This is a genomic window from Shewanella sp. YLB-07 (assembly GCF_009377275.1).
This window is the reverse complement of record NZ_VOQB01000008.1, coordinates 1-115,343: the sequence shown is the minus strand read 5'-3', so window position 1 is coordinate 115,343 and position 115,343 is coordinate 1. Positions and strand designations below refer to the sequence as shown.

Sequence of the window (115,343 nt, the reverse complement as noted above, 5' to 3'; positions counted from 1 at the left end):
ATCTAACTCCACGTTACCCAAGGATATTAGTGCTCGTCCCTCCCCTAGTCTGTTCATTACTGCTTCCCAATGGATTTGTGATTGCCATCGGCTTTGCCGGGTTAGCGGGGGCAATCTGGAGTGGTATTGTGCCGGCCTTACTGGTGCTAGCGAGTCGAAAAAAACACCCTGACGACGGATTTGTGACGTACGGCGGCATCGTCACCCCTTGGCTCATCCTGTGTTACAGCCTACTCATTATTTGCTCGATGCTGCTGTAGAGCTGTTGCCCACGTTTCCCGCACCATAACTTACCTGACAGGAGCAATACCATGACCCATAATCTTCCCCCACATACATTGCTGCAGTTATCCTTCCTGCCTGGCAGACGGATGCAGATGAACACTCCCGCATTAGGGTCTCTGCACCGTCTTCGATACTGCAGAACAGCCTCTGTTCTGACCTCATTGCGGACAGCGAGTCTACGATGAAAAAGTTATGCATAAATACGCTGGCATTGGCTTTGTTGGGGGGATCACGGTCCTGTATTTATGGCCTGACGCGGCGACTCCGGTTTATTTAACTACCCATGTCCGCTATCAGGACATGGTAAAAGCGGTGCAAGCCAGTGGCACACTGCATCCACTCAAGCAAGTCGAGGGGCACAGGTAAACGGTCAGGTCATGCGACTGTTGGTAGAGGAAGGTGATCGCGTCAAGCAGGGCGACCTCTTGGCAGAACATCACAAAGAATTTTTATCGGGGAGCGAGGGAAATACGCTCGAATACACCGAAAATTCACTTCATTTCTCTCGCGAAAGAAGCCACTGGACTCGGCGTCCCCCTTGGGTATTTTTAATATTTCTTTCTCCACCCGCAGCTGTTCCACCTCTTTTCGAAGCGCTAATAACGCTGCTTTTTCATCTGAACTCACGGTTAAGATCTCTAGATCTTCAGCCTTCCGTTTCCAGTCATAATCAGGTTTGACGGCACTTATAGCGCATCTGTAGCTTGTGGGACAGTGTCGCCCTGCTCAGTGATGAAGCCGATGACGTCTTCTTTGAATTCTTTGAATTCTTTGGCATAAGCTCGATACTGACGTTTTGTGTTCATGTTCACCTCGATTGATTAACGTATTACCCACAATCAAGGTGTCCGGTGCGTTCAGACCAGATTAATTCGTTGCTACCCGATATTTAGAAGCAAACCTAACTCAACCTGATAAGCTATTATAAGATCCCACCATTTATTTGAGCTTTTTCGCCTGTTGCTTATATTTAACGCATCTAGCTAGCTAAGTAGCTAAGTAGCTAAGTAGCTAAGTAGCTAAGTAGCTAAGTAGCTAAGTAGCTAAGTAACGTGAAGATATGTGATTTATTTTTAACTTGCATAATCCCAGAATTATCCGATGAATATTTTCAGGGCATCGCTCTCCTAAGAATTTATGTGGACGCCCCAGCTATTCAGCAACAAGATGTGTTATCGATGAACTAATGCGGGCTTATTGACGAGCTCTAATTAGGCGTACGTTCGCAATACATGTAATTCACCTCTTCAAATAGTGAAGAAGTGTAGTGGCACACTACATGCCTGCAAGTCGACGGTTAGCCGCATACCAGTAACAAACTTGTAGGTAGTTCGGCTCACTCTACCTCCTGCATCCATGCTGTCGTGGGCGCATGCACGGCGTCGATAGTGGCACAACAGGCGGAGTCATTTAGCGCAGAATATGGTTTTGAGGTTCTCTGTGAAATTAATGACAGAATTAGGATGTTTATTCCAAGAAAACAGTCGGTCAATTATTCACTTAGACGTGAGAGTCGCTAACGGTGTTTTCCAAGCGGTTAGCCCCCCTTTAGATCTACGAGGTAACGATGGGCTATCGAAAACTTATTCAACGCTCTCCCCATGTTTGCCAGCTCCTGCCAACATATTAAGGCCACATCGCGTGGCCTGCAGGGGGCTATAACCAGCCTCTTTCAGCAAAAGACACCGTTTCATTCAATCCCACCACAATATGGTCTAACACCTGCACATCCAACACCTCTAACACCCTAACTACGCGTTCAGTAATGCCTCTCCGCCTGACTGGGCTCCGCGAGACCGGACGGATGATTGTGACAAACGATTACCGCCGCATTATAACGCAGCACGGCTTTCGCCACTTCACGTGGATACACCGAAGCGGCATCAATGGTGCCGGTGAACAACTCGACAAACTCAATTAACCGATACTGGCTATCGAGCATCAGTACAGCGAACACCTCGTGTTCTTTGGCGGCCAAACGATTGATGCACAAGGTTTTGACCGCATCAGGGCAATTAAGCGCCGACGTGATCCGACACCTTGACGTGATAATGACTGCCGCTTGACTCAAGGTGGTTACCTCGTGAGGGGTAAACATAGAGATGTTATCGCATCGGGATCTTGGACACTGCCATGCGTGCCACATTTTATTGAGTCTGGCACTGTGCGCTGGCCAATCAGCCAAGGTGATCACCGCTTGTTGACGCCAATTGATCCGTTGATGCACATCACAGCCCGAGACCCGATGTACAAGCGTGTCATAGCGCTCAAGTAATCTGGCGGTATCAGCGCCATAGAGGGCAATCACCAGTGGATTTAAGCTCGGGCGCGTCTCCCCTATCCGTCCTGCTAAACGCCATTGAACATACTCACGATAACGATGCATAAACGTGTGATGCTTGACTGTTTTGTGCTTGGACTGGATATCGGATTTGGAAGAGCCTGCAGGTATCTTGTGGCTGGTAATCGCGCTCAGTGCTGTAGTGTGAGTGATTGAGGAAGTGGCTGAATCTACCATGGTGTTGTCTCCGTTTTAGGGGGTTATCGTCTTCGTTTTCGCCTGGCTTCCTGCGCTCACTCCATGTTCTGACAGACAAGGATGTGTCTACCACCTATCGCATCGACCAATGGCTACCCTTTTTCCGAGCCGGTTACGCCGAGGGAGACGCCAGTTTAATCACCCACTCAATCACTGCCGGTGTGGGTTATCTCGGACTGGGCGGAAGCCAAGATTCCCTTAACCTTGGGCTTGGATGGGGACAACCCAATTCAGCCTTATTTGGAGACAGTGATGATCAATACACTGCAGAAGTCTTTTATAAATGGCATTGGGGGAAACACCTCACCCTCAGCCCCAATATACAATACTTGCACACACTTCCCCTGAATCCTCAAGCGGATGACTCCTGGATCATGGGACTGCGAACGTACTTCACTTTATAAACCACTATGGGACTAGGCATATTCTTCATAATGCTGGTTGACGGTGCCCTTTCATTGGCTATTTACCCCCGCTTAAACTGATTAAGTTCGACCACCAATTTGCCCGTTCAGCTCGGGCTTTTTTTTATTTACAACCTAAGGAATGGCCCGTCCCATGCTCATACCAGCCCCCTATTTATTGCTGTTAGGCGAAGATCCTAATCCACTGAACGTGAAAACCGCACGGGGGGGGTCCCTGTGGCGGCCGGAAAAATGCTTGGGACAATTACGTCTGTCTCCCCACAGCCCCTGCCTGGGCGTCAATACCCTGATCATCGGTAGTAGCCTCACCGACCGACAGCTCCCCATGTCATGGGTAAACGTGATCATCAATGCCATCGAGCTTGGGTTTCATATTGCCGCAGGGACGCATCAACGCCTGCAAGCGATCAGTGAGATTCGACTTTCAGCGGAGCTGGCGGGGGTCCAGCTATTTGACTTACGACACGCTTCTGCTTCCCTGCAGGTGGGTAACGGCAGTAAAAGAACCGGCAAACGGGTATTAACGGTTGGTTCCGATTGCTCTGTAGGCAAAATGTACACAGCCCCGTCGCTCGTTGAGGCGCTCAACCAACAAGGCGAGCTCGCTCGGTTTGTCGCCACCAGTCAAACGGGCATATTGATCAAAGGCTGTGGCATCGCCATCGATACCGTAGCCGCTGATTTTGTTTCCGGTGCAGTGGAGCAATTGAGCCCTGCTTTTACGCATCAAACATGGGATGTTATTGAGGGACAAGGGTCTTTATTTAATCCTAGCTGTGCCGGTGTGACGTGATCACGGCTAATCTTCAAGCCACCAAGTTAACCAATCCAGACGTCTTATTAGCCGGGATCAGCGTGAATACCCAATCACTGTCACACATGCCAACCAGCTCTACATTCAGTGGCAACAACTCTATGATGTCCCCGTGACCGATCCACTTCGATTTGGCATTGACGCTATCGCCCATTATCTGCCATGAAGATCACGGCAACGCGCATCACTTATCCCCTTCAGATCGTAGAGATGATGCTGAATCATAATGGGCTAAGCGTCTATAGCGAATGTACTCCCCACAACGGGGAAACATGCCGAGCGGTCATGGCACCCTCTCGCTCCCAAATCCAAGCGCCGCGTATAACGACAGCAAGAATGGTGTCGATTAACATAGCGCAAGAAGCCACACATTACCTGGCACAGGGCGCCTAACCCAAATCCTCATCGGTGCCAACGGAACTTGGAATGAACTCGCGCTGGCTTCACTGTGCCATCAACTCTCAGTTATTTGATGTTTTGGTGTTAGAACAGCAATTTACAGCAAAATACGATCAGCAGTTACTCGGCTGGGCTCACACTATTCCCATTTGTGCAGACGAAAGCTGCCATACACGTCAAGACCTAGACAAGCTCATTGGCCGTCATGAGTGACTTAGTATCAAACTGGATAAACAGGGGGATTAACCGAAACACTCGCGCTGGCCCAAGCCGCTTAAAATTAAGGTTTTGCAATAATGATTGACTGTATGCTGTGCTCATCATTGGCCATCGAAGCCAATCAGCCCTTATTAGCCTTTGCCAGCCACTTCGATCTTGATGGCCCAGCATTGCTTGCCCAAGACAGAGCGCCCAAACTCCAGTATCAACAACAATGGTTGCACTTTCGTCAGCCAGGACATTGAAAACCTCAAAGATGCTGCACCGCAATAGACTGGGCGTTAACCGTTCGCCAGCACCCGAGCAAACTTTAATAATAACTGTTGGTGCTCATCATTTAGTATCGACCAATACCCAAGCAATGAACCGGTAGCCACATCCACTTCCAACGCGGGGATCCCTGTAAGCACCGTCTGAATATCTACCCCCACCTCCGCCACACGAGAAAGATAATCTGCATCTGGCAGCCGAATACCCTGCTCATAATTGCTTTGGGTATTTTTTTTCACGCCCCCAATGCTGCCAAAAGCAGTTTGACTGATGCTCAATTTTGTCGTTCATCACGCAATCGTGAACCTAAATTGACCATTAACACGACTTCCTTGCGAACAATTCACTGAATTGATGGAAAAGGCACGTTACCAACGAAAATAATAAACCATTGATAATAGATAGTTTATCGACATATTCACACAATACCCCCTCCTGTGCCCATGCTTAATCGCCAAGTGGATAACTTCGGTACCACTCAAATTGGATAGTCATCCAACTTAGCAGTATCTTGCCACCGCCATGTTCATCACCCATTGATTCCCAGCGGTGAGTATCAAAAAATGCCAGCTCACCAAGCACAGATAAACCTAACCCTCACCCCTTCTCCGACGGGTATTCACTTAACTATGGAGACCAACAGCATCAAGCCCCTACCTTCACGTTACCACAATGATTTGGGTAGATTTAATGGCAAGGCAATCAACATCGCACTCACGTCTGCCTAATCCTGATACCCTCCGTTGTAACCGCCTTTTCAAGAACCGGGATACTGACCACCACGGAGCAACCTAGCCGACAATGAAACACGCCTTCCATTGACTCCCCAAGCTCATCAGCAGTACTGAAGGACATCTATGATGATGTCTATGAACACTGGTGTTTATTCGGTGATATCAACACTCCCCAGCACGCCCCCTTATCAGGGCTCAGGCCTTGGCCTACCAACAATTTCTTTCACTCCAGCACGCTTTATTCGCTAAATCAGCCTTAAGCCACCCCTCTCTTTCTCAACTTCATGGGGTAGTGCTACGCCCTCTCATGATCATTTTTCTGGCATCACTCCTGGTGTACACCCAGGCTCATGATCATTTTTCTGGCTCATTTAGCGTGAAATTTAGCCTTGATGATCCTTTTTATGGTGTTCATGATCATTTTCTTGGCCTTTTAGGCCTACTCTTCATATCAATTTAATACAAGCCTTCGCACAAAAAACACCACTGTCCAATATAAACCCATGATATAGCAGATATTTAACTATCAATATTTCTGTTGTCAGTATCTTAATTAACCAAGACATGCCAGTGGGCACACATGCAGATGCCCAATGTGATCAAGAGTGAGCCATCCCACTGGCAACAATTAAAAATAAAACGTTTACAAACAAGCGATTAGGTAAAGTCAGCCTAATAATGTATTTGCCAACAGTGACGTTCAACTCAGTCAATAGCACAAGAATGTGTAGATCAAAGCACATATTTATGTCGATAAGAACACAGAAAAACGTACATGGGAGCACATAAAAACGATCGTGAGAACACATAAATGTGTAGATGAGGACACGGAAAAATGATCGCCAAACAAAAAGGTAATTATAATCAATGCATTACATAAACCCGTTAATGAGCCAGTTTTAGCGTCAGCTGCAGACTCCAAAACTACGCGAGCACCTCAACACAGAAATATGATCACGAGCAGCACAAAAAAATGATCATGGGAACACAGAAAGATGTGATGGACGAGCACATAAAAGTGTAGATGAGAACACAAAATAATGATCATGAAAAAATTAGTTCTGCATCTTATTGAAATACTATCTAAAATATAATGAATAGTGAGCCGTCTTTTGTGACAGCGTCTATCGAACACGGATTTGTTCAACACAGAAAATGGTCATGTCACAACACAGAAAGCTGTAGATCCAAAACACAAAAAGTTGTAGATCCAAAACACAGAAAGCTGTAGATTGAAACACAGAAACTTGTCATTAAGCCGTTCTTGTTAGCTACGTATTTTATTATCGGTGTCATTAAATCCATATAATTAATAGCTTACAGCTTAAAATAATCATTGGGTAAATAGGAAATGACCAAATCAACTGATAAATCATTTGAAGATGGTGTCTCAAAAGTTAAGATCAGGGAAGCCAAAACCATCAATTTTGGTATGAATGACAACCTACCAGAGACCATCAAAAAATCACACGAACTGGTTTTTTCACGGCAAAACCTGTCATCCCATGAGCAAAACATCTTCAACATCATGGCTGCCCACATGAAAGTTGAGCATTGGAATGATAATAAAGCGCCGGTTTATGAGTTCCCCGCCTCTAATTTATCTGAATGGCTTAACATCTCGCCCCGTCACCTGGGATCGACATTAGCACCAGCAGCAGATCGACTGGCAAAGCGAACGGTCGGTTTTGTTAATGATGAAAATGGTGAATTTGATTTTATCCCTTTATTTTCAAGACTAAAGTACCGTAATGCTCGCCTCGTGTTGACACCGAACCCCGAGCTAAAATCACAGTATATCGACTACAGTGGGGGCTTTGCATTAATCAATACCAACACGATTTTACAACTCAAGAAAAACTACAGTAAGCGCTTATACGAGATAATCAGTCGATTTAAAGATCTCGGTTACAAGCAGCGACCGTTAAAAATTGACGAAATTAAAGGTTACTTTGGGTTATTCGATGACAATGGCAATTACCTGTCTGGTAAAAAAAGCTTGGCAGTCAACTCCGTTTTTATTAAACGCTGCATTGAAGAGTCATTCACAGAAATTGAAAAAGTCTGCAAAAATGAACTCATTCTATTTGAAGATGAAGATGGCAATAAGGGCTTTTCATTAATCAAAAAAGGCCGTAACACCATCGGGCTGTCATTCAGTTATCGGTGGCTCAATCAACAAGAACAGATGGACGAAGATGCCGCTAGGCACACTATAAGGGAGTTAGAGAATAAGCGTCTACTATCCAAAGAGATACTCACAATTAATGAGTTAAACTTATTGGCTGAAGCTTACCTTATTTTAAATGTCCGCGATAAAGCCATTAGCATTTTCTCGGCTATTCAAAAAAGGGTCAATGAAAACGGTCAACACTCAACCCCATTTGAGGAAGAAAATGAGCCGGTAGAATTGGATGGAAATGATAACTTCCTGGATAAAATTCGCCAAATGGAATCACTGAATCCTGATGCGGCCTATTAACAATACGATCGCCCTTTACCCTAATTCATGCATTTCGGACACCAAGAAAATGATCATGAAAAAGACCGTCAGATATTGATCCACGGTCTTTTTTTTAGCATAAATTTAACAAACACCAGAAAAATGATCATCAAAAGCCAGATTAATGATCAGCTAAGCCATAAAAGTGATCACCAACGCCATTTATTACCCTAAATTGTGGATAACTTTACTAAAACAGACCCAAAATGAGATTATGAATATCATGGCCAGAAAAATGATCATGAAAGCCAAGAAAACGATCATGAGATCACAAATAAATGATCTTCAATGCCATAATAAAGATCGCCAATGCCAGAAAAATGATCACGAAAGCCAAGAAAATGATCATGAAACACAAAAAAACGATCATGAACGTGTTTCTGAGTGCTTGTAAGTGATTGAATTTAAACAGTTAAAAAGGACCTAAAAATCGCCCTATAGATCTTATAGTCTTTTATAGTCTCTTATAGTCTTCATAGTTAAATATAGATCTTTATAGAGAACGGTTTTTTTTTATTCTTTTTCTTAAAATCAAAACACAAAAACCTGATCACCAAAATCACGTAAACCCTGGCTATTTTTCACCACAGCATTGTGATTAAGAATTATCAGTTGCAGCATTAACAAAATGGCCTAACCCTCTGCAATTAAAATACTCACTGCCACAAACGGGGTGTATTGTCACAGTCAAGCTTACTGAATGACTCGTGGCTGATTTGAATTAACCCAAACAGCCGTATGATTAACTCACAACAGAACAGCCCAGAGACAGCGATTGAGAGACCGCTTACGCTGTGATTGATCCAATGCCCAATTTCTACTGGAAAGCTAGGATCGATTTGCAAGACAGCGATCTTTGCTTAGATCAATTTAGATCATTGATCAACGGATCCACCGAAAGCATGAAGTTACTCTGAGAGTCTCTTAATCAAGTTCTAACAAGAGATATAAACTAATTGAAGCCCTATCACCTATTTTTAAATATAATTCAATAGAACGTCATACAAGACGCTTTAAAATGAGTTTACGTGTATCAGAATATTATTGTTACCACAGGCATATTCAAGTAAGAAACAACAATAATTAAATGGTAATGCATTGATTTTTAAGTATATTTATATCACCATTATATTTTTATTGCATGCATTCACTGTGCCCTGCCCTACACTTTGTCAAATATGCTTAAGCAAAACCTAAATCACTCTATTATTTAATTGGGGCAATTGATCCAGCTGGTAGACACGTTTTTTAAAAGACAAATTTATTACCACCATATCTATAGTGTTACCTCATTAGTTATATAATTCTCGCCTATTATGTGAATGTATCCTACATATGACACGCTATTGTTTGTGTCATTTTATATGACTAACAGCTACTTCTCTGTTACGAACCATTTTGCAAATGTGTTGAACACTTAAGCTAAAGACCTCAGTTATTCGTTATTAGAAATTCAACCAACAGTCATTATTCGTGTTCATACATGTCTTGACCCCTATGGCTTATTGGCAACACATAATCCTGTTGATGAAATACTAAAGGCAACATGAATAAGGTTGTTAATACTAATTACTGATAGATCCATACTGTTATTTTACTAGTATGCTGTGGTTGGTTCTCATCAAAAAAATTTAACAATTCTGAACTGACATCTCCTTTAATAAACTATTTGGTTGGTACAAAATACCAAGCAGCTAAGATGCTGACTTTCTATTGACGCTTCATCAAGCTTTTGGTTCGACGAGTCTAACGCTAACCTTCCCGTCCATTGGCCGGCTGACTCCGTAGCACTCCAGCGCCAAGCAACACTGTTCCAGTGTCTAAAATGAGTTCATCAGCCCGTTTCTTGATCTCCTGCATTGTTGGTGTGAGCCCCCTCCTGACTGGTGTAGGCTACTGTGTCTTACAAACTTTGGTAACCTATTATTTTATGTAGGACTCGATAATGTACCAGTCAGCATTAAGAATCGCGTTGTTTACCCCCACATTCTGTTTGGGCATGTTCGACAGTTATCGGCTGTACTCATTTTGTTTGGCATTTGAGTCATGCTCATTTGACCCGCCTATAAGCGAGCGAGATTGGGGTTACTTAATGTTCAAAACATGATAACCAGGGAGGAGAATGAGATTTTCTATTTATCTATAGCGACATACAAACGATTAAGTAGGCTTCATGCAGGCTTTCAGGGGAGTTCGATAATTGCTTGCTCACCACTAAAACACGGCTCACCTGCTCTGAACGGCAATATCTATTCAGCCATTAATTCACTTAATGATCTGGTGGTTTAACTGACTTCTCAATTTCACATAAATAATGTCATTGGTGATGTGGTTAATACTGCTAAAGATTGACTGAAACTTTATGCCATCTCGGATGGTAGGCTTATCATGACAAGCCATCATAGACGCCTTGAAGCCTGCCTGTTACTGCCGCTCAATACAAAGGGTCTACACCGATAGGTGCTGCGATATTGTTTATGGCTGTCATCAACGTGACTGACTACAGGCTCTAACATGTGTCTGCAGCTGGGAAGTCATTTGTAAAGCATCGTCCCTTGCCTGTGGCGATGACATTATATTGCCACTGCCGAACGATGGTATGGTCAGAGATACTGGGCTGTGATGATGACAAAACCATGATCAGTTGACATCCTCGCCTACCTACGCGCTTCGCAACTACGGAGGGGGATTCCCATTACTGGGCGCTCATTAAATGGCTTTAGTGGCTAGTTCCTGTTGCTGGCGGCATTGTTACAGCACTCACTTCACAGGCTAACAACAATACCGCCGCTCCAAAGTTGCTTATACTCAAGTTGCCTACGGAACCATACCAATCTTGATCTAGGACTGACTTATTGAATCCAGACTTGGCTTTTACGTTCTTGCCGTCTAATTTGTAATACTTATTGAAGTTAACAAAACGAATCGAGTCTTGGTTTTTGCCTTTCTTTTTAAATCTAGGTCTTTCGGCTGTAAGTGACCTATCAAAGCAGCGCATCCATGCAAGTCTTTAAACTTTTGCTGTAAGGTTATCGGTATACGCTTTTTTAGCCAAGAAAGATCTTCTGCTTTCTTCCATTGAGTCACTAATTTACAATCACTCTGCATAGCTTAGTATTTTCTCGCCATCTTCAAGGTTACCCAAGCTGTGACGCAAAGTTTGATCACAAAATACAGACGTAAGGTTTCGATGAGTTTCACTTGCAGAGCCTAGAGGCAAGTTTTAAAGAGCGATGTAAGGGGGGGCGATTCAGAGCTTAAAGAGTTCAACGGAGAGGGTGACCATGTTCATTTGTTGATATCAACCTCGCTAAAAAAACCAAACGTATCCAAGCTAGTTTATTCGCTAAAAGCCACTAGCACACAGAAGTTATGGAGGGGATTTAATGAGATAGCGGGTGCATTTGGTAAGCATGTTTTTTGGAGTCACTGCTACTTCGCAGGAACGTGCGGAGGAGCCTCATTAACGGTGATAAAACAATTTATCCAGCAATTGGATAGGCCGTATTAAGATGCTGCGCATCTTTGGTTATTCCCTACCCTCCTCCTTCGGAGCGTCTCCCTGTGACATAGAGATAGCGCACCAACGTGAGCTGATTCATTGGCACAAGAAGTCAGCACCTTAACGACCCCCCTATCTCTTGCTCAGTTGTCCGATCACTGAATCTGAGTTTACTCACTAATGTGTCTTATAAGTCAGCAGATGGGTGATATGCTTTTAGGGAAGTACATGATGTGATATGACTGATTGTAGGTATCTGCATTACACTGAAATAAACCGTCGTTCAGAGTGACAGGTCAAAGCGCCAACACTCATTGACGTTCGGTTCGAGGATGATTGTGCAATGGGAAAATATTTTTCCCACTGACCATTGGTTGATGATTGCAGTGATCTGGCGTGTCGTTGAACGATTGTTGCTACGACACGCCTCTTCTTTATGTCCTTATGATCTGATCACGTTATGAGAATCGCAACATGTCCGCAGTAATGACTTCGTTTACCCAAAGGGTTGAGAGGTTAATTTTCACCCGTGCTAGTCCGTATCGCCTGCTTGGTATTTTAGATTATCCCTCCCCCTTTGCATTAGGTGAGCTGATGCAGCTTAATGTTGGCCATTTATCCAGGCCGTAGGCATGTCGTTAGCTGAATTGGATTGCCTATCGTGTGCTGTACCACTATACGACAAATCCCCCCTAAAGCTGCTCTGTCTTTTGCACCAAGCGCGACGTGAATGAGTCAACGTCGCGCTACAAAACCAGATAGCTAGGCGATGCACCAGTTCATCTCCACTCACTCTCACTGGCAGTAGTCGGAGAATTTAGCTCATTCCGTTAACCTGTTTACCCAATGGGGATCACAAATTGTTTTGGAGCATTTTTGAATAGAGACTTATAGCGTGCATCACAGGCTTATTGCTTATATGTTGAGTTGGCAGGTGCTGGGTGAAAGGCTCAGGGAAAAGTCCATTCTTATTGCCACAATACCAGTGACTCTCTGACGGGAGTTATGTTCTCGGCTCAAGACGCTTTGAATCTAAGCAAGCTTAGCTGTTTTTATTGTCGGTGGCCTGTTGCAATGCCGTCAGAGCTCATCACGAGATCAAGGGGGCTATTCACACGGATAGGGCTGTTGGCTCGACTTGGCCGCACAACTAACACTGGCACGTACATCACCGTCGCCTTTACTTATTGTTATGTTGGGTGTGGGGCATCTTGTCTCAAGTGCACATCGAGGCGTGTTTTGCGCTGAGCATTGTAGAGCTTTCGTCTGTCGTTAAAAGCTACATGGGTGAACGCGGCGCTTTGATTGCTGTGGTGCTTGTTACACATGGCAGCATGAGTTTGTTGAGTGAAACCCTGGTTAATGGCTTTTTTGATGCCAGAGTGATTTCTGAAGAAGGACACTTTCTGAAGAAGGACACTAGAAGCCAATCAAACTTAGGAGCACTTAGATCAGGAAGTTTAGCCTCGTGGTGTTGCTAATGATAAATTGAGCATTATGGTCATAGACAGCAGTTGTGCTATTTAAGTATCGAATGGTAAACCACATGTACGTAACGTCATGTCCAGCTAAGGCATTGAGTGGTTAGCCGAGGGTAAAATCCGTAGCCTTATTCGCTAAACGTGTGGACGTGGCGTGGATCAGGTGAGGGCAGGGGAGGGCACTATTGACTGAGTCGTATCGGGATGTGATCCCCATTTTTGTTGATGTTGAGATCTCATTACGTGCAGGGAAATGGCGCGTTTTAGCTAGCGTATTTGGTTTTTGGTGTGGCATGGCAATGGTTACAATGCGATTTCCACTGGAAAGACACTGCGAAATGCCTGTAAAGTCGTTGAATTTCAATAGCTTAGTTGTTTTTCTCGTGGTGAGAAAGTGTCTGGGTAAGCGTAACTAGGCATAATTGCAGCTAATGTGATTAATTGTGCTGGGAGTGAAAAATAACAGTGGCAATGAAAAAACACTCCGTGTATATTAGCTGTCATTAACTGCATAATGATTAAAGGAAAGTCTTATGACCTTACCCCTGAGTGAGTCAGCCACGGATGTCACGAGTTATAATTTGAACAAGCTTTTTCTCAGCTTCAAAAAAATCGTCGATAATGAAAAGGAATATCATGCAGAGGGGGGGGCGCCAAACGGCAAGTACTACCGTACTTACAACCAACGTGAAGCGACCGAAGCCACAGGCATTAATCACAAAGCGATCAACAGTGCCTGTGAGCAGTTAGGGATTGATTACCGTGATGGCAAGAAGTGGTGCATCGATTATCCGGAGATGTTGCAACTGCGCGATGCCTTTGGTGGGATTAAACCGTTCAAACGGCCAGCGGACTCAAAATGCAGCGTGTGGAGTGTGTCGATATTAAAGGGTGGTACGGGTAAAACCACTGTCAGCACCACCTTGGCCGCGGGCCTTGCCGGGCAGTTACATGAACAATACCGCGTGCTATTAGTGGATTTGGATCCACAATCCACAGCCACCAAAATCTATGCCCCGAAATTCACCGATGATGACGTCTCTATTGGCGATCTGATGATGTGGGATGATGATGACGATGAGACGATGACTGTCGCACAAGCATCGAAAGCGGCCATCACCAAAACCAATATTCATTCTTTAGACATTCTGTGCTCTAAAGATGACGATCGTGAATATGAAGTGTATGTAAAAGAGAAAGAAAATGAGGCGACCGTGAAAGGGGAGTCCTATGCCAGTTATAAAGATTTGCAAAAAGTGATCGATGCGGTAGCTGATGACTATGATGTGGTATTGATTGATACTCCGCCTCACTTTTCGGCCAGCAACCTGGCAGCGCATTATGTAGCCAATAACTTATTGATCCCCATCAGGCCCGCTGAGAATGACTGGGATTCCAGTTATAAATATTTGCGATTTTTAAACCGCGTTTACAAATACCTCTCTGCGCTGGGCCATCCCGGCTATGACAATATTAAGATGTTGATCTCTGCACAAAAAAGTAACAGTCGTACGCAAGAACGTATCGCTCAGAAGATCCGTGTTGCCGCCAGCATGAACCATATGCTCAGCAACGTTTTTCCTGATAGTGATGCCGTTCAAGCCTGTGGCGAGCTCAACAGTACGATTTATGATTTGTCAGAATCTGATTTCCCGGGCACTAAGAAAAGTTTACGTAAAGCCCATGATGATGTGTTGCGTGTGGTGCATGAGTTTGAATTAACGATCAGAGATTCTTTTAGGAGCGAATAAACATGGCAAAGAAAAAGAGAACGACGGGCTTTGTTGTGCCAGGGATCAACGAAGAGATGCGCGAGCAGGTAGAGCATGAGATCGCTGAGTCTTCCTTGGTGTTAACCCAGCCATCCCAAACCGTGACGTTTACCTTACAAAGTGGTCAGAAGGTGGCGTTTACCCGTCATCATGTGGATGCCAATGAGGTTGAAGCCAAGACATTTGTCGACTTCGCACTCAATGGTCGGCACCAGGAAGACCTCACACGGACATCATTGCAGCCGATCATCGCCTCGATCACTCAGCAGCAATTTTATCCGGTGATCGCCGTTGAGGAAGACGGACGATTTAATGCCTTAGATGGGTCTCGCCGCCGCATGGCCGCCATTTATGCCGGCGTGGGCTTAGATCTGCTTTACACCAAAGAGGCCATCAGTCGCAGTGATGCTAAAGCCTTAGCGAAATCGCTGCAAACCTCTGCTGAACACAGTGCCAGAGATATGGGGCGTTGGTATGCGATTTTAAGGGAAAACTTGTCTCAGGCAGAGATCGCGCAAGCCGAAGCTCGCTCAGAAAGTCATATTTCGAAATGCCTCAAGGCGTGGAGCGTGCCACAGTCAATGATTGACCTGTTCAGTGATCCTAAAGAGCTGACTCAAGCCAATTACAATAAGCTGGCACAACACCATCAGCTGTTAAATGAGCAGCAGGTCGAGTTGTCTACTGTACTCGAGACATTGAAAATTCAACCCGGGACCAGCAATGATGAGATCATCATCTTTTTGCAAGAAGCCATGCCACAACAGCAAGCTCAAGGCCCTGTATTACCGCCGCCAAGAGATCTGTTTGTTGCCAGTAAAGATAAATTTATTCGGGTTAAATCACCCAGTAAGTCTAAGCGAGTGATTGAGTTGAGTCGTATCGCCCAGACCGATTTGGATAAAATTGAACAATTTATCGGGACACTTATGAATGAGAAAAATGTGTCGCTATAAATTATAAGTTATTGTTATCTAATGTGAAATTGTTATGTTTAGTTGCGATTTCCACTGGAAAGAGAGGCAGTGTTTACGCCAACACTGGCGCAAACGCTTATCCTTAGGAGAGAATATGTCTGTTCAAACGATCATTACCATCGCGCAGGAAATTGCCAGCGGTAAACCTGGAGTGCGATTCCCCGCGATGAGTTTTCAAGATTGGAGTTTGTTCGTGCGCTGCCTCAATGAGGCCAAAGCACTGCAGCAATAACCTGGCTAATCGACCCACTCCGCTTGGCGGGCAATGGCCTCTGGCAACGTCAGCTGCCATCGTTGCATGCCCGCTTTGCTGAATATGTACCGACCTTCAATATCTGAACGAAATGGCACACTCTGGGGCTCTGCGCCATTGACGATTTGGATGATCTGAGTGTCCGCCAGCTTGCCATGCTCAAAACCATCCAGCACATAGCCGCCGATATTACGGCCTTTACCAATTGAAAAACCCCAAAAACCGAAGTGCGGCACCGGCGCGTGAGCTTGCGCCCATTGCAGCGCTGTCTCTGGCGGAATATGCTGGTTCTTGTTGTCACGAATGTTGTGATATAGCCCTATCATGATCGCTTCATAACCTGGCTCATCACCTTGGCCATCGGCCTCAAGAATGATCTGTTGCCATGCGTCGAATGCAGAGGTCTGCTGAAAATCAATGTGGATGTTTCTGATCGAATGACTCTGTAGGCTATGTTTGATGTGAGTCACAATCGCTGTGGAAGTAGGACTGTTATCAAACAGTACCAAAAAACGGGTACTGTCGCCGTGAGGCACTAGAATGGCGGCCAAGAGGATGGAACGATTAAACAGTGGACGCTCAAGCACACCGGTGACATTTTTCATTAAATGGATGCCGTAGGTTCTAGGGTTAGCATTGACCCCAAGCACCACCACGGGCACGGAAAGCTGGCTAAAACGGGGGCTGAGAAGCTCTACTGCATTATCATCAGCCAAGACCACGATGTCAGGCTGCAGTGATTGATATTGGGCCCAAGCACGATCGACTTGAGCGTTAAACTGGTCTTGGGGTAATCGCTTGGTGTCTAAGTAATGGTGGTTGATGGTGTATTGATAGCCCAGAACTGACGCGATACCACGACTGTATTCTTCAACCCAAGCGAACTCTGGATGGTAACTGTTGATCACTAACACTGAAGCCGCCGACACAGGCGATGGCAACAACATCAGCAGTAACAGCGTACATACCCTCATAAACACAGCAGACTCCTGACACAATACCTCTCGGTTATGTATAGCACTGAGGATGGACTAAATGCTTACTATAAACATGAATGTGTAAGCTCGCGATCAACTTTAGTCATTGTATTTATTGGGCTTAGTGTGTTTTTGGCGTTGACAGTCGGGAGGTAATAAGTTGCCCTTGAGAAAGGTCTACAAGGGGTTCTGTCGCAAAGTTGACGACGCAAGCTAAGGAGTTGATGATACTCAAACATTAACTTGGAGCATCTACTGCATGACCCCCAACTTCTCAGGGCGACATTATCCATCAGATATCATCATGCAGGCGCTTCGCTATTACCTGGCTTATAAACTCAGTTACCGTGAAATTGAAGAGATGTTCGCTGAGCGTAATATCCATTTTGATCACTCACCCCTGAACCGTTGGGTTATCAAATATACACCGCAACTCGAAGCCGTATTTAGGAAGAAAAAACGTCGAGTCTCTGGCTCTTGGCGAATGGACGAAACCTACATAAAAGTTAAAGGTCAGTGGGTTTACTATTATCGAGCCGTTGATAAATACGGCGCTATTATTGATTTTTATTTGAGTGAGACCCGTGATGAGCCTGCTGCACGCGCATTTTTTAATAAAGCCATCAACCAGCATGGCTTACCAGAAAAGGTAGTAATTGATAAAAGTGGTGCGAACGCAGCAGCATTAGACACCATCAATATTCGTCTTTGGCTATCTGGACATATGCTGTTCATGATTGAAGTTTTGGCCGTTAAATATTTGAATAATATTGTCGAGCAAAGCCATCGAAAAGTGAAAGGGAAAATGCATCAATGCCTAGGTTGGAAATCTTGGGAAGGGGCAGAGTCAACACTGGCAGCTGTTGAGCTTTGGTCGATGATTAAGCAAGGACAAATGGACACAACTGAAAAGATGACCCCATGGCAACAATTCTATTCTTTAGTGGCCTAGTTGTATCTGAGGGAGTCTGCGCCCTTGATTTATAGCGGCTCGATCTCTATTTGCGACAGAACCAGAAATGCTGGCTTTCTATGATTTTCCAGCCGAACATTGGACGCACATTAGAACGAGTAACCCAATCGAGTCAGCATTCTCTACAGTGCGATTGAGAACACATAAAGTGAAAAGTTGTGGTAGCCGGACAACCACATTAATGATGGTATCGCTTGAAGGGCTTTAAGTTGCTTGCAGACGTTTTGAGTGGTGTGAAATTTAAAAATGGTGAGAAAGTAGAGCAAGATCAAGCAGAGCATCAAAATGATCTCATACACCAGATTTGACTATAGCTCGTGCTAAAGCGCTTCGGTCGTATTTATCACCCTTTTTTTCATGGATTTTATTCTGGGTTGCACCTACGCTTAGCATGGGGAACACTGAAATATTATCGGTAAGTTGAAATTTGTAAATAAGGCCACCTAATACGGTTTGATGATTGGCATCACCGAGTACATCAACAGAATAGCCTAATCCATCAGTAACATGAAAGTAACGTGCTCGAACGTTAGTTCGTTCATCCTTCACATCTTTTTTCTTATCGTAGCCTATGTCTAATTGAAAAATATGACTGCCAGCGCCATACATCATGTTAATCAGTCCGGCGCGGTCTGTACCGCTGAGACCGACAGTGCTAAAACTTGCAGTAGGGTCACCATAATTAACGTGTTCCTCAACTGACTCTGAAGCCATCGCCACATTAGCAGTTAAAAGTGCTGTGATTGATAGTGCGATAATTGATGTTTTCATAGTCATACCTATATTTGTGATTCATGTTAACTGTAATCTATGAGTGCATTATCTCAACACTAACCTCATAGTTTAAGCTAGTTACTATATAGAGATCGAATGGATTAACTATGCTCAACTTAGAACAGCTCAATGCATTTATCGCCGCCGCAGACAAAGGGTGATTTTCAGCTGCAGCACGACATATAGGTAAGAGTCAAAGCTTCGTCAGTATTGGCGTTAACAATCTAGAATTAGATCTAGGCGTGACTCTGTTTGACCGTACGACTAAGTACCCTAAGTTGACAGTGCAAGGGGAAAGGCTCTATCAGCAAGCAAAAATTTTGTTGCGCCAAGCGGAACGTATTAAAACTTACGCTCAAGGTGCTGTGGAAAAAGTTGAAGATCAACTCATCATTGCGTTAGACCCCTTAGTGCCTCTCTATACTATTGACTCCACATTGGAAAAGATGGCACAAAAGTTCCCTTACACTCAGATTAAACTGAGCGGTGAACAATTGTCTGAGGCCATATTAAATGGTGAAGTTCACTTGGGGAGCAATCTTCCTTCAAAAGCGGTACCTGATAATCTTGATTTTATCTCTTTCTATGAACTCGAATGGGTCTGTGTGTGCAGTCCCGACTCCAGTTTTGCCGATATGGCATTCGTTGATAATGAAACCTTAATCGTTGAGCGACAAATCACTTGCAGTAGTATGGTTGAGAATCAAGCACTTGCAGGAATGAATCTTATGTCGCAGCAAATTTGGCAAACTTACGATCAAGATGATCTGATCAGGTTAGTCGAACAGGGGCTTGGTTGGGCTTTTCTTCCAAGAGGGTTATTATCCGAAAAGTTAGCGATGGGAACATTGATTGAATTTTTTCCTGAATTTAATCGAACCAAGATGGTCAACTCTGCGGAAATAACATGGCGCTCTAACCTGCAGCATGGGCCAGTAGCACATTTATTATTGATGAATTAATCAAATAATTGTTATGGCTTAAAACTCTATAGATCAATAAATTGTGCAACAAACCAACGACCAGCAGGTCCTAGCGCGGGACTCCAGACCAATTCTATCGGCCAGCCCGGTTGTTGTTCGCTGTCTTCCATTTTAAGCTCTACTAATGATTTATTTACAAGATACTTTTCAGCTAGATGAGATGGAAACAGAGAGAAACCGAGTCCATTCAGGAGCATTGATTCAATTTGGTAAAATTGAGAACAATGAAGTAGATTCGGACTAAACCGGAGGGATTCAACCAAGTGTTTTTCTGCAAACAGGTTTTCTGAAGTGATCACTTGTCTATGGCCAATAAGATCTTGATATGTGAGTCGACTTTTTAGCTTCGCTAATGGGTGTTCAGGTGATGAAACAAATAACCAATCTAGTTGATCGATGATTTGTGTATCATAACCGTGGCGTTGTTTTAGCTGTGTTGGGGCAATAATGATGTCAGCAGTATGCTCCTCCGCGGTCAGTCCTGCAATATTTTCGACATCAAGTAGATTGATCGTCAACTCAGGAAATGCTTCAGATAACGCTTTTATTTTTTCAACATACCTGGGAAAAAAAGTGTAACCATAGACTGCAATATTAAGTTTATCTTCAATTCCGGCTTGAAACGCTTTGGCGCGCTTCTCCATCGCTTGTAGCCTTGGGATGACTTCTAGTGCTTGCATATACATAGCCTTTCCCGCTGGCGTTAACTTGGGCGACTTACCTGAGACTCGATCGAACAATGTAATATCTAGATCTACCTCCATATTCTGAATCACTTGAGCAACGGCCGAAGGGCTTACCCCAAATTCACGTGCTGCCGCAGAGAACGATCCCTTGTCTGCAACGAGGACTAAATAAGTTAAACGTTCAGGGGTCACCAACATTTTTGACTCTTCATATATCTTGCTATTGATTTCTGATAGTTTAATTAATTTTTTCAATCTTTAACACCCAAGTATAACTGCAACACAGGGGATGTATGCTTGTTCATAACACTGGGACAGACTTCCCCTCCTCCTCGTTTGTGAGCACTCAGACGAATGCCCATATCACAGGAGTTACTGAGCTTTCGGGTGTGTCCCTAGCACAACACGCTTCGCTTCATTGCCATCAAACATGTCAAAGCCATAACGCTCTACGTGCCAGGTATCATAACGATCGAGTTGCCACTCTTTAGCGTCTCGGTCAGTATAGATAGTCCACAATGTTGGAAAAACGTTATTCACATAAGGGTCCACTTGGTCATAACCTGCGAATACGGTTGCACCAACTGCTTTTATTGATGCTTTTGCCTGCGCGTTATCAGTTACATCACGCGCGTACATATCGGCAATGACTGATTTAGCCCGTAAACGGCGGTCATAAGCGCGGATTGTTGAACCAGCCTCGGTTGCTTCGGCATCTAAAATTAAGTGCACGCTAAACTCTGGGTCGTTACTCATATAGGCAGAGCCATCCTCCGTGTATGCTTGCATCTTTCCATCAATAAACTCGACCACCGCGGTATTGCCCTGAGCATCGGTGAATTGATAGTGCACGGGTGGGTAAAGGCACTCACCTTCATGATTAGGAAGATCACAGACCTCGGTTGGAATAACATCGACTTCATCCAGGGCGTTAATGACATCTGCAACGGTTGCAAAATTATCTACCGCCCAACGAGGAACACTGGCGGCGTCAACATTCTTAACATCGGGTCTATCTTCCGCAAACTGAGTCCCTGCATCAGTACTTAAATAAAGAATACGGGCTTCAAGCCCCTCTTCATTCATTGCTTCTGCCACTAACCCTGGTGTGAATGACTCAATCTTCATCGCGGCGTATTTCGCAGGGGTCTTCAATCCATCCGTTTCACTGTAGGTGTGAACCATACCAACACCGGTACCAACAACAACGGCATCATCGTGCCCAAACCAGTCCATGGTACGGACTGTTAGATGTGCGTCGCCATTGTTATAGACTGCGGTAGTACAAGCTTGTGCGATACCGACGGTTGCAGTGGCTACTATGGAGATGGCGACTAGTGTTTTTTTCATGGGTGTAACCTCAATATCTGGATAATGCCATTTTGGCTTGAGTGAATTATCACCGGAATTAATATTGAGGTCGAACTGGCACCTTTAAGTTTTAGTTGTAGGTTAGCCCTCCACAGCTTAGAGATCCCCTCATTTTTTGATCCTTAAATAATGCCGAATATTGATCGATATATATGATGTTTCTCAAGATATCGATTGAAATTATCCATTAATGGTTTCGCCGATTCTTCTCGCATTCCAGGTAACAGTTCATAATATTCACACCCTTGCCGGAATAGTGAATAAGTACGAGCTTTGCTGGTATTGGCCTTCAATATCTTCTCTAAACCCGCATCCTCACCAGCTTGACCTAACAGTGTCAGTTAACCTATCGTTATAGCGCTAAGCAAAAATAATCGTAGGTGAGCGGGTATAGGTTGCACTCATTTCCATACCAAACCGGTAGTCTTTGATATCTCTGAATGTTGTCTCTATCCCCCAGCGTTTACCATATAGCGTGAGGATTTTGCTGCTGGCTAAATCACTACGGCTGGAGGCTATATACCATGCTTCTTTCATGTCTTTCTTTTTACAACAAATAACCCTGGCAACATCTTGTCTGTTACCGGTTATTTGCACATGCTTAAGCGTCCGAGTTCGGCCACTTGGTAATAGCCATTCATTGATAGGAAACAACGCCCCAGAGGCATCCGTGACTTTAATGCTAGATTTAATCCTGATTATGAAATCGAAATCCAATTCATGCTGGATAAAGTCAAATAATGGAGTATTACCAAAGCCTCTATCTGCAACAATCGTGACCCTGACATCTTGTGGGATCAATTCTCTGAGTTTGACCAATAACTCATCTTCGTAATTATTCCGATTACCTTTAAGTCCATGGCGACGATGAGTTTTCCTGAGTAACGGTGTATTCCTGCCGTGTTTTGTTTGCATGCTCAGCACTATGCTGGAATGGTCATCGCTATCAAATTCAGTCCAATCAAGAGACACCACGATTTGTTTGCGAGCACCGACCACATAAGGCACCCAAGAGGCAAATAATGACCAGACATTCAATTTGGGATTGCTGAGTAAACGGTCAACTTTGCGACAGAACCCACAGCGCTTAATTGATTGATATTTAATGACTGTACTACCGCTAGTGTGGTTTTTCTGTGCAACTTGTCAATAGACACTGATTAGGATAAAGGCTGGATTGGTGCCTAGTTTTCCCAGTATGATCCAGTGTCACAGCGTAAACCCTGCTCCATGTCAATTGGTCCCAGCTTGATGTGCGCTTACATCGCTAGGGTGTTGATTAAATTATCCCCAAGGAGTAGCTTAATAAAATAGCAACATCACTCCAGCCATTACAGTACGGAGTGATGTGTATGTCATGTTTACCGAACGGACTTTCTGCCCTGAGCGTGATGCTGAGTACTCAGGTTACCGCGTGCATCTATTCAGTGCCGTGGCCGCTAGGTGTCCCGATACGTCACAAGACGCGGCGGGAGTGTTTAACTCTCTTTATGCCTTACAAGTTATCCCCGTTGCACATTTGCTGTTTGCCCCCTATGAGAGCGACGTTAGCCATTTTGATGGGTCACCAAGACGTGGCTGGTATGCAGGCTTGTTGGAGAACAATGATAAAGGCGCTCACACGTCAGGGTTGCACGCGGCCGTTGATAAGATAAATAACCCTGCTGTTATGCTCAATCCCAGCGGCATTGAATAAACCGGGTTTATAGCCCCACGTAAAACAGGAATGAACCATGATAACTAAACTGGTCCTTGGCCCCATCTTAGGCTTAGAGTCTGATACACGCTATACGGTGACGTTTGTGACAAACAACGCGGTCTCTGACGTCACACTTGATTACCTTGATCAACGCGTGGCCGCGGTCAAAATAGGGGAGATTGCTGCTGGCACAGTGTGGCGAGTCCCCATGGCTATCCCAGACGCTGTAGGGCGCCAAGTGACTTATACCTTGAAGGTAGGACAGAGCCCTGTTAGCGATGTTAGGCAGCAACAACGCTGGCAGTTTTATGTGCCTGCTCAAGATGAAAAACCCAAATTGGCTTACGCCTCATGCAACGGATTTTCAGATTATAAATTACTGCTGTCATCTGCAGATCCCTATCACCTGTGGGATCGCATGGCCCAGCAGCATACTGAGGCGCCGTTCTCTTTATTGTTAATGGGCGGCGATCAGGTCTATGCCGATTCAATATGGTCGACCGTGCCTACCTTAAAAGCGTGGAATGAGGGCAGTCGGAAAAAGAAAATGAGTTACGTGCCAAGTCAGCGGATGCTGGCGCAAATTGACCGATTCTATAGTGATCTTTATGTCGATAGATGGAACAAGTCCCCGATGGCCCCCTTGCTGGCATCGATCCCATCACTGATGATGTGGGATGATCATGACATCATCGATGGCTGGGGCAGCTTTCCTGACGAGATGCAACAATGTGAGGTGTACAAAGCGATTTTTGCAAGCGCGAAGAAACACTTCTCTTTGCTGCAACTTCGTGGTGAGGACAACCGTAGCCGCATTGGTAACACACAGCCTGATTCTGGCCACTTTAGCTGTTACGTCAAGTTCAGACATTTCAATATTCTGCTACTGGATAATCGCAGCGAGCGCTCGATCAGTGAGATCATGAGCGCCGCACATTGGCAGGATGTCATTCACTGTTTGAACACCCAGTGCACTGAAGGGGATTTGCTGCTGTTAAGTGCCGTGCCGGTGGTCTACCGGGACTTTTCATTTGCCGAGAGTGCATTAGATGCCACCCCGTGGGAAGAGGAGCTTACTGATGATCTTAAAGACCATTGGCGCGCGAAAGAACATGAAGGTGAACGATTAAAACTCATTATGCGCCTGCTGAACAATGCCAATCACCGTTTGGGGAAAACGATTATCTTGTCGGGTGATGTGCATCTCGGTGGACTGGGGATCATCCGCGATCAGCGCCAGACTCCCGCCAACAGTATCCATCAGGTCATCTCATCAGGCATCGTTCACCCTGCGCCCACCTATATCCAGTGGTTGGGGATCTTAGCAGTCACTAATGATGATCGTGAATACTTAGATGAAACTCGGGCGGTCACGGCTAACATGATAAAACCGCACGGATCCGATAAATATATCCGCAGTCGCAATTTTGTCACGCTTCTGGAAGGGTCTGATCACAAGTTGTGGATCAATTGGATCAGTGAAGGTAAAGATAAACCTGCCTACCCGTTGCAGTAAACGTCTCTTTGTAGCTCATACATATGGGGGATTACTCCCCGCCCTCCGCAACAAGTTGCTTTGGGCGAGGCTGCTAACTTCTTAGACCGCTATCAGTTCATGACTGGTTTTACGCAGGCCTCTGTTAGCTGAAACGGATAATCCTTCCGCCTTTAATTTGATGATGCCCTGCTGTTTCACATTGATTGCGGCATTGATATCTCTGTCGTGAATAATGAAGCATTTTGGGCACTTCCACGGGGGGAGGTTTAAGGGGATTTTATCGACTTTATGATCGCAACAATGGCATGTTTTAGAGCTGGCAAACCACGGATCTATTTTGACTAGGTGCTTACCTTGTTGCTTCGCTTTGTACTTGAGCTTATCTACAAAGCTACTCCATGACACATCGGCAATATGCTTTGCCGGCTTGCGGTTTTAATCATGTTTTTGACCTTCAGTGTCTCGACAATTATCGCGGGGTTTTTGTCAATGTACTGTCGAGAGAGTTTATGTTGAAAGTCAGATCTTGCGTTGCCTGTTTTCTCGTGGCGCTTAGCAACCAACAAGCGAGTTTTAGCCCTGCCCGCGCTGCCTTTTTGCTTGCGAGATAACGCCTTTGTTTTTTTCTCAGGTTGCTGGCCGCACGTTTTAGGAATCTCGGGGTCGCTTCTTTCTTGCCGTCTGAGGTCATGGAACTACGCCCATTTTTTATCCTTTATCATCAGGTATTATCTATTATTATTGGTTTTTATCTTGTGTTTGGTGTTTAGTAGCAACGCAAATTAAGTTCATATAATAATTTTTCATTTATTAGTGTTTTATATCTTTAGTGAGTTAATTAATATTGCAGTATGTATTCTAATGTTAGTTGGGAAAAATATATAGCAAGTCAATGATGGGTACGTTGGGCATGGGCCAAAATAAACAACCAATGATAAGTAATATCTGTTCAACAATACGAAAGCGACATGTTTTTGCAAGTTTTTTAAAAACAACCCGACATAAATATCGACTTTCACAAGAGAAGTTGTGCGCTACTCTTAAGTTGAAAAGCCGTTTGTTTCATAATTTAGACATCATCACCCTCAGTCGATGGGAGAGGGGGGTTAATATTCCCTCTTTAGCTAAACAGGTTGAGGTTGTTGAACTCTACTCTCAGGAATTGGTTGATATCTATAGTCAAGATCATCACTTTGTTGATGAAAGCCTTAACTTATTAGCTTTGTCGAATTTGAAAAAAAGTAGCAGTGCCCACCCGTATTATCATGGTGGGCATGATAATTACAAGATTGAAACTATTAATGCAGATAATCCTCGATTTAAACATATTTTAAAGATGATCCATAATTATGAAGATAATCCGCAGTTGGAAAAATATTATCTCACCGCTCTATTACAGAGAATCTATTCGTTAAAGATTGTTATCGCCACCGTTTTTGATAATCAAGTGGTGGGTCATTGCCTTTACCTTGAATCAAACCGGAATAAAGTATTACAGCTGCTCAATTGTAAAACGGCGTCGTTGGACCTCTGTGATGAAGCCGCTGATTCGATGTTGGTGCTGTCTTCTAATGGGGCGTCAGTATCTATTGAAAACTGTTTAATGTCAGTTTATATCAATAACTTTGCGAGTAATAAACAGTTGAAATATTTGTGTTGGTATATCAGTGACACGTCATTGTTGAAGAAGCTAGCGAGGATGAAGTTGCTTCCCTTTAAAGTGAAGCCTTGGTCCGCTGAAAAAAGGTATACTTCAGTGAGTTCCTTTCTGATCGATCGGTCACAAGTCATGGCAAACCGATTCTTATTGAAATTGGCGGTCATATCACCAAGCCGCCGAGCTCAATTTTTTGCAGCTCAATCGTAAAAGGTGAGGTGGGCTCATGCAGCGACTAGAGATAGCTACACACGTGTAGCTTAGTCATTTAGCCCTATATCACATTCAATATCCAGGGAGTGGATATGGGAGGCCCACTGGCCATTGTGCCGCCAACGTCAATACTCACGATTAGCGTTCGGCTGCTTCAAATGCTTGTTCGTTTGGCCGAAGAATGGTGGATAAGGCAGGCTCTCTAACTGGCCCATCAGTGATTGTTTGTTCCACCTTGTTAAGCACTTCACAAACCCACTTATCTGCTGTTTATCCCCCGCCTCGACATTACAAACGTTGGTATTGCCATTATGGTTTCACTATTGAGAACTCGAACAGATGCTCTGTGAGTGTGGTATCAAGCTGAAAAGTCGATAAAACTGACGTAAAAGGAATGGACTATTGGTAAACAAGGCCATCGCCTTGATTGTTCTCTATCATCCCATCGCAATGATGTTCAACGGCTTCGTGATAACATTGAAAGGGCATCAATACTGGCAGTGTCCTGCTTGAAATAGCGCATGAAGGCAATGCGAGGGGCCGAATCGATGCAGAGAACCTGGTCAAGTATCAAAGGCGTTGACGTCACGCATATGTGTCAAAAAGAACTATGCACAACCTGATCATGCGCTCAGGGAAATATGGGGTTATCCGTCTATTGACTAGCACATTTGCAAATAACCAATAACGGACTCGGGGGGCCAGCGTGTTTTCAGGTTAGGACTTATCTGTGCAACAAAAGAGGGAATGTGTATCGCGACGTGTTTGTTGATTTTGCAAGGGTGATTGTCTAGAATTAAATGCACTGCAAATTACATATTCGTTTCTTTCTGAGTTTGTAAATGCCTCGGCTTTAAATTAGCAGTAATCAATATCAGTGTTCACTTTATATTTTCTGCTATCTGTTTAGCAAAAAATAGGATTGCTCATGCCAACATTTTATATCGTTGTATACTGATTTAGTTATTATTTTAGATGTCACAATGCGTGTAAATAATTTAACATTACGTTATTTACAAATAACGTAATGTTAGCTCGTCACAAGATTTAGTCCAGAGTCGTTTTGCAACAGCCTCTTTAAGTGCAGTATGATTTCACCAAACAGATAAGAGACAAAAAGGATTCTATATGTTGGATATTCAGTCTGTAATCGCGCAGCGATTGCGGCAATGCCGTAATGAACAACAATGGACTGTCGAGGAAACCGCGAAAAAGCTGACCATCCTTCCAAGTCGGTATTCCAATTGGGAACAAGCCTTAAGGACACCCAAATATTGTCAAATCTTAGATCTCGCTAATTTATTCAATAAGCCTGCATCATGGATCGCAGGTTTTACAGATAGAGAAGTGCTCCCCCATTTTATCACTGTCAATCAGCCGACTATCAGTGTGGCGGACACCTCTATCACTTTGGAATGTGTATCGGATAATTCAGCGTTCAATATCAGTTATATTAAGCATCGTGGATTAAATCAAGATAAGCTCATTACTATTTTTGCTCCTGATGACAGCATGGCCCCCCTGATAAGAAAAGGGGATGAGTTACTGATTGATCTGACTCAAAACACAGTGAAATTGGCCGACTTATTCGCCATTTTAGTCAATGCCCAAGTGTGGATCCGTTGGATAAGGCCTGAGATCGATAGCTGTTTTACCGTCGCTGCTGAAGATTCAGAGTACTATCCAGACATAAAACTCTCTAAAGATGACACTTCCGCGCTCAAAATTATCGGACGAGTGGCTCGGATTTCAAAAGATAGGTGATCACGCGAAATGGCGGTTTCATCTAGGTTTCCTAACTCTTAGGACGCAAAAGTCTCTCTGGTGTCTTTTCAAGCCATTCGTTCTTTCACTGCGAAACAGGGCAAGGGTTGACACGCTGATGCATGAATGGAAAGTACAGCTGCATTCCTCCTGCTCACTGTTTTGTCACACGTAATAAAGTGCTCGCATCAAGCCTGCACCTTTCAGGCCGACGTTAAGTGAGGTCGGCAAAGCCCTTCCGGTCAAAAATTCGAAAGGGTATCTTGCCATTGTGAATGCGTTTAAAGTGAGGTCATAAAAGCCAGGTGAATCCATGGCAAAGGAAACTGTCCATTGCGCATCGCCTAAGCCCTCGGCGTTGTTTGTTGTGATTCCAGTGACTTACTTGACAGTACTAACGGCTATAATTGCCCCTTCTCCATTTCAGATAAGTGACGGTCACTCACGAGCCGCTCAATGAATGCCTCAACGTCAGCTTGGTTAATTAGCGATATCGGTCCAAGGCGCGTGGTCTGTGTTTTTGCCCATTGAGTGATCGTTTTTGTATGGTCTCAATACAGCCTCTGAAAAAGGGTTACCTCCTCCATGATCTGCGGTCGTTCGCCCCATGCCTGCTTCGAACAGCGCATTAATGGGGGTCAATAAGAGGGCGTTGTCTGGCGACATTTGGGGGCGAAAGTGAGCATTATTTTAATATGCTCAGTGCTTGTTACCACTGATGTTGCCATTAATCGGTCCGAGCTGCTTCTGGTCATACTTCCCTACACGTCATGTGCACGGTTGGCTACCATGAGGACTCGACCCAGCTACCGCAAAGGATGATAGGCAGTAGATTAATATCATTGTTTTGTAACATTGACGCTTCATATTTTCCTTGTATTGGCTCGCTAACGCCAGTGATGACGACCATGACGTTGTCTTAATGAACAACCTGAATAATCAAAAGTGTCTCAGTATGGAGACTGCTTGTGTCGTGCTCTCTTCCTTGTCGTAGTGCCATCAACAAGCGTGGATCGTTTGCTGTTTAATGGTGATAAGACATTAGAGCACCATGGTATAAACAGTGGATTAAGATCTCCCTTTGAGTTTAAAAGGTGGGAGACGCGAATGATCATGCATTGATAACGAAATTTTTGCATGTTTGATGGTGTTTTTGTATAGGCATTATTGGTTTATTTATTTATATCTGCTGCCTAGTAATATTCAGATCTGTATTGAGAATATGGAAATTGAATATTGGTTATGCAATGACGGTCGGTATTAGTTCGTTTAACGACGGCGTTAATCTTGAGGTTTACGTATAGACTTTAGCGTTATTTCGGCCGATAGACTATTCACTGTTTTATCCCCTTAGTAAGTTATGTATGTATTTGATAATAAGAAAGATATTGTTTTGCAGTTAGTCTCACTAATAAATGCAGATAAGCCTTTTTTCCCGCTTGCAGATAACTGTGAATAATTAAACATGTGTCAAAAACTAAAATTTACCATTGTGGGTGATCGAAGGAACGGTGATATTAAGGCGACTGTTAGATTGAATTTTAGGCAAGCCTAATGCGTAAGCACGACAAAGCTCGAGCCTGTGCTCGATTCATTTTGTTGTTGATAACGGGGGTTAGATAGGAATGATTGGAGGGCGTTTAATCTCTACATTCATACTGTAAAGGCGAGACCACACGAGCTTATTGAACTCTTTGCTATCTGATACTGTGAGTTCACACGTTTGTATTGAACTCGCTAGGGTCATAGCGATAGCATATTTTCTATCATCCAGGTTCATCTTCCCTAGTTTGTTACGTTGACGTCGAGCGCTCGTGTTTTGCTTACGGGCGTTCCAGGCACGCTTAAAAATTTGTTTCTGTTTGCGTATTCTTGCTTCTTTTAGCGTGATGAGTTCGTTTTCATCGGTAATGCCAGCATTACGAAAGGTCAGTTGTTGCTCACGCTGAATGTTGATTTTTTCGATATTGGCCCCCGCGACACGGTAAAACTCATCTGTTAGTACCAATATTTTGGGGTACCAAAATCCATTGATATTATCCCAAGTTAATCCATTCTTTTTGCGGTCATGCTCACTTTCTGCATGCACATAAGCAAAGCCAAATGGGATCATGACTTCTTCAATGAAGCGACTGATCCGACTGATCGTCACCTTGCACTCTACAAGATACTGCTCTTCTGTTGCTGAGTTCTGTATCCACATTTTAGACAATTCAGTGGCCATCGCTTCAAGATCAAGTTCAATAATGCCCGTGACCAGATCGTGACGAGATAGGCATAATTGGAAAAAGGGATTAATGAGATCACGACGGACTTTTTTAAAATCACGTTGACGTCCAACAGCTTGACGTAAATAAACAAAATGTGGATCGCGAGAAATGTCTCGTGTACGGCAAAAATTAAAGGTCTTACCAAGTTCTCCTGGCAAGTTTTTCCAAGATTTAGGGCGAATATAAACCGGTTTCGGGTTTAAACAGCTGGTACTATGCAGCCCACGTTGTCGCTTGTTTTCTTGGCTAACCAGAGTGTCCTTTTTGGTGGCTTGGTTCTTAATGAGAGCGTTCTCATTGGGCTGACCGTTTTTCTCTACAGCAATACAACTTCTCATGTCTCTTGATCCTTACACTGGCCAGTATCTTAGAAAACCTGCAAATACGCAGCTGACCGCGATTATAAGGTGACGTGTAGTCGATAATGGATAAGCCTCGAGTATTAATATCAAGGCTCATTCCTTTTAAGTAACCTGTTGACTACTTTTTTAACCTACGATCTTTCTGTTAACATCTATTGGTGTGTATTACGTTAGAGATTATTTGAAATAATCTACACTTTATGTGTTGTTTCGATCAAGATGATTTTTTAATTTTAATGACTTAATCGCTTCCCTGACCATATTTAATGATTGGATAAGCCCTGGATGAATAGCATCATCATTATCAGATGCTAGGCATAGCCATTCGATATGATTATGAATCTCATTGATTGTGTCAGCGATATTTTCTCTGATTAAAGGGTTTTTCTCTTCGTCTCTTACCATTGTCATAATAAGCATCCCACTGATTAATATTCTAATACACCCAGCCCTGGTTACTCTGCTATCAATCAAGGTTGAGGTTGACCAAGTTGACTTGTAAGTATTTGTATTTAATTGTATTACTTTTATTTTACTCGTTGCCTCTCTGTCTTTGTTACTCACCTAAATAATATCATTGGTTTCTATCGGCTCGTCAACTTTGAGATATTAAATCAATTTCTGACATATACAACTTTCTAGGTTGTATACATTATTCTTAATAATATATCTCAGGAGACGGTTAATGTTTTTGATTGACGAAGTCTACTACGTATAAAATTATGTGTTTTTAATTTGGCTATATAAAACATGAAAAAAATAAATATAATTAACTACACGAAATGTGTTGCCATGGTTGGCAGTTTATATTAGATTAATCGATATTGTGCTGTTGTTGTCTTCTAGAGGCGATATAAAGAGCAGCAAATTTGTGGCAATAGTTGATTATTATGCCAGCCTAATTCAGCTAGTTTCATTCTTCATTTATTCATCCCTTACCCTGTGGCAATAGTTTTCGGCATTGGTCATTTGGCTGCATTATATTTCTCTTCGCGATATCTTACTCACGAGTCTTTGTCAGAACGCGATATTTCACCGCGTCAATCGATTACCCATAAGAAAGGATATTTATTGGGGGCGGCAGATTCATGTCCGTTAATAACCTTTCTGTGGCCACAGGGCCTTTCTTTGTTAAAGCGCATACCACTACAGCCACACCATTTTTCAAGTGTTTCTTATCCACTCGAGTCAGGCATTAAATAAATAGATACCATTTTTAACTGATCTATTAATATAAGTTCTGGCTGGGTTTGATTACGTTATTGATATCAATTATTCGCTTGCAACGTATATCCACGTTGATTTTGTGTAGACGTTAAATATGTAAAGTAGGACGAGGCAATGTTAATTTATAAATATTCACCACCCAAGAGAAAGCGTTATATTCTATTGGCTTTTATGACAGCGTTAATGCCTGTTTATGTTGCTAATGCGGTAGAGGTCATGCCCATTGATGAGTGCGTTACCCTCTCTCTATTTGAGCTTTTTACGCTGTTTATGACCTCTGAAACTGCGGCTAAATGGATAACCCTTGTTGGCTTTTTGGCATACATTTTTACTCAGTTAATGGCATGGTTGCCGCCAGAATGGCTGGCTAAATTACCGACTTGGGTCATCAAGCTAATCAAGATGATTGCCGGCAACTATCGCAAGGCATCTAATGGTACGGAAAATGACCCTGAGCGACTTCGCCGAATAGGCGGATGAGGGGGCTCCCCCAGCCCCTATGTGAAGGCGGATGCATTGATATACCGATCTTACTCCACAGCTTTGTACGCTAGCCAGGCAATCCGCTTAATTTGAATGTTGCTAATGTGGAAGCTGTTAGCGTAACAGGGGATCGGATTGATGATCCCCTGAGTGGTTTGGACAAACTAGCAGTGAATTGGTCATCGCATTCCTGATAGTCCCCCACCCAAACGATTAACAGGTTTGGCCTCTGGAATTAACATTCGCGATACGCACACAGTGCCAGCCTTAAGGCAATAGCCACTTTCCAGGGGCCGCATTTTTACTGTCGCGAGGGGGACTCCCTGGCGGCACTCCACAGCCAATACTACGGCAGACTAAGTTCAAAAGGTTTGGCCTCTGGAATTTAACATTAGCGACATGCACACAGTGCCAGCCTTAGGGCAATAGCGATGTTCCAGAGGCCGCATTTTACCATAGCTGAGTGGGTTCAATCCCTGATCAGCCCGTTGATTGCGGGTGTCGCCAACCAATCCCACGTCTGATGACATGGCTTCAGATGCGTTTTGCCTCCATACCGCGCTAATAACCGATCACCCTAAGCCATATTGCGATGGTCCCAAAAGAGACCACCCATTTAAATACAACCGCGTGAGAGTGTAGTCCGTGATTCATCCCCAATGGATGATGACTCCCCAATATTCATGCATGTCTATTTAGCTGTATGTGCAGATTATTTTCTATTTCATATGAGAGGTGTAACACACAGATTAATTAAACCCAGTGCTTTTAATGTATATCAACTTTTTTAATTAAGGAAATATCATGTCTACAACTGCTGAACTTATCGCTGATGAGTATCCCATTCCTTCCTATCGATTTGTTGTGGCTTTAGGGGAGGACCAAGTCGCGTTTAAATCTGTGTCTGGTCTGGATATAAAATATGACTCCATTGAATATAAAGATGGAACAGGCGGCGTTTTTCGTATGCCCGGTCAACTCCAAAAAGTCAATATCACCCTGAATAAGGGCGTTTTTTCTGGGGCCAATGAATTGTACAACTGGATTAACTCGATCTCGCTAAATCGAGTTGAAAAGAAAGACTTGATGATCAGCCTGACGAATGAGTCCGGCAGTGAACTTCTTGTGACCTGGAATGTTTCTAACGCCTTTCCCACCGGGTTGACGGGTCCTTCTTTTGATGCGACCAGTAATGACATTTCGGTACAGGAAATCACCTTAGAAGCCGACCGCGTTTCTATTCAAGCCCATTAACACTTTTGATTAATTCAATGATCAATAAGGAATAAATGTGACAATTACAACATCTTACCCTGGCGTTTATCTCGAAGAGCTAAACAGCATGTCCCTGTCTGTTTCCAGTAGTGCGACTGCAGTCCCCGTTTTTGCTATTTCAGACACCGATGCAAAGTTTTCAACCACTACTCGTATCAGTTCCTGGATGGACTATATGAATCGACTGGGTGGCCCGTTTAATCCGGATGATGTGCGCGACGCGTCGATCCGCACCTATTTTGAGAATGGCGGAGGGTATTGTTACCTCGTTCCACTCGGCAAGCTGGAAGTTGAAGTCCCCGATCTTGATGATGCCACATTATTGGTCTCTGCTGGACAGGATATCCAATCTGCGGTGGCTACGCTGTGCGTAGAAGGTAAAAACCTCTTTGCCATTCTTGATGGGCCTACTCACGATGTGCGCGAAATCGCGCCGTTGCCAGATGGGGCGACGGCAACAGGTAATGAGGATATTAATGACTGGAAAAATGCCTACGATGAGACGGCTTATTCCGCCATTTATTATCCTTGGCTCAATGCGAAATGGGCGAGTGTGACGATCCCGCCGAGCGCGGCAATTGCAGGGATTTACTGCCAGAACGACAGTGCACGTGGGGTCTGGAAAGCACCGGCTAATGTGCCGCTTCGTGGCGGCGTATTACCTGTCCTTAAAGTGAATGACGACTTCCAGGGACAACACACCAGTGGCGGAAAAGCGCTGAATATGGTCCGTCAGTTTAACAATGGCAGTCCTGTGATCTGGGGCACGAGAACCTGCGTGGATAATGACTCTTGGCGTTATGTGCCTGTCCGTCGACTGTTTAACAGTGCGGAAAAGGACATCCAGAATTCAATGAAAACCATGATGTTTGAACCCAATAGTCAGCCAACATGGGAGCGGGTTCGCTCAGCAATAACCCTCTATCTCTATACTCTATGGCAGCAAGGAGCCCTGGCGGGAAGCACGGATGAGGAGGCTTTTTTCGTCGATATTGGTAAAGACATTACCATGAATGAGGCGGACATTAGTCAGGGGAAAATGATTGTTAAAGTGGGCATGGCTGCGGTACGGCCGGCTGAATTTATCATTCTGCAATTTACACAGGATGTGGATGTGTAACTGCTCAACCTAGTGCATGGGGAGTATCATTTATTGCTACTCCCATAAACCTTTAGTCCAAGAGTATTACAGAAGGGGATTTCATGAATAGTCAACAGCCTGGTGTCAGTGTGACCGAAGAAATGTTGTCAGTACAAAAAGCGGCAGTGGCCAGCGCTGTGCCCTTGTTCATTGGTTATACGGAAAAACAGCCTGTAGGGGCCTTTTCTGACATTGCCAACTTTTCTGATTATGAAGCCATGTTTGGCAACGCTGACGGCGGGAATGCCACACTTTATTATACCGTTAAGCATTTTTTTGATAATGGCGGTTTGGGGGGATTCATTTTTTCTCTGGGAAAAGGCATCGAATTCGATGTAAACCAGTCGGAAGAGATGATCACCGATCTGCAAACGCCGGCACTGAGACAGATGATTAACACTGAGCAGAGTATTACTTTGCTGTCTTTTCCTGACATTGTGCGGTTACCGGATCTTAATACCAATAGCGTGGTATTGCTTTGGCAACAAGCTTGGCAGCAAGTGTTAGGCCTGTGTCAGGTGCGTCCTGGATTGTTTGCCGTGCTGGATTCACCCGATGATCCGCAACTCGCTGAACGATGCTTGACCCAGTTCAGCTGCAACGATAAAGAGTCGGGTAGTGCCTACTGGCCCCGTCTGGTGACGCCTTACATGGATGGCCAGGAGGTGGTGATGGTGCCCGCTTCTGGGGCCGTGATCGCCGGCATTCAGAAAGTCGACAGTGTCAAAGGGGTTTGGTCTGCGCCGGCTAATATCGCGCTTTCTCACGTAACCCGCCCCTCTCAATCTCACCAGAACGCTAGCGGACTGTTTAACCCGCAGGCGGCTTCTTTCAATCTCATCCGAAGCTTCCCTGGCCGCGGAACGCGGATCTGGGGATGTCGGACATTCACTGACGATGACCACTCCTCATTTCGTTATGTTCAGGTTCGCCGATTGATTTCTTACTGTGAAACCCAGCTTAGCTCGTTGGGACGCATGTTTGTTTTTGAGCCAAATAATGAGATCACTTGGTATAAATTGAAAGGATTAGTGCATAACTGGTTGCAACAACTGTGGCAGCAAGGCGGGTTATATGGCATGCAAGAAGAAGAGGCGTTTGCGGTGTTATTAGGCCTGCATGAGACCATGACACCAGAGGATATTTTGGACGGGAAGATGATCATGAATGTGCGTTTATCTGTCTTAGCTCCAGCAGAATTTATTGATTTGAATTTACGATTTGACATGAATGCTGATGGAAATACTTAATTATTTAAACAAAGAGATAATGACTAGTGGATATTATGAATGATCTATTTACTCCTTCAGTGTCACATCGTTTTACGACTCTTTTCATGTTTAAAGGAATACCAAGTCCGTTAGATTTAGCTTTTCAGAAAATCTCCGGACTCAGTCGGACATTGAATACGACGTCGCTTAGTCAGGGCGGGGAAAACACCCGAAACTATCACCTTGCAGACAAAATCACTCATGGTTCGTTATTGCTCGAGCGCGGAGTGATGACGCCAACCCCACTGACGGCACAATTTGACCGGGTGCTTAGAGGAGAAAACGTCTTGTATGCCGATGTGGTGATTCTATTGCTTAATCATCTTGGCATGCCGGTGTCTAGCTGGACCATCAGCAATGCGTTACCGGTAAGTTGGAAAACAGGGGATTTTGACGCGAATGCCAATTCTATCCTGATCAATTCTTTAGAACTGCGCTATCAAGATATGCGCTGGCTAGGGGTGAAGGCATGACTATTGAAATTAGAGAGTTAGTGATCCAAGCCTGTGTCCGCGAAAATGATCACCATCCACACTCAATCACGCCCTTAAATCGGGCGCAAAGACAAGATGATGACAATCGTTGGGTAGAGTTGATCAGCCAGCGGGTGATGAAAGAACTGCAAGATGAGATGAGGAGACAGCGATGATTGGCCAAGATAGGTTATTAACGAAATTGAGAATCGAAGGGTTTTCTGAACGAGAAATGAAACCATCATCGTCTCAGGGATCGGTTGAGGCCATGTACAACCCTGATGCTTTGCAGCTCAATTATCATATGGCTTACGTACCAAATACCTTTATGGATACGGATGTGCAAAGTAATTACTACCAACAGGCCCATCCTGGCAATCTCGATCTGGAGCTGATTTTTGATGCCAGGATGCCTGGAAATTGGCGCTCTATAGAGCAACAGATCACTCAGCTCAAACTGTTATGTTGCACTGTGAATGCTGAAAGTAAAGAGCCGCATTTTTTAAAAGTCACGTGGGGGAAGTTGCCCATGGGATCGGGCGCCATTCGTGACTTTGCTGGAAGAGCGACCAATTTCACCATCAATTACAGCTTTTTTGACCGAGATGGCACACCTTTACGGGCGAGCGTGAGGTTAGCCTTAGTTGAAGATGCCAGTTTATCGTTACAACAAGCCCAACAGTCTTTACAGGCGCCGACTCAAAGTCTGATGTCTGTCCCAGACAATACGCCATTGTCGATGATTGCCTCGAGCGCTGCAGTGGGGGTGGCCGGTGAGCTTGATTACCTGTCTTTAGCAGCCAGTAATGACCTGAGTAGTTTAAGAGCAATTGACCCTGGGCAATATCTGGTCTTATAAAGTTTGAAGCATAAGGTGCACAAATGGAATCCAAATATACTATTGCAATTTATGTTGGAGAACAAAGAACCCTGTTAACAAAGCTTGGGGTGGTTAGTGTGAAAACTAACCAGCAGGCAAATGGTATTCCGATCGCTGATCTGGAATTATCTATGCTTCAGGGGACTAGGCAAACCTTCAGTGAGAACCCGGATGTTGCACGCTGTCAGTCTGGACAACGCATCTCGGTGGAAGTGGGTGAGACTCAAAAAGAGGTCCTGTTCGAAGGGATCATTACTGAACATGCATTGAGCCTTAGCCGCGAGAATGCCGTATTAAAATTACAACTTACCCATTCACTCGTGCAGTTAGATACTGTCATTCATTCTCAGATCTTCGCTGATATGACCGATAAGCAGATTATCAATAATCTCTGTCCATCTGGCATCGCGACGATTAACCACCACGTCGCCATGGAGATTAAACATGAGCAAAAAGTGCAATTTCGATGCACGGATTGGCAAATGTTGCGCCGTTGTCTTGATGCGAATGTTGCCTGGTTAGTCGCAAGTCCTGCAGGGGTTCAAATTATCAACCCCACATTGAATGCGGCACCTGACCATCAGATACTCAGAGACAATGGCTTACTGCTTGATCAGGCACACTGGACGTTTAGTGTGATTGATCAACCTGAAACCTTATCCTTCGCGACGTGGGATATTGATGAGCAGAAGTTGATTTCCCGACAGGCTAATTCACCCTCCATTGGCAGTCAGGCTTTAGATGCCAACGCGATGAACACAGTCAATTCAACCGCTTGGGTGGTCAATTATAGTACGCCTCAACCTGCTAATGAGACCGCTTTGTGGGCCAACAATGTGTTATTGAATTTGCAGCTTAGCCGCGCGCAAGGTGAGTTTGAACTTGAGGGGTCTACAGATTATCAACCTGGCCAAACTCTAGAGGTAACAGGGTTTGGTGAGCGCTTTGATGGTGCGGGCTTGATCACGTCAGTGAGTCATATGTTAACGCCTTCTCATTGGAAATCTCGCGTCACCATCGGGCGTAAAGGCCTGGTACCCGCATTGGATCCCTTACTCCCCATCACAGGGATGCATGTAGGCACTGTGGTTGATCACAACAAAAATGATCCGAAAAATTATTATCGTATTCGTGTGCATGTGAGTGCGCTCCATGAAGATAAGATGAAAAATCAGCTGTGGGCCAGATTCTCAATGCCCTATGCCAGTAAGGACAGTGGGCTCTACTGTTATCCGGAAGTGGGCGATGAAGTGGTGCTGAGCTTTTTTGAAAATAACCCGTGCTATCCCGTCATTATTGGCGCGTTACACAACCCTAAAAATAAGCCTGCAATCACATACGATAAAGACAACCCTCAGAAAGGCTGGGTGATTAAGCGCGATGGTGTGACGTTTAAGCAGCTGTTTGATGTGAAGGCCAAGACCGTAACGTTTAGTTCCGGTGAAAAGAGTCTGCTGACCTTGAGTGAAGATAAAGGTATCAGCATCAAAGGTGACAAGGGCATCGATATAACAAGTTCAAAGGCCGTAACAATCCAAAGTAAAAAGATTGATCTAATCAAATAAACCGTCCCCAAGGAGAATACGATGAGAGATCCATTAGTTAAAACTTATAAACGTGGTTGGGGGTTTCCACCGACCTTCACCCATGAAGGGGCTAACATGGTAGAAAGTGCAGAAGATGTACACCAGAGTATGTCTATCTTGTTTAAGACCATGCCTGGTGAACGTATTATGCGCCCGAGGTTTGGTTGCGACTTACAACAATTTATGTTTGCCAATATTAATTCTGCCCTGTTTTCGGATATAGAAACTCAGATCAATGACTCGATATTGCGCTATGAGCCTCGCGCGCAAATTATCAGTATTAATTTCGCTCAAGACAGCCCGGCCTCTAGCCAACTTTTTATTCAAGTTAATTATCGCTTGAGTGGCAGCGATCTTGAGCAACAGTGGCAAGGGGCGTTAGATATTGTTGATGGACAAGGAATACAGTCATGAAATCCCCGGTGATATTGGATGGCGATGGCTTGAAGTTCGATCCTAAATTTGGCATTCGAACCGTCACCATCACCGCGCCGACAATGATCACTGGCAGTGGTCATGCGACTATCGGTGAGACAAAAATGTGTATTCAAGGGGACGAAGCCAAGGTGCAACTGGCTGCCACCTATACCACTGAGTCCCATACTGTTGCTGGCACCGGGATCGTGTCTATTCAAGCATTAGACAGCAGTCAATTAGCGCAAGGCCGTCTCAGTGGGGGGGTGTTGATCACTGAGGGACAGCAAACGTTCACCGCCAGTTTCCTGCCGTCTATACCGGCAACGACGCCGCCGCCAGCCAGTGCGCCGGATGCGCCCGCGCCTTCGACTGGAACTGGTGAGTTTGAGCCGAGCCAAGACTGGGTTAATGCAGGTTAGTCAGGGTATGACAAAGAACACCTTTTCTTTCATCCCTCCGGCAGTTGTTAGCGTCATCCCTTCAGATATCATTTAGTTCGCGCTGCGCGAGTAGCTCGACATCATACGATGGAATTCAAATGGCTAATTTAACATCATTACAAGCAGCATTGTCCAGTGTCGTCCCTGCGACCGGATTTATGCTTGATAACCGTACCGTGTTGTCAAAATTACAGTTTATCGAACAATATGCGCAAGCTATCCCTTATCCGTACGAGACGGATCCCAGGCCCTTTGATTCCTGGGCTGACTTTCTCTTTATGGAAGGCAATACACCAGAAGTGTTAGCCGAGCTCTACCGCAAGCCTAGGTTAGCTGATGGCAATTTACAGCCGCACCAAGCGATGTTGTTTTCAATGCTCACGATGCTGGAAACGCCACAAGCCTTGATGAACTATTTTCCTCATGCACATCGTGATTTGTACTATCGCAGTTTACTTGGCCTTAAAGAGCGTGCTGCAGCACCTTCTCAAGTTGCACTGGCGGTTGAACTGAATCAGATTACGCCGGAACTGAGGGTGCCTAAGGGCACCTTATTCTCAGCGGGACAAGATGATAATGGCACAAAAATTGAGTATGGGTTAGATGCTGATGTGTTCGCTAACCACAGTCGTTGGCGTGATTTGCGCTGGTGCTACCCAGGTGTATCGGGGTCAGCAAAGTGCGCTGTCGTGTATGGCGATGATCGAGACTGGAATGAGCAAGGGGTACGCCTGTTTGATGACATCATACCTACCGAACCTGTGTTAACCGGCCGAATGCTGATCGCTGATGCATTCACACAGAGTGAGGGTGATACCACTTTCGTGATCACGTTAGCGAGCGTGGTAGACAGTGCGCGACTGACCGGACACATTAGCGGGGGAGATAAATGGTTGGACTTATCGTTATCGACCACAGGCTCAAGTCAGACACTCACATTCACCTTACCCGCCAGTGAAGGGGAGATCAGCCCGCCAGAAGCGTTGCCAGGTGCACCTTTTGACAAACCCGTCCTGAGAATCGCTCGGCAAGACGGTGAGCCGCTTCCCTTGATAAACACCGTCACGGTTAATCATCAGCAAGTGGCAAATTTTGAACAAGTCATTCTAACCCCCTTCGGTTATGCCAACCACGCCATGCCGTCTGTTGACAACATGCAACTTTATATTGGCATCGATGACATGTTACCAGGGCAAACATTGTCGCTTTTTTGGCAGTTAAATAGTCCACAGCCTTTGGATACCCAATGGCAATATCTGAATCACGACAATCAGTGGCACAGCCTTGAGCAACATGTGGTGGATTTTACTCATGGACTGTCAGGTCATGGGGTATGGTCTGTCGTTCTGCCTGATGATGCCAGCAGTACGGTGACCGTGATGCCTACTGGACGGTATTGGATCCGTGCGGTTATTAGTCCGGTGGGGGCGTCGACCCCGGGGATCGCCGACTATCCATGGCTGACTGGGATCTTAACGAATGGCATGACGGCAACATTGACCAATGTCTCTGCTCTCGATGCTGACAGGGCGTCACAGCCGTTACCCGCAGAAAGCATCACGCAACCAGTGACGTTTATCAATGGTGTCTCTGGTGTGGTCCAACCATGGAGGTCTGTGGATGGCAAAGCGGCAGAAACCCATCATGAGCTGGCAGTGCGAGCGGCACAGCGTCTCGCTCACCGTAAACGCGCCATGACGTGGCCAGATATGGTGATGCTGCTGAAAACCGAGTTTCCCTGGGTGTTTGATGCGCTGATCCCATCTGGGGACATCTTGACCACCGTGCCGGCATTGACCCAGCAAATATTAGTCGTGCTGCCCTTGGTCACTGAAAAAGATAATGATGATGTGCTGCGCCCGATGTTCAATGCGGCCAGATTAGAACGCATGAGCCTATATTTGCAAGATCTTGCTTCATCTTGGCAAGATATTCGGGTGGTCAATCCACGCTATCGGAATGTGTCATTAGCTTATCAGGTGGTATTCAAAGAGGGGGTTAACCCTAATTATGCTGAGCAGCAATTACGTCAATCTATTACGGATCACTACATGCCCTGGGGCGTCGGGAATGCCACAAGCATTGTGCTGGCCAATCACTTGGGCTATTACGATATTTTAACGTATATCCAGCAGCAATCCTATGTGGATCATGTGCTCAACCTCACACTCAATGGGGCAGAAGATTCGGTGCAAGGCGTGGATGATGAAGTGCTAGTGCTTCAATGGTTTGAGTGAATTGAATGTTGATAAGGAAAAAACATGTCTACAACTGAGTCGTTGCTCCCGATCGTTCGGGATGATATCCATTTTAATCGTCTGCTAGAGCAGGCAACACACACGATAAATCAATACGCGAGTGAAAGCTGGAGTGATACTGCTGCCCATGATCCTGGCATGACATTTTTAGAAGCCCTCGGTTATGGTGTGGCCGATTTAGCCTATCGTCAAACCCTGCCCTTGACAGATCTACTGACACCGCCGCCGGAACAGCAAGTAGAAGGAGATGGACTTTTCCCGCAAGAATTTGGTCCTCAGCAGGCACTCACTTGTGGTCCTATTAGCGAAGGCGACTATCGCCGAGCATTGCTCGATCTGCATAGCACGGGCACTGAGGAGGGGTACTTCTTCTTTTGTAACGCTCAGCTTATTCGCGAACCTGAGTCTGAGCGTTATCAATATTGGTATCATACGCAAGAACGCGAGTATAGTTTTACCGCCCCAGACGTTCCTGACAGCGCTGTATCTATCACGCTAAGAGGCAATTATCATCTGTATCTTGTACCAGCCAGAGAAACGCAAGACAATCCGGAACTGGCGAAAGCGGCGTTAGAAACGTGTTTATCGAATCATCGCAATTTTGGTGAGTCCGTCAGTAAAGTTATCTGGTTAACGCCTGAAGACTTGATGCCTGAAATCGTGATTGAGCTGCAAGAAGATATCGGCAAAAACAGTAATGTTGCCGCTATTCTTGCTGATGTCTATCGCGTAACCGAACATTATATCACCCCGCCTGTACCGCGTTATTCCGCAGAAGAATTGCAAGATTTAGGGGTCACAAACGAAGACATTTTCCAAGGCCCTCGGCTTCAACATGGCTGGATACCGCAATTACCATTGGCGATCAATGGCGAAGCGAAAGTCGTGATCAATTTGAGTGGCTTAGCCACTTCACTGCTTGCTATTAGCGGCGTGAAAGGCATCCGAACTTTAGGCACTGAACAAAGTGTCCAAGGTGACTTATGGCAATGGGAAACGAGTACCGCAGGCCGTTATCCTCTCTTGTGGGGTCATGATCCCTTGTCAGTATTGGCGGAGGGTCTGTCCGTGAGGTTATTAGCCGTCGGTGATGTGCAGCTCACGGCCGCTAAAGATGAGATACAAGCTGAGCTGGTCAGGTCAGCGTTAATCCATAACACCCCCAAAATACTGCCTTATGGGCAATGGCGTGATACGGCTCGTTACTATCCGGCCTCTGATGTTGTCCCTCCCTGTTATGATTTGTTAACGCTGCCAACAACACAAACCCAAACCCATCTGCATCAGTTTTTGCTGACGTTTGAGCAGATATTGGCCAATGATTATCAGCAGCAAGCCTTGTTACCGACATTACTGGCCTTTCAACGTGAAGGCGATAAAGTGTGGGGCAGTCAATGGCCTTTTTCTGAACAAAGTATGGCGCAACATGTCCATGAGGATTACCGTGATCAGTTAGCACAGTTTTTAGATAAGAGCGAACATGACAGAGTGCAAGAGCTGACGATAATTCAGTTTTTATTGAGCTATTTTAACAGTCACTTAGCGCCTGATGTTTTTTTACAGTCTCCAGAACAGTATCTCCTCTCTCAGCAGGGGTATTTATCACGGCATTCTCTATTAACCTACAACAGAGCGAATACGCGTATCGCGGAAATATCGGCGTTACAGCAACGTATTGCCGCTAAGCTTGGGCTAGGCGGTGAAGAGATTTTTGATCGTGCGCCTAACTTGAGTAATTTGCCATTTTATCTGGTGGAGCACAGACAATTACTACCCCGTAAACCCTATGATGGCTATAACAGCGACCAAACACCGGTTAATGCTCGAGTTGACACTCTCGATGGACATGAATACCTGACACTTTCAAGTGCCGATACCGCACAGCTTGTGGTGGGGCAATTGGTCGATGTTATCTTTGTTGAAACTGATGATGAGTTTGTCATTCGGGGACAAATGATTAAGTTGGTTGATCCTGACAGCAACAGTTTTTCATTGAGCTTGGACAGCAGTGAACAATTATTGCGTCATGTGCAGACCATCATCGACTTGTCTGCTGAGCGGATTATTTGGAGAAACAGTGCGATTTGGCTGCAGGATATGGATTATCCCTTGGCATATAGTGAAGATCAAAACGGTATTTCATCCGATGAAAGACGCCTCAACTGCATGCCGTTTCCTGTCATGGCGGTGGTAGGCGATGAGCTGTCGTTACAATTTCAAATCACCCCCGACATCACTCAAGCACAGAACAGTGATAATGATACCTTAGTTCACATTATGGCCATCGATAGAATACGTAATATGATTGTGGTGAAGCACATCAGTGGCCCCTCTTTTCCAGAACGTGATAAAACCTCCTATTATCGTTGGCACTTTTCCAGTCATGGCCAGGCCAGCAGTGATCGCTTTTCATTTATGTTGAGTGCCGTATTTGATCTGAATTCAATTTTAGAATTGTCTTCAGATCCCTATGCCACTGAAGCCTGGGTAAAAGAAACCATATTGGCCGAGATCCCTTCGCATATTGGTATGTTGATTCATTGGATGCCAAGAGGGCACTTCAGCCAATTTGGCTTGTTCTACGAGCGGTGGCAAAACGCGGGTACGCCACTGGGCGACGATGCGTTTGAATTGATCTATAACCTGGCGTTGGGTCAACGTCCAACTCAGCTGCTTGGGATTGGGGGGATGTTCGTGGCCACCCTAGAACAGCAAGAGGATGTGATTGGCGCTGATGGTACTGAGTGGCACAGTGATGTCGTGATTCAAGATGAACTCTTCTATGTCCCTGATACGCAGAACTAGCGCGGGGACTTAATCCCCTTACGTCAATGAATGCCATTGCAGATTACGCTGCAATGGCATTTTTTGTATTACCCCTACCAATCAAAGTAAGTATCTATTTTATAGGATGAAAGTGATGAACGTGAAATCAAACGTCGGTCCAGCTGTGGGTGAATTAAAAGAACAATTTAAGTCGCGGAGTATCCCCTTGGAGAGTGATTTCTCCGTACTCATCGATATTGCCGACTGTGGTCGAAAAGCGGTGGGACTGAGCCCCGAACAAACCCCTAATCAGACGTGCGGTTTGGCGTTGGATAATGGAGGGCAGCTGACGGTAAAAATTAAACCCAATGTCGGGATGATGGTGGATGAGGCCGGGGTTGGTCTGGTGCCGGAGCAGCAATTTTACGCTGGCATGATCATGATGTTCTCTGGTGACACTGTGCCAGCAGGTTGGGCACTGTGTAATGGTGAAACGCCGACTGGAATGACGAACGCCACACCGGATTTAAGGGAACGCTTTGTTTTGGGAGGTAGTGGTAATGAAGTCGGTCAAAGTGGCGGTGCGGCGGTAAATGGTAGTAGTGGTAATAAATCGTATTCGGTATTATCAAACAGCATTTCTGCTGGTGCTATAAATGTGAATACTCAGGATCACAGGCTAACAGTAAATCAAATCCCAAGTCATAGTCATAACAGTAAATATACGTGGAATACCACTGGGAATGCAGGCGGGTATACATCTATTACTGTGGGTAATGATCAAAGTCCTGGTGTCAGAAACTTACTGAATTCAGCTGGAGGTGGGCAGGGACATAAACACAGTGCTACTGCTACGCAAGGCACGCATAGACATACCATTACGACTTTACCTTCCTATTACATTTTAGCCTTTATCATTAAACTGTAATAGGTTAAATCAGGAGTGGAAATATGCCGCATACTTTCCCTCAGCTGGCTCATAAACTTGACACTCTGCGTATCGAACTCTCCGTCTGTCCTGACCATGTTGATCTTTTTAGTCACCGATGTAGCCGTCTGTTTCAGCGGGAACTGCAAGGTCTGATTGAACGGGTACTCACCCGACTTGATATACCTGGTCAGCGGTGCCGTATTTCATCCCCCTTGGTGGTGAACTTGGGGGCGTTACCTGCGGTTGCGTTTGAGAGAGCGTTTTGTCAGCGTCTGGAGATCAGGCTGGAGCAACTGCTCCGGCCCTTATTGTCTACCGCACATATCGAGCCCGTTGGATGTCAAACAACGCGATCACTATCTGATAATTACTTGCTGTTTGAGCAGGTGTTGTTGCAAGGCAAAGGGCCTTTGTCGGAGCCTCTCGATGAGTGGTTACAAGTACAATGGTTACGTGATCCAGAGTCCAGTTTAGTCACATTGGCACGCCTTTGCCTCAATGGCGCTTCAGCACAGCGGTTGTATCGGTCATTAACTCCCTCGACCTTGACTACCTTGTGTGAAGCCTGGATGCCGTGCGTATCAATGGATGAGAAGTGTTATCAGGAAACCCTGCTGTTAAGCGCGTTAGGTTACTTTCAGCAGCACCCGCAGTTGGCGATGCCTCATGCTGAACTTGAGTGGCCATTTTCGCTGAGGACATTACACCAAAAGCAGCTGCTCACGCTGCTGTTTAAAGAGGTGTCCAGCTTGCATGCCAGTCCCTCACAGACGATGAAGCAATGGTTACAGGTTCTGTGGCGAGACGTGCGGATTCAAACAGCGGTATTGACGCCTCTGTCTGACGCGCAAGGTAAAAGGCTAATCACCTGGCTGGGCCAACCGGCGATAAAGGTGACAGGAGAGCAGAAGCTCTGTGCTTTTGAGGTGAAAGCTCCGGCACTAGCCCCGCTTGATTCTTTTCATTTCGAGCGGGCACAGAGGCCCGCTGCGACGTCAAACTTGGCGGTGATGGCTGAGGATCTGCTGACTGATAACGCTGTCAGCTGCCCGACATTCGGACAGCGTGAACCATTCATTCATGAATGTGCAGAGGATAAAGCTCAGCGTCAGAATCCGGAGGGGAAGGTGTTAAAGGTGAACTCTGCCGGTCTGTGTTTACTCTGGCCATTTTTACCCAGTCTATTTCGTCACCTCGGTTTCATTCAGCGTCATGCCTTTGTGACGGAAGCGGCCCAATATCAGGCTGCATCATGTTTGCAGAGGTTAAGCCACATTGTTCAGGCACAAGAACAGCCACCAGAAGCCATCCCCATGCTGCTATGCGGGCTGACGCACAAAGAGCAACAACCAGGCATTCACGTGGAATCGGCAACCAATGAAAAGTTACTCAAGTGGTTTTCAGCGCTGCCTGGTTTATTGCCCTCTACCTGGCAACGGCTGTCACCTGTCGACATTCAACAATGGTTCTTACAGCGCCCAGGCTGGTTAGCTTACGAACAAGGAGACACGGTGATCTACATTGAACCTGAACCGTTTGATGTACTGCTCAATGAGTGGCCCTGGCCAACCAATATGATCGTACTGCCTTGGTTTGAGCGACCCATTAAAGTGAAGTGGGGCACGCCTAGCGACTAAATCTACACGGTCAACACCGCTTATGCTGCCCGCGTTCTCATCATGGGAATAAGACGCCTAAGGGGATTTTATCAAGATAACTGAGACGGATTTAATGAATTATTTACATCATAGTCCATTCTTTAATGACAGTAATGGTCAGCTCTTTAAAGAATTAGAACGCATCGATTTATACCTACAACATTATACTGACAAGCAAAGAACATCTCTTGATCAACATGTGCTGGAAGATTTTTTGTTAGATGAAGCTGCTATTTTAGCGCATGTTAACGCATCGAAGGGGACCCCCCATTGGATGGCCCCTCAACGTACCTGCGATGTCTACGCACACCATGGCGAGCGTATGTCGACTGGTTTGTTGTCACAGTTAATCGAATGCTTTGAATTAACGGCATTTGAAGTCGACATTATTTTGCTGGGACTAATGGCCTACTTTGATAGCCGTTATTTCTCTCTGTTTGCCGCGCTGCAGCGTCATGAACAGAAAAAAAATCCCAGTTTTGAACTGGCATTGAAAGTGTTTTGTTCATCCCAGGCACAACAGCACCAGCAACAAGCTTGCCTGCTAAATCATGCTCCGCTGTTGCAGCATCGGCTGATCACCTTGGTGAGCACCGGTCAAAGCCAGAAAGAAAGCTGGGGACAATCCTTATTTCAAACCTCAACTGAGGTGTTTCATTTTCTAACGGGCAATTGCACACTTTCGTCATTATTAGCCAAGAGTGCGATTTGGCATCCTGTGGCTCAGGAAGTGGGTGATTGTCCTTTGAGCGTGTTGTCCGGACTTCAAGCACAAGAAGCAGAGCAAGACAATGGATGCTATCCGGTATTGATGCTCAAAGGGCCCTTGGGGAGTGGACGATTCAGCGCCATTAAGTCGGCAGCCGCGAAAAAAAATCGCCTTGTTTTGACACTCGATATCGCGCGTTTGCCTACCGATTACCACGAGGCGAAATCCAGCCTCATCCAGGCAATACGTGATGCCAGAATGCATGATGCCATGCTGGTTATTCGCCACTGGGATGAATTCACGGATACCGCGAAAGAAGTCTTCCCGGATTGGCTGACACTGCTGCAGCGAGCCAAGGTACGTGTCGTTGGTTTATGTGAACAAGATAGTGCCAGATTCAGCATGCCTGATATACCACAAATATCGTTGGCAATGCCAAAGTTGACCCTGAGGGAAAAGGCGACACTGCTAAGCACCGCGCTGTCTACGGATACGTACGCCTCCGTAGATGAAGATTCTATTTGTCGCCGATTCTATTTTAACCAAGAGTCTTTGCCGCAAATATTACAAGAAGCTAAGTGTTATCGCTCATTGCGAGCACCGAAGACCCCGGTTAATCAAGACGATTTGAACCTGGCTTTTCGTTTGTTTTCTCAGAAAAATTTTGGGAAATTAGCCCAGAGAGTCGAACCCATCCGCACCTTTGAAGACTTAATCATCACCGATGAGCTAAAAGAACAGCTGCAGGAAGTGCTGATTGCAACTAGGCAACGGCAACGTCTGCTAGAAGCGGGCTTTGCAGATAAAGTGAATTATGGCACGGGGATTAGCACCTTGTTCTATGGTGATTCCGGTACCGGGAAAACCATGGCGGCAGAGGTGATTGCTAAGCAACTTAATGTCGATTTAATCAAAGTGGATCTGGCGAGTGTGGTGGATAAATACATCGGTGAGACAGAGAAACACCTGGCGCGGATTTTTGATCTGGCAGAGGCCGATGCGGGCGTGCTGTTTTTTGATGAAGCTGATGCCCTGTTTGGTAAACGGTCTGCGGTGAATGATTCAAAAGATCGCCATGCCAATATTGAAGTGGCCTACCTGTTACAACGACTCGAAAGTCATCCCGGGCTGGTGATCTTGTCGACGAATAATCGTAGCCATCTTGATGATGCGTTTAGTCGACGATTTACCTTTATTACCCGCTTTAATTTCCCTGATGCGGCTGTACGGGAAAGAATGTGGCGAACCATATGGCCTAAAAATATCAGCCTGTCTCCTGACATTAATGTGAAAGCACTGGCGATGGGGGCTGAGCTGACCGGGGCCAATATCCGCAATATCTCCGTGCTATCAGCATGGTTGGCTGCTGAAGACGGTGCACTGCATATTGGTGAGCACCATATTAGAAAAGCGATGAAACGAGAGTTGGCTAAGATAGGCCGCATCACCCTGTGATCCCCAATTAAGGAAACGATATATGAGTACACCTATCCCTTCGGACATGTCGATCATTTCAGTTAACCAGGCGTTGAATGACGCGTTACTGGAATATCTTGATGACAGTATCGTGATCCGTTTCGACTTGCCAGATCCTGATAATTTACCTGCTGAACCTGTGATCAGTGTGTTTTTGTATGATCTTCATGAAGACTTACGATTAAATACAGCAGAGTCACGCCAGTATAGCCAAGGCATATTAGTGCCGGGAAACATCAATGTATGTTGTAACTACCTCATTACCTATTGGGATGCCCAAGCCGTAAGCAGTGGAGGGCCGGGCAGTGAGCCGGCAAGCCAGGCGATGGTCGTGATGAACCAAGTGATGAATGCGTTAATTAACCATCGCCAACTGGCAGGGATCCCGGGGGCATTTACGCGCGTTATGCCACCAAAAGAAGAGCTGAACAGCTTAGGTAACTTTTGGCAATCCTTAGGCAATAAACCGAGGTTGGTGCTGAATTACTCGGTTACTGTGCCTGTTTCATTAACCGATAGAAACGATAACGTGCCATCGGTTCAATCTGTTCAACATCAAGTGAATAGAATATAGCGGCTCTTAATGCATTTTATTACGATCACTCTCGATGTTTTGTAACGTGAGGGAGAGTCAATATCTGGAGATATATTGTGCCAAGACGATTGTACCGGTCCCAACAACCCAATGAAAATCGCTTCGTTGAGCCTCAGGAACAGGCACTGCAGGAACCTGAATCAGCTTTTGTCATGACGGATTTTTTGTCTAGCATTGGTTATCAGGAGGGGGACGATAACCACTTGCCGCCTATTAATCCTGCTTCTATTTCGTCTGTTCGTCCAAGAACGACGAGAAGGCGTCCGACAACACCCGCTTCAGTAATGAGACCCACTACAGGGGCTAGCGCAGCACAAGATGTCACACTTCCGGCATCGAGGAGAAGCGCAAAACCGAAAGTCAAAACCAAAGCTGATCTACTCGACATCAGTCAACAAAAAGCCAATATTGGATGCCGAATACAAGCCACGGAAGATGCATTATTATATGCCACTCAGGCTTTACCTTACGGGGCCAGTAACTTACAGGTTGATTTCATCAAGTCTGCAGGCCAGTGTGTCGGCAGGGTTGCTGATGCCCACTTGTCATGGAATAAAGAAAAAGTCTGGAATGAAGAAAAACATCAGCACGAATATAGAAGCCGACGCCATGCAATGGCTAATACGCAACGCATAGCGGATGCGGCTGTCAAGTATGGTGCCGGAAACTGTGTCGATAATGCCGCTCTCACTTTTACTTTTTTATGTGATCTGAGTCGTCAGGCATCACGGAGTTTTAAATGGAACTCATCCCTCTATCAACAGCAGGCTTCTATTGTCGCTGAGGAGATGTTTAATGCCTCCATCGCTCGTGTCTGTACCACAGACAGGCTGCATCATTATGTGATCATCGGCGATTGGATTAATGATCCACATAACAGCTTTATTGTCGACAGTTGGGTGCCTATCTCAAAAATTGGATTGCGCTTTTCAGAAGTCAAAGATTTTAAAGACGTCATGGTGTTAGCAAAAAAAGCGCCATTTAGCAGTACGGTTAACAGTCGTCATGGAAGTCGATTTATTACTAACCCTGACGAGATGACCGCCCCGATAACTGGCGTATTAACACGTTCTAAACCTGCCAAGCCTAAAGGAATGAAAGTGATGCACGATATGCTCAAAGGCGTGTGGGGGATCACTGAAAGGGAGACGGATCCATCCGTCAAATACCGAACCATTAAACGCGCGATGCATGCAGATGGTGATGATGGTTTAAACGATGCTTTGAGCTGTTGGGAAGCGCTAGAATGAACCACAGTAAATGCGACTCAATTGTTATGCGGGCGTGTAGCCATATTAACGGCTCAAGTGAGCGCCAGTCGCTATCAAAGTGGCTAGCAGAAGAGATATAGACTCAGGCGCTTACGGTTAACAAAACGACCAGTAAAGCGAAAAGAGGGAGCGTAGAATGCCATTAACAAGCCCATATTTAGATAAAGATAAAGATAAAGATAAAGATAAAAGTAAAGATCTAAAACCATTAGCGCAACATACCTCAGCCGATTTGGAACCGTCTGGGGCTGAGTGTTGCCTGCCTAAATCTTCTGGGGCGACGGGTGATGTCATTCAAGTCGAAGAGGTGGATAAAATTGGGATAGAAATTGAGATCCCATCAGCCCTTTTCTCGGGTCGAAAGGCAAAGCGGCTCACAGGAGATGAGGTACTCGCTAAAAGTTCACAGGGGTACTACGTTGGCAGTAAATGCATTCCCAACATTGAGTTACAAGTTGAAGCTCCGCAAGGTGGTATGACTGCTCAAGGAGGGGGCTTTGTTGAAATTGTATTTGGCCCGCTAAGTAAAGGTGAAGTGTTATCACACAGTTTTAAACAGGCAGTATCTGAGCTGAAGGGACTGTTGTTACAGAATCCGATCAGTATTAATGATTTAATCACTCAATATAATAGCCTCATTGGGCATGCTTCTATCTATCGAATGGCGGTTGTAGACGAATATAAGGATGTCATAATCAGTCCAGGAAAAAGTGATGCAATGGCAATGCAAACCAATATTATGCTGGACTTTCGCGCGATAGGGGAAAGTGCCAAAGTCGCTGATCTTTTTGACGGTGCAAGAAAAAAAAATGACAAAGTGAGATTCATTAAAGCCCAAACTTTAGCGAAAAAATGGCAAGAAGAGCACGGTGATACACCTAATAACCTAAATATACGATCTTTTTTAACCCTGCTCATTTTTCAAACTGACTATTGTATGAACAGTGGTTCGACTATGTATGATGATGAGGACAAAACGAATTCTTTCCCTGTTTTTTTTAGAACGTCACCGGAAGATATTATTTTTTCAATTTTATCAAATGCAGAAGTTGAGGAATTAGAAAGGATTGGTGCAAAAATAAACCAGCCTGGGCGTCGTGGTACACCCTCCATAGCAAAAAAAGCGTTTGTAGAACTCAATACTTCTGGAGATAAAGGCGTTGCCATTACCACCCCTTTCAAAGCTGTCTTTACTGATATTATTCCATTAAGAAAAGACTACTCAGAAAACAGAAGGCTTAACATGGTGGTTGAAGATGATGATTGGCCACAATATGCTCCTGATGGCATGGACGCTGCTCGTGCTTTTCCGTTAACGATGTTCTGGGAGGATTGCCGTAGGGATGTGATGCAAAAAGGCCACAATCATTACATTGTTGCAGAAATAAGAGAGCAACGAATGAATGCCAGTTTAAATTGGAAAGAATATGATCAATGGAAAGGAAAGTTAGCTAAAGAAGGGACGATAGGCAGTCTATTACCTTATACCCCGTCTGCTACTAAAGCGCCTGCACGAACATCATTGCCAGTCAAAAAAGGGCTTCCTACTAAGTCTATGAAGCGGAGATGATCAGGTATTGATTTGAGCATCAGCAGTAGGACACTCCACTTCTCAGGCCGACATTCCCCGTACGCAGTTAAGGATAAAACATGTAAAACAGGCGCGATGGTGTAGGTGAACATGTCATTTATATGCTCCAGTCCGAAGCTATTTTACTCGGTAATCTTTGATGTTGTGAGGCTACCGATTTGATGGAAAACATTGCTGATCACCGAGTTATATTGGCTGATTTTCCTGCCCCGCTTATTATCGTGAGACTATCCACATGAGAGAATTTAAAAGACAGGAACGAGGCGCTAAGAAGAGGGCACATGGCGATAAAGAAACCGCTGATTTACAGGTGACACATGCAACGCCTAAGCAAGGAGCAACAGCATTACCTGCAACCCAGAAGGCAATGCAGGCAGATATTGGATATCAAATGTTCGTCAGAACTGACCGTGAACATGGGATTAACCCCCTTCCGAATTCGCTTAACACTTCTCCCGCTGGGCATATGAATTATGACGGTAATCATCACTATGATAAATCAGGGTATTTGAGTTTATTTAAGTATGATCCGAGTCAGAAAAATGTCCATGGGGTTGGTAATAATGTGGTTTCATCAGCTTATAAAGCCATCAAGGAAATTGACAGTCAGTTTACTCACTTTTTCTTTATAAAAGATGAAGTGCAGGAGGTGACATTACTGGATGAAAATGTCCATAGCATGCCTTCAACCCGTGGCGAACCGACCTTGTTTAATACGGATGAACTTAATCCACCGTCACTAAAGAATGAAGATGGAGAGACGCTTCAACATGCTGGTCGGTACATTCATGAATATTTGTTTTCCGGAGAATTAAGGCATGCAGGTATCGTGCTGACTCAAAAAACCGCTGATTCTGATATTTTAATGAAAATGAAACACGGCTGGAGTGTATTAGGGATAGTTAATAGCATTCCACGAGAAGAGCTTGGCGACGGCCCAGCCTTACCGAGTAAAAAAATGAAAATGGGGCAGTAGTCATGGTTGTGCCAGCACGGTTTATCGTTATCGGGCTTGGTAAATCACGACAATCTTGCCTATTTGAGGTGTTAACGAGGGACATTACCTAAGGCCGGGAAAATACGCCATATTGGCTGTGAACATGATTTTGATACTGTATCTCGCTTTGACGTCACCGTCACAGAATAAAGTGCATGTTGTTGATTTGAATCAGAGTAAAAACGTAGACGGTTTAATGGATCTATCGGTTAATGGCATTGACTCTCAGCGACGAGAATATGGCCTAATGCTTCTCGCCTAGCGTATCAATATCGTTCTGGTTACGCCCCCCTCCTTTTCCTTGATATTCGCTATGGCGCTTTATCAGCCTATGGATAATTTTGGGGTTGAGTCAGTTACCCGCAAAGTCATGATTGTTCGGTTAACAGTTGATCACCCTGGACAATCAGTGAATCCAAAGTGTTGACAATATTGAAAGTCACAGTAGACAAAAATTATTAGCAAGGTGAGTCAGAGATGAATTATAACAATTTTTCAGATGTTGAGCTTGCTTGCCAGCATTGCGGTCAGAGAAATCCTCAACCGGAAATAGAAAATAACACGATGCGTCATATTCAAGCGATCAGACAGCGATTAAACCAACCGATGAAAATCACCTCTGGTTACCGATGTAAGCTGCACCCTATAGAGATAAACAAAAAACGACCGGGCGAACATAATAGAGCGGCGGTTGATATTGCTTCTGACTCGATCACATCTTATCAGATCCTTAACGAAGCCGTCTCGCTGCCTTATTTACAGCTAATCGATCGCTTACTGGCTGAAATAACGAATGCCGGCATCATTACTGGTGATTCTCTTCAGGCACTCCTTGTCCATTCTGGCTGGGACGGTGACAGGCTAACACCAATATTTACCGGCATTGGTGTTAGCCAAAAGTCAGGTGGTTCAAGGTTCATTCATCTTGATACGCGTATTACAGCACCAGTGTTATGGAGTTACTAAACTATGGAACCATCAAAATTGCTAATTTGGTTACAACTAGCCGCTATTGCGGGGGGAGGATTTTATGTCATGGGGCAATTGCGATCAGATTTTGATGCATCAAAACGATTTAATACCAGACAATTTGACTCGCTGCAAATGAACCTCAGTAAACAATCTTCGATGATAGAGAAAAACCAACATGGCAATGCCATTAAAATCGACCAGTTCAATGAGTTGCTTCAAAGCATAGAGGTTGAACTGCTTCTGGTAAAAAAAGATGTAGATAGTATGGATAATGTATTGAAAAAAATGTAGAGGGATAACAGTTAATCTATGATTGTCGTATTCATTAATACCAATCCCTTTGATTCGATAAATCAGCGGCGGGTAACAATGTATTACTGTGTTGATAGAACAGAGGGAAGACAATGGTGTTTGAATGATATTACGAAGTCGGGGGGGCGGTTATTTAGTCCAAAGTTAACGGTCTACTCACTATTACCGAACACGTGTTAATGGTGTCCATTAAGTCATCAGGTATTGATGCACTTACAGGGTATTAATTACGTGAAACCATGGAATAACATTTTATGTTCATCTCAGTGTTGCCTGTTAAGGGTAAACCTGATTGATAATGAAATCTACATGCCATATAAGACGTTTAACGTCGTGGCATTATTAAGGTGACCTATGTTTGCAATAAAAAGTATTCAGCAGGCGTTGACAAGAAATAACGCACCTAGCAACGCGATTCAAAAAGAAAGGCTGAGTTTAGACGATGAACTCACCAAAGTGGGTGAGTCTGATATTAAAAGTAGCATGCTTTTTCCAAGTGCAGTCTCGTTCGTCAATAAAAATTTAATGTCACATGGCCATCATGGACTGCCAGAGGAGAAGTCGGCACAATACAAGAGTTTGGTTAATGGTGTTGCTGAGGGGGACATCTCAAATACAAGTGCTTTCGCCGCTTCAAGTTTTGGCTGGTCACAGCAATACTTTAAAGCCAAGCAACCACAAGAACGGGCGGATGCTTTAGTGGGGGCGGTGATGAATGCAGGAGGGGCTTTTTTTGCGGGGGCTGCAGATCATCAAGATTATAAGCTAGGTAAGAAATAATATTGTTACCTGCACTGCAAGTGTTCGAAATACGCCTATAAATAAGCAATGAATAAGGCACTTTATCGTTCGTCATTGCAGTCGTTATCCAGGTGTATAACCCGTTATCGTTCACTTGTTATTAAAGCGGTTACCACTTTCTTACACTGATAAATTATAGGTGTTCGGATCAGCCCGAGCAGTGGATTAACGTTTTATGGAATTAATTTCACGCCTACAGCCCGGTGAATACTGCTGTACTCATCTCGTTTTTAATGGCGTGTTTGGAGAGGGATGTTTTACTGATGCGTTTAAGTAGACTGATAGTGCTAAATGATCCCCTGGGTTAAGTGTCGGCGCTTGGCTTTACTTTCTTGTCGCAATGGGACGCAGAATGCGTGCTGTACGTTGACTCTTACCGTGAATAATTTTGCTGTAGGTATCCCTAAGTTGATGAAACATTTAGACAGAGTGTTAATCGCTAAGAATATAACACTAGGCATTTTTAATTGGTCTTTAAATATAGAGTGCCCATGTACAGTGAACACCATTAATGTGATTATTCTTGTTAGAAAGAGCGAAAGTATGACGTGATTTATACAGTCATTCCCTCATTTTTTTCCTGTCAATCATCAATAACCCATGATAAAAAATGTGATAAGCACATGTTGTGGATCCTTCAAGAGGTGTGCTGACACCTTTAGCAAGATGATTAAAGGGGCCATGAAATTATGGGCCAGTTTATTATCGTGTATCAAGCACCATTGCAGTCATTTATAAAAAATACGGTTCCAAGCTAACTATCTAGTTTATATCGAGATGTGTTCAACCTAGGTTAAGTGTAGAGGTGATTAAATGTTTATTATTGGATTGGTTGGTGGAACTGAAGTGGAACGAGACGCAGTCGCTGCTGCATTTAATCAGTTGGATAAAGCGACGTTGGGTGTGTTTCCTTTACGCCATCCTGTGAATGGTAAAGAACGAGCCAAGTTACTCGATGCTGTGATTATAAAGTATTACAACAGAAAGTTTAGCGGAAAGGGCCTGGTTTTATCTCATATAAAAACACCTGAAGAAGCAGAGTTAGTCGCGGCTAAGGGAGGGGTCTTGATGCATATTGATGGTATGCCGTCCAGTTGTATTGCCATTCAACGTAATGACTTAATGGTGACCGCTAAGTCTAATGGTGATCGACATTATCTGGGACCGTTAGAAGCATTATCAGAAGTCATCACTCGACATATACGGGTGATGTAATGCGTTTATATTCACCCTTAAGTCACAATTATTTGCTTTACTGATAGAGGATATATGATGGGACGACGCGGTCAAAATAAACTGGATGAATTGCTAGAATCATGGGTGAGATGGTGTCACTCAGGTGGGCTTGTGCCAAGCCATAGCTCCTCCATCATTGCTAACTTGATGGATAATAAAGGCAACATTACATTTGGATCGGGTCAGGGGCAATCACCCATTATTGATAGTTATGAAGCTAAAATTGAAGCACTCGTCATGAACATGGCCAATAATAACCAACGCCAAGCGGATGTGTTACGTATAGAGTATGGCGCGGGTTGGGTAGCGGCTTCTCAACGGCAGTCTATGCGAAGATACCATCAAGCCAATATGGGGCAATTTGAGAAAGCGTGCGCGCTTGGGATCAGTGTTCGCACTTATCGTCGTTATTTATCTGCCGCTCGAGTGCAGCTGAATCAAAAACTAGGGTTAAGTTACTGTGCGTGACAGGTTACAGACGTCACCATGGCTTGTTTGAAGACCCCCGTTTCTTCTGGCTGAGCGGTCATCGCAATATTCATTCACATTCACATCAATAGCTGAATGACGTCCGCCTTTTCCTAAGGTTACTCATCGATTGCTCCACCTCCCCTTTGCTTGAAAGTCATGGTACATCTAAGTTTATGCTTTTATTGGCTGTGGTGGTTACCACGATGAATGCATTGATCGCATTATTGCTGACTTAATGCAGTCATTGGAAGACGTCATCAGTTGATGTATTGCCAGCGGTTGCTTTACTGTGAGCACGTTGCGACAGCAGGCTAAACGCCTTGATGTGGGGGGCGGGTGAAGACTGAAACCAATGCAGTGGTTACGTCTTGTTGGGCCACCGTGTTATACGTCAGCCAGTCTCTTGCTTTAAACGCATTCGATGTAAAATAACCACGGTATGGTGCAGTTTATTTTGGCTGTCATAGCCAACAATGTCATTTGTTTTACCTCCCTCTTCTTCACTCAAATAGGCATAACCTGATGACAGTATCCCGCGGTTTTTTACACTGCTAAAACATCATGCCATTGGTTCATTACCTCAGCTATTTTCGCGTCTGCTTACCCGCTCTATTATTTGGTCATAGCATCATCATGATCCATATCTTTGGCTGAGTCGAGGGGGAATATATGGCCATGATGATGTTTAGTCTAATCATGATAGGCAATGAAAGACGCTTATCTACTGTCCAATAAAGTCAATTAAAAGGTGTGAGATATGTATGAACAATCAGAGGAGCTCAAAAAAGAGACCCGTAGAACCGTTGTTGGTTCAGGGGGGGGGAGCAACGGTAAACGTGATCAATTTGTTGCGTTGCCAGATCACCGCCCAGGGCCTGTCGGTAAGGGAGATGACGCCAGCGGCGCCACGTCAAATCTCATGCTGCCCGCAATGAAAATGGCTAAAGAGTGTGAGTTAAAATCCCAAACCTGGCAAGGGCTAAAAGAGAGGTTTGGTGGTGGGCGAGAGCATATTACTAAATTTAAGGATTGGGAGAAGATACTGGGGCATGTCAAAACGGGCGCCTGTGGAGATGAAGCTGATGTCGGGAGGTATATTGACAAGCAATACCCTAGCCCCCCCCATCTTGCTAAGCCACTTCAGGGGATAGCCACCACACCTAAAGGCGTTCGAACTCATAAGCTGACAGCGCCAACTCAACTTGTTACGACGCATAAAAAGCAGCTCGAGGTGGCCCACGCAGTAGCTAAGCCGGCTGTCAGTGCCAAGACTGCCACCAAGCCAAGGGCTGCTGGTGCGTCGGGGAAAATGCATCTTCCTGTTTCAAAGGGAGGCCGCCCATTGAGCATCAATTACGTTTGGCTGGGCAGCAATCCTTTGGGCCCCTTGGAGAAGTTCAATATCTTCTCCTGGAGAGCGCTAGGTCACCAGGTCAATATTTACACGCATCCCTTCGCCGGGGGGGCGGCGCATACCGAAGCCACTTTGGGGCTAGAAAGGGGCGACGTAACGGTGATCTCTCTGGGTGACACCCTTACCGCCGACGATAGAGAAGCGGGCGAGGACCATCCCAAGGCGCTCCTTGGTGATGCACGGTCGCTACTAAAACGCTGGCTTGCAGGCATACCCAAAGAGGGGAGACCTTCAATAGAGCATATATTCAATATGGTGGATCTCACCAAGTCTTACCTTGGTGGGACGCAACGAGGGATCGTATTGGACATGAAGGTCGGGCCGAGTATTCACCTCCAAGACTATGCGGCCAGTTTCGACAGTCATCTCGTCAGTTACACACGAGGTGGGAATACCGTTGAGGGGCTGCCAGAAAACCAGTGCATCGGGACGATGCAGGGATCTGAAGCGCTACGAAAATGCTATGCACAGCGCTTCAACAGTAAGGTGAAAAGACTGGCCGAGGAGGATCCCAAAGACCCCTGGTTCAATCAGATCACCGGTTATCATGGTCTATCCTATAAACAAACAAAGACATGGCTAGATGTCGCCTTAAAAACACCATCAGGGCTGGTGGCGACGACAGACGAGTTTAGTGTAAGTGAACCGGGAGTTTCAGGTCATGGCCCGTTTCGTGTCTTTAAGAGAGCGAGTGATCAAACCAACAAAAATGCCGGTAAAACCAAACCGATGGAGGTAAAGAGCTTGGCCGATGATGTCCTAATGAAGGAGTTATTGGGCAGTGGAGTCGATCAGGCGTTTGTTGGCAAGGCGCAGGCTGCGGCGAAGCTCCTGCCCTCTTAGTCGTTTCTCAACGCCAAAGGGTCGCGATGGGGCCTCAGAAAGGCTGCGCATGTGAAAGCAAAGATAGGGTTTTGTGACCCTTTATACTGGCCATAACGTTTGTGATAAGAACATCATTTTTCTTATTGATCAATTGCAGCAATAACCGTCACGGAGCACTTTGGATCAACCGCACAATGATGCGTGCCAATCTCTATGTTGACGCCTGTGACGAACGGCAGACTCGCCACTGCCTGCTTTATCCATATCATTTCCGAATTTTAAACCCTACCCAAGCATGTTATTAAGCATGCAACATTAACCAGAGAGAAAAAATGAGTACACATAAAAATAACCCCGTTGGTCCGAGCTTAGAGGAACTAAAAAGGCAGTTTAGAGCCCGCAGTATTCCACTGGAAACAGATTTTGTGGATCTGATTGATATGGCTGATTGTGGTCGCAAGGCGGTGGGGTTGAGTCCGGCCCAGGATGGGATGACTGGCGATGGACTCGAATTGGATGCAGAAGATAAATTGGCGGTCCATGCGAACCTGGCTAAGGGGCTCGTGGTCGATAGTGCCGGAGTTGGGATCAATACTTCAGCCTCACACGGATTAACGCTAGATGACAATGCGCTGAGACTTGCGGTGTCGGCGAATAATCCCGGGGTGAAGCTGGTCAATGATGGGCTGCAGGTCAAGCCGAATAAGGCGAGGGGGATTGTCGTCGATAGTAGCGGGGTGGGGATCAATACTGCAGTATCACACGGTTTACTGCTCGATAATAATGCACTAAAACTGGCGGTGTCGACCAACAACCCCGGAGTAAAATTGGTGAGTGATGGGCTGCAGGTCAAGCCGAATAAAGCGAGAGGCATCATGGTGGATAGTAGTGGGGTCGGAGTGAATCACGACTCCACATTACAAATCAAAAATAACCAGCTTCAGGTTGCATCATCGGTATGGACAAGGGTGGAAGCCAGGCAAGACATTGAGGTGCCATCAGGCCAAAAAGTACAGCGTTCATTTTTTAGATCAAGCATTAACCGACATATTACGGGATCTGTCTCGATCATGGTTGACCGAGATCAAATGTTTACCCTGAGTTGGCTGGGGACGGACATCTCGTATCCCAATCTAAATAGCCGGGTCGCGTTAACATTGTCGAATGTCAATAACGCATCTAGCAACCCGCTGACGCGCGTGTTATTCGGTCATGGGCTCTCAACAGGGTATGGTTTGGTCTTGAATTTAGAGTTTTCTCGGAGTTGTACTGTTGAGTTTACCTACGATAAAGGTGATTGTTTTGGTTTCCAAATGGAGGCATTAACACAGAAAATCAGTATGGCCAGTGAGTCTAAGCTTCTTATTGTCAATCCAAATGCCAACGGCAATTTTGCCAAAGGGTAAAATGTGTTGAAACCAGCAAAAATGGCGGTTTGCTGGGTCAATGTGAAGGGTCATCAATCCTTTCAGTCAGGGGACTGAAAACAGGCATGCACCCTCTCTAAGGTATTTAACCATTAAAAATCGGTGCGAACGCGGCTTGACTCAGGCCGCGCTGACAGGTTGAGTTATCGGGATGTGCAGGCGGTTTTCCCCGTGGGGTGTTAACGTTAATCACGCTATGCGCCATTGCCGGGAGTTGAGGCCTGCTTGAGGAATGTCACCTTGTGGAGTGAGTGGCAGTCAGGCGTGTAAAGGCGATTGATGGCATCTGGATAGCAGCGCGTGTCAATATTTACAGCTATCGGTGTCAGCCAAAGAGCAAGGAGTTAATCTCTATTCCCCCGCAACCCACTACAGCAACAGCGTTATGGAGTGACTCATCTATGGAGCCATCAAAATTGTTAATTGGGTTACAACTCGTCGCGATTACGGGCGGTGGATTTTATTTAGTGGGGCAATTTAACTCAGATTTTGAAGCGTCAAAAAGATACAACGTCAGGCAATTTGAGTTGCAAAAATTAACCCTCAATAAGCAGTCTGTAAGAATAGAAAAAAATCAACTCGCCAATAAAATTGAAATCGCCCATTTGAATGCGTTGCTGAAAAAAGTGGAGATTGATCTTATTCTCGTCAAAAAAGATATCGATGATATGGATAACGTGTTCAGAAAATTGTAGCTATTTGGGCTGGCTAACGAGACGTTGAGCGTGTAGGGGTATCTGGCTTGTTCAACGAAAGGCTGAGCGGTGGGGGGTCGACAGGCCCTTTGCCTGCAGACATCCACATTGCGCGATCGTCATGCTGCATTTTTTGCCCTTACGTGTTGCTGTGCCAACTGCGATTTAGAGTGAATGGAGGCCTGCGTAAAACCAGTCAAGAACTGGTGGCGGCCTGAGAAGTTAGCAGCCTCGCCATTCATGGCGGGGAGCAATCACGTATCCCCCTATCTCGCACTCCTGAAGGCATACGATGTGATGCAACATTAAGAGTGGCTCATCCATGTGCTAGCGCGTGTTTACGGGCTGCTGTCTCCTGTATCGTTGTCCATTCATGCCCCGATTTCCGGTGAAACCATGTTGGTGAAAATGGTCCATCAGATCGGCGGTCGTTCATTATCACGCTATGACGTGTCTACTGCCCTAAGTGGGTCAAAGATAACACTGGAATTAACGCAAAACTGCCAAGGACATGGCGTCACGGGAACATAGCGAACTATTTGTACCTGAGGCGGATCACTGTCCTCATTTATCACGGCTGAGTGTGAGTTGTCGATATCACTCAACACCTGCAAATGGGTGTCGCTATGCTGGGAATAACACTCATTCTGTTAAAGGTAATAGTGATATGGGCAAGTCGTTTAAAAGTAAGCAGGACAAAACAAAGCTGTTAAAAGAGCAGGAGCCGTTCGATGAGCTATCCGCTATTGGGGCTCAGCGAGACATTGAAGCACGTGATAGGGAGGCGGTGTCATTACCCCTACCGTCAGGTGATGAAACACTTGATTATAATGGGACTTGGGAGCGCTTTGGTCCAACCTCTAAAAAGAGAGATTTCTTACAAGACATGATGCCACTGTGGCAAGCCAAAACACAGTTTACAGACAATGACATGAGTCAGCGTGCCCGGGCTGAAGAGCATGCCAAGCAAGCTAAATCCACGCTCTATTCTGGAGCTAGACAAGTGAAAAAAGCGACCTGTCAACCCGCGAGACGCGTGCTGAACGGGGGGGCTAAGGATGAGCCATTATTGAATGAGGAGTTTGAGTACGATATGGGGGGATTCCAGACGGGGTTAGATAGCATTAATCAGAGCACCAGCAGAAAGCGATTATTTAGCGCATTTGCCCACATCATTGAGCGTCAAGATCTGCCTCACACTGATACCGATCTTGGTCGTATTGTTGGAGATTATATCGCCACGTTGCCCATGGATAGCCTGCACCAGCATACGAGCAAGCTGTCGTTGATTGCCACGACGAGTGCCTCGCTAGGCGGAACGGTTACTCAGATACCTGGGGTAAAAGTTGGTGGCGGGATTAGTGGCAACACCGAGTTGAGTCTCACGATATTGCGGGATGAGGATGGTTATCATGTTGAGCTGTTGCACCGGTACGGTCGTTCAGTTGCGGTGTCTGCCGGGCCGAGTCTCGCATCAATAGAATCGGCATTTGCAAGTGCTAGCATAACGTTAAAGCCAATTGAATATCGGCAATTTAGTAAATGGTCTGCAGCCAAGCTGAGTTTAGCACAAGTGAATCAAATCATTACCCACGCATACCATGGTCAGTTAACGGCTAATCATTTCCAGACGTATGGCTCAGAATCTAAACAATCCACCGTTCTTAGCGCTGGCATCACTGTCGGAGCCAGTGGATCTGTTGGTAGTACGGTTGCTGCAGCGGGGGGGGTGGGGACTAGCGGCACACTAAAACTGACGACCCCAGGTAGGAAACAAGTGACCGAGGTCGGGATTGAACCTCTGCTGGAATGGGATGATCTCAATGCCGCCCATCAAAGGAAAGTGGGCACTGGCGGAACGCTATCTGTTTCTGTCGATCCATTCGGTGCGAGTGCTAGCGTCAGAGGCGAGACTGTTCGGCCGGATAATATGAGCGCGGCGGCGCCAACCGAGATGAATGTTACATCACGGCGACTGGGAGAACTGAAGGATTTTAAGCATCATCGTGGTGCCACCACGATTCCATTTAGTAAGCGAAAAGGTGATCTTGTCAAGGTTGTCCAAAGGCAGGCCAAAGGTGATCTCCTTGAGCGGTTATTCGGCAAGGCTTATGCCCAACAGCTCCGGGATGCTGCTGATAATTTAGCGAAAAGCCGGGGGCGAGGAGCGTACCACGATCAAAGCCGCGCATTTGTGCTTGGTTATAAGATAAAGGACAGTCAGATAGATTATCTCATCGATAAACACCACGTGTTGGATCGCAACAATCAACTAGTCGGTCTTCATTTTCACCAAGTAGAAGATGACATGAATGCTATTCTCGCTAATCCTGTCGCGCAGGCAGAGAAGCTGTTATTTGATGTGTCGGTGACTGAAACGCTTCCGGTGATGGATGGTGCGGCTGTGGGGTTTGGGCTTAAGAGAGAGAACAGCGCTGGCTTTGTTCTCGAAAACAGTTACCGGCTGGCTAATGAGCTGGAAGCGGTGTACTCAGGGAGCCGCGATCGGTTATTGGCGTATAAAAGACTGTAAAATGGGGGCTGGGTTGCTTGGTATCCTGCCTCCGATCCTGGGCAGGGACAGTGGTGAATAAACTCTGCACCAGAGTGTGGAGCCCATGCTGACTGATCGTGCCCGCATCCTTCGGGGTGACTGAGGCGCGTGCTCGTCCTCATTGCCTTTTGGGCGGTCGAACAATCAGCGGATATGGGTAAGCAGGATGATGTATGCGCGTTAAACCGCCACTCCCACGCATCGCAAGGTGGCGGTATGTATTGCCTTGAGTTAGGTTGGTTTAACTGCGTTAAGGTGACGGTTAAACCAATCTAACCGAGGCGTAGCGATAGTGATTCATTGAAGGCGAGCAGACGAAATGATCCTCGAGAGCCTGCTCATGCATGCCTCCAAAACGGTGAGTCATTTGTTGTATGCTCACCGTTGTCGAACCACTACTTTTTTATTTTGCTACATTTTATGATGTTAATGGGTTTTAGAAGATAACAAATATCATCACTCATTAAATTCGCTTGCAGTAACTTTAGCTTCATAATATTTATTTCTGGGTCTCTTCTTGATTGAGGGGTTAATGCAAACATATTACTTAAGGATGTATCAGACATAAGGATAAACTGGTCAATGAGTCGCTTGTTGGTATTTATGAGTTCAGTTATTGAGAAACGATAGGTATCCTCGAACCAATCATACTTTATATGGCCATTGTAATTGAGCTTGGCTTTATTCCCTTCAACATTTAACAGGATTTCAGTGAAATAATTATCCAGTATCGTATATGTGACAACACTAATGTTTGCTGTTTGACCGGAATCAAGGCTAATATGTTCATCGCGTATAAATGTGCCATACTGCATTTTGTTTTTATTATTGGTCACTAATACTATAATGCTACTTGTTAATAATGAGAAAATGATTGTAGTCGAAATGATGATTGTTATTTTTGTTGTTGATTTCATTTTAACATTCTCCACGTTTTGTGAATGATTTTGCTTTATATAAGTTTGAGGTTGAAATGCTGTTTACCGCATACTGATTAATACAGTCTATGATGTATACCTTTGAATATTTATTGATAACGTAAAATGTGTTGTTAACGCCGTATTCCAGCTGTTTCCTTTCAATAATCTGCTCTTCATTGTCAAAAAAAGTAACTAATAACTGTTTTGTATTCGAGTAATAAAGGGTGTTGTGTGCCTTTATATAGTAAAGGCGGCTGTCATTGATTTTATACCAGTGATAAAAGCCCAAGGGCATGACCATTATTGCAATGAGAATTATGGTCAGTAATAAATACTTGAATAACATTCCCTTTTTTTGGGGGGACTCGGTATGACTATCGCTTGGTATTTTTTTTATCGTCACTGACGAAGAGTTGTTAAGTATGTATCCTTCATCGACAGTTGTGATAAGTTCACGAGCAGATATTTTCCTTAAGTTGCCTATTGCAACCGGAACAGAATTAGACGATACAACACGGTCGGGCCAACCATTACTGGCAAGTTGCTCTCTGCTACAAATATGGCCTTGATTTTCATATAAAAAAACTAACAAACTGATTTCTGCTTTAGCCACCTTATGTGTCATCTCATTGATAACTAATGACCGCTTGTTTTCATCTATTATTATATTCATTTATCATCCTTTAAAAATAAAACCGACAATATTTTCACACATGATTTACAGTGGAAGCTATTGATAACACCATCATTTTACCCAGATTAGGCTCAAAGGTTTTGAGTGGATCGCGGCGGGTGAGCTCCTGTTGCCAAGTCAATCTATGCGTTGTCACCACAGACGTTGTCCACTCAAGGGCATCGCACTGTGGCACAGGGTAGCCGCCTACTCTGTTGGGGACGCGTGTTGGCTATCTCAAAAGATCTGTGCTCGTGTCAGTGGCGTCTACTTGTTGCGCAATCTCTTGATTCTCACCAAGTTGAGTTAAAGACAATGTGATTAAAAGTCAGCCTCGACGATAAATTGTGGGTTTGATATATAGACAGTGCCCGGTGCGGCACTCTCGGTGTCTTTAAGCTTAAATCCTATAAATCCACGCTTTTGACTCGCCATATTGTTGCTAATGAAATCATCCTTATTAAATAATGCCCACGCATCAGGTTTTATTTCATTCTCGTAGCCCATATGTGGAAACCTGAGTTTCACGGCTAACGCGGGGCCTGAAGGGGCGACGTTGCAAAATCCATCACTATTCACACCGAAATCATTGCCCCCGCCTGGTTTACAATGATAAAGCAGTTTAAATCCTTCATTGGTTCTGATATCAACTGGGATTTCTCGCCATGTTTCATTTTTGGGATCCGTTGATATCGCCTTGTATGGGAAGCGCACATCAAAAACATGGGCAATGTCTAATTGCACATTCGCGCTAATTTGTTCAATGGGTTTGTCTCTGTGAATTTTGAATTTTGACTCATTGTTGGCAAACGTAAACCCACCGGCGTAATGACCCGGTGCAACCGAGTCATTGTTTAATATTTCATATGACGCAATAAAATAGAATGCTGGCGAGTATTGAAGCCATGCGGACAGTTTTACTTCACCTAACTCCCCATGGGCTTTTTCGATGGCTGAATAGCGTGAACCACGATTAACTCTGCAATGGGGCCCCGTGCCACTGCCAGTCGAACCAAAATTACTCCCGTTCGTTCTAGACATCCCCAAAGCTGAAATTTTTAATTGTAATAAATCGCCTTGAGCGGATCTCAACTCTACCGTTCTCGGGATCCCCGCCCAAAAATTAAATTCATATGACGCCGTTCCTGTTTGAGTTGGATAAAATCGTGGGGCTTTTCCATTGTACAATGAGTTTTCAGCACAGGTACCTTCAACCCTCCCAATGGTTTCAAATGCAATTCCATCCCCACGAGTCGTATCGTATTTTAAATTGAAATTTACGTAACCCGCAGCAACATTATGCGTGTAGCTGAGAAGTATGAGCATTAATAATCGTTTCATAGATACCTTAGTCGTTAAGCAGGGCAAGAAACTTTGGTTAAATAAATAAAATGTTTGCCGTTTAGGTTGGCTAAATTAAGTTCACTTTCAATGTTCTTTGTGCATAAATAAATACCGTTCTCATAAATTTCAATCGTTGGGTGCTGTTTAGAAACCGTCAATTGAAAGAATGTCGGTTCATTTAGCATATTGTTATCTACGGTGATCTCAGATTCATGATTTTTAATTAACACCTCAGATTCATGATTTTTAATTAATACCTCGGACTCATGGTTCTTAATTAATACCGCTTCCCGTTCACTGGTTAGAGATTGATACATCCCGGCGACTTCTATCGTTCTACGGGGGTTAATGGTGACAAATTTGAAATTGCCAGGATAAAAAACATCGGAATAAAACGATTCGTTTTCAGGTAGAACAGCGCCCAACGCGCTCATATAAACATCATTTTTACTAAAAGCATTCAATGACAACACATAAGAATTATCATCAATTAAAAACCCCCTACCTGAGAAGCTTGAGCTGCCATAAATTTCTAAATCATGGTCATTGTTCTCAATGTCAAATACATAACCAGAGCGTAAATTTTGATCTTTGGTAAAACTGTAATGGTTGGTATCGAAAACGACACCGCCACTGAACCACATGCTGGCTTGTGAATGAGTATCACCGGTTGTGTTGTTATACTGGCTGTCTAGCATGAGGGTAGAATTTATCCAAGGTGTTTTAATATTGGTCTGTACATCGACACCATAGCCATCATCATGTGCCTGGAAGCCAGCCTGAGCGCTATCGATAAAGTCAGCATCAAAACCACTGGTTTCGACATAGATATTGGTGCTATTTTTTCCTTCGATATTTTCATATCTTGCCGAAACGTTATAGTGTGAACTGGGTTTGCCAAAATCTAAGTTCACACCTAATCCAATCCTAAAATCGTTGAGATTATCTTTACCAATATTCGCTGTTAGGTAAACAGGCATGCCATACCAGCTAGTGTATTTATCTAGATTCAAAGAGAAGTCATGGGAATTGGATTTGATCGGGTAGAAGTCATCAGGTTGCTGATTAACGGGGTCTCCCCCTGCGGTTTGCGCTAAGTATTGGTTATACTTGACTGTGGACAGGTTGCCATCCACGTGATTATTGAGGTGGCTGTAGCGGGATTGATAATAAGTAAGCCTTAATGAATCAAACCAGGGGCCGTTTAATCGATAATTGAGATTAAATGACAGGTTAGAACTGGTATCGCGTTGCTCATCTGCATAGCTTGCCGAGAGGCTCACAGACATGCCGTTGACCAGATCAGTTAAATTGGTTTGCGAAAAAAGGCCAGCACTCCAGGAATCATTGGACGCATAAATAGCATCCACATCAAACTCAGCAAAGGAAAAGTGAGTGACATTAACGCCCAAGCTGCCATAGAAAACATCATCCATCCAGGAGGTGCTGCCGCGCAAATTGACGCCACTTGTTATGCGTGTTGCTCCTTCAATAGCGACATAGGCGCTATCATAGTTCATGTCATAGAAGTTAGTGCCTTGGTCTTCTACACTGTTATCATCGTATTGCGCCGACCCAAATGAAACCGTAAAATAATCTTCATCTATCGAGTTGACAATCCTGTGTTCAATCAGTGGCAATGCTGCCATAGAATTCGGTGTGCGTTTGATTATCACGTCATAATTTCCAATCGGAAAGGAATCCACAGGGATGATGATCGAGCCGGCTTGGTAACTACCAATAAATAAAGACTGTTTACCTTTGAATACTTCTATTTTGCCGGCGGTTGGCAGGTAGACCTCTAGCGGCTTCATTGCGCCACTTTTTTTATCGGTTCTGGTTTCATCAAATGAGCCTATCCACACGCCGGCAACATTGCCTATGGGCAAGATGTTTTTTGCGCGGCGCACATTGTTAACCCGGTTACTGGATTTCACCCCAGATTGAATGAGCATTCCTTGATTGACATAGCTGCCGACGAAGGAGTCGATGTTCAGCTTTGTTTCGCCATTGGATGAAATGTTGATATAGGGGTTGGTTTCAAATGAAAAATTGCCATAGCCAAGTAGCGTATTAATGTTCGTGCTGCCATAGGTTCCCCCCTCAGTAAAACGATGCGTCAACGAGGTAGAATAACCAATGCGTCCACTGAGATGAGTAATGGTACTTTGCGGAATATACTGAGGTGTTACGCTCTTTTGTGTTTCGTTTAGTTGATCAGCGTCGATACCATAGAGTTCATAGAACAATGATTCATAACCGGGTAACGGGATCAAGCTGGCGTATTCCGCTTCCTGTTCATTATTCGAGATACTCATTTGTGCGAGAAATGTATTTGTTAGGCTTGCAGGAATATCACAAGGCAGCAATTTTGTGATGCTGGGTGAGGCACTGCAATCATACTGCTTGTTTTGCATGACTAAAGCCCCATCATTCAGGGTCATGAATCTGTCTTTACCCACACCTGATACTTTAGCGTAGGCGATGATTTTGTTGAAAAAGTAGATGTTTATTTCTCGTGAATCATCGATACCTTCAAACCCCTCTGGAACCATAAATTGGATATTCCCCTCTGCATGATAAGGGGCACCAGCCGGTTTTTCAGCCATGACAGTATCAATGACAGGGGCACTCACTGTAGTGGGGTTCGGCTTAAGTACGACTGTTGCAGCCACCACCATGGGCGGTGTTATTGACGCTGGAACCCACCTCGGTTGATTCTTGATATGGTCAATGACAGGTGCAGTGATAGACACCGGTGAGCGTTTTTTTTCAACCGTGATCGGATTGACAAAAGGTATCGATTGGGTGTCATCGATGTGCTGTTTAGGTCTAATATTGATGCATATCGTTACTATGACGAATAGACAGAGTATTGACCCCAGAATGTATTTATTGACTATGTTCATTATTATATTTAACTTTGTATTCAATAAATGCAGATTGGGTAGAACTTAACGTTTCACAGCTAAATTGACCATTTTTACTGAGGCCAACTTGGGTGTTATTCATGCTGAACAATACTGTTCGTTTCGATATTAATCGTTTCTGACTGCTTAACTCGCAAATAGATCCGATACATAATTTACAATTATTAAGTAAGACAATGCTGTCCCCGGAATTGGTCAGTTCAATCGCATTGGGTTTATCGGCCTTTGTGATTTGCGGCGCTGGAGAAACTTTTGGTACGACGGCAAATGTAGAACCGGTGATAGAAACAAAAATGGTTGAATTGATATCCGTGCTGCTGTCACCATAATATTTTGATTTTATGATGGGTGTGAATCTGATTTTAAAAAAACGATCGGAAGTTGAATGCGAGTCACCAGTAAATAATAATCTCACACTTGAAGATCCAAGCGGAGCAACGATGAATTTTTCCGGAATCGCAACGACGCCATTTGCTTTTTTATCTTTATCTATTGTTTCAAATCTTTCTTTACCGTCGGGCGCTATAAATACTTCAACGACTTGTGCTTGGACATAGGCCACTGATTCTTGCTTATTTCTAATTTGAATGACTTCACTTGGATTTGAAACTGTTAAAATTGCTGTCGTTTGGGGGATGGATACTTGATTGGCAGATGCTAAAACTAGCTTTGAAAAAAAGATGCTACCTATAACGATAGCAGTAATATATTTTAACATAGAAGCTAAATTACCGTTGATGGGAAATAATGATGAAAGACCCAGTGAGGTATTTCACTGGGTCAAAATAGGTTAGATCGAATCTTCAAAGATTAAAGAAACTGAACCTGTATATAAACCGGATGATAGCGAGGAATTATCTGCAGCTGAGATACTCAACACATGCGTTGAGGTTTCCCCTGTACCGGGTACTGACACTGCATTTATTTCAGTAAACGTGGTCGTCATCGCTGTAGCATCGATATCAACCGTTAATGGAATGTAATCAGTTCCGTTGAATAGCGTTGGCGATGTCGCTAATGCGGCACTTAAGCCCACTTCATATTTAGCTTCAATTGTCATATCCCAGTCAGTAAACACCCCCGTGGTTTTTTCATAGTCTAATACTGCTTTTACATCATTAAAGTTAGGTTTTCCAAGGGGGGTAACGCTAAATGTATCACTGGAGACGGTGCTAGTGACTTGGATGGTTGCATCTATACGTTCTCCTGCTGCTGCGAAAGCATTGCTAGAAAGTAAAGTCAGTGCAATTGAAAAGCCTAATGTATTGAGTTTCATGTTTTGTCCTTTGTGGTTTTATATTAGCAATAGGAAATTTTATTTTGAGGTTATTAAAATCAAAAAAATTTCCATTGTAGCGACCCAGCACCAAATGACGCTAAATCGACACATGAGTACGGATTTGCGGATGCTAATATGAAATACCGTGTATGACCTGTAATAAAGGATAAAAACGGCAATAAATTTTTTTATGTGGTTATTTCTACCAGTGAGTGCGGATTATCCATTTGTTAAGCTTCAGGGGCAGCTATTAGCACGTTTTGACAGCAATTAGTGGTAAGGCCACTGAAGGTATTAGAGTGTATACTCTACCGTTAGGGTTCGTCTGAGTGTGATCAGAGAATCAGCAGCGCTGACTCGTGTTGGTTATCAAGCGGAGGCATTTTTCGACACGAATAGAGATGACATATTTCGTCGCTGTTGATAGGGCTATGGTGGCCTATTTACGTAAACTGCGATGGTTCGTTTCTGACACTGCGGCACAGAAGGCGACTAAGCAGATAGGATCATGGCATGTCAGATCTGTCATAGCTCTTAAGTACTGCGGGTGCGAAACATATATTGACACACGCTTTATGTGGACGCTGACAGAGTCATGTGGTGTTGATTTTTTGTTTCTTATTGTGGTGGGCTTTGTTGGTGCCGCTTTGTTTCATACATCATCAAAGGGGGGGGCGTAGACTGACGCATTGTCGTATATTCGTATTATTTACTGCCCTATTTAATCGGACATTTTTGATGGGGTCAGTGGTTGCCCTGGCTGGCCACGTTCGGTGGAGGTGTTTCTATGTTGACTTATTTAATGTGAAGCTTACACCGATATTAGCTATAGGGTCATGAGGGGGGGGACGTTGTATTTAATCACAATGAAAAAGGCAAGTTGTATGACGCTATCATTGCTTGCTAACAATCAAGTGTTATTATCTTTTCACGACTTAATCAGTCGATTATCGTGTGTGAGTACTCATCTGGTTATTTAGCCATTCCTTCTGTTTCACGTGTTAGTTCTCCTTGGTCAATATAGGAGGCTATTGATGTGATATGTTTTCAGGTCTCATTTTAATTAGCTTGGTAACGTTATACTGCTGTTGTAGTGTCTTATCTCATATTTTACCAGGTAACAATGGCGAACATTATTGGCGTGCGATTTTAACTCGGACTTGAGTCAGAGGGTGACATTATTTTCATGAATAATTCTGGATCGTGGCAGTACCACTATATACGCACATCAATCCTTTAATTGATTGTGTCCCTCCTGCATGCGAATGCGTTTTTAAACCATTGTCCTTGAGTATCACGGTGAAGTATTTAGGTTTGTTTGTGCAATATCGGCGCTATTGACGATGTAGCGAAAGCTTACTGGTTATTCCTGGGGGAACTCCCATAGGTGGAATATCAATATAAAGTACTGGTGATAATCAGCTAGGCAGGCAACACTCCATTTTACGGAGGTTCGGTGACTTAATGGTATCGCCTGACTTCTGTAATGGTTTATTTGCATATGCCTATGTACGCACCTTAATTCTTTTACTCTGATGATAGGCGGTATCCGTGTCAATAATGTCAACTCGGTCGCTAGGGAACATGCTGTAATTATATCGTTTGGTTGTGCCGCCGCTTTTGTCAATGTGACACCATCGTAGGAATAAAACAAAAGAGATAAAGAATGGTGAAACCATTTTATATTATTGGTAATGTCGAGATTTCATATCGATAAGGGCAATTATCGCCGCGAAGAAAGACGGGGTTATTTTATCACAATGGCTTACTCCCCAGGGGCAATCATTAAATGAACGATTGTCTACATGACGCATTCTCTGGCCCTGCTTGATCCATTCTAAAGCGAATAGCTTTAACCGAATTCGGCGCATCAATGGGGTAATGGGCTTCCTCAAATGCTTGTACTAACGTAACAAGAACTTCAAGTTCGTCACCTTCCTGTGTATTAGGTTGTGCCTCCCAAAGCTGCTCTATATGCACTAAAGTTACGTGGTTATCACTTTCTGCCTTAATCGGTTTAATAGTCATTATATTGGCCTATTAAATTGTTTTTTCATTTATTTAGCATTGAGCTGGGACGGATTCAACGGCTCTTGTTAAGGTGTAATCGACAAATCTAGGCTTGAAACGAAAACTGATCCAGTAAAGGCAAGTCATCAAGTCAGAACGGGTTTGAAGTTCTGACGCCTAGGATCCACTCTCTGTGACCACATCAAAAATGTTATTAAATTCGAGTCCCATCACAATGGTGGCCACGGCACGGTGCAGTTCATGGATTTTCTGCTCAGGTAAATGAGCGAGTGAAGTTTTTATTTTCATGGGATTAATCGTAATGGATAGCGACTGGGGGGAACAGGACACGGAAAATCCAACGGCCAATTAAAGTGCCTAGACGGTGTTGCTTCACGCTGTAGCATGGCGACTTCGTTCAACCCCTTCTCAACAGGAATAAGTCAGGGGGATGTGGTTAACCCATGAGATGGATTGGGACATGAAGGAGATCTTAAATAGCTGTGTTGCAGAGATCGCTGTGCAGCTCAACTTTGGCTTAATCGGTCAATGCACCCTATATTTTACTGACGTGTGTTGTGGCGGATAGCCTGATGATACCAGGAGCACGAGAGTCTGTTTTTGTCGTCTTTTTTTGAACGGGGAAAGCGCGACGGGGAATGCACCGTGTGGTAAACCGATCACCCGCGCGTAGAGAAGTAGCCCACTACCTTGATGAGCTAACTGGGGAGTCATATGGCCTTTGAAAAAGAAACCTTAGAGGCGTTAAAAACACATCAAGCTGAATACCTTAATACGGTGTGGAAGACCTTTGCCGCGCTGATGGTGTCGATAGGCTGGATCCTGTCATCGGCGGTCACCCGCGATTTTTTAAGCTCATCGCCCACGGTCAAATCCGTGGCGATTGGGGTGGTGTTATTGATGGCGGTGATGCACTGGCTCAGTTTAAACGATTTGTATTTAAAGTCGCGGCAGATAAGTCTGGCCATGTCCGTCGACAGTGCGGTATATCAAGCCATCGCGCAGTCTTATGTGATCAAAAGAGTGGCAACGCTGGCCAGCTTCTTCATCAACGGTTTGCTGTATAGCCTATTGATCACCCTTATTGTGGGCGGAAAAGTGATGATTAATGGCTAACCCCTCTTTGTGTCAGGTTATCACATGGTTCACCAGCATCCCCACACCTTGTCGCTAAGGTTGAAGATGCTGGGCTGCAGAATGGGACTGCCCCTGATAGGTATTGTCGTGGGGAGCCATAGAAATAGAAGAAATAAAGTGATAAAATTTAACCACTTGATAATCCCACTGCTTTAGGCCGCTGTTTGAATGAACTTCCTTTCCAGCACGTCATGACGTGCCTGGTTGATAATGCCCTGTTACACCTCTACTTTACCGTTGCTGAAACCTCTCGTGTCGTGCCTGTGCATAAGCGTAATGAGATTTTGGTGCGTCATTTAAAACCCCTGCTTAAGGACCGTAGTTATCGTCGAGTCAAAAATGAATTAAGACGGTTACTGACGACGGGTCGAAGTGCCAAAGGCAATTTAGAAGCGCAATTGCTTGATGTACAAGGCGTAGCACGTCGGGTTGAAGATGATGCGACTGATACTCAAAAGCTCTTTAACCTGCTTGAAATTCTCAGGGATGAGCAAGGGTTGGACAGCCGGTTTGTAGACTCAACAGAGCAAAGGGTGCCTGGCTTCATTTATATGCTTCAAGAACATGTAGAACATGGGTTTAGTCAGGCGGGGGAGCAGGTCGCTCCCGTGTCACTATTTTTAGAGTCAGATAAGGTCTGTGCGCTGGTTGAGGCGATAGAGCAAACCGGTTTATTTGGCGCTGAACTTCAACAGCTAAATCAAGATCAGCAGCAAGGGCATATTTTGCTGCATCCCAAACCGAGTGCTAAACGAGGGTGAAACAGCTTGTGTCAGCGCAGATGAGTTATCTGTGTAGTGGCTGGGTTGTTGTGTTAAATCGCCATCAATATTTGTCAGAAAAAGGGAAAATCATGAATGTGTTCAAGGGCGTGTTAATCGGTGGGCTGGTATTGATGAGCGGCAGTGTGGTGGCTAATGAGTCTAACCCGTCATTCAATAAAGCCAAGAAAATGCTCGAACGCCAGGTTTATCAAGATCACCGTGAAACGGTATATTGTGGTGCCAGCTTCGATGCTAACAAAAACATTACCCCGCCAATAGGCTTCACCACGACTAAACATGTGAAGCGGGCAAAGCGGGTGGAGTGGGAGCATGTCGTCCCTGCGGAGAACTTCGGCCGTGCGTTCAGTGAATGGCGTGAAGGTCATGGGCAATGTGTCGACAGTAAAGGGAAATCGTTTAAGGGCCGTAAGTGCGCCGAAAAAATGAATGTCGAGTATCGATACATGCAAGCCGATATGTTCAATCTGTTTCCGGCCATTGGGGCGGTGAATGCCATGCGCTCAAATTATAATTTTACCATGCTGCCCGGGGTAAATAGTGAGTTTGGCTCTTGTCAGATGAAAATTGATAACCGTAAAGCGGAGCCACCGGTCAGCGCCAGAGGCCGGATCGCCCGGACGTATCTGTATATGGATAACACGTACCCGAAATACAGCATGAGTAAGCAGCAAAAGCAGCTCATGAATGCGTGGGATAAAACCTATCCGGTGAGTGCCTGGGAGTGTCAACGGGTGAAGCGTATTGAGGCGTTGCAGAAGAGCAAGAATCCCATCACCCAAAGCCGCTGTGAAACCGCGGGTCTCTGGAAAAAGTCTAGCTAACTGCGCGAGTAGCGCAGACCAACGGCCCCTCCTCAGGTTACAAGGTGGGGCAACGATTACGGTGCTATGGATTCGATGAGGAAATCATTGAGATCGAAACCTTCATTTAACTCTTTTTTAAATACCGTTGGCATACGGCCTTGGCCTGTCCAGGTGATGGTCTCGCCATTCACTTCAATTTGATACTTTGCCGGACGAGGAGCGCGTGCCTTCTTCGGTGCTTTGACCGCTTCAATATCCTCTGCACTTAATCCAAGTTCTGCCATTTGTTGGCGGATAGCGTCAATTTGTGCATTTCGCTCAGCGTTCATTGCTTGGGTTGCGGCGGCTTCTTGTGCTCGATCATCAATAATCTGTGTGAGTTTTTGTTGAAATTCCTTGAGTTCGTCTAAGGCTAACTCTTTTACTGCTGCTTTGAATTTACGGCCATGCGTGAGGGTGTCTAAAAATTCTGACATGAGTGTGGTTTCTTTTTCATTAAGGAGATTTATAGCGGACAGTATTCAAAAAAGTGTCGTTGAAATCAAGTTTATTACGCTGATCGGGCGTTTATGTCATGAGTGTCTCTAGTGGGTCACCAGATTCAGCCAGGCAAGCATATCGAGGGTGTGTCTTGGTGGTTTTTCTGTTAACTACCAGTGGTAAATAAACAGGCTGGTAACCCCTAAATAACAATAGTATCCAGGCTCCGTTCTAGCACATGTCGTTGTTGTGGTCATCGGCCGATGAAATGCCTTTACTGGTAAGATGGTAAGAATGCCCAACGGTTCAACACGGCATGATAGTGGTATCCATATCGCTATTACTATTAAACGGCAGGGCGCAATTATTTACAAGTCTGCTCGAAGTCACCAATGCTTAAGATCATGACATTCTTGTGTCAGTGAACAGGGTGACAGTACTCGTTTGAGACCGCGCCATGGCGATAAATCTGTCGCTCGTTAGTGCGTGGGTTCATGGGGAACGATAACAAGGTTAAAGGTGCTGGGGAAAACAGCACGCATGGGGCCATCTGACCTACTCGTAGAACAAGACACTCATATTCGCATCAGCGCCTCAATTGTCTATGGTTGGCGCAGGATCCCTGCTCGACGGTAATCAAAAATCACTGACTCGATTACGTCGACATTTTCAATGGACGGTGCCGACTAAGCAATGGTACCCAGTCCACGCGTTTTGACGGGGTAATTTAATGACCCATTACGACCTTACCACCTTCGCATACCGTGCCATTATTAGGCCTGTCATACCAAAACTTTATTGGCTTTCTAGTAGCATGAGCTGCGAGAACTATGCTTTGTATTTGCATAATGGCCTCAGTCGTTACCCCCTGAGAATTGCCAACTTCAACATACATCCGTTTTCCTTCACCGGTTGTGCAACCTGAGTTAAATACTTCAGGAAAGTTGATTTCAATGGTTCCATTAGGGAAAACGCCAACACTATCTGGAATTTGGTAGCTAGCCATCCCTACACTCGCCAAAGCGCTTGATGACATATACACCAGGGAGGCCACTGCGATGATTATTTTATTCACACTACGTCCTTTACTAAATTGTTAATTTCCATTTAAGCAATGTGTTACCACAGAGCCGTTAAACTTGCTTTATCTTGAATACATAGAGGTGTGGATGGTGTCTACTGATATCGCTGCACTGCAGTCGTCAGGGCTAGATAAAGGATAAAACTCAATCACCACTTATTTGTATGCGTTATGTTATAGGAGTTTACTTTTTTGTGGTAGTTGTCTTTTTAAGCTCAGGTGAGGTAATTGTTTGATATTATGAGCAGTTTATTGCCTTCATCGCTACTCTAGTTTCGATAGATGCATTTCAGCGCGCTGAGTCAGTGTGTGAGGGGGGACAGTTCTGCGTGGTAATCCGCCATGAAGATGATCAGCGCAGCTTGGTTTCATGACGTAAAACAGGGCAATGGTTCAGAGCCAATGATACGTATTGGTACGAACTAATGCGGAGTTTCACTCTGTACGTACGACTCCATGTGATGTGTGACGCTTTGCTGGCGAAAGTGGCTTTGGGAAATGAAATCATCGACGTCTTTATCTGAATTTTCAACCGGCTAATAGGTGTTCGCCATAAAATAACCGCGGTTAAGGAAAGTGCTAGCGTGATGATGGTTCGACAGAGCGTCACTTGGCGCGTTCGATTAGCACACTCACATGACTTATTATTACCGATGCATTGTGGGGAAAAGCTTGCCTTGACCGTAGCGTGACTTTCAATGGATTATCTTGCCAATTACCCTCCTGTTTCAGCGTGGCTAGAATAGGGGTTAACTCAATTGTATGATTGAGCCCGTCACCATGGCTACTCGTTGAGTGTGACGAACTGCTCTCCATCCCATACAAGGCACATGATCCCGCCCAATGTTTATCAGTCGCTGTTTCATCATTGGGTATATTAATATACACATCCAATATTGAGGAGGTGCCATGGCCGATGATCCCTTCAAAATATAACCATAAACGCGGGTTGTTCGCCATCACGTCACTCTTGTTTAACGGTAAACAAAATGAATTAAGCCCATTGCTCAATAGTAAAGGGCCATCAAGTGCTGCAACGCAATCCAATGTTGATGGATCATCTGTCATGGCATCATCTCTTCATGTTTACAACAGGGTGGTCGCGATGGTGATCCCCGCCAATAATCCCCACCACACACTCATTTGTTTACTGAGATGGGGGAGGCAATAGCGTTCGTACCATAATGCCAGCGTGACTAAAAACATCAACATAAAATCATGACCGGTCAGCATCAATGCCAGCATAGGCAGCCCACAACTTCGAATACAATTCTGTGCCGTTTTCAGTCCATACAAGAGACAATCCATGTTCGCTCGCCAGCCTTGGATTGAGAGTGACTTTGTTGCATTACAGCTTGCCATCACAATGGGGTGGTTTTTTGACCACACTAACAGGGCGGCTAACACAAAACAGCTCACCCCGATGATGGGGTAAATACCGTGGTCTATCCCTAACGCATTAGCGGCCGCTTGCGCTCCCCAGAAAACCGTTGCAAAGACTAGCCACAACCCGCTATAACCCGATAAAAATAGCATCACGCTTTGATAACGACGAAAGCGCGGCGAGGCAAACGCCACATGATTAATTTGCACCATCAGTAGCGGAAACATCATTGCAATCAACATCAGTATCCAATGGCTCACTTGGGGGAAAAATCCATTCACTTGTGTGACCATATGATGATGGTGATGACCCTCTTGAATGGACAAAATATTGACCAATAACCACAGCCATATCCCACCGCTGATCATCCAAATCCAGCCAACCGCGGTATGTAATAGACCGTGGGGTAACTGTCGCCATTCGATAAAGCGCCAGACACGGCGCACTGATGTTGATCTATTCATCATGATGCCTTAACAATGTAGGCTGATACGGCCAATCGTGATATCCGTGTCAGCAAGCACGTCACCCGTTGGCACTAAACGCACCGTTAATTGATTGGCATTCCAATCAGGTAGGGTACGTAAACGGTCAAACACATCGCTTAAATCCAACGCAATATTCAGCCCACTGCCATTGTGATGGATACTCGGCGTTGATGCGACTTCCAGACCAAATAATGAAATTCTTCCCACGACGAATTCTTGGCCCTCAGCCTCAGTCCCAGACGTATTCATCAACACCGTGTAAATGGGGGCGACGCCTTTTCCTGTGACATTTTCAAAATACAAATAAGCTTCAGTGGCGGTCTCAGGGGCGGAACTCAGTGGACTAAATAGGGCTTTTCTGCGCGCATGAACATGCTCAGGTAAAGCTAACGGGATGACATTCTGTGTGCGGCCTAATGTTTGTTTGATGTGGCTGGCTGCGACCAGCTCCAGTGGCTGATTTAATGGGGTTAACCGTCTCTGTGATTGGGCCGGGATCGGAGAATAAGACGCCTGATAGGTATAACCTGACAAGACCTCTTTTGTCTCTAATACCTGTGAGACTTTAAGCTCAGCATCCTTACCGGCACCGTCATGAAAAGGAAAGGATTGCGATAACCAATTAGCGGCACTTGTGTTGTGTCTACCCGCACCTAAATCTAACCATATCGGCCAAAGGCGATCGATATTGGCATGATGTAACCAGAAAATGGGATCTAATGCGGCGGTGATTGGATTGCCCATGGCGCCACCGATATCAGAATGGACGTGATTATGGGGTAAATCCTCTAAGCCACCAGACGCGTGACCAAATTGGATCGGGCCATCATCACCTCCACCAAACCCGGGAATGACTTGCTGATTGACGAACGGGATGATGTTGAGCCTTTGTAGGCTCACATCACTTTGTTCAAGCACTGGGTTCACCCGCCCTTCGATCCACAATGGGTTGGTATTATTCGCTGGCGTGGTGAATGCTGGCGGGATGGTCAGTGCATCGGGGTTGTCGGTATTACTGTAATTCCAAAACGGCAGCGCCCAATCGTCAATGGATGCGATCTCCCCTAAGTCAACCAAGGTTTGTGCTACGATCTGTTCAAAATACGCAATGTACATTCTATGCCAAGGGATAAAATACCAAGAGGAGTGCTGGCATTGATTCCAATACATTGCTTGCTCGGTATTGGAGGGCAGTTGGCCGACGTTTTTCCAGAAGGGATTATTCGCATTAAAACCATGCATTGCCGCCTGATAAGACCAACTTGTAGGATCTGTTGCCTTGCGCGTCTTCATTTCAGCCACCGCCTTAGCATATAAAGCTAAGGTGTTATCGTTTTGGCCTAATTGATAGACATCGTTACGTTGTTTCATGTTCACTCCTGATGTTGCGCTATGCCTGAAGCCAGTGCGTTCAGGCGTGTTGACCGAGACGGATGGTTGAAAAAGCGAGGCGTATATTGATTAAGGCCACTGACTTGTCAAAACATTAGCACTGCCAGGGAATAAAAATATTACACGTTATTACACCCGCAATGTGAACATGAGTAATGCCTGCGTCATCTCGCCCCATCGATAATGTGATCGCTCATGACTGTATTCATCTGCTCCTGTTGCTTAGAAGCGATGAAGGAGTAAGTCGAGAAAGGACCACACCAGATCATGATAAAGGGAGCGATTATTGGGCTATTTGGATAATTTCTTTAGCTGTTAGGCCGGTCAGGTTGATGACGGTCAGATGTGCCATACCGTGACGTATTATGGTGCGCGCCATGTCATTGAACTCATCTAAGCATCCATCTTGGCGTAATTGTGCAGCGATGGCGGTGAATGTGTCCTCCTGTTGCCGTACTTCGGTGGCGATTTTCGTGCACAACTCGCTGGGTTTTAGTGTGTTAACCACTTGGATAATATCGTTAAATAGTCGCATCGATGTTTTTCTGTCGCGAACACTTTAAGCAGTAGGCGGATATGTTTTACAAACCACTCTAACGAGGCAATACGTCGATGTTGCATGATATCGTCATCGGGGATCACGCTGACATCGATTAAGGGGAAGTCTTGACGATACAGCTGCGCTGCGAGTTCGGGGGCTCAAACCCTTGGAGCCAATTCATGTGGTTGGGATACGGTGACACTTTGCCATGATAAAACAATAAGGGGATAACCAGTGGCAGGTGTTCATAGCCTGCATCAAGGTGTTGCTGCATCACGGCGAGGGCATAACGCATTAACCGAAAGGCCATGTGTTGGTCTTGATGGCTTTGATGTTCAATCAGCACGTAAACCCCGCGCCATGAGACGTGTTCAGTGAATAGAGGAAGTCAGACGGAAAGGGGCATAAGCGCGCTTCGATAAAATGCCCTGACTTTAGTTTAAGGGTGGAGAGATCACAGATGTCCCAGTATTGGGCGGGTAAATGAATGTCTAACAAGTCCCTGGCTGTCTCAGGATCAGTCAAAAACTGCTTAAACAGCACTTGGCTCGGGGTAGGTGTTGATGGTTTCATGATCTCATCCTTAGTCATCAAAAGTTGTTGGATACATTGAATACATCGGTGAGTGTGGCGCTTTTATGGGGCTATGCTACTGGATACTGTCGGTGTTTAGCAGGGCACGTTTGGTGGGAGCATTTTAGAAAGTGCCTGGTTTGTCATCGGTGAGCGCCTACGGTGAATCACAGCACTTGCTAAGTGTATTTGAACAAAAGCGACTTAACGCGATGGTTCAATCCCAGGGTCTTTGAATGAGTTTTTTATCGCTAAACGTTTGGCCCATATTGCTCATCCATCACAGAGGCTAAGCACTTCCAGTAACCCCATCAAGTTTCTTTGATTTTAAAATATTCTTTGATCTTGAATGCCACATGAAGGCGCTGGGACTTTCATAGCCGACGGCAATCGCGGTATCGAGCACATTGCCACCATGCGCTAGCAGCTCCATACTTTTAAATAGACGCAGGTACCTTAACCACTTACTGAAGCTGAGGCCTGATGAAATTTACGCGAGACGGTTCGCTCGGAGACGTGGAGGATTTTTGCCGCGTCAGTTAATGACCAAGGATGAGCGATTCTGGCAGTAATGTGCTGACACAAGGTCAACAGTAGCTGATCTTCTGGCAAGGGTACCGTAAAGTCTTGCTGTGATAATCCCCGTAGCTCATCGAGGATTAACTCACAAATTCTCTCTTCCCGACTGCCTTTATCAACAGATGCAGTGATCTGGGTGGCTGTAACGATCAGTGCATGAAGCAGAGGGGTGATTTGTACCATACCGCTGCGGCTGGGGAGATCTGCGCGGGCTAATGGATCTAACAATAAGCGACATACTTTCACCGCGCCGACTGATTGCACCCGATGGGAGACACCAGCCGGTAGCCACTGTCCCCTCGATGCAGGAATGACCCAACAGTGACAGTCACTGTAGACACGGAGTACACCGCAAGTGATGAGCGGTTGGTTGTTGGTGATAGGATTGCTCGACCCCAAGTTCATAGCAATGAACCAGGGACATGATGGGCTGAGTGAGTCTGTTATTTTGAAAACACATGGCTTTCCTTATCGAAGTTGTCTTTAGGGTTCGGTTAGCAGTGAGTCCTAATAGGCGTTTACTGCTCATCACTCAAATGGCGCTGCTGAAGTCGGTGCTCCATGCTGCTCTGTTGCACCTCTGAGCCGCGCGGTTGAGGATACTCAGAGGCGACCACGTTTCACATTGCTCTGCTCAGGCGATTTTTACTGGTGGATCCTGTGGCAGATCTTCCCTTTTCCTCGCCTGACGGTCTCTTCAGCGTTACTCAACGCGTTGCAGATGACGGCACGAGAGTGACCACAGGCTCTGCTGGTCGTGCATCACGCAACGTGAGCCACAAAGCGCTCAATAATTGCCTGGTTGAGTAAGGTTGATGTGCTCGCACAATATCCTTACCAGCATTGATGTTTACTCTGGGCACCTGTGTTTATTTTGGAGAATGACGTCAGGTGCCTTTGCACCAAGCCTGAAGAGAAAGTGTACTTTATCGATACTGGGATTGATGTCTCCTGTAGGGGAAAGTCAGCCGTTTTACATTCAATGGCCCTTTGCGGTAATCGTCATCCTTGAGGCTGAACAGTGCTCCTTAAGCACGGCGTTGTCGTGAGCGGTGCTTAGCATGACGGATGACGGTGCTTGCCACCTAAAAAGGCAGTGCTTTAATCTGTATTGGTGGCTCAGCATCATCAAAATGGCTTGCTGTCTCTGCCGTTAAAATGTGCATGTTCCGTACTCTAGCAAACTCACAGCATGACAAAAGGGCAGCTTGCAGCGCTGCGCGCCACAGTGTGTTCAGTTAGTCCTTGATGCGTGGCGGCAAGTCACTCAGACAGAGGAACCTGTGGTGTACGCGGATGCGGGGATCTGGGAACAACTCACCGCCGTCACATGGGCTCGAAATCAGACAACAGACCCGCCGAGTATTGCCCTCTTCTGCTGATGTATTGACTGCCAGGATCACGGGATGGGCCAGTGGGGCAACAAAGGTGATGAAGAAAATGATACGATGGAGTTAACAACAACTTTGCAATAATACGTTAACGTCTACGCTGGCCGTTTTGAGCAGATATCAACAAGTCAATGCTGTAGCATCAAGCATAGCGGCACTGCAGCGGCCAAGCTGGATATGTGATGTCGGCCTGGCCACAGCGCAGCGCTCAAAGACTAAGATGTGAGTAAAAAGAGGGATCGAATGTGAGCCAATATGGTATTGCAGTCATTCTATTTCTGACATCCAGTGTCGTTCAGGCTGGCAGTTGGAATGAGGTGGGGAAAGTGACACGGGTGCATTCAGGCCATGGTGACGGCGTAGTATATTTTACGGCTGAAATACAAAAGAGTAATGCGACATGTACCGTAAATGTGGGATATAGCCTGAGTGATAATGCGTCAAATACTGATCGAATCTACAGTCTGTTGTTATCAGCCTATGTCAGTAAACAGCCGGTATCCGTTTACTTAACGGGTGATTTCCTTGCAGGAAGGCCTGAAATCAATGCAGTGCAATTTAAAGATCGCGGAGTCGAATTTTAATCTAATCGAGGGAGACAATGCCTGTTCGTGATGGCGCTGAACAGGATGGAGAGAGTGGGCCTGCTTCTCGCTGGATCTTCCATCAATGAGCGGATTGTTTAATGCGGGGGATGACCTGCCCGTGTCGCTATGTGCTGTTGAAGGTCACTGTTCATCACGGTGTTGCAGGGTTTTACTCATTCATTGTTGATAAACGACTGTTAATGTGAATGTTTAGTTGATATTGTTTGCGCAAATAAGAGCAGAGGAGTGCAGATGATGCGGCATTATGTTGTACCAACAAAAGTCATTGGGTTATGCAGTTTACTCATTATCAGCAGCCAGGCAATGGCCCAGGTTGATTGTAAAGGCAAGATCACCCGACTGGGACTGAGCTTGAATAACGGCATCTTAACTGTCGGCCTACAGGGAGGCCCGAATGCAGCGCAGTTGTGCTCTATCCAACTAGGGTACAGCTATAACAATATCGACAATGATGTGTGCAAAACCCTCTACAGTACGTTGCTGGCCACCAAAGCGTCAGACAAGCAAACCACCATACGGTTTTACGATCATACAAGCTGCACCACCCCCGAGCTGTCATGGAAAATCGCAGGTGCGCTGGGCTGGACTGCGCATTTAGAGGACTAAACCGCTGGTGATAAACACCAACAACAAATAAGGTTAAAGGACAGAGAATGAAGCACGTTATCGTGATATTCGCCATGTTGATGTCAATGTCGGCTTTTGCAGGCCTAGGTAGCAATGCCACAACCAGTGTGAAGCAGATCAGCAAGATTGACATTCAGCGGGTAGGTGGGGAGGTTTACTATTACTTTACAGCAGAGGGGGACAATTGGAACTCCAGTAATTGCCCCAACGCCAAAAGTGGATTTATCAAGCAGAGTGAGATTGGCGCCGACGCGTTTTTATCGGTTGCACTGATGGCAAAGGCGAGCGATACCCCGGTTCAGTTACGGGGAATATGTGGCAATGGCGCCGTGGGTGGCACCAGCGATGCCTATCTGTATATCGACTACATTACCTTGGATCCCATTTAATCCGGTCGGATTGAGTGTTCAGCCGAAATAAGCGATGCATCATTGAAAGGGGAACCTTCAATGATGCATCGAATTGAGAATGTCGAAATGATGAGTTGGAAGGAAACATGTTGCGATCACTTTTTTTAAGTTCGATAGTGTTGTTCATGTCGAGCAGTGTCTCTGCGGCACAGTTCAGCGGCATTGGCTACATCAACAAAATTGTCGCAATACCGGCAAAAACTAATGCAGATTACATATTGGTGGATAATTTTACCCTTGCCGGTTCGTGCCCGCTTAGCCATGGAATGGTGGTCGTCAGGTTCAAATCAGCGGAAGAGGATCATCGCGCCTATTCGTTGGCGATGGCGGCTAAGATGGCCAATAAACGCATTAAGCTCGCTGTCGATGATAGTGTTAAAAATAGCAGCGGTTATTGCTATGTCATTTCACTTGAGCTCAATGAGTAAGGGGTGTTGATAAGGCCGTCAACTTGAGAGGGTGACCGACAAGGGTGACCCTTATGCTTACCCTTGGTAAACCGCCGGGACAGGCGCGTTGCTATTGTGTCTTTGCCCGTGGTGCCATTGACCGGTTTATTCTGTCCTGATGTCACCCGCATGCAGAGGTCATTGCTGTTGCTCATCTTTATGTATCAACTTATCTATCTGCTTATCGCGCTGCGGATAATTGACTCAAGGTGAGTTTGATGTGCTTTCAGTCACGCCAGCCACACATTTAGCACTTGAATATTATGACATCGATGGTGATGGAGTCCTGGATATATTCATCAGAGACAGCAGCAGTTATCGCGACAGTTTCATCATTACCAATCTACTGGGCACGGCCAATGTAGACCCTTATAGTGATAGCCGCAATGGCATCGACCTGTCCCAGGGGACCCCGCTCACCATTACTGATGTCAATGGTGATGGCATCAACGATATCGTGACCCCCGCAGGGACGTACTTGGGATCGCGTGCCGGGACGCTGGTCAGTACCTCGCCTGCCCCGGATTTTTCCACCCCCGGTAACGTCATCGGCCTGTCTGCAGGTGAATTTAAAGTGACCGAGGCGGGGGCGGCCACCTACACCATTCCGTTGAGTCTGCCACCGGGCACGTCCGGGGTTGTGCCTCAGGTTAGTCTGGCTTATAGCAGCCAGGGGGGCGGTGATATTCTTGGTGTTGGTTGGAGTATCTCTGGGCTATCTGCCATCAGTCGTTGCCCTAAAAACCTCCCGATTGATGGGATCCTTGATGGCATTCATTTTAATGCGGCTGACAGCTACTGTTTAAATGGTCAGCGATTAATGTTCAATGCCAACAGCAGCGATGAATATCACACTGAAATAGATAATTTTAGTGTGATTAAAGCCTACAGTGGCACCAATGGTCCCGAATATTTTACCGTGACCACTCAAGCGAACGAAGTCCATTATTACGGTAAAGCCCCCGCCATTTCCGCGGCGACCGATGCTTATATTGAGCGCGGCGGCTTCCCGGCAGGCTCTGCGGCCTCAGCTTGGGCGATTAAGGCGATTGTCGACCATAAAGGCAACTACATTCGTTATGATTATGACAAGGACACCGCCGCAGGCAGTCATTTACTCAGCAGTATCGCCTATGGTGGCAATGTCACCCTTGCCACCGGTGCATACAATCACATTGAATTTAATTATATCGATGCGGCCAAGCCCTGGCTGGGGTTCGCCCATGGCGGCGTCGTGTCGCGCAATAAGCAATTGGAACAGATCATTGTCAAGCAAGACGCGGATGTGTTCAGAAATTATCAGCTGATGTGGTCAAGAACCGTGATCCCTGAAGAACGTGACTATGTCACTGGCATTCAGGAGTGTTTCGATACCAATGCGGCGCATTGTTTACCGGCGACCACTTTTGCGTTTGCCCAACCGAGTCGAAAGTCATCCACGGCCATCTTGTACCAGCCATTTGACACCACTACACGTGACATCGTGCCCAGTAACGCCAATCGAAGTTATGCCCAGGTGGCTGACTTTAACGGCAATGGCTATGCTGACATGTTGGTGCCCAATGGGAATGGCTGGGCGATGTATTCCAGCGCGTGGCGGATGCAGTCGGGTGGAGTCAGCAGCACTAGTCATTCAGATTGGAAACAGGGGTATTTGAGTCAGCATCCGGTGGCAAGGACAATCAAACGCAGTGTGGTGTCAGACAAGTATGAAACGGTTGCTGGTTCCAGGCTGGGTGAAAAAGGCTACGCCAAAATCATTGATTTTGATGGCGATGGCAAAAACGACCTGCTCATTCCCTTTGCATCGGGTGATTGGCACATCATTACATTAAACCCAGGCACAAGAGAGACGCTAGATTGTGAGCCTGATGTCCGCGGTGGACAGCATTGTGTCAATACCGATGTCAGTTACGACTTTGTCTATACCTCGCTCAACATCTCTTCTGCGGCGTATAAGGACACCATTGGCGATGGACTGCACGACATCGTGTTTAAACAGGGTAAAGACTTATTTTACTACCAAAATCTGGGCGGCAGTTTTCTGCGGCGAAACCCATCAAGGTGATTTACGCTGATTTCTATTATGAGCTGAACAAGCCTGAAAATGGGGTGACCGTGTCAACATCGTCGCTGGATTTCATTAATGCGACCATGATGGATGTTAATGGTAATGGGCTCAGCGACATTATCATGAAGCATGAGTACAAGTGGACGCAAAGCTGCGTGATCCCAAAGATGCTCAACGCGCGCGCTACGTGCCGACCGACCACCAACTCGACCAGTGCTAATGGGGTGTATATTGCGTCCATGGTGAATGGTGTGATGACCTACACCTATAGCAATACGGTCGACGCGGCTTCTGACTTACTTCGCACCAGTGACTTTAATGGTGATGGATTGACCGACATTGCGATGCGCAATCGCTGGGGCTGGAGTTACTCCCTTTCAAAAGGCGATGGCACGTTTACCGATTGGCAGGCCCTGCCGGTGCTGGAAGCGGCAGATTTGAGTATCGCTCAGCGGCATATTTTTATCGATATTGATGGCAATGGCCGTACCGGCATCTTAGCGGCAACCAGTTCGAATAAATACAATATCTGTCCGTGCCAAGTACCACCAAGCAAGGGGTCGACTTTGTTCACCGCGGCTCGATTAACATTGGCAGCGACAGCAAAGCGACAGTTCGCTTAGCGGACATCAACGGGGATGGCAAGGTGGACTTACTCAGTGCATCGTCAGATTCTGGGCATTGGAAGTTGCAGCAAGCGGCGCGCGCTTACATCAAAGATCATGTGGTCACCAAAATCACCAATGGCTTTGGGGTGGAGACTGACATTGCCTATGCCACGCTCAATAGCGGTATTCCGTTAATCAACATCGATCCAAGCCAGAAGCCGGTGAGTACTGATTATATTACGCCGTTTGCGGGGATCACGGTGGTCACCCAATCGAGTCTTAGTGAGTCTGTGCTGGTGCAATATCGCTATGGGGGATTCATGGCCCATAAAAAGGGCCGTGGCTACCTGGGGTTTGAAACGGTGCAAACCACCAACTGTTCCCACTGACGGGGATGCCGATCAGCACGACCCGTGAGTATCAGGGGGGGGGTACTTAGTGCTGCAGATAACACGTATGCCCAATCTACCAGTGCCAAAGGGGGCGTGCATGTCTCTTTGAAAACATCAAAAGAGACCAGCTATAGTCTGGATTTATCCTCTGACGGTGTGACGCCAACGGCGCATCGCACCACGACCAGCAATGTGTTCAGCAACAGCGCTTACAGCACATTAAATTCAGCGGCCTTGGCCTTAGCGCGATCCCATGGTCAGGTGGCAAATCAGTCGGGATCCAATCCTGACGCAACACAGTTTGGCCGCCTATTTCAAACAAGCGTCACTAAAACGCGCTATAAAAATACCGCTTCAGGTAGCGCTGAATCTCAGAGCCGGCTAAGCCGGTTCAGTTATTATGGCAATGGAATGTTGCGTGAGTCATGGGTTAATGGCTTACACACCGCACTTTTCTACGACCAGTTTGGTAACAAGGTCGCCGAGCAAGCCTACGCCAAAGTGGATGCAAGCAATTACCAGAAGCGAGGGCAATATTGGTTCTATGACAATCGGGGCCAATACCTGGCAAGCCAGATGAACCAAAATGGCGTAGCAGAAAGCTATCTGTATAACGGCAGTGCTGGCAGCACGGCGACCCAGGGATTGATTTATAGCAAAACGATTACCGGACCAAACCATCTGGCCTCAACCAGTTACTTTGATGTTCAAGGTCAAGTCATCCGTCAGATCTTGGCCGATGGCAATCAGACGGTGATCAGTCGTGCGTTATGCAGCAGTTGTGACAGCAACTTCATAACAGAGACAACCGTCAGTTCGAATAAACCCAAAACGCAAACCTATTTCGATAAATTTGCCCGGGAGCGGGAAAAACGGGTCAGTGGTTTTAATGGTAGCTGGATTGTCACTGCTACAAACTTGGACAGGTCACCCATCAATCCGTGCCAAACTTTACCTCTGCTTCGGCTGTCACGACACAACAGGAGTTTGATGCCTTAGGTCGAGTCTATCAGCAGAGTCAACCGACCGAATCTTCGAGCGTGTGGGTGACAAGTCAAATCAACGGTTTAGTGACCACCTCAACAGATGAAAATGGCTTAGTTTATAAAGACACACACAGTGCGGATGGTAAACTGCTGACTCGCACGGACCCCAACCTTCAGACTATTCACTATTTTACGACGCGTATGGCAACAGTGGGAAAGTGTCCACTCGCGCCCAAAACCAAACGGACAGCTGGCAAACCCAGTCAATTGACATCAGTTACGATAACTATGGGCGTAAGCTCGCAACCGATAACCCAGACAAAGGCCGCTGGAGTTATGACTATAACGATTTTGGCGAATTGATAAAGCAAACGGATGCAAAAGGCCAGGCAACGGCCATGGGCTTTGATGCCATGGGCCGCATGGTATGGCGTAAAGATAATTCTAATCTGGCATGTTGGGGCTATGGCAACAGCGTCAGTGCCCATAACGTTGGTAAACCTATCTGGGTTAAGCAATGGGCCGGGCAGAGCAGTTGCAGTACGTCAGCCGCTGTTCAGGGCAGCGAAAGTTACGTGTATGACGTGTTTGGTCGTCCGGAGCAGACTGATTTTGTCATCGGCGGCACCGCCTACAATACCCGCAGTGAATATAATGCCAACGGTCAGGTGAGCCGGCAATATTACCCGTCGAATAATGGCATCTTCTACGTCAATTTTCATTATAACGCTGACCATTATCTGTATTTGCAAACTGACAGCAGTCATCGCAGCTTGCGCAGAATTTCGGCCATGGATGCGCTAGGCAACATTACGGCTCAGACGTTCGGCAACGGCACTAGTGAGGCGCGTGGGTTTAATAGTCGTACTGGTCGTATCAGCACCATCGCGTTAAAAAAGGCAGTCGATATATTCATCAACTAAGTTACGGGGATCTTGATGCCAAGGGTAACGTCATATCATTGTGCGCTTTTTGCCCATACTAAAGATGTTTTGATCATAAAAAAGGCTATTTTTCTGTTACTAAAGTGAGTGTGTATAAAGTCGAAGGGACATTAGAGCCTCGAGATTGTAAACGTGTTGATATCTGGAAACTAGAAGAAAAACAAACGGATGTCGATGCAATGACAGAGCCAGAACTAGAGCAAATTGTTTTTGTTACTCACGATACTGATATTGCGCCTGCAATGCTGAAAATTAAAGAGTATGACCAATCTCAGTTGATCAATCGCACCCGCCAAATTACGATTGGTTTGGTTATTCCGCTGTACGTTGCTAGGCTCAACCAGAAGGCTTATCCATTGAGGTTGATCGCCAAATAGGCCGTTTGTATGGTGGCATACGAACTCCGAAAGTGCTTATTAGGCATGCTGTACGCGCCGAATAAGCGTCAATAAACTCAGGACCCACCTCAACACATGCTGAGGTGGGAGCACACTGCGTGAGCCCGACCCGCGCAGTATTACGCGGGTTGGGCACCGGTTTACGTTCGAATGGTGTAACTGATGTGCAAAATGATATCGGATAAGGTTTGCACAAGGTCATGTTGCTTCTTATCCGCCGCGACATTCGGGAAGGTCAGTGTCAAACTGGCACTGTTCCCCCCATCGATTGGCAGGCCTTCAAACGGCAGGTATTTACCTTCATTGAAATCCAGCTGAAACTGACCACTGTCGTTCATGCCATGTGAAATGGCGGTCTGGGTGCAACTTTGATGGATCCCATCGCCACTGCCGCTGTACCCCAGTACCGCCTGAATATCCTGATAAGGCCCCAGTAACGCCGGCAATGACACACTTACCTGCTTAATGCGGCGGACCTTACCTTCTCCCACCACGCTGCCCGGATAATCTGACAGAATATCCAGCGCCCCAAGGTCAATGCTCGCTACAAAGGATGCCTCCCCATCTTTTCCTGACAAGGTCAGCTGATGCTTGGACTCCTCAACAGCAAGCTGACGGCTCTCACTAGCCCCTTGAATGACCTCGATGACTTTGTCGTTAAAACTGCTGCCTTGCAGCTCCATCTCCTGCGCCATTGAAACCGTGCGCTTAACTTCCAGGGCCCGGGCGTCCCAGTCAACATAAGCTGACTCCATCTGTGCCAGATTCAGTGCCAACGCCTCACCACATAATAAACCTGCATGATTACTATCCCACGCACCGGGTTGTATGAAGGTCGCGGCATCACGGGTTTCCCATTGGTAAGCCAGCTGCGCCTTGAGGCAACGCGACACGGCAAGATCATAAAATTGATAGAACAAAGCCGCTAGTCGTCCCTGCATCCAAGAATACAATTGCTCATTACTAAACTTCGTCTTCATGAAGTCCAGTTGTGTCTGGGCCTGGGATTGCTGCGTCTCTAAGTAAGATTTTTGCAGTTGGGCCGCTTGGCATTGAATGGTTAAACTCGCCTGCTGCGCCTCTATCTGCTTAATCTCGTGCAGCGCGCCATCACGCTGAATGGTCCACTCCTGAGCACGGCGGCGATATTGTTCACTGGTTACCTTAGCGTTCGCCTTGGTGGTCAGATCGACTGCGCCAGCATCAATGCCATAAGCCGTCGCGTGGCTAAGCGAGCCTATTTGCATGCCACCCACCGCCATGCCAAAGACATTGGGGGTTGCATCAATCGCAGCACCGGCGACACGAAAAGCATTCGATGCCGTTGACATGCTGCCTGAAGCTACATAGTCATCCATCGCCTGCTGCTCTAAATTGCTAATGCCTTCATCAAGTAATGCCTGATAACTATCTCGGTGAGCCTGTGCCCCCGCTAAGCTGGCCTCCAGTGCATGCTGCTCGGCTTGCAACTGTTCAAGCGTGTTTTCCTGCAACTTGATACTACTGATCATCAAGTCTTGTGCCTGCGTCTGTAGCAATACATTTAATGCTTCAACATCCTTGCGCTCCAGAACCGACGTTAAGTTGCCACCGTATTGCACCAGCTGGGCAATCAGGCCACGGGCACTCTCCAGCATCAGCGGAAAACGTTGCAACGCAATACTGATCTTGGGCAAGCTTAGGCCACCAGCACTGTCGACTGCTGCGGCGCTTTGCAGTGCTTTGGGATCTGCCGGCGCCGCATATATTGGCAAGGTCAGTGGTTGGCCGTCAATACTCAGATTATGGCGCAGGTTAAACAGCCGTTGGTTGAGCGTTTGCCAATAGCCTTTGAGCTTCTCGTTTTCAGACGGCAGGAATAACGCCGTTAACGAGTTCGCAGTGCGAGCCTGTGATGTGTCCTGAGGCGCAGAAATCCGTTCCTGCACTGGGGCTGAGCCGCCCGTTAATTGCTCAAGTACATAGAGATTCTGGTTTTGCAACACCTGGCTGGCCGCTGTGCCCAGTGTGGGCTCACTCCAATTACTGGCCAGAGGCAGATCTGGCTCCTCACCCAGCATATTGAGTGCGGTGACATACCACATCTTGGCCTCGGCAAGGCTATCTTTCTCGAGCTGCCGATAAGCCATGTCGCCGCGCGCGATGAGTAAGTCCTGCAGCTTCATGTAGGTGGCGACCTTATAGTGCATCGGATCACCCTGTGCCACAATATCGGGATCGGTACTGTCAGTCTGGGTCTCATCCCAAGCCGTATCTTCCTCTAACGGCCGCACATTCCAATAACGGTCAACGGGTGACGCCGTTATGCCTTCCCCCGTCAGATACCCTTGCGGATTGAACACATATTTTAGCCATTTTTCTGCCTCTTCGAAACTTTGTGCATCGAGTAGCCTTTCGACAACCAGCATGGGGGTATAGTAGAACAACTCCCAGAAATAGAGGCCGTTGGCACCGCTGAAATCCATCGGCTCAGTTGTGTCTTGTAATGCCCGGGCTGAAGAGAGTCCATCAAAAGTCCCCTCGTGATATGTAGACTCCAACTCCCAGCCATGGGGGTCACTGATATCATCTCTCACAAATCTAATATCATCCGTTGTCCCCGATGAGTAAATGGCCCTAATATAGGCTCTATTTTGGTTACCAAAAGAAGAGTCATAGTAACCAAGGAATAGTTTTATCGTGGTTTTATGTTGTTTATTAAGCGTTCCTGAATAAATTGGAAAGTGATCACTATTCTCCCAGAGTTTGATGTACTCAATAGTGACATCCATTTTTGGCCCATGAATCTCTGCATCATAGACATCTAGAACCAATTCCACATAGGTGCCTTCCCCCAACTGAGGCTCTGGTAGTTGCTGCGTTTCCCAACTCAGTACGTTATCCAGACCACTACTGGCTCGCTTGATGAGTTCATTAGCAAATAGGGTATTTAGCCGGGTACGTGTGGGCTGTTTAGTAGATTCTAAGTCCAGATATATTGCTTGGTTATCGTCCTGTACAATCTGAGCAAAATCAGCAGGATTAATATAGTTACCAGCGGTTTGGAATGTATTAAGCGTAAATGTTTGTCTATATATTTCAGTGCCGTTCTTTTTGATAACTAAACTGACTACCTTAGTAATGGGGTCGTTTGGTGGAAGATCAATGAGTGAAATCCCCCGGTTAATATTTTGCGTACCTTGTGGTATCGCAATCTCGGTAGAATTGTTACCATCTTCCCATTGATATGAGTATTGATCTAACGCTTTGCTTCCTGTATTGGACACTTTAAATTTCTGAGTCCAACTTCCTCCACTTTCGTCAGTAATATTAAGAGAGAAGGTTTCAGAGACAGTTTCGTTGCTAACAGACTGCTTGTATGTCAGTGTTCGTGTTATTGCTTCTGCTGGCGTTGACTCTAGCCTTTCAATAACCTCCGTGTCACCTGCGAACTTGATCGTTATTTTTTCTGATATGGCAGTCACTTCATCATAAACATGACAAGTCTTTATGTCTCTTATTACGGTGTGGTCTGGAGTCTGCATATCATCAGTGTCTGTCCCAAAACAAAATATAGCATAGTGATAGCCATTCAGTGGCTTGTCAAAATCAGTTGTTTCATCCATTTCAAGGACCGGTGACTCATCAACAAACTCCAATGCATACTTGGTAAAACTGAACGCATCTGGTTCTGGCGCGGGATTATAAGTCCCAATATAAGTACTCGGGTTAGGTGTCTCCCCATCAGGCCAACAATCATTTATATCCAAAGTACGAAAGACACTAAATTGAATACGTGCGCTTGACCAATCAGGAGCATCTGACATTTTACAGTTCATCTTTATTTTGGGACTAGCACCATCGCCATCAACGTTTGCGCTGCCTGAGCTAATAATATTTGCATCTGTTTTCGTATCAAACCAAATAGGTTCCTCAGGTTTATTAGCAGCTTTAAATATTACGAGATTGGCTTTTGGTGTTATTGCGGGAGTTAAAGTGCAGACAAACTTATCGCCTTCAATGTTGCCTTCTACCGCCACAGGAACTGACACGTCGAACATGTCCCCAGCAGTATCTATAGGATCACTGTCTGGTAAGATTGTCCCCGTTGGAGCTGAAGGTGCTGGTTGATCAAGTGTGATCTCCCCGACAGGACGATAGCTGAGTTCCTGGGGAAGCTTATAGGGATCTACAGCAGCATCAATAAAAGCGGAATTAACCGTTATTGCTGAATTTTCAACGACTACATTTTCAACTGGTTCTGCGGGAGTACAGTTAACATCAAAAGCATTCACATTAATGTAACGGATGACCTTGTTGGGCGTTGACGGGCCATTCAGGTTATTGTAAAACAGACTAAAAATAGCTACAGCTTCATCATTAGTATCCTCTCCTTCATCTTCACCATCAACAATAGGATGATATTGCATACGATTGTCAATATACCCGCCAACCCACTCGCCTAATCCGTCTACTGAATCATAGTCACCGCCATCATTTTCTTGGGTAGGATCATACAGTAGTGCCAGTATGGCGTTTTGTAATGGATGATACGAAAAATACAAATCGAATATCGGGCCCGATGGATCAATTAATCCGGATGGTATACTCAAGGCAAAGCTCATTGCCGGATTCCAGCTGCCATTAATCTTGCGATAGCTTAGCTGCAGTGAGTATTCGTCGATGGTATCAACCACCAAACCCTCTTCGCTAGTTTGTGGCTGCGAACGCAGCTCTACCCACGCAATGTACAGCCGGTCATTGTAGATCACGGGTCGCACCTGATCGCGTACGGGGTAGACTGGTGTATTCATTTCCTCCCATTCGCTCCACGCTGAGGCGACATAGCCTCCCTGACCATCACTGGCTTCAACATCGAGGCTGCGCCAAAAATAACGATAGGGCTGTGCATTGGTCCGGCCGATGAAGTAACTGATGCCCTTGTCTAATTCCGCACCATGGTGATAACCACTCACAATCTTTAGGTTGGCTATGTCTTCAAAACCATCCAGATAGTTGAGGTACGCTGCTTCGACAGAATCTTTGGAGAGCTGACTCTGGCTAATTTCAGATAATAACTGTTGTTGCAACCCCGTTTGATTGTAACGTAATGTCGGATCCAGATAGTTTTCTGGGTAATACGCCAGTTGCGACACACCCGCCCAGGAGCTGTAACGTTTATTATATTGATCCCACTCGACAAAAAAATGCTCCAGCAACTGGCTGCGCTCGACGTTAACCTCAAGCCCCTGTAAGCAGCGATGAATATACAACTGCACGCTGGAAATCGCCTCGGCCAGATAACGGGTCATGATATCTGCGCTCACCTGATTATCAATCAACAGATACTGGAAAATATCGTCTCGCTTATCCAGTTTTACGCCAGCGTTAGACAGAACCGAGCCATACTCTGCCAAAAAATAGGCGCACAATGCAGTACTAAGGGCTTCATCTTGACTGCGGGTTATTGTTGTGTGCAGATCTGCAGGCAGGCCACTGATTATATCGCCAGCCAACGTCTCCCATGAGGAATAACCATCCTCAAACTCAATACTTAACAGTGTATCCGCGATACCGGTCGATATACCCAGTTGTTCCGCCGTTTTCAGCCACACACTGATATTGGCCGCCTGTAATATGTCAAGGGAGTTAACGCTACTATCGATGGCAGCAGCTGCTAGTAAGAGCTCTGACTCCGGTTTGTTGAACAAGCCTGCCAGCTGGCTAATATTAAGCAAGTTCTGGGTTAAAGCACTCAGCAATTCACTGGCGCTTTCACCGACGCCCGTTTGCAGCGTTTTGAAACGACTCATCCGCTGAAGGTTACCCTGAGTTAACGATAAATAAAACTGCTCAACTGGTAGCATGTAGGGTTTATAAACCAATAACGCCAACTCGGGGGCACTTAATGTCCATGTTTTAACAATCAATGCAAGCTGCCCCAGAGCCTGGCAAAAAGTGGCTAAAGCGGCCGTATCGGCCTCTGTGTTTGGCTCATTATCGCAGAATTTAATGATCTCCTGCCAGAATTGCTCGATGGATGTCAGGGTTAACCCTTGCTCATTGGCAATTAAGTCCATCCAATCTTGCAACACGATAGCGAGCTCAGTGCTAGATAGTTTTAGATCACCTGCCAAATGGGGGGCAAAATGCTGCTTCAGAGACGTCGAATCGCAATTATAATCCGTTATTGATTGGTATAAACTGTTGATCAGGTTTTCCATTTCAGGAATAAGGAGCGTTGGGTAACCTTTCCCAATCATGGCTTGTAAAGCAGAAACTGATAGATTTTGTGCCCGTAACCAGCCGATTGTTTGCGCTAATTTAGTCACCATTACGGCCATCTGATCTGGCGTCGCCCGGTATACTTCTCGCAGTGATAAACATCGCCACAAGCTATCAAGTTCAAGTGTCGTGATGTCGAATACTCTGGTTAACAGTGCAACAAAATAGAGATCCGTCAGATTCGTAATGTTGTTTGAAATGTTGACATAATCGTCTGAATCGACAAGCATCGCTGCACGTTGCAGTTCAGCATCGTCCATATTAAATGCTCGTTTTAAAACCGCTCTGTGGAATTTATGCTCTACTTCATCCGGAGTAAAAATCAACTGACCAGATAAAGTAAAGTTTTGCCCTTGTAGTGGTGGGTGATTAAAAAGTGCGTCAAACTGGTTGTGTTCATCGGTCTTAGCGTAGACATTGATCTCACCACCAACGAGGACCACCGCATCGTCTTCACTCACCCCGTAGCGCGACATATACGCCAAGACACGGGCGGTTAACTGTAGTGTCTGCGAGTTGATAGAAGCTTGTGCCGTTTCACCCTGTGACAACTTTATTAAGGTATTGAGTGTCGCGGGGGTTAAGCCCGTTTTTTTGCAGTAGCGAATCACCTTGCTGAGTTTGATTAAATCAGCTGCTCCAAGCGGAGTAAATTTCACGGTGAAATTATTAGAGGCAGGGAGTTTCGCTGGGTACCACCCTCCAGGGGAGTATATATTCGAGTCACCTACGCCTATGCAAAGTTTATGCTCTTCTTTATCTGCACGGAATTCAACTTGTCTAACCCCCTTAATTAAAGGTAATGACTGAATACCTTGATCGTCATCGAAAGTATCAGCCTGATCTCCTGTGATATGTTTTCCATCAATCATGATGTCGACAAAAGTACTGGGAACTCCATCTTCGGTGACTGAAAATGCATTAAACACAATACAGTTATCGTTCATCGACGGTAAGATATTGAGTCGGTCAGTAACAGATTTTTCGGCCTCGATGGATACCCGCGAAAGGCTGTTATTGGCATAGCCAACCCATTCATCAATCGTCAAGTTTAAATATGAACCGCCATATTGGCTTGGAGATGTGAGTAAGTTTTGATGAATGTTGTCTTTAGCTTGAACAGATGAACTATGGTTTTGTACGTTATAACTTTGCCTGAAGCTAGGGAGCGCCATATAACGATTCAATTCATCGTGGCTAATCCCGGTTTTCTGACAAAACACCTCCACCTGTGAAAGCGACGTTACTGTAGCATCCGATCCGAAATGCAATTTAAGTTGGTTATTTAGGCTCCCGTTATCAGTTGGGATTTGGGCTAATAGGGCCTCAACCAATACTGGTGACAGATGGTTAGCAAACGCGGAGAGGGTATTCACGGACACACTGTTGTCAGGCATGGTCGGGGCCAAACAGGCTGCAACAGCTTCAAAGCTGCTGTCTTGCAATTTTAGCGTTGTTTCGATACTGCTAAACGGTGCATGGTAAGGCAAATCAAACGGGTATAATTGGCTAGCGAGTACAGTATCCAATTCGGACTCATTAATACTGGCACGTAAAATATCATTAGACAGTGCCAGCGTGCTGATTTCAGTGTCCATATTGCTCTGGCTCAGCGATAGGTTCTGAAGGTCGGGGCGACGGTTGTCCAGGTGTTGCAATTGCTCGCGGTTATGCAACTGCCGCCCTTCACGGTAAAGCTCGGTGAGGTAGGCGGCCGGTGAGAACATCGACGCTACCGAATTTTTAGGCACGTATTCATCTGCTCGCTGACTAAACAGCGTTTCGTAGTCCCGGTTTTCTTGCCGCATCGGATTGTGAGCTAACCGCAAGGTGTTGCTTAATTGCGGATTGGCATGGCTGATAACTTTTCGTTGATAGGCCTTTAATTGTTGCTTCTGACGCTGTGCAATTTGATAAATCTTTTGGGTTTCACTCAAATTCAAGTGCTGACGACAAGTTTGCCTGAAGGTGTCAAAAGACTGTTGGGCAATATCCGGCAAGGAGGGGTAACCCAAAGGTGCCAGTACATGGGCATGAGTGTGATACAAATTACGTGAAGATTTAATTGCTTTCATATTTATTCCTTAGCTTTTCCGGCAACAAAAATGATTGATTTCAAGTTCGATTTACTTACATTGAGATGCCGTGAACCGGCGGTATATCGACCATAAGAAAATGCACCGCAGCTCGCGTGTATGGTTTGGTTACATCACTGACTCTTACTGTTAACACACTGAACACTCGGCGCTTTTTTCGCCTTGGTTCGATTAAAACGGGTTTAACTTGCTCTGTAACGTGAAAACATGTGATTCATCATTGATCATGAATCGTGGGGGCGACGGGCGAGTGATTTTGGTTTCACAGGGCGGTGTTATCCCAGAGTGTTTGAATATCAGTCAACCATGAGTCACGTTAAATAAGGTTATGCTGCGTATGGGGGCATCAGATTAGAGAGGGGAATAGCAAAAAGTAACTGATCGGTTAGGCGGTTGACCAGCGGGGTAACATTTTGACTTAATTGAGCAAGCGAGTTGATCATAAAGGACTGGTTAGTGCTGTGATCTAGGCCTTACAAGGGCAGTTGATGCAATGTGTAAGCCCTGTTTGTGCCCCAGTTAATTGACTTGGCGTCGAAGCCGAGCGGGTGACAAGTATTGGCAAGGGATGATAACCGTCAAAATCATTGACTTTAGGGACTGAGTGATGGTCTCATACCTTCTGGTAACACATTGATCATTTTACTACCCGAATCTTGGTCGTCAAAACATCCAGTTCCCTATCCCCATTACTGATACTTTGTCAAAGACCCACTAACGGTTACATGGGGAGAGGGAGTAGGCGTAATGTCTGGCATCAACTCACTGCACCAGGTTCAGCCTACCGGTTTTTATCGCCTTTATCTTCGCACTTTCAGTCCTTAGCTGTCGGATATACTTCCTCGTTAATCTGGAACTCAGTTCCATGATGTTGGCTCTGGTATGGATAGGGCAGCCTTAGCATTGCAGATAATGATGCCTAAAATGAGGAAGTGATGGTTGCCAGTGGAGGGGAATATTCACCGAAATAGGTCACTAAAGCTGGGGCACAGCAGGTCACTCAACTATTTTGCCTTCACATGCTAAAGCTGGGTAAAGCGTTGAGAGGCAAATACCATTGCGGCAGATTAAGTCAAAACCTCTGCTCTCATTATATTGCTAATATCTACTATAAATCAAATGGTTATAATTTTTGAAAGGTGATTTATCTCTTTATCTCTTTATCCCTTGCTTTATGTGTGTTTAGTTCATCAGTTTTACTGATGAACATAAGATCATTCCAGTCATGAAAACGGCGCATAGCGTGGAGATAAAATACTTAAGCACAAGGCACTAGCTAAGCCAAAAGTAGCTGATCTCGATGTGTTGGCTCTGTTGGGTAAAGTAAACAACGAGCCTGAGTTCATTGGGGCTAGGTAGTCACTAGGCTACAACGGTAACCAGCGAGTGAAAAGTGCCATGTTGATCATAGATTGTGCGTGTTAGTGTCGGCGTTGTTACTGTTTGAACCATTTGTCGTGCTCAAGGAATGAAAGGAAGACTGTAAAGAGGGACTTAATATGACGTCATTGGCTGTACCAGTGAGGCAATAACAACGTGCCAGTCGGGGCATGGGTCCTTGTATGAGTCACTTAAGATGGAAATGCACCGCGTTTTTCACCTGAGAATGGTACTGAATGACCGTGGGTGCCGGTGGTCGTGACTTGCTAGATCAGCAGCATACGCCAATAACCCCCTAGAGTGGTCACAGTATTGACGTAACCCAAGACAGGACGGGCAACTTTTGAAGTCAATGATGATTGGCAAGGGCCTTCTAGGGGGGGATGTGCTTGCATCACCTAAGCTGATGTCGCTGCGATTCAACATCCTGATAATGCATTTGCAGATCATGGCTTATCACAACACAAGTAACGTAGTCCTTCAGATGTTTGGCTGTGATTGATCACAATAAAGCCTGCCTGAAGGGTCAGTACCTCCCCCCCCATATCCCTCGTTATTATATGCGCGTCATTCGATGCTCCCTCACTATTAATGACGATTTTTAACACATTCAGGCGTACAGCACACATCAATAAAGCGAACCGTAATAATCAGTTCATCGCTTTTTTCATGATTGGAAATGAATCATATGTTTTTATGTTACTTCGCGGGCTAAGCAAGTTATTAATCGAACCGGCTACTAAGTCATAAGCATCCATGGTTAGGTCGTATTTCAGTAATCTCTTGGTGTTCTCTTTCTTTATAACCGAGCAAGACTCGTGGCCCTTGGTGCATTGACTAAAGCCCACTATAGACCTCCGGTCCAAATATCTGAATGTCAGTAATGTGAACGCAAAATCAATCATTTTAACTAGTTAGGAAACTAAGGATTTACTATGAAGACAGGTTTAGTAATGCAACTATGTCAACAGCATGCCCACATACTGGAACCACTGGGCTATTCGTTGCCAGTGGATATTGCTCGAGAAAACTTTACCACGTTTAGACAAGCGTGCAGTCGCCACCTCAGTTGGCGTGAAACCCGCGAGTTATATCGCCAGTCGCAGCAGTATGTCGCCAGTTTGAAAGCTTATCATCGCAAAATTTTTACCCATGCCAATCCCCAGCTGACACAGGCCGTGCATTTAGCCATTTCCCCCGTAGCATACGACAGCCGTGACTATGAACAGCTATTTGGCCAGCGCGCAGATGCCTATGTGAAAACCAATTCGGTGGCATCAATGTTCTCGCCGGCGGGCTACCTTACCGAGCTCTATCGTGAAGGCAAAGCCCTGCATGCAGAAGGGCATCAGCTGTACTTGGATACCCGCAGGCCAGACTTGTTATCATTGAGCTTGAGTCAATCCAATCTCGACACCGAAATAAGCACCTTAGCATTGTCTAACGAGATCTTGACCAGTGCCATTGACGCAGACGATATCGACACCACATTCACCCAAACCTTCTATCCTTTTGACCTGCCTTACCATGCCCCCTATAGCACTTTGGAGTTTGTGTTTAACCTGCAAGACAGTAGCTTTGAAACCATCGCTGAACCACTGGCGTCCAGTATGGCCAATCTTACTCCCGCGGTCACTCGGGCGGCTTTTGCCAATCATTTATCACCGACGCTGGCGCAGGAACTCATCACGCCCATTCCGAGTAGCACCGATGAGCTGGAAACGATGCTACTGAAGCACTTTGGGACTGCTGATGCAGTATGGCTAGCGGATGTGGAGCATTTCTGTGAACAAGTCGGCATTGTTCAAGATGAACTGAGCACTTACACTGACTTAAGCACCTTTTCAGACAATGACTCCGCCGCGCTCATCGACCTGAGTAAGCGCATTCGCTATAGCCAGCTTTGTGGCCTCTCCCCTTCAATATTGGATCGCTTGATTGCACTCTCTGGAGATGGCAGCACACTGCCGTCTCCTATTTCGGAGACCACGCTCTCCTTCACTGCACGCGCTTTACTGTACCGTGAGCGTTTTGGCCTGAATGAAGCTGATGCTGTGGTGCTGGTAGGCGGTGATATCGACAATACCCCGGTACCAGAGGGCCAATTGAATCAATTTGACAGTCTGTTTAACACCCCGCCACTTAATGACATTGTGTTTACTACGGACGACACTGAAGACAGCATCAATTTTGATCCATCAGATACAACATATGTACAGGAACGAGCGGTATTGAAGCGTACGCTTGGTGTCGATGATGCTGGTCTGCTGGTACTGGCACAAATTGCCGATCATGATGATCTGGCCTGGCCGCGCAGTCTCTCCAATATCAGTATGCTTTACCGTATCGGCCTACTGGCTCGTGTTCACGATCTGACGCCGCAGGCGCTACAGGTCTTACTGCAGCTTAATGGTAAAACCGAGAACCTACTCGAACAAAACGGCATCCAAGCGGGTGACTTCACTGACTACCTCGACGCCGTGTACACCAGTCATCAAAATTTACTTGCGCAGCAGCTTACGGTTACAGCGGTAGACGTCATGACCACTTGTCACTATCCAACCGCAATGACGCCTGAAATTGATAATTTTTTGCAAATGTTGTATCACGCGGGGCAAAGCGCTACACCAGACAATCGCAAGGAGATACTAGCGCCCTCTATCGCCGCAGGCCTTGGGTTGGCCGATCGTGAAATAGCCCTCTTGCTGGAAGACTGGATCGAGCAAATCGCAACAGAGCAGTCACTCGTGCTCACCGATATCGAAGCCTACTGGGCAGAGATTGTCGTTTATTTCGATCAGCTGCCGCTGACGTCAGCCGACACCGAGAGTTTGGCAGCCTTTAGCCATGCGATGGCACAGTTGGCGCAGATAATTAAAACTTGGAAATTGTCTACCGCCGAGTTGTCACTGTTGGTGGATCATCCAGATACATTACCGAGTGAAACAGCAGGCAAGCTGTCGCTAACCCTGTACAATTTGCAACACATTCACCAGTTTAAAACACTGCAACAAGCTGTCAACGAAGGCGTGAGTGAATTACTCAGTGCGTTGGCTGACGATCAACTAGAGGTGTCCACTTTGGCACGCTTACTGGATCAGCCACAAGAAGAAATCCAACATGCAGCAGATGCGATTGGTGCGAAGAATCAACCGTTAACGGCGGTACAAGGTGCACAAATCGTGGACTGGCTGAATATCGCGTCGTCACTGGGGGTATCCGTAGCAAGCGTGAACAGCCTATTAACGACTCAAAGCACTCAGAGTTTTGCTCACTGGTTAACGTTGGCAGGTGACTTCCAGGCAGGTTTGCAAGACAAGCAGACGGTAGAGCTCAGTCAACAGCAAGATGAAGCACGAAGCACTGCACTGTGTGCTATTTATCTCGTCGATAAGGCACCAACCCTTACCAATGTCACCTTGAAAGATCGTGATGATGTATTCCAATACCTGCTGATTGACAATCAGGTTAGTGGACAGATCCAAACAACACGTATTGCTGAGGCGATAGCCAGTGTGCAGCTTTATATCAACCGCTGCCTGCAAGGCATGGATCCGGATATCAATCGCAGCCTATTGCAAAATGTTTTTTTTGTCGAATGGGATCAATATAACAAGCGGTATAGTACGTGGTCAGGTGTATCACAGCTTGCCTATTATCCAGAGAATTATATAGACCCCTCTTTGCGTTACAACCAGACCAGCCTGCAGCAACAATTGGTCACGGAAATCAGCCAGAGCCAGCTTTCCAAAGCCTCCGTTGAAACCGCCTACATGAACTATCTCGATAATTTTGAAGATATTGCTAATCTGAAAGTCATTAGTGGCTATCATCACGGTGCGGCATTCATGGATGGCATGACGTATTTCATCGGCAGGAGTCATACACTCCCTTACCGCTACTTCTGGCGCAGTCTGAACCAGTCCGGTGGGACTGCCGGACAATTTTCCGCTTCGGCATGGAGCGAGTGGGAAGCCATCAATGTGCCCATAAATGCCGTAGATGAAGAAATTCGTCCAGTCATCTTGAATAATCGATTACACATCGGCTGGGTGGAAGCCCAAACGGTTGAATCTGATTCGAGCGAAGCGGGATCTCCAGAGACGAAGTTGCAGTACACCTATAATTTATCCTATCGGAAAATCAATAATAGCTGGAGCCAACCCCGCAGTTTTAATTGGTCGGCTGATATCGCTCCGACTGATGGCAAGCCGCCAATCAGTAATTATCTGACCTATAACTCAGAATGGGACGCGATGCTGGTGGTGTTTTACGTGCCTGAGGAGGTGGTCACCTCGGAAAGTTTGTCTTATAAAAAACTCGACAGTGCCTTAAATGAAATGGACAGTGATAGTGAGGATATTGAGACGATCCTCACATTAATACAGCACAATTTAAACAACAGCCCCGACCAGAACAAGCTCGCGAATCTTATCGGTTCATTGTCGTACCAGGCCTCATCATCGCAGATTGGCCAGCCTTCCGGGTCTCTTGACGACTCTGTGACGTTTATCAATAAGCAAATAAGTGCTGAAATTGATAATTCCACCACGCCGCCTCGCTTGCTTGCCCGTGGGGATGTTGAGATCAATTATGCTGACGACTCGGCGTCGGTGAAATCGGTCGGGGATGCGACTTTTTATAATCTGCTGGGGGCTCCTGCACTTATCATTAGCACGTCAACTGATTATACCCCTCTCATTGATGTCACCGTGGGGGAGCCAGATCTCGGGATCCGTATTGAGGGGATTGGCGATTTTGCCTACTACCGCGCACATGTGTCCATGGATCTTACTGCCATAGAACTTAACGAATACGTGGATGCCGGTTCCTTGGATGCGGCCTTTTCAACGTACGCCAGCGACACCATCGGCTCAGGGAAATGGGTGGTTGATCGCAATGAAACCTTCGAGTTGGACGAACAAGGTTCAGATGATGATAGTACGCATCATGCGATAATGGACGCTTACACGGATTATAGAAATTGCTTGGCCGTCGAAAATATTCAATCTACAGAAGACACCGTCACCTTTGATTGTATTGTACCCGTTCAGCTATTGACGGGGGCAAAGGCCAATGCATTTTTCTATACCACAAAAAACACTGGTAACGATGGCGATTTCTATACTGAAGATTGGGAGATAACCGACAACTTCACGCTAGATGAGTACCCATTAGATAACAGCACGATAACCACTCCTTACTTTGAATTTGGTCAACTCCGAAAAGAGCTGGAGTTTGGTCGCAATGTAATATCTGGTGTTGCCGCTGAATGGGATATAAGAGGCGGCACTTTGGTCAAGGAGCTGTCGCTCTATGTCCTTTCTCCTGGGAAGAAATACAGCGAAACCTATCAATTTACAGCATCGCTAGAAAGTAATGGCAATACTGACTATGGTGAAATCATCTCGGATAGCGAGAGGAAGTCCATTTACATGGCGCTCAGTAACTATCCATTACGAACCCGTCTCAACACCCTCTTTGCACAAGATTTGATTGCTAAGGCCAATATTGGCCTGGACATGGTGCTCAGTTGGGATACCCAAAATATTCAAGAGCCACAATTAGGCGCTGGCGGATATGTTAATTTAACGTTTAGTCCTTACGATAGCGACACCCATGGAGAGGGAAGTGACGTCACGGTGTATTTCATCAACCAGAGTAATGCAAGTGCTGGTGTGGAACTAATAACAGGCAGTCTGTCGGATCAATCAACCAGCATGCGTGTGTTTTTACCCTGTGAGCAATCTGAAGCAGTACAAGACGTGGCTTTGGGATTTGAGTATTCAAACGGTAAACTCAGTTTTGAGGATGAGACGCAGCAGTTCACCTTTGCCGGTGACACCTTAACTGCATCTTCAGGCAATCTCAACAGAACCCCCGGATTAGCCGACTCCAATGTGCTGTATAACAATACTGAGCCGATGGATTTTAATGGTGCCAATGGTCTCTATTTCTGGGAGCTGTTTTATTACACCCCCATGCTGGTCGTGGAAAAGTTGCTGCAGGCGAAAAACTTTGAAGAAACGACACAGTGGCTAGCCTATGTCTTCAGCCCACAAGGCTACAATATTCCTGCTGAGGGGGAGGGGCTGCGCTTATGGAATGTCCGTCCTCTAGAGGAGGATACCGCATGGGATGTCACGCAGATCGACAGTTCTGATCCCGATATCGTGGCCCAAGGTGATCCGATGCATTACAAAGTGGCCACCTACATGAAGATGCTGGATCTGCTGATCGCCCGAGGCGACATGGCCTATCGGCAGCTGGAGCGCGATACCTTAGCCGAAGCCAAGATGTGGTATGTCACCGCGCTCAACCTGTTGGGCAAAGAACCCGATATTCCACTCAGCGGCAACTGGAGTGATCCGACCTTGAGTGCGGCTGCCAGTGATACAGCGCACAGTCTGGCGACCATCGAACAGCTGATCGCTGGTCAGTCTGCTACACCGGGGGCAGAGACACGTAACGCTAACTCTTTGACCGCGCTGTTCTTACCGACGGAAAACACCAAGCTTAAAGGCTACTGGCAAACCTTGGATCAGCGCCTGTACAATCTGCGCAACAACCTGAGTATTGATGGTCAACTGTTGACGCTGCCGATATATGCCACCCCCGCTGATCCTAAAACACTGCAACATGCCGCCGCAGCTGCCAGTAGTGGTGCGGGGAGTTTACCTGGCACCAGTATTGCCATCCAGCGTTTTCCTTTGATGCTCAATGATGCGCGCAACCTGGTAGCCCAGCTGATTCAATATGGCAGCTCACTCACGACGGCATTAGAACGTAAAGACAGCGAGGCGCTGAACACGTTGTTGGATACACAGGCGCAAGATCTGCTGCGCCAAAGTCTGCAGTTGCAGAACAAAACGTGTGCACAACTCGAGGCCGAGCAAAATACACTGTCTGCCAGTCTGGCAGGCGCGTTGGCACGACGGGAGCATTATCAGCAACTGCTTGATGAAGGCATTAGCCGCGCAGAGCAACAGTGCATAGACGAACGTATCACTTCCGGTGCTTTGACTACGTCAGCTAATGCTATGCGCACGGCGGGTGCTGCCATGGATTTAGCCCCTAATATCTTCGGCATGGCCGTGGGTGGCTCGCGGTGGGGTGCGGTTACCACGGCGATGGCCTTTGGCATGGACGCATCAGCAGCCGGGTTGGTCACCTCTGCTGAAGCACGCTCGACGTCTGAGCAATATCGCCGCCGTGCTCAGGAATGGACCATTCAACGCGATACCGCTGAGCATGACATTCAGCAAATCGAAGCGCAACAAGCCAGCCTAGCCATTCAGAGCGAAGCCGCCCTGCTGCAAAAAGGTTATGTGGAAACGCAGCAAGCGCAAATTCAGGTACAGCTGGATTTCCTCAAAACCAAGTTCAGCAACGAGGCGCTTTACAGTTGGATGCAGGGCCGTCTATCTGCCGTGTTCTATCCATTTTACGACTTGGCTATCGCCTGCTGCTTGAAAGCGCAGCTGGGTTACCAATGGGAAACCAGTAGTGCCACGACCTTCATACAACCCGGCGCGTGGGATAGTAATCATGCGGGCCTTCAATGTGGTGAGGCGTTGGCACTGAATCTGGCACAGATGGAGTCAGCTTATGTTGACTGGGACGCCCGGGCCCTGGAAGTTAAGCGCACGGTTTCAATGGCGCAGGCGATGGGGTTGGATAGCGCCGCGTTCAATGCAGAAGTCAACAAGGTGCTGGATGAGACGGTGTCAACGTTAACGCCGCACACCCTGGCATTGAATACTGACAAAACGGTGTTCATCGCTAGCATCGACCTTGAGGCGCTGGATATCCTGTCAGATTATCCGGACAGCGTGGTGGGGACTGATAAGGTTCGCCGCATTAAGCAGGTGAGTGTGTCATTGCCAGCGTTACTGGGGCCTTATCAGGATATTCAGGCGGTACTGGGGTACAGCGCCAGTGGCGGTGGGATCCATCAAAGTTGCATCCAAACCGCCATTTCACATGGCATGAACGACAGTGGTCAGTTTCAGCTGGACTTTAATGAAGGTAAATACCTGCCATTTGAAGGCCTGCCAATCGATGGGGGGAACAGTGCCAGTTTGACACTGACCTTCCCGAATGTCGCGGCGGATAAGAAGCAACATGACCTTGTGCAAACCTTATCGGATATCATTTTGCACATCAGTTACACCATTCGAAAGTAAACCGGTGCCCGGCCCGCGTAATACAGCGGGTCGGCTTATGATTTGTGTACCCACCTCAGCATGTATGGAGGTGGCCCTGAGTTTATTGACGCTTATTCGGCGCGTGCTACATGCCCAATAAGCGCTGTAGGAGTTCGTATGTCACAACAAACAGCCAATTTGGCGATCAATCCTCCCCAACTCCCCCAGCAGGGAGGCACTATCAACACGGCGCAAACCACCCCTGGTCACGCCGGGCCAACGGGGGATCTGCAATTTTCCATCCCATTGCCGGTCAGCGGTGGACGGGGCTTAGTCCCATCACTTGCCCTCAGCTATCAAACGAGCCAGGGCAATGGCCCCTTTGGCGTAGGGTGGCAATTGCCCCTGCTGTCAATTCGTTTGCACACCAAGCACGGCACCCCGCAATACGATGATACCGACCGCTATGTCGGCCCGAGCGGTGAAGTGCTCGAGCCTGAACGTGATGAGGTGGGGGGGATTGTGAGCCAGACTTGTAATTCATTCGGGACGACAGCGATTGATGAGCATATAGTGGTTAGTTATCGCTCCCGCGTCGCCGGAGGGTATGAGCGTTACGAGCGTTGGCAATTAGCGAGTGATGCCGCCCAGATCTTCTGGCTGGTGTTTGGCCTTGATGGTTCGCTTCATTGTCTGGGGAAATCTGCATTAGCCCAAACCGCGCTTGATGGACGTATTGCACAGTGGTCAATAGAGGAGAGCCTGTCGCCTCAGGGCGAGCATATACGGTATGTGTATACTGCGGAAAACAGTGACGGGGTGGATACAGAACACGCGCCGGAGGATATGAGGCAACGCGGCGCATTGTCCTATCTGACCCAGGTGCTTTATGGCAATGTCACCGCGTCTGATGCACTGTATTGTTTGAAGGATAACTGGCCAGATGATAAAACTGGCTGGCTGTTCAGTGTGGTGCTCGATTATGGTCAACGTAGCCAAGATACCAGCCAATCACCTGAATGGTCTACAGAGACGCCATGGCCTGCGCGACAGGATCCGTTTTCCGATTACCATTACGGTTTTGAAGTACGTTGTCACCGTCAGTGTCACCAAATCTTGATGTTCCACCATTTTGCGGATGAGTTGACTCATTCCCCCATGTTAGTGCGTCGACTCATGCTCGGTTACGATGACAACCCGGTGCTGAGCCGGCTAATATCGGCCCAGGAATGGGCCTATGGCGAAGACAGTAAACACCAGCCCCTGATTGAATTTAACCCCGCACTGCAGATAGGGTATCAGGCCTTTGTGTTACCTGACGCGTCAGCGTGGCAGACCCTGGCACCGACCCCGGGGATAAATGAGTCGCCCTTTTACCAGTTAGTCGATCTCTACGGCGAGGGGGTATCCGGTGTGCTCTATCGCTCAGGGACCGACTGGCGATATCGCGCCCCCCAACGTGCAGAAGTGGGCGGTGACGCCATTACCTACAGCGAGTGGCATTCAGTGGCATCAGTGCCTACTTTGCAAGATGGCCGACAAGTGTTGACCGATGTGACCGGGGATGGGCGTCTTGACTGGATGGTGCTCCACCCTGGGCTGAATGGATTTTTCACCTTAAACGATGATAAAACCTGGCAGTCGTTTACGCCATTTTCAGCGGTGCCATCGGAGCTGTTAAGCGGTGAAGGTATGTTTGCTGACATCACTGGGGCGGGGTTAGCCGATGTTGCCGTGATTGGCCCTAACAGTGTGCGCTTCTACCCCAATACCCGACGGGGCTTTGCGCCTGGTCTACACGCCTCGCTCGACTCACTGCACACGCCTTTGCCCATCCAAGGGCGCAACGCGCGCACCCTGGTGGCCTTCAGCGATATGCTCGGGGCCGGACAAGCTCAGCTGATTGAAGTTGATGAGGGCAGTGTACGTTGCTGGCCTAACCTGGGGCAGGGGCGGTTTGGCGAGGCCATCACGTTAAGCTGGCCTGGGGTCGAAAACTTCCAACCTGGGCGCTTATACCTGGTCGATATCGATGGCTCTGGCGCCAATGATTTAATCTACGCCCAGACCGATAAGCTGACGGTGTTTTGTAACCAATCCGGCAACGGCTTTGCCGCGGGCCTGGACCTATTTTTACCTGAAGGGGTGCGCTTTGATGATACCTGCCAGCTCACCTTCGATGATTTACAGGGCACCGGTGGCATGGCGGTGCTGCTCAGTGTGCCACATCTGGCCCCCGCCCATTACCGTTTGACGCTGAGTGCTGCCAAGCCTTATCTGCTCAACCAACTGGACAATCAATGTGGGGCGGTGAGTCAGGTCACTTATCGTCACTCCGGGCAAGAGTGGCTGGATGAAAAAACGCACACCCCGCAGGCGCACTGCACCCTGCCCATTCCCTTGTATCTGGTGAAACAGCTGACGCAAGTTGACACGATCACCGGCAATCAGTTGACCCAGCACTTCGTCTATCGGCAGGGGCTCTATGATGGCCTCGAGCGTGAATATCGAGGCTTTGGCTATGTGGAAAGCCTCGATACGCAAGTATTGGCCTCTCCTCGCCCGGATACGGATACCCCGCCGCTGCAAACCTGCCGTTGGTATCATGTAGGCCAATCGCAGCCTCAGGCACCTGCTCATTGGCTTGGGGATGATGCGGCCTATGGCTTGCAAGACACCGCCTTATCTGGCTGGAATGCACCACTTTCTGCATCAGAGTCATGGTGGGTCGAGCGCGCCTTAACCGGTTCGCTCTTGCGCGAAGAGGTGTATGGCCTTGATGACAGTGCGTTACAAGGGGCCCCGTATTCGGTGCAAAGCCTGCGTTATCAAGTGGTACAGTTACAAGCGGGGGCAGACGACACGGCTACGCCGACATTGAGAGTGCAACCGTTGGAGCAGCTAAGTTATCACTATGAACGCATCAGCCACGATCCGAGTTGTCAGCATAGCGTAACCCTGGCTTTTGATGAGTATGGCGCTCCGACGCATGAGATCACGGTTAACTACCCGCGGCGGGCAGTCGGTGAAGGTGTCTGGGATGCGATCTACCCTGTCGCAGACAAGGTCGATACCGATGAGCAACAGTTTACGCTTAGACTGAATGAAAGCCTGAGTGCTTACCTTCAGCAAGAGACGGCGTGTTATAGCGTGATAGGGCTGCCTTTCGAGAGTCGCAGTAATGTCATTGAAGGGCAGGGCATTGTGGTGCCGGAGGGGGGCTTCAGTGTGGAAACGCTGCAGGCGCTGGTGGACTCGGGTCTTCCTGCCACGTTTGCAGGCCAACAGCAGATCCACTATGTCCAGGAGGAGGGGGACGTCGATTTCTCCTACCCGCCCCGGGTCGAGTCTGTGGCGGTGGCTGCCCTCGATGAGGTGGCGTTAGCAGCTTATGCCGACGTGCTGTCAGCCACGGAACTGGCTTCTGAGCTAGTCGCGGCGGGGTACCTGTTTGCCCCTCGAGTGCTGCCGCTTGACGCGGACAATAGCGTGTGGGTCGCGCGTCAATCGTATACGCGTTATCTCGAAGCGGAGGCCTTTTATTTGCCGGTGGCGTCGCGGACAACACACTTGGTCGAAGAAAGTCTGGTGACGTATGACGCCTATTATGTCGCCGTCACCTCGGCGCAGGATGCGCTTGGTAATGTCAGCACGGCGACGGTGAACTATCAACAGTTGCAACCTCATACGCTCACCGACGTCAACCTCAATACACAACAAGTCGCGGTGAGTCCTCTGGGCGTGCCGGTAAGCAGCGCCTTTTATGGCAACGAGGGCGGGGCGTCTACCGGTTTCCCTCCGCTCGCTGACAGCATCATGGCGCCGCTGGATGTCACCACCTTGATAGAGGAAGCGGGGACCGTTAACCAACAAGAGGCGACGCTGTTTGCCCGTAATACACTCAGCTGGCAATCAGAACCATCATTGCCCCTGCATCAGGTGGCCTTGATCGCAGACGATTATCCAGAGGTGGACACGCAACAAGTACAGGTGCAGCTCGCTTACAGTGATGGCTTTGACCGGGCCTTGCAAAGCGTGCAAAAAGTCGCCCCCGGGCGCGCCTATCGCCGAACGGCAGAGGGTGAGCTGGAGGTGGATGAAAATGGGCAATTAATTGAGTCACAGACGGAGACTCGCTGGCAGGTGAGTGGTCGGGTGGAATACAACAACAAGGGACAAGTGGTGAGGCAATACCAGCCGTACTTTGTAGATGACTGGCGTTATGTCTCCGACACCGCCATGCGGGCTCAGGGGGTTGCCGACACGCATTACTATGACGCGCTGGGGCGGGAGGTCAAAGTGGTCACTGCCAAAGGGTTTGAACGCCGACAGTATTATACGCCCTGGTTCACGGTCGCAGAAGACGAGAACGACACTTGGTCTGAAGTGACAAGCGAATCACGCTAACTTAACACCTTAAGGTGCCGCTCACCGGTATCTTAAGGCCTTCACAGGAAAACTTATATGAATAAATCCACCTCCCCTGACGTGTTCAGAGGCACACCGACTATCTCGGTAATTGATAACCGGGGACTGGCGGTACGAAATGTGCTGTACAACCGCCAAACTGCATCCAGTGAGCTGGACTGTTTAATCACCC

General features: G+C 46.2%; 91 protein-coding genes and 6 pseudogenes (1 of these 97 running past the window's edge). 69 read left to right on the top strand and 28 right to left on the bottom strand.

The features are described 5' to 3' along the window. From FS373_RS17995 to FS373_RS32595, 4 genes and pseudogenes are all read left to right on the top strand, one after another. Nucleotides 1–260 carry the 3' portion of an aromatic amino acid transport family protein gene (locus tag FS373_RS17995; protein ID WP_194165886.1) on the top strand. The gene continues 961 nt to the left of window position 1, outside the view, so the window shows 260 of its 1,221 coding nt (coding positions 962–1,221); the start codon falls outside the window, past its left edge; it ends in the stop codon at nt 258–260. Between the two features lie 217 nt (nt 261–477). Then, nucleotides 478–651: a hypothetical protein gene (locus FS373_RS32105; protein ID WP_227992954.1), complete on the top strand. Its 174-nt coding sequence runs from the start codon at nt 478–480 to the stop codon at nt 649–651. Between the two features lie 11 nt (nt 652–662). Next, the gene (locus FS373_RS32100) at nt 663–965 is read left to right on the top strand and encodes a hypothetical protein (protein ID WP_265575341.1); all 303 of its coding nucleotides are present in this window, start codon (nt 663–665) and stop codon (nt 963–965) included. 714 nt (nt 966–1,679) lie between these two features. Beyond that, nucleotides 1,680–1,789: pseudogene (locus tag FS373_RS32595) on the top strand (GNAT family N-acetyltransferase); the annotation flags it as partial. A gap of 152 nt (nt 1,790–1,941) precedes the next feature. On the opposite strand, the pseudogene FS373_RS17980 reads toward FS373_RS32595, so the two are convergent. Beyond that, a pseudogene (locus FS373_RS17980) lies at nt 1,942–2,305 on the bottom strand (JAB domain-containing protein); the annotation flags it as partial. A gap of 581 nt (nt 2,306–2,886) precedes the next feature. Here FS373_RS17980 and FS373_RS17975 point away from each other — a divergent pair. Both FS373_RS17975 and FS373_RS17970 read left to right on the top strand, forming a co-directional pair. Next, nucleotides 2,887–3,228 (top strand): carbohydrate porin, encoded by a 342-nt coding sequence (locus FS373_RS17975; RefSeq protein WP_194165885.1) that lies wholly within the window; start codon nt 2,887–2,889, stop codon nt 3,226–3,228. Nucleotides 3,229–3,484: 256 nt separating this feature from the next. Next, nucleotides 3,485–4,042 carry a DUF1611 domain-containing protein gene (locus FS373_RS17970; protein WP_227992952.1) on the top strand — a complete coding sequence of 186 codons (558 nt, stop codon included), beginning with the start codon at nt 3,485–3,487 and terminating at the stop codon, nt 4,040–4,042. A gap of 13 nt (nt 4,043–4,055) precedes the next feature. Here the strand turns inward: FS373_RS17970 and FS373_RS32095 are convergent, their stop codons facing one another. Then, the gene (locus FS373_RS32095; protein ID WP_227992950.1) at nt 4,056–4,217 is read right to left on the bottom strand and encodes a hypothetical protein; all 162 of its coding nucleotides are present in this window, start codon (nt 4,215–4,217) and stop codon (nt 4,056–4,058) included. Nucleotides 4,218–4,489: 272 nt separating this feature from the next. On the opposite strand from FS373_RS32095, the gene FS373_RS17965 reads away from it, so the two are divergent. Next, nucleotides 4,490–4,675 carry a hypothetical protein gene (locus FS373_RS17965; protein ID WP_152830063.1) on the top strand — a complete coding sequence of 62 codons (186 nt, stop codon included), beginning with the start codon at nt 4,490–4,492 and terminating at the stop codon, nt 4,673–4,675. An 83-nt stretch (nt 4,676–4,758) separates the two neighbouring features. After that, nucleotides 4,759–4,926 carry a hypothetical protein gene (locus FS373_RS31575; protein ID WP_194165884.1) on the top strand — a complete coding sequence of 56 codons (168 nt, stop codon included), beginning with the start codon at nt 4,759–4,761 and terminating at the stop codon, nt 4,924–4,926. A gap of 36 nt (nt 4,927–4,962) precedes the next feature. On the opposite strand, the gene FS373_RS17960 is transcribed toward FS373_RS31575, so the two are convergent. Beyond that, nucleotides 4,963–5,229 (bottom strand): helix-turn-helix domain-containing protein, encoded by a 267-nt coding sequence (locus FS373_RS17960; protein ID WP_152830062.1) that lies wholly within the window; start codon nt 5,227–5,229, stop codon nt 4,963–4,965. Nucleotides 5,230–5,514: 285 nt separating this feature from the next. Here FS373_RS17960 and FS373_RS31570 point away from each other — a divergent pair, with 285 nt between their 5' ends. From FS373_RS31570 to FS373_RS31565, 8 genes and pseudogenes are all read left to right on the top strand, one after another. Continuing rightward, on the top strand, nt 5,515–5,679 hold the full coding sequence (locus FS373_RS31570) for a hypothetical protein (protein WP_194165883.1): 165 nt from the start codon (nt 5,515–5,517) through the stop codon (nt 5,677–5,679). 1,357 nt (nt 5,680–7,036) lie between these two features. After that, nucleotides 7,037–8,167, top strand: coding sequence for a replication initiation protein (locus tag FS373_RS17955; protein WP_152830061.1), 1,131 nt, complete (start codon nt 7,037–7,039; stop codon nt 8,165–8,167). 3,271 nt (nt 8,168–11,438) lie between these two features. Further along, nucleotides 11,439–11,699 (top strand): annotated as a pseudogene (gene tnpA / locus FS373_RS32765) (IS200/IS605 family transposase); the annotation flags it as partial. Nucleotides 11,700–12,901: 1,202 nt separating this feature from the next. Then, nucleotides 12,902–13,171, top strand: a complete 270-nt coding sequence (locus FS373_RS17945) for a hypothetical protein (RefSeq protein WP_152830060.1) — start codon at nt 12,902–12,904, stop codon at nt 13,169–13,171. Nucleotides 13,172–13,356: 185 nt separating this feature from the next. Beyond that, entirely contained in the window at nt 13,357–13,587 is a 231-nt protein-coding gene (locus FS373_RS17940; protein WP_152830059.1) for a hypothetical protein, read from the top strand. A gap of 117 nt (nt 13,588–13,704) precedes the next feature. Then, complete coding sequence (locus tag FS373_RS17935; protein WP_152830058.1) at nt 13,705–14,922, top strand: ParA family protein; 1,218 nt, start codon at nt 13,705–13,707, stop codon at nt 14,920–14,922. Between the two features lie 2 nt (nt 14,923–14,924). Continuing rightward, entirely contained in the window at nt 14,925–15,899 is a 975-nt protein-coding gene (locus FS373_RS17930) for a ParB/RepB/Spo0J family partition protein (protein WP_152830057.1), read from the top strand. A gap of 115 nt (nt 15,900–16,014) precedes the next feature. Then, nucleotides 16,015–16,152 carry a hypothetical protein gene (locus FS373_RS31565; RefSeq protein ID WP_194165882.1) on the top strand — a complete coding sequence of 46 codons (138 nt, stop codon included), beginning with the start codon at nt 16,015–16,017 and terminating at the stop codon, nt 16,150–16,152. A gap of 5 nt (nt 16,153–16,157) precedes the next feature. On the opposite strand, the gene FS373_RS17925 is transcribed toward FS373_RS31565, so the two are convergent. Then, complete coding sequence (locus FS373_RS17925) at nt 16,158–17,153, bottom strand: ABC transporter substrate-binding protein (protein ID WP_152830056.1); 996 nt, start codon at nt 17,151–17,153, stop codon at nt 16,158–16,160. Nucleotides 17,154–17,409: 256 nt separating this feature from the next. On the opposite strand from FS373_RS17925, the gene FS373_RS17920 reads away from it, so the two are divergent. Continuing rightward, nucleotides 17,410–18,102: an IS6 family transposase gene (locus FS373_RS17920; protein ID WP_152830055.1), complete on the top strand. Its 693-nt coding sequence runs from the start codon at nt 17,410–17,412 to the stop codon at nt 18,100–18,102. A 64-nt stretch (nt 18,103–18,166) separates the two neighbouring features. Further along, nucleotides 18,167–18,431 (top strand): annotated as a pseudogene (locus tag FS373_RS17915) (IS256 family transposase); the annotation flags it as partial. On the opposite strand, the gene FS373_RS17910 reads toward FS373_RS17915, so the two are convergent. Next, on the bottom strand, nt 18,415–18,894 hold the full coding sequence (locus FS373_RS17910) for a hypothetical protein (RefSeq protein WP_152830054.1): 480 nt from the start codon (nt 18,892–18,894) through the stop codon (nt 18,415–18,417). The pseudogene FS373_RS17915 and the gene FS373_RS17910 overlap by 17 nt on opposite strands. A 176-nt stretch (nt 18,895–19,070) precedes the next feature. Between FS373_RS17910 and FS373_RS32090 the strand changes: the two are divergent. Together FS373_RS32090 and FS373_RS17905 are read left to right on the top strand one after the other, a co-directional pair. Continuing rightward, nucleotides 19,071–19,181 (top strand): annotated as a pseudogene (locus FS373_RS32090) (helix-turn-helix domain-containing protein); the annotation flags it as partial. Next, nucleotides 19,182–19,859, top strand: coding sequence for a LysR family transcriptional regulator (locus FS373_RS17905; RefSeq protein WP_322619530.1), 678 nt, complete (start codon nt 19,182–19,184; stop codon nt 19,857–19,859). Nucleotides 19,860–19,885: 26 nt separating this feature from the next. Here FS373_RS17905 and FS373_RS17900 read toward each other — a convergent pair whose 3' ends face one another. The 3 genes from FS373_RS17900 to FS373_RS17890 all read right to left on the bottom strand — a co-directional run bounded on the left by FS373_RS17900 (nt 19,886) and on the right by FS373_RS17890 (nt 23,029). Continuing rightward, nucleotides 19,886–20,821 (bottom strand): LysR family transcriptional regulator, encoded by a 936-nt coding sequence (locus FS373_RS17900; protein ID WP_227992945.1) that lies wholly within the window; start codon nt 20,819–20,821, stop codon nt 19,886–19,888. Nucleotides 20,822–20,938: 117 nt separating this feature from the next. Beyond that, nucleotides 20,939–21,916: a linear amide C-N hydrolase gene (locus FS373_RS17895; RefSeq protein ID WP_152830053.1), complete on the bottom strand. Its 978-nt coding sequence runs from the start codon at nt 21,914–21,916 to the stop codon at nt 20,939–20,941. Between the two features lie 381 nt (nt 21,917–22,297). Further along, nucleotides 22,298–23,029, bottom strand: a complete 732-nt coding sequence (locus FS373_RS17890; RefSeq protein ID WP_322619529.1) for an IS4 family transposase — start codon at nt 23,027–23,029, stop codon at nt 22,298–22,300. A gap of 265 nt (nt 23,030–23,294) precedes the next feature. Here FS373_RS17890 and FS373_RS17885 point away from each other — a divergent pair, with 265 nt between their 5' ends. Beyond that, nucleotides 23,295–23,633, top strand: coding sequence for a hypothetical protein (locus FS373_RS17885; RefSeq protein WP_152830051.1), 339 nt, complete (start codon nt 23,295–23,297; stop codon nt 23,631–23,633). A gap of 37 nt (nt 23,634–23,670) precedes the next feature. Further along, nucleotides 23,671–25,152, top strand: a complete 1,482-nt coding sequence (locus FS373_RS17880; RefSeq protein WP_152830050.1) for an alkaline phosphatase D family protein — start codon at nt 23,671–23,673, stop codon at nt 25,150–25,152. 81 nt (nt 25,153–25,233) lie between these two features. On the opposite strand, the gene FS373_RS17875 is transcribed toward FS373_RS17880, so the two are convergent. Together FS373_RS17875 and FS373_RS32760 are read right to left on the bottom strand one after the other, a co-directional pair. Continuing rightward, nucleotides 25,234–25,539 (bottom strand): zinc ribbon domain-containing protein, encoded by a 306-nt coding sequence (locus tag FS373_RS17875; RefSeq protein ID WP_152830049.1) that lies wholly within the window; start codon nt 25,537–25,539, stop codon nt 25,234–25,236. After that, complete coding sequence (locus FS373_RS32760; RefSeq protein ID WP_416221770.1) at nt 25,518–25,790, bottom strand: transposase; 273 nt, start codon at nt 25,788–25,790, stop codon at nt 25,518–25,520. Before FS373_RS32760 ends, FS373_RS17875 begins: the two co-directional genes overlap by 22 nt. A gap of 254 nt (nt 25,791–26,044) precedes the next feature. Between FS373_RS32760 and FS373_RS17865 the strand changes: the two genes are divergently transcribed. Further along, the gene (locus FS373_RS17865) at nt 26,045–27,001 is read left to right on the top strand and encodes a helix-turn-helix domain-containing protein (protein WP_152830048.1); all 957 of its coding nucleotides are present in this window, start codon (nt 26,045–26,047) and stop codon (nt 26,999–27,001) included. 1,131 nt (nt 27,002–28,132) lie between these two features. Continuing rightward, entirely contained in the window at nt 28,133–28,768 is a 636-nt protein-coding gene (locus tag FS373_RS17860) for an XRE family transcriptional regulator (RefSeq protein WP_152830047.1), read from the top strand. A gap of 1,615 nt (nt 28,769–30,383) precedes the next feature. Here the strand turns inward: FS373_RS17860 and repA are convergent. Both repA and FS373_RS17850 read right to left on the bottom strand, forming a co-directional pair. Beyond that, nucleotides 30,384–31,376 carry a plasmid replication initiator RepA gene (gene repA / locus FS373_RS17855; RefSeq protein WP_152830046.1) on the bottom strand — a complete coding sequence of 331 codons (993 nt, stop codon included), beginning with the start codon at nt 31,374–31,376 and terminating at the stop codon, nt 30,384–30,386. Between the two features lie 222 nt (nt 31,377–31,598). Further along, nucleotides 31,599–31,964 (bottom strand): hypothetical protein, encoded by a 366-nt coding sequence (locus FS373_RS17850; protein ID WP_152830045.1) that lies wholly within the window; start codon nt 31,962–31,964, stop codon nt 31,599–31,601. A 777-nt stretch (nt 31,965–32,741) separates the two neighbouring features. Here FS373_RS17850 and FS373_RS17845 point away from each other — a divergent pair. The 28 genes from FS373_RS17845 to FS373_RS17710 all read left to right on the top strand — a co-directional run bounded on the left by FS373_RS17845 (nt 32,742) and on the right by FS373_RS17710 (nt 65,531). After that, nucleotides 32,742–33,107 (top strand): hypothetical protein, encoded by a 366-nt coding sequence (locus FS373_RS17845; RefSeq protein WP_152830044.1) that lies wholly within the window; start codon nt 32,742–32,744, stop codon nt 33,105–33,107. Between the two features lie 807 nt (nt 33,108–33,914). Then, a complete protein-coding gene (locus FS373_RS17840) occupies nt 33,915–34,364 on the top strand; it encodes a phage tail protein (RefSeq protein ID WP_152830043.1) in 450 nt (149 codons plus the stop codon). A gap of 37 nt (nt 34,365–34,401) precedes the next feature. Beyond that, on the top strand, nt 34,402–35,505 hold the full coding sequence (locus tag FS373_RS17835; protein WP_322619526.1) for a phage tail sheath family protein: 1,104 nt from the start codon (nt 34,402–34,404) through the stop codon (nt 35,503–35,505). A gap of 83 nt (nt 35,506–35,588) precedes the next feature. Continuing rightward, nucleotides 35,589–36,776, top strand: coding sequence for a phage tail sheath C-terminal domain-containing protein (locus FS373_RS17830; RefSeq protein WP_152830042.1), 1,188 nt, complete (start codon nt 35,589–35,591; stop codon nt 36,774–36,776). A gap of 35 nt (nt 36,777–36,811) precedes the next feature. Next, nucleotides 36,812–37,270 (top strand): phage tail protein, encoded by a 459-nt coding sequence (locus tag FS373_RS17825; protein ID WP_152830301.1) that lies wholly within the window; start codon nt 36,812–36,814, stop codon nt 37,268–37,270. Then, nucleotides 37,267–37,446, top strand: a complete 180-nt coding sequence (locus tag FS373_RS17820) for a DUF5908 family protein (RefSeq protein WP_152830041.1) — start codon at nt 37,267–37,269, stop codon at nt 37,444–37,446. Before FS373_RS17825 ends, FS373_RS17820 begins: the two co-directional genes overlap by 4 nt. Beyond that, nucleotides 37,443–38,129, top strand: coding sequence for a hypothetical protein (locus tag FS373_RS17815; protein WP_152830040.1), 687 nt, complete (start codon nt 37,443–37,445; stop codon nt 38,127–38,129). Before FS373_RS17820 ends, FS373_RS17815 begins: the two co-directional genes overlap by 4 nt. 23 nt (nt 38,130–38,152) lie before the next feature. After that, the gene (locus FS373_RS17810; protein ID WP_152830039.1) at nt 38,153–39,715 is read left to right on the top strand and encodes a phage baseplate assembly protein V; all 1,563 of its coding nucleotides are present in this window, start codon (nt 38,153–38,155) and stop codon (nt 39,713–39,715) included. 21 nt (nt 39,716–39,736) lie between these two features. Then, nucleotides 39,737–40,150 (top strand): GPW/gp25 family protein, encoded by a 414-nt coding sequence (locus FS373_RS17805; RefSeq protein WP_152830038.1) that lies wholly within the window; start codon nt 39,737–39,739, stop codon nt 40,148–40,150. Then, nucleotides 40,147–40,572 carry a hypothetical protein gene (locus FS373_RS17800; RefSeq protein WP_152830037.1) on the top strand — a complete coding sequence of 142 codons (426 nt, stop codon included), beginning with the start codon at nt 40,147–40,149 and terminating at the stop codon, nt 40,570–40,572. Before FS373_RS17805 ends, FS373_RS17800 begins: the two co-directional genes overlap by 4 nt. Before the next feature lie 119 nt (nt 40,573–40,691). Further along, entirely contained in the window at nt 40,692–42,830 is a 2,139-nt protein-coding gene (locus FS373_RS17795) for a hypothetical protein (RefSeq protein WP_152830036.1), read from the top strand. Between the two features lie 24 nt (nt 42,831–42,854). Beyond that, on the top strand, nt 42,855–45,656 hold the full coding sequence (locus tag FS373_RS17790; protein ID WP_152830035.1) for a hypothetical protein: 2,802 nt from the start codon (nt 42,855–42,857) through the stop codon (nt 45,654–45,656). A 115-nt stretch (nt 45,657–45,771) separates the two neighbouring features. Then, on the top strand, nt 45,772–46,545 hold the full coding sequence (locus FS373_RS17785) for a tail fiber protein (protein ID WP_227992942.1): 774 nt from the start codon (nt 45,772–45,774) through the stop codon (nt 46,543–46,545). Nucleotides 46,546–46,568: 23 nt separating this feature from the next. Then, nucleotides 46,569–48,185 (top strand): contractile injection system tape measure protein, encoded by a 1,617-nt coding sequence (locus FS373_RS17780; protein ID WP_152830034.1) that lies wholly within the window; start codon nt 46,569–46,571, stop codon nt 48,183–48,185. Nucleotides 48,186–48,279: 94 nt separating this feature from the next. Then, complete coding sequence (locus FS373_RS17775) at nt 48,280–50,370, top strand: ATP-binding protein (protein WP_152830033.1); 2,091 nt, start codon at nt 48,280–48,282, stop codon at nt 50,368–50,370. A gap of 22 nt (nt 50,371–50,392) precedes the next feature. Further along, nucleotides 50,393–50,965, top strand: coding sequence for a Pvc16 family protein (locus FS373_RS17770; RefSeq protein WP_152830032.1), 573 nt, complete (start codon nt 50,393–50,395; stop codon nt 50,963–50,965). 77 nt (nt 50,966–51,042) lie between these two features. Next, nucleotides 51,043–52,236 carry a hypothetical protein gene (locus FS373_RS17765; protein WP_152830031.1) on the top strand — a complete coding sequence of 398 codons (1,194 nt, stop codon included), beginning with the start codon at nt 51,043–51,045 and terminating at the stop codon, nt 52,234–52,236. 157 nt (nt 52,237–52,393) lie between these two features. Beyond that, nucleotides 52,394–53,827: a hypothetical protein gene (locus FS373_RS17760; protein WP_152830030.1), complete on the top strand. Its 1,434-nt coding sequence runs from the start codon at nt 52,394–52,396 to the stop codon at nt 53,825–53,827. 256 nt (nt 53,828–54,083) lie between these two features. Continuing rightward, complete coding sequence (locus tag FS373_RS17755) at nt 54,084–54,824, top strand: hypothetical protein (RefSeq protein WP_152830029.1); 741 nt, start codon at nt 54,084–54,086, stop codon at nt 54,822–54,824. Between the two features lie 498 nt (nt 54,825–55,322). Continuing rightward, the gene (locus tag FS373_RS17750; protein WP_152830028.1) at nt 55,323–55,811 is read left to right on the top strand and encodes a D-Ala-D-Ala carboxypeptidase family metallohydrolase; all 489 of its coding nucleotides are present in this window, start codon (nt 55,323–55,325) and stop codon (nt 55,809–55,811) included. A gap of 3 nt (nt 55,812–55,814) precedes the next feature. Continuing rightward, nucleotides 55,815–56,108, top strand: coding sequence for a hypothetical protein (locus FS373_RS17745; RefSeq protein WP_152830027.1), 294 nt, complete (start codon nt 55,815–55,817; stop codon nt 56,106–56,108). A gap of 375 nt (nt 56,109–56,483) precedes the next feature. Further along, entirely contained in the window at nt 56,484–56,909 is a 426-nt protein-coding gene (locus tag FS373_RS17740; RefSeq protein WP_152830026.1) for a hypothetical protein, read from the top strand. An 834-nt stretch (nt 56,910–57,743) separates the two neighbouring features. After that, on the top strand, nt 57,744–58,145 hold the full coding sequence (locus tag FS373_RS17735) for a hypothetical protein (RefSeq protein WP_152830025.1): 402 nt from the start codon (nt 57,744–57,746) through the stop codon (nt 58,143–58,145). Nucleotides 58,146–58,199: 54 nt separating this feature from the next. Continuing rightward, nucleotides 58,200–58,634 (top strand): hypothetical protein, encoded by a 435-nt coding sequence (locus tag FS373_RS17730; RefSeq protein ID WP_152830024.1) that lies wholly within the window; start codon nt 58,200–58,202, stop codon nt 58,632–58,634. A gap of 760 nt (nt 58,635–59,394) precedes the next feature. Then, the gene (locus FS373_RS17725) at nt 59,395–60,894 is read left to right on the top strand and encodes a hypothetical protein (RefSeq protein WP_152830023.1); all 1,500 of its coding nucleotides are present in this window, start codon (nt 59,395–59,397) and stop codon (nt 60,892–60,894) included. Nucleotides 60,895–61,208: 314 nt separating this feature from the next. Beyond that, on the top strand, nt 61,209–62,282 hold the full coding sequence (locus FS373_RS17720) for a hypothetical protein (protein ID WP_152830022.1): 1,074 nt from the start codon (nt 61,209–61,211) through the stop codon (nt 62,280–62,282). Nucleotides 62,283–62,704: 422 nt separating this feature from the next. Beyond that, nucleotides 62,705–62,998 carry a hypothetical protein gene (locus FS373_RS17715; RefSeq protein ID WP_152830021.1) on the top strand — a complete coding sequence of 98 codons (294 nt, stop codon included), beginning with the start codon at nt 62,705–62,707 and terminating at the stop codon, nt 62,996–62,998. Nucleotides 62,999–63,665: 667 nt separating this feature from the next. Beyond that, nucleotides 63,666–65,531, top strand: coding sequence for a hypothetical protein (locus FS373_RS17710; RefSeq protein ID WP_152830020.1), 1,866 nt, complete (start codon nt 63,666–63,668; stop codon nt 65,529–65,531). A 416-nt stretch (nt 65,532–65,947) separates the two neighbouring features. Here the strand turns inward: FS373_RS17710 and FS373_RS17705 are convergent, their stop codons facing one another. From FS373_RS17705 to FS373_RS32470, 8 genes are all read right to left on the bottom strand, one after another. Then, entirely contained in the window at nt 65,948–66,469 is a 522-nt protein-coding gene (locus FS373_RS17705) for a hypothetical protein (protein WP_152830019.1), read from the bottom strand. A gap of 1 nt (nt 66,470) precedes the next feature. Continuing rightward, nucleotides 66,471–67,145 (bottom strand): winged helix-turn-helix domain-containing protein, encoded by a 675-nt coding sequence (locus tag FS373_RS17700; RefSeq protein ID WP_152830018.1) that lies wholly within the window; start codon nt 67,143–67,145, stop codon nt 66,471–66,473. Nucleotides 67,146–67,466: 321 nt separating this feature from the next. Further along, nucleotides 67,467–68,486: a hypothetical protein gene (locus FS373_RS17695; RefSeq protein WP_152830017.1), complete on the bottom strand. Its 1,020-nt coding sequence runs from the start codon at nt 68,484–68,486 to the stop codon at nt 67,467–67,469. A 14-nt stretch (nt 68,487–68,500) separates the two neighbouring features. Then, a complete protein-coding gene (locus FS373_RS17690; protein ID WP_152830016.1) occupies nt 68,501–71,398 on the bottom strand; it encodes a TonB-dependent receptor in 2,898 nt (965 codons plus the stop codon). Beyond that, complete coding sequence (locus FS373_RS17685) at nt 71,382–72,137, bottom strand: hypothetical protein (protein WP_152830015.1); 756 nt, start codon at nt 72,135–72,137, stop codon at nt 71,382–71,384. Before FS373_RS17685 ends, FS373_RS17690 begins: the two co-directional genes overlap by 17 nt. A 72-nt stretch (nt 72,138–72,209) precedes the next feature. Next, complete coding sequence (locus FS373_RS17680; RefSeq protein ID WP_152830014.1) at nt 72,210–72,695, bottom strand: CS1 type fimbrial major subunit; 486 nt, start codon at nt 72,693–72,695, stop codon at nt 72,210–72,212. Between the two features lie 1,788 nt (nt 72,696–74,483). Next, nucleotides 74,484–74,726, bottom strand: coding sequence for a helix-turn-helix domain-containing protein (locus tag FS373_RS17675; RefSeq protein ID WP_152830013.1), 243 nt, complete (start codon nt 74,724–74,726; stop codon nt 74,484–74,486). Between the two features lie 159 nt (nt 74,727–74,885). Then, the gene (locus FS373_RS32470; RefSeq protein ID WP_265575340.1) at nt 74,886–75,017 is read right to left on the bottom strand and encodes a hypothetical protein; all 132 of its coding nucleotides are present in this window, start codon (nt 75,015–75,017) and stop codon (nt 74,886–74,888) included. A gap of 142 nt (nt 75,018–75,159) precedes the next feature. Here FS373_RS32470 and FS373_RS31560 point away from each other — a divergent pair, with 142 nt between their 5' ends. From FS373_RS31560 to FS373_RS17660, 4 genes are all read left to right on the top strand, one after another. Continuing rightward, on the top strand, nt 75,160–75,297 hold the full coding sequence (locus tag FS373_RS31560) for a hypothetical protein (RefSeq protein WP_194165881.1): 138 nt from the start codon (nt 75,160–75,162) through the stop codon (nt 75,295–75,297). Nucleotides 75,298–75,443: 146 nt separating this feature from the next. Further along, entirely contained in the window at nt 75,444–75,845 is a 402-nt protein-coding gene (locus tag FS373_RS17670; RefSeq protein ID WP_152830012.1) for a hypothetical protein, read from the top strand. 185 nt (nt 75,846–76,030) lie between these two features. Next, complete coding sequence (locus FS373_RS17665; protein ID WP_227992939.1) at nt 76,031–76,627, top strand: DUF2913 family protein; 597 nt, start codon at nt 76,031–76,033, stop codon at nt 76,625–76,627. A 92-nt stretch (nt 76,628–76,719) separates the two neighbouring features. Continuing rightward, nucleotides 76,720–77,472, top strand: coding sequence for an endonuclease (locus FS373_RS17660; RefSeq protein WP_152830011.1), 753 nt, complete (start codon nt 76,720–76,722; stop codon nt 77,470–77,472). Between the two features lie 56 nt (nt 77,473–77,528). Here FS373_RS17660 and FS373_RS17655 read toward each other — a convergent pair whose 3' ends face one another. The 7 genes and pseudogenes from FS373_RS17655 to FS373_RS17625 all read right to left on the bottom strand — a co-directional run bounded on the left by FS373_RS17655 (nt 77,529) and on the right by FS373_RS17625 (nt 84,377). Beyond that, entirely contained in the window at nt 77,529–77,930 is a 402-nt protein-coding gene (locus tag FS373_RS17655; RefSeq protein ID WP_152830010.1) for an H-NS family nucleoid-associated regulatory protein, read from the bottom strand. Nucleotides 77,931–78,661: 731 nt separating this feature from the next. Continuing rightward, a complete protein-coding gene (locus tag FS373_RS17650; protein WP_152830009.1) occupies nt 78,662–79,009 on the bottom strand; it encodes a hypothetical protein in 348 nt (115 codons plus the stop codon). Between the two features lie 612 nt (nt 79,010–79,621). After that, nucleotides 79,622–80,083 carry a hypothetical protein gene (locus FS373_RS17645; RefSeq protein ID WP_152830008.1) on the bottom strand — a complete coding sequence of 154 codons (462 nt, stop codon included), beginning with the start codon at nt 80,081–80,083 and terminating at the stop codon, nt 79,622–79,624. Between the two features lie 18 nt (nt 80,084–80,101). Further along, nucleotides 80,102–80,863, bottom strand: a complete 762-nt coding sequence (locus tag FS373_RS17640) for a DUF2182 domain-containing protein (protein ID WP_194165880.1) — start codon at nt 80,861–80,863, stop codon at nt 80,102–80,104. 9 nt (nt 80,864–80,872) lie between these two features. Beyond that, nucleotides 80,873–82,258 (bottom strand): tyrosinase family protein, encoded by a 1,386-nt coding sequence (locus FS373_RS17635; RefSeq protein ID WP_152830006.1) that lies wholly within the window; start codon nt 82,256–82,258, stop codon nt 80,873–80,875. Nucleotides 82,259–82,562: 304 nt separating this feature from the next. After that, nucleotides 82,563–83,396 (bottom strand): annotated as a pseudogene (locus FS373_RS32080) (Rpn family recombination-promoting nuclease/putative transposase). Nucleotides 83,397–83,849: 453 nt separating this feature from the next. Beyond that, nucleotides 83,850–84,377: an AraC family transcriptional regulator gene (locus FS373_RS17625; RefSeq protein WP_152830005.1), complete on the bottom strand. Its 528-nt coding sequence runs from the start codon at nt 84,375–84,377 to the stop codon at nt 83,850–83,852. A 255-nt stretch (nt 84,378–84,632) separates the two neighbouring features. On the opposite strand from FS373_RS17625, the gene FS373_RS31555 reads away from it, so the two are divergent. The 11 genes from FS373_RS31555 (at nt 84,633) to FS373_RS17575 (ending at nt 92,835) form a co-directional block, all read left to right on the top strand. After that, nucleotides 84,633–84,782 carry a hypothetical protein gene (locus FS373_RS31555; RefSeq protein WP_194165879.1) on the top strand — a complete coding sequence of 50 codons (150 nt, stop codon included), beginning with the start codon at nt 84,633–84,635 and terminating at the stop codon, nt 84,780–84,782. 826 nt (nt 84,783–85,608) lie between these two features. Then, nucleotides 85,609–85,947, top strand: a complete 339-nt coding sequence (locus tag FS373_RS17620; RefSeq protein WP_152830004.1) for a hypothetical protein — start codon at nt 85,609–85,611, stop codon at nt 85,945–85,947. 255 nt (nt 85,948–86,202) lie between these two features. Further along, the gene (locus FS373_RS17615; protein WP_152830003.1) at nt 86,203–86,577 is read left to right on the top strand and encodes a hypothetical protein; all 375 of its coding nucleotides are present in this window, start codon (nt 86,203–86,205) and stop codon (nt 86,575–86,577) included. A 47-nt stretch (nt 86,578–86,624) separates the two neighbouring features. Beyond that, nucleotides 86,625–86,987, top strand: coding sequence for a hypothetical protein (locus tag FS373_RS17610; protein ID WP_152830002.1), 363 nt, complete (start codon nt 86,625–86,627; stop codon nt 86,985–86,987). 107 nt (nt 86,988–87,094) lie between these two features. After that, nucleotides 87,095–87,436, top strand: a complete 342-nt coding sequence (locus FS373_RS17605) for a hypothetical protein (RefSeq protein ID WP_152830001.1) — start codon at nt 87,095–87,097, stop codon at nt 87,434–87,436. Between the two features lie 241 nt (nt 87,437–87,677). Continuing rightward, nucleotides 87,678–89,525 carry a SpvB/TcaC N-terminal domain-containing protein gene (locus FS373_RS17600; RefSeq protein WP_194165878.1) on the top strand — a complete coding sequence of 616 codons (1,848 nt, stop codon included), beginning with the start codon at nt 87,678–87,680 and terminating at the stop codon, nt 89,523–89,525. A 50-nt stretch (nt 89,526–89,575) separates the two neighbouring features. Then, entirely contained in the window at nt 89,576–90,151 is a 576-nt protein-coding gene (locus tag FS373_RS32590) for an FG-GAP repeat domain-containing protein (protein ID WP_152829999.1), read from the top strand. Beyond that, nucleotides 90,064–90,525 (top strand): toxin TcdB middle/N-terminal domain-containing protein, encoded by a 462-nt coding sequence (locus FS373_RS17590; RefSeq protein ID WP_194165877.1) that lies wholly within the window; start codon nt 90,064–90,066, stop codon nt 90,523–90,525. Before FS373_RS32590 ends, FS373_RS17590 begins: the two co-directional genes overlap by 88 nt. Nucleotides 90,526–90,549: 24 nt before the next feature. Continuing rightward, nucleotides 90,550–91,527: a hypothetical protein gene (locus FS373_RS17585; protein WP_152829997.1), complete on the top strand. Its 978-nt coding sequence runs from the start codon at nt 90,550–90,552 to the stop codon at nt 91,525–91,527. 205 nt (nt 91,528–91,732) lie between these two features. Further along, a complete protein-coding gene (locus FS373_RS17580; protein WP_152829996.1) occupies nt 91,733–92,437 on the top strand; it encodes an RHS repeat domain-containing protein in 705 nt (234 codons plus the stop codon). Between the two features lie 110 nt (nt 92,438–92,547). Further along, nucleotides 92,548–92,835 carry a hypothetical protein gene (locus FS373_RS17575; protein WP_152829995.1) on the top strand — a complete coding sequence of 96 codons (288 nt, stop codon included), beginning with the start codon at nt 92,548–92,550 and terminating at the stop codon, nt 92,833–92,835. 161 nt (nt 92,836–92,996) lie between these two features. Here FS373_RS17575 and FS373_RS17570 read toward each other — a convergent pair whose 3' ends face one another. Further along, nucleotides 92,997–101,195, bottom strand: a complete 8,199-nt coding sequence (locus FS373_RS17570; protein ID WP_152829994.1) for a neuraminidase-like domain-containing protein — start codon at nt 101,193–101,195, stop codon at nt 92,997–92,999. Nucleotides 101,196–103,531: 2,336 nt separating this feature from the next. On the opposite strand from FS373_RS17570, the gene FS373_RS17565 reads away from it, so the two are divergent. Then, a complete protein-coding gene (locus FS373_RS17565; protein ID WP_152829993.1) occupies nt 103,532–110,782 on the top strand; it encodes a neuraminidase-like domain-containing protein in 7,251 nt (2,416 codons plus the stop codon). Nucleotides 110,783–110,920: 138 nt separating this feature from the next. After that, entirely contained in the window at nt 110,921–115,150 is a 4,230-nt protein-coding gene (locus FS373_RS17560) for a SpvB/TcaC N-terminal domain-containing protein (protein ID WP_194165876.1), read from the top strand. Nucleotides 115,151–115,343 lie beyond the last annotated feature (193 nt).

Excerpts from the sequence above, each read along its gene's own strand:
- FS373_RS32105 (WP_227992954.1), top strand. The coding sequence starts at position 478 with ATGCATAAATACGCTGGCATTGGCTTTGTTGGGGGGATCACGGTCCTG.
- FS373_RS17635 (WP_152830006.1), bottom strand. The coding sequence starts at position 82,258 with ATGAAACAACGTAACGATGTCTATCAATTAGGCCAAAACGATAACACC.
- FS373_RS17860 (WP_152830047.1), top strand. The coding sequence starts at position 28,133 with ATGTTGGATATTCAGTCTGTAATCGCGCAGCGATTGCGGCAATGCCGT.
- repA (WP_152830046.1), bottom strand. The coding sequence starts at position 31,376 with ATGAGAAGTTGTATTGCTGTAGAGAAAAACGGTCAGCCCAATGAGAAC.
- FS373_RS17705 (WP_152830019.1), bottom strand. The coding sequence starts at position 66,469 with ATGAAATCAACAACAAAAATAACAATCATCATTTCGACTACAATCATT.
- FS373_RS17680 (WP_152830014.1), bottom strand. The coding sequence starts at position 72,695 with ATGAAACTCAATACATTAGGCTTTTCAATTGCACTGACTTTACTTTCT.
- FS373_RS17920 (WP_152830055.1), top strand. The coding sequence starts at position 17,410 with ATGACCCCCAACTTCTCAGGGCGACATTATCCATCAGATATCATCATG.
- FS373_RS17735 (WP_152830025.1), top strand. The coding sequence starts at position 57,744 with ATGTTTATTATTGGATTGGTTGGTGGAACTGAAGTGGAACGAGACGCA.
- FS373_RS32095 (WP_227992950.1), bottom strand. The coding sequence starts at position 4,217 with ATGGGCGATAGCGTCAATGCCAAATCGAAGTGGATCGGTCACGGGGAC.
- FS373_RS17715 (WP_152830021.1), top strand. The coding sequence starts at position 62,705 with ATGGAGCCATCAAAATTGTTAATTGGGTTACAACTCGTCGCGATTACG.
- FS373_RS17785 (WP_227992942.1), top strand. The coding sequence starts at position 45,772 with ATGAACGTGAAATCAAACGTCGGTCCAGCTGTGGGTGAATTAAAAGAA.
- FS373_RS32470 (WP_265575340.1), bottom strand. The coding sequence starts at position 75,017 with ATGAAAATAAAAACTTCACTCGCTCATTTACCTGAGCAGAAAATCCAT.
- FS373_RS17610 (WP_152830002.1), top strand. The coding sequence starts at position 86,625 with ATGAAGCACGTTATCGTGATATTCGCCATGTTGATGTCAATGTCGGCT.
- FS373_RS17660 (WP_152830011.1), top strand. The coding sequence starts at position 76,720 with ATGAATGTGTTCAAGGGCGTGTTAATCGGTGGGCTGGTATTGATGAGC.
- FS373_RS17750 (WP_152830028.1), top strand. The coding sequence starts at position 55,323 with ATGAATTATAACAATTTTTCAGATGTTGAGCTTGCTTGCCAGCATTGC.
- FS373_RS17560 (WP_194165876.1), top strand. The coding sequence starts at position 110,921 with ATGTCACAACAAACAGCCAATTTGGCGATCAATCCTCCCCAACTCCCC.
- FS373_RS17820 (WP_152830041.1), top strand. The coding sequence starts at position 37,267 with ATGACTATTGAAATTAGAGAGTTAGTGATCCAAGCCTGTGTCCGCGAA.
- FS373_RS17760 (WP_152830030.1), top strand. The coding sequence starts at position 52,394 with ATGCCATTAACAAGCCCATATTTAGATAAAGATAAAGATAAAGATAAA.
- FS373_RS17880 (WP_152830050.1), top strand. The coding sequence starts at position 23,671 with ATGATAACTAAACTGGTCCTTGGCCCCATCTTAGGCTTAGAGTCTGAT.
- FS373_RS17845 (WP_152830044.1), top strand. The coding sequence starts at position 32,742 with ATGTTAATTTATAAATATTCACCACCCAAGAGAAAGCGTTATATTCTA.
- FS373_RS17815 (WP_152830040.1), top strand. The coding sequence starts at position 37,443 with ATGATTGGCCAAGATAGGTTATTAACGAAATTGAGAATCGAAGGGTTT.
- FS373_RS17725 (WP_152830023.1), top strand. The coding sequence starts at position 59,395 with ATGTATGAACAATCAGAGGAGCTCAAAAAAGAGACCCGTAGAACCGTT.
- FS373_RS17675 (WP_152830013.1), bottom strand. The coding sequence starts at position 74,726 with ATGACTATTAAACCGATTAAGGCAGAAAGTGATAACCACGTAACTTTA.
- FS373_RS31560 (WP_194165881.1), top strand. The coding sequence starts at position 75,160 with ATGTGGTTAACCCATGAGATGGATTGGGACATGAAGGAGATCTTAAAT.
- FS373_RS17770 (WP_152830032.1), top strand. The coding sequence starts at position 50,393 with ATGAGTACACCTATCCCTTCGGACATGTCGATCATTTCAGTTAACCAG.
- FS373_RS17745 (WP_152830027.1), top strand. The coding sequence starts at position 55,815 with ATGGAACCATCAAAATTGCTAATTTGGTTACAACTAGCCGCTATTGCG.
- FS373_RS17930 (WP_152830057.1), top strand. The coding sequence starts at position 14,925 with ATGGCAAAGAAAAAGAGAACGACGGGCTTTGTTGTGCCAGGGATCAAC.
- FS373_RS17640 (WP_194165880.1), bottom strand. The coding sequence starts at position 80,863 with ATGAATAGATCAACATCAGTGCGCCGTGTCTGGCGCTTTATCGAATGG.
- FS373_RS17695 (WP_152830017.1), bottom strand. The coding sequence starts at position 68,486 with ATGAAACGATTATTAATGCTCATACTTCTCAGCTACACGCATAATGTT.
- FS373_RS17885 (WP_152830051.1), top strand. The coding sequence starts at position 23,295 with ATGTTTACCGAACGGACTTTCTGCCCTGAGCGTGATGCTGAGTACTCA.
- FS373_RS17565 (WP_152829993.1), top strand. The coding sequence starts at position 103,532 with ATGAAGACAGGTTTAGTAATGCAACTATGTCAACAGCATGCCCACATA.
- FS373_RS17965 (WP_152830063.1), top strand. The coding sequence starts at position 4,490 with ATGAACTCGCGCTGGCTTCACTGTGCCATCAACTCTCAGTTATTTGAT.
- FS373_RS17570 (WP_152829994.1), bottom strand. The coding sequence starts at position 101,195 with ATGAAAGCAATTAAATCTTCACGTAATTTGTATCACACTCATGCCCAT.
- FS373_RS17780 (WP_152830034.1), top strand. The coding sequence starts at position 46,569 with ATGCCGCATACTTTCCCTCAGCTGGCTCATAAACTTGACACTCTGCGT.
- FS373_RS17670 (WP_152830012.1), top strand. The coding sequence starts at position 75,444 with ATGGCCTTTGAAAAAGAAACCTTAGAGGCGTTAAAAACACATCAAGCT.
- FS373_RS17700 (WP_152830018.1), bottom strand. The coding sequence starts at position 67,145 with ATGAATATAATAATAGATGAAAACAAGCGGTCATTAGTTATCAATGAG.
- FS373_RS17895 (WP_152830053.1), bottom strand. The coding sequence starts at position 21,916 with ATGAAAAAAACACTAGTCGCCATCTCCATAGTAGCCACTGCAACCGTC.
- FS373_RS17825 (WP_152830301.1), top strand. The coding sequence starts at position 36,812 with ATGAATGATCTATTTACTCCTTCAGTGTCACATCGTTTTACGACTCTT.
- FS373_RS17910 (WP_152830054.1), bottom strand. The coding sequence starts at position 18,894 with ATGAAAACATCAATTATCGCACTATCAATCACAGCACTTTTAACTGCT.
- FS373_RS31570 (WP_194165883.1), top strand. The coding sequence starts at position 5,515 with ATGCCAGCTCACCAAGCACAGATAAACCTAACCCTCACCCCTTCTCCG.
- FS373_RS17830 (WP_152830042.1), top strand. The coding sequence starts at position 35,589 with ATGAATAGTCAACAGCCTGGTGTCAGTGTGACCGAAGAAATGTTGTCA.
- FS373_RS17685 (WP_152830015.1), bottom strand. The coding sequence starts at position 72,137 with ATGTTAAAATATATTACTGCTATCGTTATAGGTAGCATCTTTTTTTCA.
- FS373_RS17775 (WP_152830033.1), top strand. The coding sequence starts at position 48,280 with ATGAATTATTTACATCATAGTCCATTCTTTAATGACAGTAATGGTCAG.
- FS373_RS17790 (WP_152830035.1), top strand. The coding sequence starts at position 42,855 with ATGTCTACAACTGAGTCGTTGCTCCCGATCGTTCGGGATGATATCCAT.
- FS373_RS17755 (WP_152830029.1), top strand. The coding sequence starts at position 54,084 with ATGAGAGAATTTAAAAGACAGGAACGAGGCGCTAAGAAGAGGGCACAT.
- FS373_RS17720 (WP_152830022.1), top strand. The coding sequence starts at position 61,209 with ATGAGTACACATAAAAATAACCCCGTTGGTCCGAGCTTAGAGGAACTA.
- FS373_RS17805 (WP_152830038.1), top strand. The coding sequence starts at position 39,737 with ATGAGAGATCCATTAGTTAAAACTTATAAACGTGGTTGGGGGTTTCCA.
- FS373_RS17645 (WP_152830008.1), bottom strand. The coding sequence starts at position 80,083 with ATGACAGATGATCCATCAACATTGGATTGCGTTGCAGCACTTGATGGC.
- FS373_RS17795 (WP_152830036.1), top strand. The coding sequence starts at position 40,692 with ATGGCTAATTTAACATCATTACAAGCAGCATTGTCCAGTGTCGTCCCT.
- FS373_RS31565 (WP_194165882.1), top strand. The coding sequence starts at position 16,015 with ATGTCTGTTCAAACGATCATTACCATCGCGCAGGAAATTGCCAGCGGT.
- FS373_RS17730 (WP_152830024.1), top strand. The coding sequence starts at position 58,200 with ATGATGGGACGACGCGGTCAAAATAAACTGGATGAATTGCTAGAATCA.
- FS373_RS17865 (WP_152830048.1), top strand. The coding sequence starts at position 26,045 with ATGGGCCAAAATAAACAACCAATGATAAGTAATATCTGTTCAACAATA.
- FS373_RS17800 (WP_152830037.1), top strand. The coding sequence starts at position 40,147 with ATGAAATCCCCGGTGATATTGGATGGCGATGGCTTGAAGTTCGATCCT.
- FS373_RS17740 (WP_152830026.1), top strand. The coding sequence starts at position 56,484 with ATGTTTGCAATAAAAAGTATTCAGCAGGCGTTGACAAGAAATAACGCA.
- FS373_RS17710 (WP_152830020.1), top strand. The coding sequence starts at position 63,666 with ATGGGCAAGTCGTTTAAAAGTAAGCAGGACAAAACAAAGCTGTTAAAA.
- FS373_RS17655 (WP_152830010.1), bottom strand. The coding sequence starts at position 77,930 with ATGTCAGAATTTTTAGACACCCTCACGCATGGCCGTAAATTCAAAGCA.
- FS373_RS17690 (WP_152830016.1), bottom strand. The coding sequence starts at position 71,398 with ATGAACATAGTCAATAAATACATTCTGGGGTCAATACTCTGTCTATTC.
- FS373_RS17625 (WP_152830005.1), bottom strand. The coding sequence starts at position 84,377 with ATGAACTTGGGGTCGAGCAATCCTATCACCAACAACCAACCGCTCATC.
- FS373_RS17605 (WP_152830001.1), top strand. The coding sequence starts at position 87,095 with ATGTTGCGATCACTTTTTTTAAGTTCGATAGTGTTGTTCATGTCGAGC.
- FS373_RS32100 (WP_265575341.1), top strand. The coding sequence starts at position 663 with ATGCGACTGTTGGTAGAGGAAGGTGATCGCGTCAAGCAGGGCGACCTC.
- FS373_RS17840 (WP_152830043.1), top strand. The coding sequence starts at position 33,915 with ATGTCTACAACTGCTGAACTTATCGCTGATGAGTATCCCATTCCTTCC.
- FS373_RS31575 (WP_194165884.1), top strand. The coding sequence starts at position 4,759 with ATGATTGACTGTATGCTGTGCTCATCATTGGCCATCGAAGCCAATCAG.
- FS373_RS17615 (WP_152830003.1), top strand. The coding sequence starts at position 86,203 with ATGATGCGGCATTATGTTGTACCAACAAAAGTCATTGGGTTATGCAGT.
- FS373_RS17935 (WP_152830058.1), top strand. The coding sequence starts at position 13,705 with ATGACCTTACCCCTGAGTGAGTCAGCCACGGATGTCACGAGTTATAAT.
- FS373_RS17810 (WP_152830039.1), top strand. The coding sequence starts at position 38,153 with ATGGAATCCAAATATACTATTGCAATTTATGTTGGAGAACAAAGAACC.
- FS373_RS17955 (WP_152830061.1), top strand. The coding sequence starts at position 7,037 with ATGACCAAATCAACTGATAAATCATTTGAAGATGGTGTCTCAAAAGTT.